Source organism: Gordonia sp. NPDC003504, assembly GCF_053587995.1.
Genome location: NZ_JBSFPC010000011.1, coordinates 57,672 through 172,549, shown reverse-complemented (window position 1 = coordinate 172,549; position 114,878 = coordinate 57,672). Strand labels below are relative to the sequence as shown.

Annotated in this window: 110 protein-coding genes and 2 pseudogenes (2 of these 112 cut by a window edge); 45 read left to right on the top strand and 67 right to left on the bottom strand. The window is 67.5% G+C overall.

Going from position 1 to position 114,878, the window contains the following annotated elements:
• Positions 1–244, bottom strand: partial view of a metal ABC transporter ATP-binding protein gene (locus ACWDPV_RS19130; RefSeq protein ID WP_449744214.1) — the 5' portion only. Its footprint begins 380 nt before the window's first position; only the first 244 of its 624 coding nucleotides appear in the window; it begins with the start codon at positions 242–244; its stop codon lies off the left edge, out of view.
• Between the two features lie 48 nt (positions 245–292).
• Between ACWDPV_RS19130 and aztB the strand changes: the two genes are divergently transcribed.
• From aztB to ACWDPV_RS19100, 6 genes and pseudogenes are all read left to right on the top strand, one after another.
• A complete protein-coding gene (aztB, locus tag ACWDPV_RS19125; protein WP_449744213.1) occupies positions 293–1,201 on the top strand; it encodes a zinc ABC transporter permease AztB in 909 nt (302 codons plus the stop codon).
• A complete protein-coding gene (locus ACWDPV_RS19120) occupies positions 1,165–2,364 on the top strand; it encodes a hypothetical protein (RefSeq protein WP_449744212.1) in 1,200 nt (399 codons plus the stop codon). The genes aztB and ACWDPV_RS19120 overlap by 37 nt, the downstream gene beginning before the upstream one ends.
• 50 nt (positions 2,365–2,414) lie before the next feature.
• Positions 2,415–2,549 (top strand): annotated as a pseudogene (locus tag ACWDPV_RS19115) (zinc ABC transporter substrate-binding protein); the annotation flags it as partial.
• 5 nt (positions 2,550–2,554) lie between these two features.
• Positions 2,555–3,172, top strand: coding sequence for a metal ABC transporter solute-binding protein, Zn/Mn family (locus ACWDPV_RS19110; protein WP_449744222.1), 618 nt, complete (start codon positions 2,555–2,557; stop codon positions 3,170–3,172).
• Positions 3,173–3,208: 36 nt separating this feature from the next.
• Positions 3,209–3,508 carry a hypothetical protein gene (locus ACWDPV_RS19105; RefSeq protein WP_449744211.1) on the top strand — a complete coding sequence of 100 codons (300 nt, stop codon included), beginning with the start codon at positions 3,209–3,211 and terminating at the stop codon, positions 3,506–3,508.
• On the top strand, positions 3,505–4,665 hold the full coding sequence (locus ACWDPV_RS19100; RefSeq protein WP_449744210.1) for a M20 metallopeptidase family protein: 1,161 nt from the start codon (positions 3,505–3,507) through the stop codon (positions 4,663–4,665). Before ACWDPV_RS19105 ends, ACWDPV_RS19100 begins: the two co-directional genes overlap by 4 nt.
• A gap of 90 nt (positions 4,666–4,755) precedes the next feature.
• Here ACWDPV_RS19100 and ACWDPV_RS19095 read toward each other — a convergent pair whose 3' ends face one another.
• Both ACWDPV_RS19095 and ACWDPV_RS19090 read right to left on the bottom strand, forming a co-directional pair.
• Entirely contained in the window at positions 4,756–5,532 is a 777-nt protein-coding gene (locus tag ACWDPV_RS19095; protein WP_449744209.1) for a class I SAM-dependent methyltransferase, read from the bottom strand.
• 11 nt (positions 5,533–5,543) lie between these two features.
• Positions 5,544–6,449: a LysR family transcriptional regulator gene (locus ACWDPV_RS19090; protein WP_449744208.1), complete on the bottom strand. Its 906-nt coding sequence runs from the start codon at positions 6,447–6,449 to the stop codon at positions 5,544–5,546.
• A gap of 99 nt (positions 6,450–6,548) precedes the next feature.
• Here ACWDPV_RS19090 and ACWDPV_RS19085 point away from each other — a divergent pair, with 99 nt between their 5' ends.
• The gene (locus ACWDPV_RS19085) at positions 6,549–7,817 is read left to right on the top strand and encodes an MFS transporter (protein WP_348804477.1); all 1,269 of its coding nucleotides are present in this window, start codon (positions 6,549–6,551) and stop codon (positions 7,815–7,817) included.
• Here the strand turns inward: ACWDPV_RS19085 and ACWDPV_RS19080 are convergent.
• The 6 genes from ACWDPV_RS19080 to ACWDPV_RS19055 form a co-directional block, all read right to left on the bottom strand.
• The gene (locus tag ACWDPV_RS19080; RefSeq protein ID WP_449744207.1) at positions 7,794–9,005 is read right to left on the bottom strand and encodes a fatty acid desaturase family protein; all 1,212 of its coding nucleotides are present in this window, start codon (positions 9,003–9,005) and stop codon (positions 7,794–7,796) included. The two genes, ACWDPV_RS19085 and ACWDPV_RS19080, sit on opposite strands and share 24 nt — an antisense overlap.
• Before the next feature lie 45 nt (positions 9,006–9,050).
• On the bottom strand, positions 9,051–10,385 hold the full coding sequence (locus ACWDPV_RS19075) for a fatty acid desaturase family protein (protein ID WP_449744206.1): 1,335 nt from the start codon (positions 10,383–10,385) through the stop codon (positions 9,051–9,053).
• Between the two features lie 164 nt (positions 10,386–10,549).
• Positions 10,550–11,650 (bottom strand): GNAT family N-acetyltransferase, encoded by a 1,101-nt coding sequence (locus ACWDPV_RS19070; protein WP_449744205.1) that lies wholly within the window; start codon positions 11,648–11,650, stop codon positions 10,550–10,552.
• Positions 11,651–11,750: 100 nt separating this feature from the next.
• Complete coding sequence (locus ACWDPV_RS19065) at positions 11,751–12,866, bottom strand: ferredoxin reductase (RefSeq protein ID WP_348809239.1); 1,116 nt, start codon at positions 12,864–12,866, stop codon at positions 11,751–11,753.
• A 119-nt stretch (positions 12,867–12,985) separates the two neighbouring features.
• Positions 12,986–13,480 (bottom strand): DUF6912 family protein, encoded by a 495-nt coding sequence (locus tag ACWDPV_RS19060; RefSeq protein WP_348809238.1) that lies wholly within the window; start codon positions 13,478–13,480, stop codon positions 12,986–12,988.
• Positions 13,481–13,561: 81 nt separating this feature from the next.
• Positions 13,562–14,989: a wax ester/triacylglycerol synthase domain-containing protein gene (locus tag ACWDPV_RS19055; protein WP_449744204.1), complete on the bottom strand. Its 1,428-nt coding sequence runs from the start codon at positions 14,987–14,989 to the stop codon at positions 13,562–13,564.
• A 164-nt stretch (positions 14,990–15,153) separates the two neighbouring features.
• Here ACWDPV_RS19055 and ACWDPV_RS19050 point away from each other — a divergent pair, with 164 nt between their 5' ends.
• Positions 15,154–16,230, top strand: coding sequence for a 2,3-butanediol dehydrogenase (locus ACWDPV_RS19050; RefSeq protein ID WP_348809236.1), 1,077 nt, complete (start codon positions 15,154–15,156; stop codon positions 16,228–16,230).
• A gap of 7 nt (positions 16,231–16,237) precedes the next feature.
• Here the strand turns inward: ACWDPV_RS19050 and ACWDPV_RS19045 are convergent, their stop codons facing one another.
• The 3 genes from ACWDPV_RS19045 to hpf form a co-directional block, all read right to left on the bottom strand.
• Positions 16,238–16,852: an Rv3235 family protein gene (locus ACWDPV_RS19045; protein ID WP_449744203.1), complete on the bottom strand. Its 615-nt coding sequence runs from the start codon at positions 16,850–16,852 to the stop codon at positions 16,238–16,240.
• Positions 16,853–16,918: 66 nt separating this feature from the next.
• The gene (secA, locus tag ACWDPV_RS19040; protein ID WP_449744202.1) at positions 16,919–19,759 is read right to left on the bottom strand and encodes a preprotein translocase subunit SecA; all 2,841 of its coding nucleotides are present in this window, start codon (positions 19,757–19,759) and stop codon (positions 16,919–16,921) included.
• Between the two features lie 143 nt (positions 19,760–19,902).
• A complete protein-coding gene (gene hpf, locus ACWDPV_RS19035) occupies positions 19,903–20,655 on the bottom strand; it encodes a ribosome hibernation-promoting factor, HPF/YfiA family (protein ID WP_449744201.1) in 753 nt (250 codons plus the stop codon).
• A gap of 467 nt (positions 20,656–21,122) precedes the next feature.
• Here hpf and ACWDPV_RS19030 point away from each other — a divergent pair, with 467 nt between their 5' ends.
• Positions 21,123–21,812 carry a ComF family protein gene (locus ACWDPV_RS19030; RefSeq protein WP_348804488.1) on the top strand — a complete coding sequence of 230 codons (690 nt, stop codon included), beginning with the start codon at positions 21,123–21,125 and terminating at the stop codon, positions 21,810–21,812.
• Positions 21,813–21,816: 4 nt separating this feature from the next.
• Here ACWDPV_RS19030 and lpqB read toward each other — a convergent pair whose 3' ends face one another.
• From lpqB to mtrA, 3 genes are read right to left on the bottom strand one after another with little or no spacing between them, the layout of a single operon-like run.
• A complete protein-coding gene (gene lpqB / locus ACWDPV_RS19025; RefSeq protein ID WP_449744200.1) occupies positions 21,817–23,604 on the bottom strand; it encodes an MtrAB system accessory lipoprotein LpqB in 1,788 nt (595 codons plus the stop codon).
• Complete coding sequence (mtrB, locus tag ACWDPV_RS19020) at positions 23,597–25,258, bottom strand: MtrAB system histidine kinase MtrB (protein WP_348804489.1); 1,662 nt, start codon at positions 25,256–25,258, stop codon at positions 23,597–23,599. Before mtrB ends, lpqB begins: the two co-directional genes overlap by 8 nt.
• On the bottom strand, positions 25,255–25,941 hold the full coding sequence (mtrA, locus tag ACWDPV_RS19015; protein WP_348804580.1) for an MtrAB system response regulator MtrA: 687 nt from the start codon (positions 25,939–25,941) through the stop codon (positions 25,255–25,257). The genes mtrB and mtrA overlap by 4 nt, the downstream gene beginning before the upstream one ends.
• Positions 25,942–26,021: 80 nt before the next feature.
• Between mtrA and ACWDPV_RS19010 the strand changes: the two genes are divergently transcribed.
• Complete coding sequence (locus ACWDPV_RS19010) at positions 26,022–26,654, top strand: dTMP kinase (RefSeq protein ID WP_348804490.1); 633 nt, start codon at positions 26,022–26,024, stop codon at positions 26,652–26,654.
• A 67-nt stretch (positions 26,655–26,721) separates the two neighbouring features.
• Positions 26,722–27,582 (top strand): hypothetical protein, encoded by an 861-nt coding sequence (locus ACWDPV_RS19005; protein ID WP_449744199.1) that lies wholly within the window; start codon positions 26,722–26,724, stop codon positions 27,580–27,582.
• Between the two features lie 74 nt (positions 27,583–27,656).
• Here the strand turns inward: ACWDPV_RS19005 and ahcY are convergent, their stop codons facing one another.
• The 12 genes from ahcY to ACWDPV_RS18945 form a co-directional block, all read right to left on the bottom strand.
• A complete protein-coding gene (ahcY, locus tag ACWDPV_RS19000; RefSeq protein WP_348804492.1) occupies positions 27,657–29,114 on the bottom strand; it encodes an adenosylhomocysteinase in 1,458 nt (485 codons plus the stop codon).
• Between the two features lie 143 nt (positions 29,115–29,257).
• Positions 29,258–30,769: an APC family permease gene (locus ACWDPV_RS18995; protein ID WP_348804493.1), complete on the bottom strand. Its 1,512-nt coding sequence runs from the start codon at positions 30,767–30,769 to the stop codon at positions 29,258–29,260.
• Between the two features lie 137 nt (positions 30,770–30,906).
• The gene (locus ACWDPV_RS18990) at positions 30,907–31,836 is read right to left on the bottom strand and encodes a cation diffusion facilitator family transporter (RefSeq protein ID WP_348804581.1); all 930 of its coding nucleotides are present in this window, start codon (positions 31,834–31,836) and stop codon (positions 30,907–30,909) included.
• Between the two features lie 181 nt (positions 31,837–32,017).
• Positions 32,018–32,320, bottom strand: coding sequence for a WXG100 family type VII secretion target (locus ACWDPV_RS18985; RefSeq protein WP_348804494.1), 303 nt, complete (start codon positions 32,318–32,320; stop codon positions 32,018–32,020).
• Positions 32,321–32,381: 61 nt separating this feature from the next.
• Positions 32,382–32,699 carry a WXG100 family type VII secretion target gene (locus ACWDPV_RS18980; protein WP_449744198.1) on the bottom strand — a complete coding sequence of 106 codons (318 nt, stop codon included), beginning with the start codon at positions 32,697–32,699 and terminating at the stop codon, positions 32,382–32,384.
• A 118-nt stretch (positions 32,700–32,817) separates the two neighbouring features.
• Complete coding sequence (locus ACWDPV_RS18975; protein ID WP_449744197.1) at positions 32,818–33,627, bottom strand: ESX secretion-associated protein EspG; 810 nt, start codon at positions 33,625–33,627, stop codon at positions 32,818–32,820.
• Positions 33,624–34,622 (bottom strand): PPE domain-containing protein, encoded by a 999-nt coding sequence (locus tag ACWDPV_RS18970; protein ID WP_449744196.1) that lies wholly within the window; start codon positions 34,620–34,622, stop codon positions 33,624–33,626. Before ACWDPV_RS18970 ends, ACWDPV_RS18975 begins: the two co-directional genes overlap by 4 nt.
• Positions 34,619–34,921 carry a PE family protein gene (locus tag ACWDPV_RS18965; RefSeq protein WP_449744195.1) on the bottom strand — a complete coding sequence of 101 codons (303 nt, stop codon included), beginning with the start codon at positions 34,919–34,921 and terminating at the stop codon, positions 34,619–34,621. The genes ACWDPV_RS18970 and ACWDPV_RS18965 overlap by 4 nt, the downstream gene beginning before the upstream one ends.
• A gap of 51 nt (positions 34,922–34,972) precedes the next feature.
• The gene (locus ACWDPV_RS18960) at positions 34,973–36,277 is read right to left on the bottom strand and encodes a hypothetical protein (RefSeq protein ID WP_449744221.1); all 1,305 of its coding nucleotides are present in this window, start codon (positions 36,275–36,277) and stop codon (positions 34,973–34,975) included.
• Between the two features lie 56 nt (positions 36,278–36,333).
• Entirely contained in the window at positions 36,334–36,642 is a 309-nt protein-coding gene (locus tag ACWDPV_RS18955; RefSeq protein WP_449744194.1) for a type VII secretion target, read from the bottom strand.
• Between the two features lie 119 nt (positions 36,643–36,761).
• Positions 36,762–37,061 carry a YbaB/EbfC family DNA-binding protein gene (locus ACWDPV_RS18950; protein ID WP_449744193.1) on the bottom strand — a complete coding sequence of 100 codons (300 nt, stop codon included), beginning with the start codon at positions 37,059–37,061 and terminating at the stop codon, positions 36,762–36,764.
• A gap of 5 nt (positions 37,062–37,066) precedes the next feature.
• Entirely contained in the window at positions 37,067–37,426 is a 360-nt protein-coding gene (locus ACWDPV_RS18945) for a hypothetical protein (RefSeq protein ID WP_449744192.1), read from the bottom strand.
• A gap of 304 nt (positions 37,427–37,730) precedes the next feature.
• On the opposite strand from ACWDPV_RS18945, the gene ACWDPV_RS18940 reads away from it, so the two are divergent.
• Positions 37,731–39,101 carry a MinD/ParA family ATP-binding protein gene (locus ACWDPV_RS18940; protein ID WP_449744191.1) on the top strand — a complete coding sequence of 457 codons (1,371 nt, stop codon included), beginning with the start codon at positions 37,731–37,733 and terminating at the stop codon, positions 39,099–39,101.
• On the opposite strand, the gene ACWDPV_RS18935 is transcribed toward ACWDPV_RS18940, so the two are convergent.
• Positions 39,092–39,745 (bottom strand): DedA family protein, encoded by a 654-nt coding sequence (locus ACWDPV_RS18935; protein ID WP_449744190.1) that lies wholly within the window; start codon positions 39,743–39,745, stop codon positions 39,092–39,094. The genes ACWDPV_RS18940 and ACWDPV_RS18935 overlap by 10 nt on opposite strands.
• A gap of 196 nt (positions 39,746–39,941) precedes the next feature.
• On the opposite strand from ACWDPV_RS18935, the gene ACWDPV_RS18930 reads away from it, so the two are divergent.
• Together ACWDPV_RS18930 and ACWDPV_RS18925 are read left to right on the top strand one after the other, a co-directional pair.
• Complete coding sequence (locus ACWDPV_RS18930; protein WP_449744189.1) at positions 39,942–41,033, top strand: alpha/beta fold hydrolase; 1,092 nt, start codon at positions 39,942–39,944, stop codon at positions 41,031–41,033.
• An 86-nt stretch (positions 41,034–41,119) separates the two neighbouring features.
• Entirely contained in the window at positions 41,120–41,695 is a 576-nt protein-coding gene (locus tag ACWDPV_RS18925) for an NINE protein (RefSeq protein ID WP_449744188.1), read from the top strand.
• A gap of 264 nt (positions 41,696–41,959) precedes the next feature.
• Here the strand turns inward: ACWDPV_RS18925 and ACWDPV_RS18920 are convergent, their stop codons facing one another.
• Positions 41,960–42,214, bottom strand: a complete 255-nt coding sequence (locus ACWDPV_RS18920) for a hypothetical protein (RefSeq protein ID WP_348804506.1) — start codon at positions 42,212–42,214, stop codon at positions 41,960–41,962.
• A gap of 393 nt (positions 42,215–42,607) precedes the next feature.
• Between ACWDPV_RS18920 and ACWDPV_RS18915 the strand changes: the two genes are divergently transcribed.
• On the top strand, positions 42,608–42,952 hold the full coding sequence (locus tag ACWDPV_RS18915) for a hypothetical protein (protein ID WP_449744187.1): 345 nt from the start codon (positions 42,608–42,610) through the stop codon (positions 42,950–42,952).
• Complete coding sequence (locus ACWDPV_RS18910; RefSeq protein ID WP_348804508.1) at positions 42,949–44,616, top strand: ABC-F family ATP-binding cassette domain-containing protein; 1,668 nt, start codon at positions 42,949–42,951, stop codon at positions 44,614–44,616. Before ACWDPV_RS18915 ends, ACWDPV_RS18910 begins: the two co-directional genes overlap by 4 nt.
• Before the next feature lie 3 nt (positions 44,617–44,619).
• Here the strand turns inward: ACWDPV_RS18910 and truA are convergent, their stop codons facing one another.
• The 8 genes from truA to infA form a co-directional block, all read right to left on the bottom strand.
• Positions 44,620–45,546 carry a tRNA pseudouridine(38-40) synthase TruA gene (gene truA / locus ACWDPV_RS18905; protein ID WP_348804583.1) on the bottom strand — a complete coding sequence of 309 codons (927 nt, stop codon included), beginning with the start codon at positions 45,544–45,546 and terminating at the stop codon, positions 44,620–44,622.
• A gap of 3 nt (positions 45,547–45,549) precedes the next feature.
• Positions 45,550–46,140, bottom strand: coding sequence for a 50S ribosomal protein L17 (rplQ, locus tag ACWDPV_RS18900; RefSeq protein WP_348804509.1), 591 nt, complete (start codon positions 46,138–46,140; stop codon positions 45,550–45,552).
• Positions 46,141–46,202: 62 nt separating this feature from the next.
• Entirely contained in the window at positions 46,203–47,255 is a 1,053-nt protein-coding gene (locus ACWDPV_RS18895) for a DNA-directed RNA polymerase subunit alpha (protein ID WP_348804510.1), read from the bottom strand.
• Positions 47,256–47,412: 157 nt separating this feature from the next.
• Positions 47,413–48,018: a 30S ribosomal protein S4 gene (gene rpsD / locus ACWDPV_RS18890; protein WP_348804511.1), complete on the bottom strand. Its 606-nt coding sequence runs from the start codon at positions 48,016–48,018 to the stop codon at positions 47,413–47,415.
• 24 nt (positions 48,019–48,042) lie between these two features.
• Complete coding sequence (gene rpsK / locus ACWDPV_RS18885; protein ID WP_006338095.1) at positions 48,043–48,450, bottom strand: 30S ribosomal protein S11; 408 nt, start codon at positions 48,448–48,450, stop codon at positions 48,043–48,045.
• Positions 48,450–48,818: a 30S ribosomal protein S13 gene (gene rpsM, locus ACWDPV_RS18880; protein ID WP_348804512.1), complete on the bottom strand. Its 369-nt coding sequence runs from the start codon at positions 48,816–48,818 to the stop codon at positions 48,450–48,452. Before rpsM ends, rpsK begins: the two co-directional genes overlap by 1 nt.
• Positions 48,819–49,034: 216 nt before the next feature.
• Entirely contained in the window at positions 49,035–49,148 is a 114-nt protein-coding gene (gene rpmJ, locus ACWDPV_RS18875; RefSeq protein ID WP_005207978.1) for a 50S ribosomal protein L36, read from the bottom strand.
• Between the two features lie 77 nt (positions 49,149–49,225).
• The gene (gene infA / locus ACWDPV_RS18870) at positions 49,226–49,447 is read right to left on the bottom strand and encodes a translation initiation factor IF-1 (protein ID WP_005170487.1); all 222 of its coding nucleotides are present in this window, start codon (positions 49,445–49,447) and stop codon (positions 49,226–49,228) included.
• An 85-nt stretch (positions 49,448–49,532) separates the two neighbouring features.
• Between infA and ACWDPV_RS18865 the strand changes: the two genes are divergently transcribed.
• Complete coding sequence (locus ACWDPV_RS18865) at positions 49,533–50,012, top strand: ABC transporter permease (protein WP_449744186.1); 480 nt, start codon at positions 49,533–49,535, stop codon at positions 50,010–50,012.
• Positions 50,013–50,048: 36 nt separating this feature from the next.
• Positions 50,049–50,444, top strand: a complete 396-nt coding sequence (locus tag ACWDPV_RS18860) for a phage holin family protein (protein ID WP_348804522.1) — start codon at positions 50,049–50,051, stop codon at positions 50,442–50,444.
• Here the strand turns inward: ACWDPV_RS18860 and ACWDPV_RS18855 are convergent.
• Positions 50,441–51,298, bottom strand: coding sequence for an LLM class F420-dependent oxidoreductase (locus tag ACWDPV_RS18855; RefSeq protein ID WP_449744185.1), 858 nt, complete (start codon positions 51,296–51,298; stop codon positions 50,441–50,443). The two genes, ACWDPV_RS18860 and ACWDPV_RS18855, sit on opposite strands and share 4 nt — an antisense overlap.
• A gap of 203 nt (positions 51,299–51,501) precedes the next feature.
• Here ACWDPV_RS18855 and ACWDPV_RS18850 point away from each other — a divergent pair, with 203 nt between their 5' ends.
• Together ACWDPV_RS18850 and ACWDPV_RS18845 are read left to right on the top strand one after the other, a co-directional pair.
• Positions 51,502–51,657: a DUF1059 domain-containing protein gene (locus ACWDPV_RS18850; RefSeq protein ID WP_348809203.1), complete on the top strand. Its 156-nt coding sequence runs from the start codon at positions 51,502–51,504 to the stop codon at positions 51,655–51,657.
• Complete coding sequence (locus ACWDPV_RS18845; RefSeq protein WP_449744184.1) at positions 51,654–52,799, top strand: EAL domain-containing protein; 1,146 nt, start codon at positions 51,654–51,656, stop codon at positions 52,797–52,799. Before ACWDPV_RS18850 ends, ACWDPV_RS18845 begins: the two co-directional genes overlap by 4 nt.
• A 27-nt stretch (positions 52,800–52,826) precedes the next feature.
• Here ACWDPV_RS18845 and ACWDPV_RS18840 read toward each other — a convergent pair whose 3' ends face one another.
• Positions 52,827–54,593: a hypothetical protein gene (locus ACWDPV_RS18840; RefSeq protein WP_348804526.1), complete on the bottom strand. Its 1,767-nt coding sequence runs from the start codon at positions 54,591–54,593 to the stop codon at positions 52,827–52,829.
• 45 nt (positions 54,594–54,638) lie between these two features.
• On the opposite strand from ACWDPV_RS18840, the gene dtd reads away from it, so the two are divergent.
• Positions 54,639–55,091, top strand: a complete 453-nt coding sequence (gene dtd / locus ACWDPV_RS18835) for a D-aminoacyl-tRNA deacylase (protein WP_348804527.1) — start codon at positions 54,639–54,641, stop codon at positions 55,089–55,091.
• A gap of 150 nt (positions 55,092–55,241) precedes the next feature.
• Here dtd and ACWDPV_RS18830 read toward each other — a convergent pair whose 3' ends face one another.
• Positions 55,242–55,946: a hypothetical protein gene (locus ACWDPV_RS18830; RefSeq protein ID WP_449744183.1), complete on the bottom strand. Its 705-nt coding sequence runs from the start codon at positions 55,944–55,946 to the stop codon at positions 55,242–55,244.
• A 120-nt stretch (positions 55,947–56,066) separates the two neighbouring features.
• On the opposite strand from ACWDPV_RS18830, the gene fdhD reads away from it, so the two are divergent.
• Positions 56,067–56,927, top strand: a complete 861-nt coding sequence (gene fdhD / locus ACWDPV_RS18825; RefSeq protein ID WP_348804529.1) for a formate dehydrogenase accessory sulfurtransferase FdhD — start codon at positions 56,067–56,069, stop codon at positions 56,925–56,927.
• A gap of 6 nt (positions 56,928–56,933) precedes the next feature.
• Here the strand turns inward: fdhD and ACWDPV_RS18820 are convergent.
• The 4 genes and pseudogenes from ACWDPV_RS18820 to ACWDPV_RS18805 all read right to left on the bottom strand — a co-directional run bounded on the left by ACWDPV_RS18820 (position 56,934) and on the right by ACWDPV_RS18805 (position 61,157).
• A pseudogene (locus ACWDPV_RS18820) lies at positions 56,934–58,000 on the bottom strand (ABC transporter ATP-binding protein).
• 46 nt (positions 58,001–58,046) lie between these two features.
• Positions 58,047–59,357, bottom strand: coding sequence for an ABC transporter substrate-binding protein (locus ACWDPV_RS18815; RefSeq protein ID WP_449744182.1), 1,311 nt, complete (start codon positions 59,355–59,357; stop codon positions 58,047–58,049).
• Between the two features lie 49 nt (positions 59,358–59,406).
• Positions 59,407–60,243 (bottom strand): carbohydrate ABC transporter permease, encoded by an 837-nt coding sequence (locus ACWDPV_RS18810; protein WP_348804532.1) that lies wholly within the window; start codon positions 60,241–60,243, stop codon positions 59,407–59,409.
• A complete protein-coding gene (locus ACWDPV_RS18805) occupies positions 60,240–61,157 on the bottom strand; it encodes a carbohydrate ABC transporter permease (protein ID WP_348804533.1) in 918 nt (305 codons plus the stop codon). The genes ACWDPV_RS18810 and ACWDPV_RS18805 overlap by 4 nt, the downstream gene beginning before the upstream one ends.
• Before the next feature lie 303 nt (positions 61,158–61,460).
• On the opposite strand from ACWDPV_RS18805, the gene ACWDPV_RS18800 reads away from it, so the two are divergent.
• From ACWDPV_RS18800 to ACWDPV_RS18770, 7 genes are all read left to right on the top strand, one after another.
• Complete coding sequence (locus ACWDPV_RS18800) at positions 61,461–62,684, top strand: oxygenase MpaB family protein (RefSeq protein WP_449744181.1); 1,224 nt, start codon at positions 61,461–61,463, stop codon at positions 62,682–62,684.
• Positions 62,685–62,703: 19 nt separating this feature from the next.
• Positions 62,704–63,234: a hypothetical protein gene (locus tag ACWDPV_RS18795; RefSeq protein WP_449744180.1), complete on the top strand. Its 531-nt coding sequence runs from the start codon at positions 62,704–62,706 to the stop codon at positions 63,232–63,234.
• Complete coding sequence (locus ACWDPV_RS18790) at positions 63,231–64,247, top strand: FAD:protein FMN transferase (RefSeq protein ID WP_348804536.1); 1,017 nt, start codon at positions 63,231–63,233, stop codon at positions 64,245–64,247. The genes ACWDPV_RS18795 and ACWDPV_RS18790 overlap by 4 nt, the downstream gene beginning before the upstream one ends.
• On the top strand, positions 64,244–64,810 hold the full coding sequence (locus tag ACWDPV_RS18785) for a ferric reductase-like transmembrane domain-containing protein (RefSeq protein WP_449744179.1): 567 nt from the start codon (positions 64,244–64,246) through the stop codon (positions 64,808–64,810). Before ACWDPV_RS18790 ends, ACWDPV_RS18785 begins: the two co-directional genes overlap by 4 nt.
• Complete coding sequence (locus ACWDPV_RS18780; protein WP_449744178.1) at positions 64,807–65,928, top strand: NADH-ubiquinone oxidoreductase-F iron-sulfur binding region domain-containing protein; 1,122 nt, start codon at positions 64,807–64,809, stop codon at positions 65,926–65,928. Before ACWDPV_RS18785 ends, ACWDPV_RS18780 begins: the two co-directional genes overlap by 4 nt.
• Positions 65,916–66,179, top strand: a complete 264-nt coding sequence (locus tag ACWDPV_RS18775) for a ferredoxin (RefSeq protein ID WP_449744177.1) — start codon at positions 65,916–65,918, stop codon at positions 66,177–66,179. The genes ACWDPV_RS18780 and ACWDPV_RS18775 overlap by 13 nt, the downstream gene beginning before the upstream one ends.
• 213 nt (positions 66,180–66,392) lie before the next feature.
• On the top strand, positions 66,393–66,566 hold the full coding sequence (locus ACWDPV_RS18770) for a hypothetical protein (RefSeq protein WP_449744176.1): 174 nt from the start codon (positions 66,393–66,395) through the stop codon (positions 66,564–66,566).
• A 5-nt stretch (positions 66,567–66,571) separates the two neighbouring features.
• On the opposite strand, the gene map is transcribed toward ACWDPV_RS18770, so the two are convergent.
• From map to ACWDPV_RS18720, 10 genes are all read right to left on the bottom strand, one after another.
• Positions 66,572–67,366: a type I methionyl aminopeptidase gene (gene map, locus ACWDPV_RS18765; RefSeq protein ID WP_449744175.1), complete on the bottom strand. Its 795-nt coding sequence runs from the start codon at positions 67,364–67,366 to the stop codon at positions 66,572–66,574.
• Positions 67,367–67,410: 44 nt separating this feature from the next.
• Positions 67,411–67,965 (bottom strand): adenylate kinase, encoded by a 555-nt coding sequence (locus ACWDPV_RS18760; protein WP_348809196.1) that lies wholly within the window; start codon positions 67,963–67,965, stop codon positions 67,411–67,413.
• Entirely contained in the window at positions 67,962–69,284 is a 1,323-nt protein-coding gene (gene secY / locus ACWDPV_RS18755; RefSeq protein ID WP_348804543.1) for a preprotein translocase subunit SecY, read from the bottom strand. The genes ACWDPV_RS18760 and secY overlap by 4 nt, the downstream gene beginning before the upstream one ends.
• A 289-nt stretch (positions 69,285–69,573) precedes the next feature.
• Positions 69,574–70,014, bottom strand: coding sequence for a 50S ribosomal protein L15 (rplO, locus tag ACWDPV_RS18750; RefSeq protein ID WP_348804544.1), 441 nt, complete (start codon positions 70,012–70,014; stop codon positions 69,574–69,576).
• 3 nt (positions 70,015–70,017) lie between these two features.
• Positions 70,018–70,197, bottom strand: a complete 180-nt coding sequence (gene rpmD, locus ACWDPV_RS18745) for a 50S ribosomal protein L30 (RefSeq protein WP_348804545.1) — start codon at positions 70,195–70,197, stop codon at positions 70,018–70,020.
• 3 nt (positions 70,198–70,200) lie between these two features.
• A complete protein-coding gene (rpsE, locus tag ACWDPV_RS18740) occupies positions 70,201–70,851 on the bottom strand; it encodes a 30S ribosomal protein S5 (RefSeq protein WP_348804546.1) in 651 nt (216 codons plus the stop codon).
• Between the two features lie 49 nt (positions 70,852–70,900).
• The gene (gene rplR, locus ACWDPV_RS18735) at positions 70,901–71,305 is read right to left on the bottom strand and encodes a 50S ribosomal protein L18 (protein WP_449744174.1); all 405 of its coding nucleotides are present in this window, start codon (positions 71,303–71,305) and stop codon (positions 70,901–70,903) included.
• Between the two features lie 3 nt (positions 71,306–71,308).
• A complete protein-coding gene (rplF, locus tag ACWDPV_RS18730) occupies positions 71,309–71,845 on the bottom strand; it encodes a 50S ribosomal protein L6 (protein ID WP_348809194.1) in 537 nt (178 codons plus the stop codon).
• 15 nt (positions 71,846–71,860) lie between these two features.
• On the bottom strand, positions 71,861–72,259 hold the full coding sequence (gene rpsH / locus ACWDPV_RS18725; protein WP_348804549.1) for a 30S ribosomal protein S8: 399 nt from the start codon (positions 72,257–72,259) through the stop codon (positions 71,861–71,863).
• Between the two features lie 790 nt (positions 72,260–73,049).
• A complete protein-coding gene (locus ACWDPV_RS18720; RefSeq protein WP_449744173.1) occupies positions 73,050–73,979 on the bottom strand; it encodes a hypothetical protein in 930 nt (309 codons plus the stop codon).
• A gap of 192 nt (positions 73,980–74,171) precedes the next feature.
• On the opposite strand from ACWDPV_RS18720, the gene ACWDPV_RS18715 reads away from it, so the two are divergent.
• From ACWDPV_RS18715 to ACWDPV_RS18690, 6 genes are all read left to right on the top strand, one after another.
• Positions 74,172–74,720 carry a hypothetical protein gene (locus ACWDPV_RS18715; RefSeq protein ID WP_449744172.1) on the top strand — a complete coding sequence of 183 codons (549 nt, stop codon included), beginning with the start codon at positions 74,172–74,174 and terminating at the stop codon, positions 74,718–74,720.
• A gap of 99 nt (positions 74,721–74,819) precedes the next feature.
• The gene (locus tag ACWDPV_RS18710; RefSeq protein WP_449744171.1) at positions 74,820–75,593 is read left to right on the top strand and encodes a DUF2127 domain-containing protein; all 774 of its coding nucleotides are present in this window, start codon (positions 74,820–74,822) and stop codon (positions 75,591–75,593) included.
• Between the two features lie 136 nt (positions 75,594–75,729).
• On the top strand, positions 75,730–76,899 hold the full coding sequence (locus ACWDPV_RS18705; RefSeq protein WP_449744170.1) for an SPFH domain-containing protein: 1,170 nt from the start codon (positions 75,730–75,732) through the stop codon (positions 76,897–76,899).
• Between the two features lie 28 nt (positions 76,900–76,927).
• Entirely contained in the window at positions 76,928–78,199 is a 1,272-nt protein-coding gene (locus tag ACWDPV_RS18700) for a hypothetical protein (protein WP_449744169.1), read from the top strand.
• Complete coding sequence (locus ACWDPV_RS18695) at positions 78,196–78,675, top strand: hypothetical protein (protein WP_449744168.1); 480 nt, start codon at positions 78,196–78,198, stop codon at positions 78,673–78,675. The genes ACWDPV_RS18700 and ACWDPV_RS18695 overlap by 4 nt, the downstream gene beginning before the upstream one ends.
• Before the next feature lie 182 nt (positions 78,676–78,857).
• Positions 78,858–79,103: a DUF234 domain-containing protein gene (locus ACWDPV_RS18690; RefSeq protein WP_425476214.1), complete on the top strand. Its 246-nt coding sequence runs from the start codon at positions 78,858–78,860 to the stop codon at positions 79,101–79,103.
• A gap of 149 nt (positions 79,104–79,252) precedes the next feature.
• Here the strand turns inward: ACWDPV_RS18690 and ACWDPV_RS18685 are convergent, their stop codons facing one another.
• Genes ACWDPV_RS18685 through ACWDPV_RS18665 form a run of 5 tightly spaced genes read right to left on the bottom strand, consistent with a single transcriptional unit; the run spans position 79,253 to position 87,045 of the window.
• Positions 79,253–79,738, bottom strand: a complete 486-nt coding sequence (locus ACWDPV_RS18685; RefSeq protein WP_449744167.1) for a hypothetical protein — start codon at positions 79,736–79,738, stop codon at positions 79,253–79,255.
• Entirely contained in the window at positions 79,735–80,589 is an 855-nt protein-coding gene (locus ACWDPV_RS18680) for a ParA family protein (protein ID WP_449744166.1), read from the bottom strand. The genes ACWDPV_RS18685 and ACWDPV_RS18680 overlap by 4 nt, the downstream gene beginning before the upstream one ends.
• A gap of 41 nt (positions 80,590–80,630) precedes the next feature.
• The gene (locus tag ACWDPV_RS18675) at positions 80,631–83,582 is read right to left on the bottom strand and encodes a Z1 domain-containing protein (RefSeq protein ID WP_449744165.1); all 2,952 of its coding nucleotides are present in this window, start codon (positions 83,580–83,582) and stop codon (positions 80,631–80,633) included.
• Positions 83,579–85,024, bottom strand: a complete 1,446-nt coding sequence (locus tag ACWDPV_RS18670; protein WP_449744164.1) for an ATP-binding protein — start codon at positions 85,022–85,024, stop codon at positions 83,579–83,581. The genes ACWDPV_RS18675 and ACWDPV_RS18670 overlap by 4 nt, the downstream gene beginning before the upstream one ends.
• Positions 85,021–87,045, bottom strand: coding sequence for a hypothetical protein (locus tag ACWDPV_RS18665; protein WP_449744163.1), 2,025 nt, complete (start codon positions 87,043–87,045; stop codon positions 85,021–85,023). The genes ACWDPV_RS18670 and ACWDPV_RS18665 overlap by 4 nt, the downstream gene beginning before the upstream one ends.
• Before the next feature lie 197 nt (positions 87,046–87,242).
• On the opposite strand from ACWDPV_RS18665, the gene ACWDPV_RS18660 reads away from it, so the two are divergent.
• From ACWDPV_RS18660 to ACWDPV_RS18645, 4 genes are all read left to right on the top strand, one after another.
• Entirely contained in the window at positions 87,243–87,854 is a 612-nt protein-coding gene (locus ACWDPV_RS18660; protein ID WP_449744162.1) for a DUF4262 domain-containing protein, read from the top strand.
• A 45-nt stretch (positions 87,855–87,899) separates the two neighbouring features.
• On the top strand, positions 87,900–89,273 hold the full coding sequence (locus ACWDPV_RS18655; protein ID WP_449744161.1) for an AIM24 family protein: 1,374 nt from the start codon (positions 87,900–87,902) through the stop codon (positions 89,271–89,273).
• Between the two features lie 114 nt (positions 89,274–89,387).
• Positions 89,388–91,064 carry a serine/threonine-protein kinase gene (locus ACWDPV_RS18650; RefSeq protein WP_449744160.1) on the top strand — a complete coding sequence of 559 codons (1,677 nt, stop codon included), beginning with the start codon at positions 89,388–89,390 and terminating at the stop codon, positions 91,062–91,064.
• Between the two features lie 11 nt (positions 91,065–91,075).
• The gene (locus ACWDPV_RS18645) at positions 91,076–91,990 is read left to right on the top strand and encodes a hypothetical protein (RefSeq protein ID WP_449744159.1); all 915 of its coding nucleotides are present in this window, start codon (positions 91,076–91,078) and stop codon (positions 91,988–91,990) included.
• Positions 91,991–92,203: 213 nt separating this feature from the next.
• Here the strand turns inward: ACWDPV_RS18645 and ACWDPV_RS18640 are convergent, their stop codons facing one another.
• From ACWDPV_RS18640 to rplN, 5 genes are all read right to left on the bottom strand, one after another.
• Positions 92,204–92,989, bottom strand: a complete 786-nt coding sequence (locus tag ACWDPV_RS18640) for a thioesterase family protein (RefSeq protein ID WP_449744158.1) — start codon at positions 92,987–92,989, stop codon at positions 92,204–92,206.
• Between the two features lie 524 nt (positions 92,990–93,513).
• Positions 93,514–93,699 (bottom strand): type Z 30S ribosomal protein S14, encoded by a 186-nt coding sequence (locus ACWDPV_RS18635; protein ID WP_006370432.1) that lies wholly within the window; start codon positions 93,697–93,699, stop codon positions 93,514–93,516.
• A 1-nt stretch (position 93,700) separates the two neighbouring features.
• On the bottom strand, positions 93,701–94,279 hold the full coding sequence (gene rplE, locus ACWDPV_RS18630) for a 50S ribosomal protein L5 (RefSeq protein WP_348805524.1): 579 nt from the start codon (positions 94,277–94,279) through the stop codon (positions 93,701–93,703).
• Positions 94,280–94,281: 2 nt separating this feature from the next.
• Positions 94,282–94,599 carry a 50S ribosomal protein L24 gene (gene rplX / locus ACWDPV_RS18625; protein ID WP_348805525.1) on the bottom strand — a complete coding sequence of 106 codons (318 nt, stop codon included), beginning with the start codon at positions 94,597–94,599 and terminating at the stop codon, positions 94,282–94,284.
• Position 94,600: 1 nt separating this feature from the next.
• Entirely contained in the window at positions 94,601–94,969 is a 369-nt protein-coding gene (gene rplN, locus ACWDPV_RS18620; protein ID WP_348809172.1) for a 50S ribosomal protein L14, read from the bottom strand.
• A 370-nt stretch (positions 94,970–95,339) separates the two neighbouring features.
• Here rplN and ACWDPV_RS18615 point away from each other — a divergent pair, with 370 nt between their 5' ends.
• The 6 genes from ACWDPV_RS18615 (at position 95,340) to ACWDPV_RS18590 (ending at position 112,684) form a co-directional block, all read left to right on the top strand.
• A complete protein-coding gene (locus ACWDPV_RS18615; protein ID WP_449744157.1) occupies positions 95,340–109,130 on the top strand; it encodes an amino acid adenylation domain-containing protein in 13,791 nt (4,596 codons plus the stop codon).
• Entirely contained in the window at positions 109,127–109,378 is a 252-nt protein-coding gene (locus ACWDPV_RS18610; RefSeq protein WP_449744156.1) for an MbtH family protein, read from the top strand. Before ACWDPV_RS18615 ends, ACWDPV_RS18610 begins: the two co-directional genes overlap by 4 nt.
• Complete coding sequence (locus ACWDPV_RS18605) at positions 109,375–110,439, top strand: ABC transporter ATP-binding protein (RefSeq protein WP_449744155.1); 1,065 nt, start codon at positions 109,375–109,377, stop codon at positions 110,437–110,439. Before ACWDPV_RS18610 ends, ACWDPV_RS18605 begins: the two co-directional genes overlap by 4 nt.
• On the top strand, positions 110,429–111,211 hold the full coding sequence (locus ACWDPV_RS18600; protein WP_449744154.1) for an ABC transporter permease: 783 nt from the start codon (positions 110,429–110,431) through the stop codon (positions 111,209–111,211). Before ACWDPV_RS18605 ends, ACWDPV_RS18600 begins: the two co-directional genes overlap by 11 nt.
• Positions 111,212–111,300: 89 nt before the next feature.
• Positions 111,301–111,843, top strand: coding sequence for an ECF RNA polymerase sigma factor SigK (gene sigK / locus ACWDPV_RS18595; protein WP_449744220.1), 543 nt, complete (start codon positions 111,301–111,303; stop codon positions 111,841–111,843).
• Positions 111,836–112,684 carry an anti-sigma factor gene (locus ACWDPV_RS18590; RefSeq protein ID WP_449744153.1) on the top strand — a complete coding sequence of 283 codons (849 nt, stop codon included), beginning with the start codon at positions 111,836–111,838 and terminating at the stop codon, positions 112,682–112,684. Before sigK ends, ACWDPV_RS18590 begins: the two co-directional genes overlap by 8 nt.
• Positions 112,685–112,720: 36 nt before the next feature.
• Here ACWDPV_RS18590 and ACWDPV_RS18585 read toward each other — a convergent pair whose 3' ends face one another.
• From ACWDPV_RS18585 to ACWDPV_RS18575, 3 genes are all read right to left on the bottom strand, one after another.
• A complete protein-coding gene (locus ACWDPV_RS18585) occupies positions 112,721–113,098 on the bottom strand; it encodes a response regulator transcription factor (RefSeq protein ID WP_348809188.1) in 378 nt (125 codons plus the stop codon).
• A 316-nt stretch (positions 113,099–113,414) separates the two neighbouring features.
• The gene (locus ACWDPV_RS18580) at positions 113,415–114,515 is read right to left on the bottom strand and encodes a hypothetical protein (protein ID WP_449744152.1); all 1,101 of its coding nucleotides are present in this window, start codon (positions 114,513–114,515) and stop codon (positions 113,415–113,417) included.
• A protein-coding gene (locus ACWDPV_RS18575; RefSeq protein WP_449744151.1) for a sensor histidine kinase crosses the window boundary here: on the bottom strand, positions 114,512–114,878 show its final stretch. It continues 779 nt past the right edge of the window; only the last 367 of its 1,146 coding nucleotides appear in the window; the start codon falls outside the window, past its right edge; the stop codon is at positions 114,512–114,514. The genes ACWDPV_RS18580 and ACWDPV_RS18575 overlap by 4 nt, the downstream gene beginning before the upstream one ends.

Sequence of the window (114,878 nt, the reverse complement as noted above, 5' to 3'; positions counted from 1 at the left end):
ACGGAAGCCCGTCGATATGCTCGGTGCGCTGGGCCAGTATGGCCGGACACTGCGGATGTGGCCGAATCCCCCCGGCGTCCGGCCGCAGAATACCGGCAAAGATGTTGAGCAGCGTGCTCTTTCCCGAGCCGTTCCCGCCCACGAGGGCGGTCACGCGGCCCGCGGGGAGGTCGGCATCGAACCCGTCGAAGATCGCCGTGGCGCCATAGCCGAAACCCAATCCACGAACGTCGAAGCCCGACACCGCACACCCCCATTTCTTACCGCAAATGACAACCGATAGCATTATGCCGTGCTTGTAGGACTTTTCGAACCACTGGGTGTCGCCTTCGTCCAACGAGCACTCTGGGGCGGCATCGCCCTGTCGGCACTGTGCGCACTGGTCGGTGTCTGGGTGATCGCCCGCGGGCTGACATTCCTGGGCGAGGCCATGGGACACGCCATGCTCCCCGGCGTCGCGATCGCCTCCCTGTTCGGCATCGACCTCGTCATCGGCGCCGCGGTGAGCGCGGTGGTCATGGTCCTCGGGGTCGAGGCCATGCGAACCCATCAGGATTTCGGCAGGGACACCTCGATCGGCCTTCTGTTCGTCGGACTGCTGGGGATCGGTGTCATCATCGTGTCCTATTCCTCGTCGTTCGCAACGGATCTCACCGCATTCCTGTTCGGCGACGTCCTCGCCATCACCACCGGCGACATCGGCCGGCTCCTGGCTCTTGTCGCCATCGTTGGACTCGTCACCACGGCGTTCTACCGGGCGTTTCTGGCGGTGACGTTCGACGAACGCAAGGCGCGCACCCTCGCACTGCGACCGGTCACGACCAATCTGATGATCGTGCTCACGCTCGCCGTTGCCATGGCCGGCGCCTTCAGCGTCGTCGGCACCCTGCTGGCCTTCGGGATGCTCGTCGCACCGTCGGCCAGTGCGCTGCTGATCGTGCGTCGGGTACCGGCCGCGATGGGGGTGGCGTTCGCATTCGGTTCGGCGTCGACGGTGATCGGCCTGCTGGTCTCGTGGCACGCCGCCACCGCGGCCGGCGCCACCATCGCGACCACCGCGGTGATCCTGTTCTTCCTCACCCTCGTCGCCCGGACCGCCGCCCGGGCGTTACGCCGCGTCACCAACGGGAACGTGGGCACTCACACACGAAAGGACCTGCGCAGGTGCGCAATCGAATCCGACCAGCCGCGATCGCGATGATCACCGGCGCCGCCGTCGCACTGTCGGCGTGCGGCGCGGATGATCAGACCCGTTCGGACGCTTCCGATGAGGCGACGCCGCACGGGTATGTCCAAGGCGCACAAGAGAAGCCCGAGCCCCAGATCTCGCTGGCCTATGCCGCCGCCGGCGACAGGCGGATTCGGCTGGTCGACGTGGCAACGGAAGCGACCTCGACGGTCGACCTGAGCATCCCCATCCGGCGCCTCGACGAGGACGGGCGGTTCGTCTACGCCACCGACGGCACCACGGTCGAGGTGGTCGACAGTGGCGGCTGGACGGTCGATCACAGCGACCACGTCCACTACTACCGGGCCCCCTCGGCCGCGCTGGGCACGGTGACGGCATCGGCGGCGGTCACCTCGATCGCCGGGGCGGGCCCGCTCACCGCACTCGGTTCCGAAGACGGCAGCGTCATGCTCCTCGACCGAAAAGCATTGGAGGACGGCGATGTCACAGAGCTACGCACCCTGTCCACCGGCAGCACGTCCGGGTTCGCGATCCCTTACCGCGACGGTCTGGTGATGGCTCGGGGAACCGATCCCGACAAGCCCGCGGACACCCTCGTCCACACCGACACGCAGGGCACATCACTCGGTACCGAGCAACAGTGCCTGGATCCCCGCGGAGCCGCGATGCTGCGCAACGTGGTGGCCGTCTCGTGTGAACAGGGCATCGCCCTGTTCACCACCACCGCCGGACGGGTCAGCAGTCAACTCCTCGAGTACGGATCCCGCGGACCACGGGCCACCGGCCTCACCTTCCGGCCCCGGAGCAACTACGCGGCGGCACCCACCCCGGCCGGGGTGTGGGCGATCAATTCCGCCACGCGAACCCTCGAGTGGACGGCGTCGGCAGACCCGATCGCGACCGCCGTGGCGCCGGGCCGGGACGCGAACGTCGTCGAACTCACCGAGGCCGCAACGTTACGCAGTGTGACCATCGGCGACGGACGGCGGATCGCGGCGGCCGAGATACCCGGCGCCAGAGTGGAATCCGCGCTGACCGTCGACTCCGATCGTGCCTACCTCTCGGCCCCGGCCACCCATCAGATCGTCGAGGTCGACCACGCCGACGCCTTGCGGATCGCCCGGACGTTTCCCACCGACGGCGCACCGGAGCTGATGGTGGAGGTCGGTCGGTGACAACCACCCCACGACACGCGATCACGCACCCGCCGGCTCGCCTTGTGGCCATGTTCGTGATTCTCGTCGCGGCCATCGCCGCGGTCGGGTGTGGCACCGGCGCCGACGACCGCCCGCAGGTGGTGGTCACCACCAACATCCTCGGCGACGTCGTCACCGAGCTCGTCGGCGACCAGGCCACCGTGACCACATTGATGAAACCCAATGCCGACCCCCATTCCTTCGGCATCTCCGCGCGCGAGGCGAACACACCACCGGGGACGCGGCCGGCACCCAGGATCCTCATTTCTGGACCGATCCCACCCGCATGAAGGATGCCGCACAAGCCATCTCGCGGGCGTTGGCCGAGGTGGACGGGATCGACACGGACCGGCTGCGGCAGGCCACCGACGACTACCTCGCCGAGCTCACCCGACTCGATCAGGAGATGACCGACCAATTCGCCACGGTTCCGGCCGACCGGCGCAAACTCGTGACCAATCACCACGTCTTCGGCTATCTCGCCGACCGATACGACTTCGAGGTCGTCGGCGCCATCATCCCGAGCGGAACCACGCTGGCCTCACCCGGTAGTTCCGATCTCGCCTCGCTGGTCGGCGCGATCAACGAATCATCGGTCCCCGCGATCTTCGTCGACACCTCACAGCCCGACCGCCTCGCACAGGCACTTGCCAAGGAGACCGGGTCCGACATCGAGATCGTCGCGCTGTACTCCGAATCCCTGGATCGTCCGGGAACCGAGGCCGATACCTATCTGAACATGTTGCGGTCGAACGCTTCTCGGATCACAGGTGCCTTGACTTCGTGACGTCACCACACCCGCGTATCCGACATTCCCGGCTCGGTGCAGTCGTACGCCCCGACTGGGCGCCGCCGCCACCGGCACCAGGCCGGAAGTGAGGCATCGCCGATCCTGCTGGGTGACCACTACGTCGACAAGGACGCCGAGTTCGAGGTGCCGACCCGGTTCGCGGTGGCGGAGAAGGTGAGCCAGAAGCAGACGGTGGTGCCGATGCCCGCCGGCGTCGGCTGCAGCTCCCGTTCGCCGGGTCGAGCCACGCATCCTCCGGTCGGCCCACAACCGGGCACCACTACGATGGGATCGGCATACGGCCCGTGCGAATCGACCGAGGAGGCGACGTGACGATCGACGCCGCAACCGATCTCGTCCGGTTACGTCGCGCACTGCACCGCATCCCCGAGATCGGCTTCTGCGAACACGAGACGCGCCGCACGGTGATGAGTTACGTGAGCACCTACGCGCAGTGCCGGCCGATTGCCACCACTGGCTTCATCGCCGACATCGGGCCCGCGACCGCGGCGCGGACGCTGCTACTGCGCGCCGATATGGACGGACTCCCCGTCACCGAGGAGACGGGGTTGACGTTCGCGTCGCAACACGACGGTCGCATGCACGCGTGCGGGCACGACGCGCACATGGCGGCCCTCGCGGTCGCGGGCGCACTGGTGGCCGCCGACCCTCCGGATGATCTCCGCGTACGCCTGCTGTTTCAGCCGGCGGAAGAAGGTCAGGGTGGTGCCCGAGCGTGCATCGACGAGGGTGCGCTCGACGGCGTCGACGTCGCATTCGGTATTCATGTCTGGAATGAACTGCCGGTGGGGACCGTGGCCGTGACCCGGGGCGCGGTCATGGCGGGCGTCGTCGACTTCGGCATCCGCGTCATCGGACAGGGCGGGCACGGAGCGATGCCGCACCGCGCACACGACCCCGTGGTCGCGGCCGCACAACTGATCACCGCGCTGCAGACGGTGGCCTCCCGCACCATCGCGCCGGTGGATCCCGTCGTGCTGACGGTGGGCAGCATTCACGGCGGCGATGCCTTCAACGTCATCCCGGACGAGGTGAACCTGAGAGGGACCTGTCGCGCATTCGCACCGCAGGTACTGGCCGACACCGAGGCCCGGGTGCGCGAGATCACCGCCGGCCTCGCCATGGCGACCGGCACGCGAATGGAGCTCACGTGGCACGTGGCGCCGCCGCCGACCGTCAACGATCGCCACGTCGCCGAGCTCACCGAGGCCGCAGCCACCCAACGCATGCAGGGCTTCGACACCGTTCTCACCGACTATCGCACCATGGCCGGAGAGGATTTCGGCGAGATACTCACCGAGGTTCCCGGATGCTTCGCCCTGGTGGGTAGCAGCAACGCCGACCGCGGTGTGACCGTCTCCCATCACTCGCCTCGATTCGACATCGACGAGGCAGCCCTGCAACTCGCCTGCGACCTGCACTGCGCGATGGTCGGCGAGATGGCCGACCACGGCGTGGTCGGCGCCTGAGGCCTGTCGGCCACTCCCCTTCCCGCTCAATCGCTCCCGGGGCGGGCAGCGGTCGCGATGATGGTGTCGCAGTTGACCTCGGACATGCCGTCATCGGCGAGACGCCGCAAAAAGCCCGTTCGGATGTCGGTCACCTGCTCGGCATCCAGATCGAGGAGCGCCCCTCGCATTCCGCTGCCGAGCACCATCGCCCACGAGAAGTTGTCGGTGCGGGGGTACCCGCAACGGCAACACCGTCGCCGATGCGTGAACTGTGCCGAGGGATTCGAGCCAGGCGGTGATCTTGTCCACCGTGTCGATGCGGGTGATCGGATGCCGCGGGCCGTCCGACGGTGCGCGCAACGACGGCGGTGGCGGTGCACCGGTCACCCGGGACACCTCGGCGAAGTATGCGGCGGTGAAATCGTGCAGTGCGTCCTCATGCCAGACGGCAAAGGCGACTCGACCACCTGCGCGCAGCAGCGTCAGGAGGCTGCGCACCGTATCGTCCATGTCGGGGAGGAAGAAGACGCCGAAGCCACAGGTCAGGGCGTCGAAGTCGGACCGGTATCGCTGCGGCAGGGCTGTGACGTCGCCCACCCGGAAGTCGATGGTTCGCAGTCCCGCCGCATCCGCGTTCGCCCGGGCCCGCTCGATCAGCTCGGCGGCGAAATCGACTGCAGTGACCGCACCCTCGGGGCCGACGAGGCGGGCGGCGGCCAGCGCACTGGCGCCGGTGCCGCAACAGATGTCGAGCACACGATCACCGGCGCGCAGGCCTGCGGCGGCGGCCAGCGCGGTCCCCGCGGGACCCCACACCTCGGGTGTCACGGCATCGAAATCCGCGCTCGTGGAATTGAAGACATCAGTGAGGCTCGGCCCGGTCATACCCACCGATCCTAGCCGTGGCGGGAACCGTTCTCGATAGCCCGTTCCGTCGTCACCTCGCGCACGATGTCGAGCACCGCCCGCGCCACCGTGGACGGCGTCCGGGTGGCCGAATGCGCGATGGAGATAACCCAGGTCAGATCCGCATCCCGGCAGTGCGCCGGACGCGCCCGTGGATGTCCGGCCACCACACTGGTGGGCACCAGACTCAGTCCGAAACCGTTGAGCGCCAACTGGATTCCAAAGTCCTGATCTGCCACCTCGATGACCGACCGCCGATTCGGCACATAACGATCCGTGATGGCCCGCGTCCCCCATCCCGGCGGGAAATCGATGGTGCGTTCGTCGGCGAGATCGGCCACCGAGAACGAACCCGCCTGCATCAGAGGATGATCCGGGGAGCCGACGAGCACCAGCGGTTCCGCGGCCAATCGGTGCGCGACCACGCCGGGGACCTGGTCCGGCAATCCACCGAGAAGAGCCAGATCGAGTGTCCCGTACCGGATTCCGCGCACGTTGCCGGCACTGCCCTGCTGATTCTGGCGCATCGCGATCGTGATCCCCGGATGCCGCCGGTGCACCTCGCCGAAGGCCTCGGCCAGATCGATGGTGGCGATGTTGATCAGGGCACCCACCGACACATGCCCGGAGATGTCACCCCGCAATGCCCCGATCGCCTCCACGATCTCCGACCGCGCGCGTAGCGCGGCCCGGGCGGGTTCGACGATCGCCTGTCCGGCCTCGGTCAGGACCAGCGCCGTGGTGGTGCGGTCGAACAGTCGCGCACCGACCTCCTTCTCCAGTTTGGCCACCGACGACGACACCGCCGACTGCACCACGTGCAGTGACTTCGCGGCCGCGGTGAACGTGCCGGTATCGCAGCACGCGAGAAAGTACTCGAGCTGTCGGAGTTCCATGGTCTTCCTCCCGCCGAACCTGCTACCCATCTCGAGAAGAGATGTCTATATCGAAATCTATCGCTTTTCATCATGGCCGATGTGCGTCACGATGGTGACATGCACACGTCCACCGATACGCCGGCCTCATCGGCGAGTACCCGACTGAGTCGCGTCGTCGTCCTGCTGTTCGCCCTGACCGCCGGATCGTCGGCCGGGTGCCTCTACTATCTGCAGCCACTGCTGCATGAGGTGGGTTCCGATTTCGGGGTGTCCACCACCGCCGCCGGGCTGATCATCTCCGTCACCCAGGCCGGCTATCTGATCGGCCTCGCGCTCGTCGTCCCGCTCGGCGACTTCGTCAATCGGCGTCGCCTGGTCAGCGGCCTGTTGATCGTCTCGTGTGTCGGCCTGGCCATCGCCGCCGCGGCCCCCGCCTACGCGGTCCTGATGGTGATGGTGTTCGCCGTCGGGATCTCCGCGTCGGCGGCGCAGGTGGTCGTCCCGTGGGCGGCCGCGATCGCCGGACCGGGCGAGCGTGGCGCGGTGGTCGGCACCGTGATGAGCGGTCTGCTCATCGGCATCCTGTTCTCCCGCGTCATCTCCGGGCTGATCGCCGAGGCCGGCGGCTGGCGCACCGTTCTCGTCGTGGCCGCCGTCGTCCAGGTCGTGATGGCCCTTGCTGTCTGGTTCCGGGCCCCGCAGACGGCCACGTCGACGGGCGGAAACAGCTATCTGCGGGTGCTGGGGTCCATCTTCACCCTGATCCGCACCGAGAACGTCCTCCGGCATCGCATGCTGCTGGGTGGACTCAACATGGCGACGTTCAGCGCCATGTGGACGGCGATCGCGTTCCTGCTCGCCGGAGCGCACGGCTCGTCGTATCACTTCTCCGACGCCGCGATCGGGCTGTTCGGTCTCGCCGGCGTGGCCGGCGCGATGGCCGCACCCCGGGTCGGCAGGCTCGCCGACCGCGGTTTCCTGCGGCACACGCAGTACGGCGTCTGGCTGGTTCAGCTGGTGAGCTGGGGCCTGCTGTGGGTGGGTGCGCATCAGGTGATCGTGCTGATCATCGCCCTGCTGGTCTTCGACTTCGGGGTGCAGGGTGTGCAGATCGCCAACCAGGCGGCGGTGTACTCACTCGACGGCGAGGCCCGCTCCCGCCTGACGACGGCGTACATGGTCGCCTACTTCACCGGGGGCGTCATCGGCTCCGCGTTCGGCGGCTGGGCCTATCAGACCGGCGGGTGGTCACTGGTCTGTGCCGCGGGGGCCGGCGCGGCAGCGGCCGGACTGGCGCTGTGGGGGTGGTTCGCGATCACCGAACGCGGGCACGAGGTCCAGGGTGTCGCGGCCCAGGGGCGCTTACGCGCTCGCGCGACGGCGTAAACGCCGACGCCGACGCACCTCGGCGATGGCCGTCTTGAGGCCGAGAGCCCGGTCGGTGCCGACGAAGCGGCGCTCGGAGGCGGTTTCCGGGGCGTCGTCGGCGGTGTCACGCAGGAACCGATCCGGCAGGGCCAGCTTGTTGATGGTCCGCAGTGTCTTGAGGTACTGGAACCACAGCGAGCCGGTGGTGTAGGGCAGGTCGTACTTGTCGCACAGCGCCCGCACCCGGACCGCGATCTCGGCGAGCCGGTTGCTCGGCAGATCCGGGTAGAGGTGGTGTTCGATCTGATAGCAGAGGTTCCCGGACATGAACGCCATCGCCGGTCCGGCCCGAAAGTTGGCGCTGCCCAACATCTGTCGGAGATACCACTGGCCCTGGGTCTCGTTGTCCAGGGTGTCGACGGTGAACTTCTCGGCCCCGTCGGGGAAGTGACCGCAGAAGATGACCACGTACGCCCACAGGTTGCGGATCAGGTTGGCCGTGAGGTTCGCGGTCAGCGTGTGCCGGAAGTTGGGGCCGGTCAGGGCCGGGAACAGCACGTAGTCCTTGGCGACCTGCTTGCCGATCTTGCGGCCGAACTCCTGGATCTGCGGCCGCGCCTCCGACATCGGCTTCTTGCCCTCGAGGACGTCCTTGAGCGCGAGATCGTGCAGGCCGATCCCCCATTCGAAGGTGGCCGCGAGCATCACGTTGAACAGCGGCTGGAAGAGCCGGCGCGGTTCCCACTCCTCGTCGCGGGTCACGCGCAGGATCTTGTAGCCCACGTCGTGATCCATGCCGACGACGTTGGTGTACTTGTGATGGATGTAGTTGTGGGAGTGCTTCCAGTGCGGCGACGCGCACACCATGTCCCATTCCCAGGTGGTCGAATGCACCTCGGGATCATTCATCCAGTCCCACTGCCCGTGCATCACGTTGTGCCCGAGCTCCATGTTCTCGATGATCTTGGCCAGCGCGAGGGAACCCGTCCCGAGCAGCCACAACGGACGCTTGTGACTGCCGAGCAGCAACGCCCGGCCGGTGACCTCGAGGGCCCGCTGGGCGAGGATCGTGCGGCGGAGGTACCGGACATCGCGGAGACAGCGGTCGGCCTCGACCTCCCGTCGAAGGGCGTCGAGTTCGGCGCCGAGCGCTTCCACGTCGGCGTCGGTCAGGTGCGCGTACTCATTGATGTCGGTGATTGCCATCGCCGTCGATTATGCCCTCACCACACCCACCGGGGCCACCTGCCCTCAGGCCGCCCGCGACCCGATGACCTGGGACGACCGTCCAAGTCGGTTGCGACGGCCCCCGTTTCGGCGGTCACGCAGCGCCCTGATGGCCGACCGCAGTCCCCGGCGACGCCCGGTCATCGGATCGGTGGTCGACGCCAACCGGGCCCCGGCCGGCAGGTCCTGCTTGAACCGGCGCTCGGATGCGGTCTCCGGCGCGTCGTCGGCGGTCGCCTTCAGGTACTTGTTCGGCAGCGACAGTTTGGCGATGGTGCGCCACGACTTCGCGTACTGCAGCGGGAACGAGCCGGTGGTGTAGGGCAGGTCGTACTTCTCACACAGCGCCTGCACCCGCACCGCGATCTCGGCGAGCCGGTTGCTCGGCAGATCCGGGAAGATGTGGTGCTCGATCTGATACGACAGGTTGCCGCTCATGAAGGCCAGGATCGGACCGCACCGGAAGTTGGCGCTGCCCAACATCTGTCGCAGATACCACTGCGCCTGCGTCTCGCTGTCGACATCCTGCTTGGTGAACTTCTCGGCACCGTCGGGGAAGTGACCGCAGAAGATGACCGCGTTGCTCCACACGTTGCGGATGGCGCTGGCCATCGCATCGGCGGTCACCGCCTTACGGAAAGCCGTTGCCGCCGAGCGCTTGTCGCCACCGACGGCCACCGCGGCCGCGGCCACGAGTGACGGGTGGATGAGGTAGTCCTTGGCGACCTGTTTGCCGACCTTGCGGCCGACATCATTCAGGTCACGGCGGAACTGCTCCTTGGCCTCGGGCGTCTTGCGCTTCTTGCCGAGCTCGAGATGCTGTGCGGCGACACCGTATTCGAACAGCAGGGCCAGCAGCGTGTTGTACACCAGGTTGCCGTAGTTGAACGGCCGCCAGCGCTGATCGCGGGTCACGCGCAGCAGACCGTAGCCCACGTCGTCGTCCATGCCCAGCACGTTGGTGTACTTGTGATGGATGTAGTTGTGGGTGTGCTTCCAGTGCGCCGACGGGTCGGTGTTGTCCCACTCCCAGGTGGTCGAATGCACCTCGGGATCGTTCATCCAGTCCCACTGCCCGTGCATCACGTTGTGGCCGAGTTCCATGTTCTCGACGATCTTCGCGACGCCGAGGGTGGCCGCGCCGGCCCACCACAGGGTCCGGTTGCGCGATCCGGCGATCATCGTCCGCCCGGCCAGTTCGAGGCCTCGCTGGAAGCGGATGGTGTTGCGGATGTAGCGGGCATCCCGCTCGCCGCGCGCCGCCTCGATGTCGGCGCGGATGGCGTCGAGCTCGGCCCCGAGGGCCTCGATGTCGGATTCGGACAGGTGGGCGTATTCGGGAATGTCGGTGATCGCCATGCGCTCCCTCTCGACTCACGCCGCGGGCAGAACCCCCTCATGCCTACGGCTACGTTTCCGTAACTTACGACAGCGTAGGTTGTCGTCGGGCGTGGTGTCCAGCGATGGCAATGAACGATGGTGAGGTGTGGCGCGGACCACCGGGCGGTCCGCGCCGGGGCGGATCAGTCCCGCAGCAGCTCGTATCCGACGAGGTCCTCGATGCGCCCGTCGGAGCTGGCCGCGAGGGGCTGGGTCCCGAACTCGTGGAATCCGGCGCGCAACGCGAGCTTCTTGCTGCCCTCGTTGGAGTCGGCGGCGAACATCGTCAGCCGGCGCAGCCCGAGCACATCGAAGCTGTGCCGGACCGCCGCCGGGAACGTCTCCCCCAGCACGCCGAGACCGCGGGATTCGGGATGGGTGTAGAAGCCGGCCTCGGCACCGACGACGGGATCGATCTTGAACAGCGAGATGTCGGCCATGTACTTGTCGGTCTCGCGGTCGGCGACCGCCCAGGTGCAGGTCTGCCCGCACGCGGCGGTCCACCACTTGCGGGTGCGTTCGGCGGCGGCATGCTCGACGGTCAGCGGATCGGGACGGCCGAACAGGTATTTGCGTGAGATCGGGTCGTCGAGGGTCTCCCGGATCCGCTCGTCGTCCTTGACCTCCAGGGGCCGCAACCGGAACCGTTCGGTCTCGAAAGTCGTTGCATGCCAGGTAGTTTTGGGGTCGAAGCTGTCGCCGGCATGCCACTTGCCGCACCACGCGTCGACGACGCCGCTGTTCATCTCCAGCCAGTCCGGCAGCCGCCCCACCAGGGTGAAGCCTGCGGCGTGGGCGGCCTTCAGGCTCGACAGGTTGCCCTCGGCCGCCTCCCAGCGCACCACCTCGACGTCACGCTCGGCGACCGCGTACTCCATGGCGAGCACCATCGCCCGACGGACCAGGCCGAGACCACGCGCATCGGGGTGCAGACCGAAACCCATGTCGACGATCCGGCCGGAACCCCGCAGATCCATGCTGCCGATGAATCGGCCCTCGTGTTCGATCGCCCAGATCATGGACTTGCCGTCCCGCCAGCCCTGCAGCGCACCGATGATGAAACGCTCGGCGTCGGATCGGCCATAGGGTGAGGGCATCTTCGCCCAGCGCATCGTCAGCGGGTCGGTGGCGTACCCGACCACTCTCTCGACGTCGTCGGTCTGATGTGCCCGCAGCGTGATGACGCCGTCGGACAGGACCGGCACATCGCTCGTCGTCGTCAGTTCGATCAGTTCGGCTCGCACGCGGATCTCCTCCGTGGTCGACAGCGTCGCCCATCGAGCCTAACCCGTCGGCGGGGACGGCGGCGCGAACACCGGTATCGACCCCCGGTCGCGATGCGTGTCAGACGTCGATCGTGCAGTCCCCGGCCGCGGCGCTCACGCAGGTCTGGATGCGTTCCCCCTCGACGTGTTCGGCGCCGGACCGCAGGTCACGCACGCAGCCCTTGTCGAGCATCACCACGCAACTCTGGCAGATCCCCATCCGGCAGCCGAACGGCATGATGACCCCGGCCGACTCGCCGGCCTCGAGCAGGGTCGTCGCCCCGTCGACCTCTACGCTGCGGCCGGCCCGTCCGAAGGTCACCGTGCCGCCCTGCGCCCCCACGGCCCCGCGTTCGAGGGCGAACCGCTCGATGTGCAGGTTCCCGGCGACCCCGGCGGAATCGAAGGCCCCGGTCAGCATCTCCAGGAAGCCCGACGGCCCGCACGCCCAGGTGGCCCGCCCGGTCCAGTCCGGACACAGGGTGGTCAGATCGGCGGGGGTGAGTTTCCCGTCGACCCGGGTGTGGCGGACGTGCAGGTCGATCATCCCGGACGCGGCGAGGTCGTCGAGTTCGGTGGCGAACAGCAGACTCTCCGGCGTCGGGGTGGAGTGGATCAGCGTGATGTCGGTGCGCTGATGACGATGGGTCATGGTCCGCAGCATCGAGATGATCGGCGTGAGGCCACTGCCCGCGGTGGCGAAGAGGATCTTCGGTGGCAGCGGATCCGGCAGGACGAACTCCCCCTGCGGGGCGGCCAGCCGGACGATCGTGCCCGGTGTCAGTCCGTTGACCAGATGCGAGGACAGGAATCCCTCGGGCATCGCCTTCACCGTGATGGCGACGAGGCCGTCGGTCCGGGTGGTGTCGGGCACCGAGGTGAGCGAGTACGACCGCCAGGTCCAGCGGCCGTCGACGAGGACGCCGATGCCGATGTACTGGCCCGGGGCGTAGTCGAAGGTGAATCCCCAGCCCGGCCGGATGCGGATGGTCGCCGTGTCATCGGTCTCCCGGGTGACCGACTCGATCCGGCCGCGCAGTTCACGCGCCGACCACAGCGGATTCGCCAGATGCAGATAGTCGTCGGGCAGCAGCGGAGTGGTCATCCGCGCCACGGCGGCGCGCACCCACTGGCCGGCCCGGCTGCGTGCCGCGATTCCCGATACCGGCGCCTCGAAGCGATCCCGGATGCCCATCGATCACCGTCCTCTAGTTCTCGATCCGTGCGCCCCGACCGACGATCGAGGCGTAACCTACGCACCCGTAGGTTACGCCACCGAAACCTGATCCGCGATGGCGGTCCGGGGAGCAGGACTCAGAGCAACTCGAGCAGGAACGGCAGCTCCTGCGTGGCATACCAGGCGAGATCGAAGTCCTCGACGTCGCCGACGGCGAGTTCGGCGTCCTCGTCACCGAGATCGGCGGCATCGATCACCTCGACGGCCGTCCGCACCGCCGGCTCGGCGTCGGTGCCGTCGACGTGCACCGAGGCGATCGAGGTCCGCGGGATCGGGCCCGCCACCCGCACCACCGCGACGTCGAGATCGGGCCGCAGCGTGGCATCGGAGACGTCGGCGGCCACCACCACCCGCCGGATCGGCAGCTCCGAGGAATCGTCGGCGAGCAACCGCAGCGACGCCCGCGCGGCCTCCCGCATGGCGACCTCGGCGAGTTCCTCGTCGTCGCCGGCGAGGAACGACTCCCGCAGCGCCGGGGTGAGTGCGAACCCGGTGCCACTGACCGGCGTGAACTCCCCCGTCGACTGCAGCGCCGTCAGCATCGTCAACGTCGCCGGAAAATAGACCCTCATCGCCACACCTCGTCACACTCGCCGCCGCTGCGCCACACGCCGATCAGCGTAGGAGACGCCCCGACCGGCCGCCGGTCCGGGTCAGTCGGCACCGACGAGTTCCTCGAACGACTCGGTGACGTAGTCGGCCAGCGCCGGCAGGTCGGCGATGACGCCCCGGTCGGCGGTGAAGGCGAACCGCAACGCTCCGGCATACTCCACGACGCCGATCGACAGCGAATGCCCGGCCACCAGCCCCGGAATCGAGTAGATGCCGGATACCTTGCGCCCCAACACATACCGATCGGCGACGGGTGCGGCCCCGATGGCGATCGGGACGTTGTAACCGCGCTTTCCCCACGACCGGAACGCCCACGAACCCAGCTCGGGGAAGGGCACCACGCCCAGCTCCGACAGGATCGGGCGAGGCCCCTGGGTGACCCGCCGCGACGACTGCGAGTACCGATCGGCCAGCCCGGCCACCTGCGCGAGTCGCACGGTCGGGTTGTCCTCCCCGATCGGCAGATCGGTGACGAAACCCGGCGCGCCGACGTCGACCCACCGATCACCGGCTTCGGCGGAGGTGATCACCCCGGGATCGCGGGTGGTCAACGGGATCTCCACCCGCACGGTGCCGGTGATGGGGGCGGCCACGTCGTAGGACAGCAGCCACCGCCGCAGGACGCCGCCGATGATCGCCAGCACCACGTCGTTGACCGTGCAGCCGTGCCGCTCGGCGATCTTCGCGCAGTCCCGCCGGGGCACCGAGGCCACCGCGAACATCTGCGACGAGGTTCCCGGTGCGTCCAGCGGGCTCGACGGCGTCGAGTCGGTCACCTGGGCCAGCAGGTCTCCCACCCGGTCGACGGTGAAACCGACCAGCGAGCGGACCCCGCCGATGACACCGTTGCCGGCGACGACCGACTCGAACAACTCACCGGGACGCGACACCGCCTCGGCGACCGCCCCGATCGCCAGCGCGGCGGCGCCCGGGGGATGGCCGGGCATCCACACGTCGGGATCGAGGTGGCGGACCTGCGCCGATTCGTCGGTGATCACCTCCGACATCTCCGGCCCGTACGTGTCGACGAGGCATCGATGGGTCTTGGTGAGGAGGGCATGGCCGCCGTCGCCGAGACCTTCGATCAGATACATCTCCCACAGTGGCCGCGAGCGGTCGAGCGGCCGCGACATCACCCGGGCGATCAGATCGGCGAGATCGCCCATCGAACCGGGACGCGGCAGACCGGATCGCCGGATGTGGAAGTTGATGTCGAAATCGGGGTCGTCGGCCCACACCGGCCGGGCCAGACCCAGCGTCACCGGGCACACGACCTGCCGGTAGCGCGGCGCGATCTGCAGTCGGTTCTCCACCAGCGACACCAGCGACGGGTAATCGACGGGGGGTGTCTGATCGGCCTGCTCCGACGACGCCTCGTCGACGACGAGCAGTGCGCCCAGATGACTCGTGGCCCCCGTCGGATCCATGAAGTAGTACATCGCCTCACGCGGGGACAGCCGATTGACCACGTCGCCGATCCTAGGACATGTCTCACACTTCCCTTCGCGAGCGGTTGCCGTCGCAGCCCCCGCTGCAACTCCCGGCAACGCTTGACTCTCCGCCGCGACGGCGGTTTGACTCCGGGGATGCGGTGGTCATCGCCGAGCGCCGCACCCGATCAAAGGAGATCTCCATGCGTGCAGCCCGCTACTACGATCGCGGCGACATCCGGATCGAGGACATCGACGAACCCGTGGTGACACCGGGCACCGTCGGCATCGACGTGGCCTGGTGCGGCATCTGCGGAACCGACCTGCACGAGTATGCCGACGGCCCGATCTTCATCCCACCGGCCGGGCATCCGCAGCCGATCAGTGGGGAAAGCGCGCCGGTGACGCTCGGCCACGAGATGTCGGGGGTGGTGTACGCCGTGGGCGACGGCGTCGACGACGTCGCGGTCGGCGATCACGTGGTGGTCGAGCCCTACATCATCGGCGAGGGAGTCGACACCGGACCCGACAGTCACGACTATCACCTGTCGGCGGACATGAACTTCATCGGCCTCGGCGGATGCGGCGGCGGGCTGGGCGAGAAGATCGTGGTGAAACGTCGCTGGGTACATCCGATCTCGCCGACGATCCCGCTCGATCAGGCGGCCCTGATCGAACCGCTCTCGGTGGGTTTCCACGCCGTGGAACGCAGCGGTGCGCGCAGCGGCGACACCGCGTTCATCACCGGGGCCGGACCGATCGGGTTGCTCACCGCGGCGGTGTGCAAGGCCGAAGGGGTGAGGACCATCATCAGCGAACCGAGTTCGCTGCGCCGTCAGAAGGCACTCGACGCCAAGGTCGCCGACCATGTGATCGACCCGTCCGCCGAGGACGTCGCCGCGCGCGTGCGTGCGATCACCGACGGTCGGGGCGCCGATGTCGGCTTCGAATGCACGTCGGTCCAGCCCGGTCTGGACGCCCTCGTCGATGCCCTGGCACCCCGGGGCGTGGCGGTGGTGGTGTCGATCTGGAGCCATCCCGGATCGATCGACATGCAGAGACTGGTGCTCAAGGAACTCGACGTGCGCGGCACCATCGCCTACGTCAATAGTCATCCGGCGACGATCCGACTGGTCGAGGAGGGCCGAATCGACCTGGCACCGTTCATCACCGGACGCATCGGCCTCGACAACCTCGTCGACGACGGATTCGACACGTTGCTCCATCACAACGAGACCGCCGTGAAGATCCTCGTCTCCCCGTCCGGGGCAGGTCTCTAGATCACGCTCAGGTGAGCGCGAATTCCACCAGCCGCCAACGGTATTCGACGCGCACCGGGATCGTGGGGCGATTGCGGGTGGGCGCCTGGCGAACCCGGCACGGCACCCGTTCGATCCGGCCGGCGAAGGCCCGCACCCGGCGTCCCCGCTCGTAGCTGCCGAAGATCTCCGCGGTGGTGGCATCGCGCATCTGGATGTGGACGCGCCGGACATGGGCCGCCTCACCGACGCCCGCCGGATCGGTATGCGCGAGATCGGCGCGCACCAACGTGTCGACGTGTTCGACGAGGTGCGCCGACACCACCGGTTCGAGGTGATGGGCGGGGCGTCGCCGGTCGATCACCTCGAACACGGCGGTGATGATCGCGATGGCGAAGCGACGCGCCTCGATCGTCGCCGCCGGTACACCGACGGGCGCCCGCCGCGCCGGCGCAACCGGAAGTGATGGCGCCGCCGCGAACACCGCGGTGGTGTCACCGGCACTGCTGGGCACGCCGACGGGTTCACACGCCGGCGCCGGGACGATCTCCAGTCGTACGGGCGGGCCGTCGGGGCCAGGCCTCGGGTCGGCGGCGGCGAGCAGTGCTGGAGGTTGCTGGGTCCGGATGAAAGTGCGCGTCATGGAAGATCGGACGCAGCACACGCCCTTTCGGTTCCATGAATCTCAAAGTTTTTTCGCCGACGGCACTCAGCGCCGCTTCTTCTTGGATTTCGGCGGCTTGCCACCCGCGGTCTTGCCCTGGGCGCGGGCCGCGGCGCGACGCTCACGACGCGTCGCCGACACCAGTGCCGGATCCTCGAGTTCGTCGGCCTCGCTGTGCACGACGGTCGATCCGTCCTCGTCGGGACCGGAGTAGCTGATTTCCGACTCATCCGGGGCCGAGTCGGACACCCCGACCGCCCGTAGTGCCGGTGGTGCCTGACGCGCGGCGGTATTCGCGGACCCGTTCCCGGCGGCGGCACCGGCCAGTGCCGGGGCCGGCTCGCGGCGGGTCGCGGCGGCCGGTGCGGGTACCGGCGGGGCCTCGGTCTGCACCTGCACGTTGAACAGGAACTGCAGCGTCTCCTCTTTCAGGCCCTCGAGCATGCCGCTGAACATGTCGTAGCCCTCGCGCTGATACTCCACGACGGGGTCACGCTGGGCCATCGACCGCAGGTGGATACCCTCGCGCAGGTAGTCCATTTCGTAGAGGTGATCACGCCACTTGCGGTCGAGGACGCTGAGCAGGATGGTGCGTTCGAGTTGACGCATCGCGCCCTCACCGGCGACCTCGGTGATCTGCTCTTCGCGGCCCTCGTAGGCGGCCTGCGCGTCGGCGATGAGGATGGTCTTGAGTTCCTCGGCGGAGATGTCGTCACGCTCGCCGTACTCGTTCTCGCCGACGACCTCCTTCGGATCGAGGTCGACCGGGTAGAGGGTCTTCAGTGCCGACCACAATTCGTCGAGATCCCAGTCCTCGGCGTACCCGACCTCGGTCGCGCCGTCGACGTACGCGCCGACGACCTCGGCGATCATCTCCAGGATCTGTTCCCGGTGATCGGTGCCCTCGAGGATGGTGCGGCGCTCGGCGTAGATCACCTTGCGCTGCTCGTTCATCACCTCGTCGTACTTGAGGACGTTCTTGCGGACCTCGAAGTTCTGCTGCTCGACCTGCGTCTGGGCACTGCGGATGGCCTTGGTGACCATCTTGGCCTCGATCGGCACGTCGTCGGGCAGATTGACCCGGTTCATGATGGATTCGAGGGCGGCACCGTTGAATCGGCGCATGAGTTCGTCGCCGAGGGACAGGTAGAACCGCGACTCGCCGGGGTCACCCTGACGGCCGGACCGGCCACGCAGCTGGTTGTCGATGCGGCGGGATTCGTGCCGTTCGGTGCCGAGCACGTAGAGACCACCGGCGTCGCGGACCTTCTCGGCCTCCTCGGCGGCGTCGGTACGCGCGGTCTCGATGGCCTCCTCCCACGCCTCCTCGTACTGATCCGGGGTGGAGACCGGGTCGAGTCCGGCCTTGCGCAGCCGGATGTCGGCGATGATGTCGGGGTTGCCACCGAGCACGACGTCGGTGCCGCGACCGGCCATGTTGGTGGCGACGGTGACCGCGCCGGTGCGTCCGGCCTCGGCGACGATCTGGGCTTCCTGCTCGTGGAACTTGGCGTTGAGCACGTTGTGCGGGATGTCGCGCTTCTTGAGTTGGCGTGACAGGTATTCCGACCGCTCGACGCTGGTGGTACCGATGAGCACCGGCTGACCCAGCTCGTGCCGCTCGGTGATGTCGTCGACGACCGCGGCGAACTTGGCCTCTTCGGTCTTGTAGATGAGGTCGCCCTGGTCCTTGCGGATCATCGGCTTGTTGGTCGGGATCGGCAGCACCCCGAGCTTGTAGATCTGGTCGAACTCGGCGGCCTCGGTCTCGGCGGTACCCGTCATGCCGGCGAGCTTGTCGTACATGCGGAAGTAGTTCTGCAGGGTGATCGTCGCCAGGGTCTGGTTCTCGGCCTTGATCTCGACGCGTTCCTTCGCCTCGATGGCCTGGTGCAGGCCCTCGTTGAAGCGCCGGCCGTCGAGCACACGACCGGTGAACTCGTCGACGATGAGGACCTCACCGTTGCGGACGATGTAGTCCTTGTCGCGGTGGAACAGTTCCTTGACCTTGATGGCGTTGTTCAGGTAGCTGACCAGCGTCGAGTTCGCGGTGTCGTAGAGATTGTCGATGCCGAGTTGATCCTCGACGAACTCCACGCCCGCCTCGTGGACACCGATGGTCTTCTTCTTGATGTCGACCTCGTAGTGCACGTCACGCTCGAGCAGCGGCGCGATGCGGGCGAACTCGACGTACCACTTGCTCGATCCCTCGGTCGGGCCGGAGATGATCAGCGGGGTGCGGGCCTCGTCGATGAGGATCGAGTCGACCTCGTCGACGATGGCGAAGGTGTGGCCGCGCTGGACGAGATCGTCGAGGGAATGCGCCATGTTGTCGCGCAGGTAGTCGAAGCCGAACTCGTTGTTGGTGCCGTAGGTGATGTCGGCGGCGTAGGCCTCGCGACGCTGGTCCGGGGTCATCCCGGTGAGGATCACCGCGGTGTCCAGGCCCAGGAAGCGGTGGACGCGGCCCATCCACTCCGAGTCGCGCTTGGCCAGGTAGTCGTTGACGGTGACGACGTGCACGCCGTCGCCGGAGATGGCGTTGAGGTAGGCGGGCAGCACACAGGTGAGGGTCTTGCCCTCACCGGTCTTCATCTCGGCGATGTTGCCGTAGTGCAGGGCCGCACCACCCATGATCTGCACGTGGAAGTGCTTCTGGTCGAGCACGCGCCAGGCCGCCTCCCGGGCGACCGCGAAGGCCTCCGGCAACAGTTCGTCGAGCGACTCGCCGTCGGCGTGGCGTTCCTTGAATTCGGCTGTCTTCGCCTGCAATTCGTCGTCGCTGAGCGCCTCGACCTCGTCGGAGAGTGATTCGACGTGCGATGCGATGGCATCGAGTCGCTTGACCATGCGGCCTTCACCGACGCGCAGCAGCTTGTTCAGCACCGTGGATCGAGTCCCTAACTCATGTCGACAAACGTGGAGAACCGGCCTGCGCAGCGCACAGGCCGGTTCTCATGGTACCGAGGTCGCCTGAGGACCAACTGATCGGCCGGTGTGCCGACCAGCGAGTCCTCGGCTCGATCGGGTCAGGCCAGACGGATCAGGCCGTAATCGAATGCATGCCGCCGGTACACCACCGAGGGCTTGTCGGTCTCCTTGTCATGGAACAGGAAGAAGTCGTGTCCGACGAGTTCCATCTCGTACAGCGCGTCGTCGACGGTCATCGGCACCGCTTGATGCTCCTTGACACGAACGATCTGCCCGGGCGTGCGCTCGGCGACCCCGTCATCCCACTGCGGTTCCGCGGAATCCGGGAGCGGCCCGGGCACCGACAGCTGATTGTCCTTCAGCGGTGGGGCGCCGACCTCGGTCGCCTCGGCGACCGAGATGGGACGCCGATTGCCGTAGTGCACCTTGCGGCGGTCCTTCACCCGACGCAACCGGGACTCGATCTTGTCGAGGGCCGACTCGAGAGCGGAGTAGAAGTTCTCGCCGTGCGCCTGGGCGCGGACCACCGGGCCCTTGCCTGCCGCGGTGATCTCCACCTGCTGACAGACCTTGGACTGCCGACGGTTGCGTTCGTGGTTCAGCTCGACGTCGAAGCGAATGATGCTGGGGTCATACCGTTCGAGTCGCGCGAGCTTGTCGCCGACGTAAATCCGGTAATGGTCAGGGATGTCGACGTTGCGACCACTGAACACCACTGTCGCGGTGGGCTCGGCGGGTTCTTCCGACTCGACGGTCCCGGGGGGAACGACAAATGCGGAATCGTTGTCGTAGTCGTCGACCGCGGCGACCTTGGATTCGCGCTGGCCCTTGCGGTGGATGACAGATGACATTCAACTACCTCCTGGAAAGTGCGCCCCCACGATGCCGCGAACCCGGCGGATCGAACCTCGGACGCCCAAGAGGATGTGAAAGTAGTTGGCGCCCTGCGTATTCGACGATTCTGGCGTTCGCCCGGCAGTGAAGGAGCAGGAACCGAGTCAGTACCGACCGACGGTCGGCACCCATGACGCAGATGGCCTCACCTCCCGCACGAACCACATCCCGCGGTCCGCGATGACCTGTCAACCTCTTGTACCTTCGACCGTAGTCGGATGTTCGCTCCGCGGCCATGTTTCCGATCAGTGCGTCACAATCTCCCTCTTGAAGAGGGGACGAAGGTCCTCGACGGGGTCGGTCGGGCCCGTCGAACCGTCGGGCCGACGCGCCGCGATCCCCAGATCACCCGCCGTCCCCACCCGCGCCGATGGGCCGGTGCGGACCGACGCGTCACCGCCGACCGACTGTCACACTGGCGCCCGTGTCGGCGACCTCGGACCTGTATGCGGCGCTGCGCCAGATCGTCGTCGACGGCGTCGATCTGGCATTGCCCCGACGCTGCGCCGGCTGCGGCGCGCAGGGCCACGACTGGTGTGAGCAATGCGCGAAAGCAACTTACGACGCCCCGGTGGAGCTGCGTCCCCGGGTACCGATCGACATCCCGGTGTGGGCGGCGGGCCGCTACCGGGGTCCGCTGCGACGGGGGATCCTCGACCTGAAGGAGCATCAACGTCGAGGTCTCGCCGAGCCTCTCGGAGCGCTGCTGGGCTCGGCGCTGATCACCCTGGCCCGCTGGGGTGAGCTCCCCGACGCCCCACGGCTGCATCTGATCCCGGCGCCCACCCGCACCCTGGCCGCCCGTCGACGCGGCGGCGACCCGGTCACCGCGATGACGCGGGTCGCGGCGCGGCGGATCGGCCCGCGCGCCGGGGTGATCAGCGCCCTGGTCACCGCGCCGACCACCCGCGACTCGGCCGGACTTGATGCGCGGGACCGCCGGGACAACCTGCGCGGCCGTATCCGGCTGCGTCGGATCGATCCACTGCCGGTGGGTACGACCGTCCTCGTCGACGACGTGCTCACCACCGGGGCGACCGCCGCGGAATCCGTCCGGGTCCTGCGTGCGCACGGCATCGACATCGCGGCGGTGCTGGTGCTCGCCGGCGCCTGAGTTGTCAGGGGATCACCGGGATCGTGCCCGGCGTCATCGCCGGCTCAACCTCGGTCCAGTACTCGTCGGCCTGGCCGTTGGTGCTGCCCAGGCGCAGCACGCCACGCTGATCGGCGAGGTAGACCGTCGACGAATTCGCCACCACCGCGGTGACCGGCGGTGACACGTTCCCGCTGAGCAATCCCACCGCCGGGGTGCCGTTGATGGACAGTTGCGCCACCGGCGAATCGGTCGCATCCCGCGCGATGACCAGAGTGGTCGGCGACGCCCAGTCGAGCGACACCGCGCGATTGCCGATGTTGTACGCGGCGATCCGCGGCTGCTCGAGGGACAGCTGGCCGTCGTCGTTGGTGGCGATCACCGCGAACAGAACCTGTCCGTCGACGATCATCGCCACGCGCACACCGTCGGGGGCGATCTGCAGTTCGGTGATCGGGCCACGGACCAGGCCGGTCACCTGATCGGCGTTGACATTGACGATGCGGGTGGCACCGCCGTCGTCGCGCATCCACTCGATCGGCCGACCGTCGACGACCGACCACACCGTGTTGTCCCCGGACCCGAACGACGGGCGGGTCATCGAGGTCCCGGAGGTGACGGTGACGACGTCGCCGCCGTAGTCGCCGATGGCGAGGTCCCGCCGGGCCGGATCCCCGGCGACCGCGAGGACCGCGGCCACCCGGGAGCCGTCGGGGGCGATCGCGGCCGCACGCACCAGACGGGAAGTCCCGAGTTCGCCGGTGACCGGGGTCGTTCCGTTGTCGATCACGTCGAGCAGCGCGCCGTCGCGGACGATGTTGAGTCCGACGTCGGTGGTCGGTATCGCGTTCGGATCGAACGACCGGACATCGGCGGTCTGCCATCCCCCGGAGCGGTCGGCGACCAGCGGCGCACCGTCGGCGTTGATCACATACGGTCCGCCGACCTCGGCACCGCTCAGCGTCCAGACCAGCTGGGCCGCCAGCACGGTCCGATCCCGGACGTCGGGGTTGCCGATGCCGGTGAGATCGATTCGTACGCCGCCACCGGGGATCGGGGTGACCGGACCGCGCAACGCCGCACCGGCGGGCAACGCCGAATCCACCGCGGGCGCGAGATCGGTGGCCGGACCGTTGATCAGTGTGGTGATCAACGTCGTCGGGTCGGAGTCCTGTCCGGAATACATCCAGCGCGGGTCGGTGACGAGATGGGTACGGGTGCGGTCGGTGAAGTACACCGACACCTGCCGATAGCTGACCTCGAACTGATCCCGGTCGATGAGTGTCTGGTCGGGCAGCGTGCCGTCGATGCGCCACTGATTGTTGACGCGGATCATGGTGATGGTGGCCTCCACCTGCCCGCTCGACGGCAGCAGCTGCCCGTCGGGACGCAGCACACCGACGGTGTCGCCGACGAGCCGCATCCGCACGGCGGTCTCGCTGCGCTGATCGACGTAGGTGTTGATCTTCTCGACGACGATCGAATCGCCGCGGTCGTCCCACTGCGACGCCGAGGCGCGGCTGAGGAATTTCCGCGCGGCCGCGTGCGCGTCGGTCGGCGACGCGGACGCCTTGAGGAAGGCCCGGACCAACGCCTCCGGGTCCATGTCCGACTCCGGTTCGGGCACCGAGTTGGTCGGGCCCTCACGCGCGAACGAACTGATCGGTTGGGGTGCGGAATCGTCGGGCACTCCCCCACATCCGGCGAGCGTCAGCGCGGCCACCACGCCACACACCACCACCATCAGCCGACGACGAACCCGACGGGACCGAGCCCGACGGGGAGTGGACGATGCGCGCATCGGCTCAGTCATCGGCATCCTCACGCCCGGCGGTCGTGGTGGCCGCGGTGCGGGGGGCCTTGCCCGACCCCACCGGCTTGAGTGGCAGCGGGCTGCCCAGCACCTTGTGCCCCCGGACCAGCGGCAGCGTGAGACGGAAGCAGGAGCCCTGCCCCGGTTCACCCCACGCCTCGAGTCGTCCCTGATGCAGTCGGGCGTCCTCGATGCTGATCGCCAATCCGAGACCGGTACCGCCGGATCGTCGGAACCGGGACGGATCCGACCGCCAGAACCTGTTGAAGACGAGCTTCTCCTCTCCCGGACGCAGGCCGATGCCCTGATCACGGACGGTGATCGCCACCGCGTCGCCGTCGGAGCGCATGGTCAGCGTCACCGGGCGGCGTTCGCCGTGGTCGATGGCGTTGGCCAGCAGATTGCGCAGGATCCGTTCGACGCGACGGGGATCGATCTCGGCGAGGACCGGTTCGGCCGGAAGATCGAGGACCAGCTCGGTGCCGGTCTCGTCGGCGAGGTGACCGACGGTCGCCAGCGCCGCATCGATGGGGATCGCCATGTCCATGCGTTCGGCGGCGAGTTCGGCCATGCCCGCGTCGTGACGCGAGATCTCGAGCAGTTCGTTCAGCAACGTCTCGAACCGGTCGAGTTCCTTGTCGAGCAGTTCCACCGACCGCCGGCGCACCGGGTCGAGTTCGTCGCGGCCCTCGTAGAGCACATCGCTGGCCATCCGCACCGTCGTCAGCGGCGTGCGCAGTTCGTGGCTGACGTCGGAGGTGAACTGGCGTTGCAGGCCGCCGAATTCCTCGAGGTGGGTGATCTGCTTGGACAGGCTCTCGGCCATGTCGTTGAACGACATGGCCAGTCGTGCCATGTCGTCCTCACCGCGGACCGGCATGCGTTCCTTGAGCCGGCCGTCGGCAAACCGCACCGCGATCCGTGACGCCGACCGCACCGGGATGACGACCTGCCGCGACACCAGCCACGCGATGGCGGCGAGCAGCCCCAACAACACCAGCCCGCCGGTGAGCAGGGTGCCGCGCACCAGGTCGACGGTGTTGCCCTCGGTGGTGAGGGGGAAGACCAGATACAACTCGAGTCCCGGCACCGACGCGTTGGTCGGCGTCCCGATGATCAGCGCGGGCTGTGTCCCGCCACCGGCGGCCGGCACCGACGAGTACTGATAGGCGATCTGCCCGCCGGCCACCATGTCACGCAGATTGCTCGGGATCTCGGTGATCGGACCGACTCCGGTGACCGCGCCGTCGGCCCCGGGCACGATCAGGACGGTGTCGAAGGTGCCGACATTCCCCATCGTCTGCGGGCTGTCGGTGTCTCGGTCGGTCAGCAGCGACCGCGTCTGCCGTAGCCGGTTCTGCACCGACATGTTGGCGTCGCCGCCGGCCAGGTCGCGTTCCACCGCGATGCGGGCACGCTCGACCTCCTCGGTCGCGGCACTGAGTTTCACGTCGAGGAGCCGGTCGGTGATCTGACTCATCAGGACGAACCCGAGGATCAGCAGCACCACCACGGACAGCACCAACGTCGACACCACGACCCGCAACTGCAGGGATCGACGCCAGATCCGGCCGAACACCGAGGCCAGCGAACTCGCCGAGCGGGTGAGTCGCCCGAAGGTGCTGTTGACGCGTCGTCTGTTGCGGCCGATCACGGCGGGCCGGCCTTGTAGCCGACCCCCCTCACCGTCAACACTACCTCCGGGTTCTCCGGATCGGTCTCGACCTTTGCCCGCAACCGCTGGACATGCACGTTGACGAGTCTGGTGTCGGCCGGATGCCGGTAACCCCACACCTGCTCGAGCAGGACATCGCGGGTGAACACCTGACGCGGCTTGCGGGCCAGCGCCACCAGCAGGTCGAACTCGAGCGGCGTCAACGAGATCGGCACGCCGTCGCGGGTGACCTTGTGGGCGGGGACGTCGATCTCGACGGGCCCGATGGACAGCAGTTCGGCCGGCTCCTCGTCGGTGCGGCGCAGCCGGGCGCGTACGCGCGCGACGAGTTCCTTCGGCTTGAACGGTTTGACCATGTAGTCGTCGGCGCCCGATTCGAGGCCGAGCACCACGTCGACGGTGTCGGATTTGGCGGTGAGCATCACGATCGGTACACCGGAGTCGGCGCGCAGGACGCGGCACACGTCAATACCGTTCATCCCCGGCAGCATGAGGTCGAGCAGCACCAGATCGGGCCGGATCTCGCGCACCGCGGTGAGCGCCTGCGTCCCGTCGCCGACGACGAACGGTTCGAAACCCTCACCCCGCAACACGATTGTGAGCATCTCCGCGAGCGCGGCATCATCATCGACGACGAGGATCCGTGGCTTCATGGTGACAATGGTGACACTGTTGTGACCGTCCGGCCATGATCGACGCGCCGGGCGTGCATCGTCGAGCGAGAATCGCGGAGGAGAACACGTTGGGTCGTCTGATCGCTGTGGAGGGCCTCGACGGCGCCGGCAAGAACACACTCGTGACCGGACTTCTCGACCATTGGAACGGCCTGGGTGCGCGGGTCGCCACGGTGACCTTTCCGCGCTATCACCGATCGGTGCATGCCGACATCGCCGCCGAGGCGCTGCACGGTGATCACGGAGACCTGCGGGACAGCGTGTATGCGATGGCGTTGCTGTTCGCCCTCGATCGCCGCGATGCCGCCGCCGATCTCCGTGAGGCGCTGGACACCCACGACGTCGTCGTCGCCGACCGGTATGTCGCGTCCAATGCCGCCTACAGCGCCGCGCGGCTGCGCGAACCCGCCGACGGCGCGGTCGTCGGCTGGGTGCACGACCTCGAGTTCGAACGGTTCGCGATCCCCCGGCCCGACCACACCCTGCTCCTCGGTGTCGCCGCCGAGGTGGCCATGGATCGCGCGGCCTCCCGTGCCGCCGCCGACCCCGGCCGGCCACGGGATCACTACGAGAAGGATGCCGATCTGCAGGTGCGGGTGGACGAGCTCTACCGTCGGCTGGCGGTCGAATCGTGGGTGTCGCCGTGGACGCTGGTGAGCGACAACGACCCGGCCGTGCTCGGTGATCTGCTCACCGAATGACGGGTCACGGCCGGTCGGCGGCGACGTCGGATAGCCTGGTGCCGACCCCACGTCGCGAGGATGATTCATGACCTATCCGCCATCTCAGGGTGGCACCCCCGGCCCCACCGGTCCGACGGGTGGTTACGGCCCGACCACGACACATCGGGTCCCGATGGCACCTCACCAAGGCGGTTCGGCGGCTCCGGTTCCTCCGCACGCGGCACCACCGGGCCCGGCGTTCGTCCCGCCGGGGCCACCCTCGCAGGGGTTTCCCGCACAACCCCATGGCGCTGCTCCGCAGGGCCCTCCACCCCAGCCCTTCGGCGCTCCGCCGCAGGGCCCGCCACCGCAGTATGGGCCGGGCCCGGGTCCCGGGATCACACCCGGCACCCCACCGCCGCCGCGCAACACCGGCGCACTCGTCGCGATCATCGGAGGTGCGCTCGCCGTGGTGGTGATCGTCGTGCTCGCGGTGACGCTGATCGTGGTGAACACCGGCGACTCCTCGACCACCGTCGCCGACGACCCGACCACCTCGACGACCACCCTGCCGCAGGGTGGTGGCGGGTCATATCCGACGGACGGGACCGAACCCCCGACGACGTCGGAGCAGTCGGGCAGTCCGGATCAGTCCACGCTGTACGCGATCGGCGACGCGATGCAACGTTACGTCGACGCCCTCAACACCCGGGACCGCAACCGGATCGCCGGCACCGTGTGCTCGGAGGCCCGCAGCGCGGTCGAGGTGCCCACCGAGCAGGGCACGCTGGTGCTGGAACGACTCGCCCTGCGCTCGGTCAACGGGGATATCGCCGAGTCGACGGTGACCACCCACCTGGAACTCGGTTCACAGCAGACGAGCCCGGAGCAGAACGCGGCGACGTTCCGTCGTGAGGACGCCACCTGGTACTACTGCCCGGGCGCCGAACCCGGCATCACCGCCTGAGACCTACCGACGACAACAGCCCGGCGGTCATCCGCCGGGCTGTTGTCATCTCGCTCGAAAGGTGAAGCCGCCGATCAGTAGCGGTAGTGCTCCGGCTTGTACGGGCCCTCGACGTCGACGTTGATGTATTCGGCCTGCTCCTTGGTGAGCTTGGTCAGCTCCCCGCCGAGTGCCTCGACGTGGATGCGCGCGACCTTCTCATCGAGGTGCTTGGGCAGCCGGTACACCTCGTTGTCGTACTCGTCGTTCTTGGTCCACAGTTCGATCTGCGCGATCACCTGGTTGGAGAAGCTGTTGCTCATCACGAACGACGGATGGCCGGTCGCATTGCCCAGGTTCAGCAGGCGTCCTTCGCTGAGCACGATGATCGAGTGACCGTCGTCGAAGATCCACTGGTCGACCTGCGGCTTGATGACGATCCGCTTGGCGCCGGACCGCTCGAGTCCGGCCATGTCGATCTCGTTGTCGAAGTGGCCGATGTTGCCCAGGATCGCCTGATGCTTCATCTGCTTCATGTGATCGAGCAGGATGATGTCCTTGTTGCCGGTGGAGGTGATGACGATGTCGGCGTCACCGATCGCACCCTCGACCGTCACGACGTCGAATCCGTCCATCAGCGCCTGCAGGGCGTTGATCGGGTCGATCTCGGTGACCTGCACGCGGGCGCCCTGGCCGGCGAGAGATTCCGCACAGCCCTTGCCGACGTCACCGTAACCGCAGATCAGCACCTTCTTGCCACCGATGAGGACGTCGGTGCCGCGGTTAATGCCGTCGATCAGCGAGTGGCGGGTGCCGTACTTGTTGTCGAACTTCGACTTGGTGACCGAGTCGTTGACGTTGATCGCCGGGAAGGCGAGGTCACCGGCCGCGGCGAACTGGTAGAGCCTCAGCACACCGGTGGTGGTCTCCTCGGTGACACCCTTGACCGATTCGGCGATGGTGCTCCACTTGGTGGCGTCCTTCTCGAAGCTCGCGCTCAGCAGGTCGAGGAACACCTTGTACTCGGCGGAATCGTTCTCGTCGGCGGACGGCACCACACCGGCCTTCTCGAACTCGGCGCCCCGCAGCACCAGCATGGTGGCGTCGCCACCGTCGTCGAGGATCATGTTGGCCGGCTCATCGGGCCAGGTGAGCATCTGCTCGGCGGCCCACCAGTACTCCTCGAGGGTCTCGCCCTTCCACGCGAAGACCGGAACGCCCGCGGGCGCATCCGGGGTGCCGTGCGGTCCGACCACGACGGCGGCGGCGGCGTGGTCCTGGGTGGAGAAGATGTTGCACGACGCCCATCGGACCTCGGCGCCCAGCGAGACCAGGGTTTCGATGAGGACCGCGGTCTGGATGGTCATGTGCAGCGACCCGGAGACCCGGGCTCCCTTGAGCGGTGCGACGTCGGCGTACTCCCGGCGCAGCGACATCAGTCCGGGCATCTCGTGCTCGGCGAGTTCGATCTCCTTGCGGCCGAAGTCGGCGAGCGCGAGGTCGGCGACCTTGAAGTCGATTCCGTTGCTGTGCTCTGCCTGGAGTGCGGTCATCTGGTCCCCTTGCGTATCGGCGTATCTGTCGGTGATGGTCAGATCTGTCGGTGCAGTGGTCCCCTCGCGCGCATCGGCGCACCACCGCGCTGTCCGAGCATCAGGCTATCGGACACAGACTGCACCGCCACCGGCGCCGTCGGTCAGGATTTGTCGAGGCTGACCTCGTCGTCGACCTCGCCGCGTTCCCGCTTGCCGACCATCGAGTGCCGCATGCCGTACAGGAAGTAGATCGCCACCCCGATCACCATCCAGACGACGAACCGGATCCAGGTCAGCGCAGTCAGGTTCAGCATCAGCCACACGCAGGAGATGATCGCGAGCACCGGGATGATCGGTCCGCCGGGGACGGTGAAACCGCGATCGAGATCGGGGCGCTTGGCGCGCAGGATCATCACCCCGGCCGCGACCACGATGAACGCGAAGAGCGTGCCGACGTTCACCATCTCCTCGAGCTTGTCGATCGGGAAGAAGCCGGCGACGACGGCCACGACGACACCGATCAGGATGGTCAGCCGGGCCGGGGTCCCGAATCGCGGGCTGGTCCGGGCCAGCCCACGCGGCAGCAGACCGTCGCGGCACATCGCGAACAACACCCGCGACTGCCCCAGCATCAGCACCATCACCACCGTGGTCAGACCGGCGAGGGCGCCGACGGCGATGGTCTTCTCCGCCCAGGTCACCCCGTTCAGTGCAAAGGCGGTGGCCAGATTCTTGGGTTCCCCGTCGCCGGCGGAGGTGGCCAGCTCCTTGTAACTGACCATGCCGGTCACCACGATCGTGACCAGCACGTAGAGGACGGTGACGATCGCCAGCGACCCGAGGATGCCGCGCGGCACGTCCTTGCGCGGGTTGCGCGTCTCCTCGGCGGTGGTGGCCACCACGTCGAATCCGATGAAGGCGAAGAAGACGATCGAGGCCGCCGCGAGGACGCCGTACCAGCCGTAGGAACTCTCACCGCCGCCGGTGATGAGGGAGAACAGCGAGGAGTCGACGGATTTGTGTGCGTCCCCGGCGGTTTCGGCCGGCGGCACGAAGGGACTGTAGTTCTCGGTCTTGACGTAGAAGAATCCGACCACGATCACCAGCAGGACGACGGCGACCTTGATGGCGGTGATGACCGCGCTGAACCGGGATGACAGTTTGGTGCCCAGGACCAGCAGCGTCGTCACCACCGCGACGATGATCACCGCTCCCCAGTCGATCGTCACCGATCCGACATCGACTGTGCCGCCGGAGAATCCGAAGACGCTACCCAGATACGACGACCAGCCCTTGGCCACCACGGATGCGCCGACCGCGAATTCGAGGATGAGATCCCATCCGAGGATCCAGGCGAGGAACTCCCCGAAGGTGGCGTAACCGAAGGTGTAGGCGGAGCCGGCCACCGGCACCGTCGAGGCGAACTCCGCGTAGCAGAGCGCGGCGAGCGCGCACGCGATGGCGGCCATGATGAACGACAACGAGATCGCGGGTCCGGCCTTGTTGCCCGCCGTCGTCGCGGTGATGGTGAAGATACCGGCACCGATCACCACCGAGACGCCGAAGACCATCAGGTCGAAGGCGGTGAGGTTCTTTCGGAGTTGGTGGCCGGGCTCGTCGGTGTCGGCCATCGACTGTTCCACCGATTTGATGCGTGTCAACGGGTTCGCCATGCGCTCGACCTCCTCATCTCCGCGGCGCGCGTGAGCGCCGGTGTGGACGTGATCTCCCCGACGCTATCGGACCGGCCGCTCACCCGCGCGCAAATCGCCTTCGGCCCAAGGACATGTCTTCGGGGCGCTCACCCGTCTCACCCCTGGCCGAGACCGCTGCGGTCGATGTCGGGTTCGAGGTAGATGATCCGCGCCTGCGGTACCGCCGCACGAATCCGCCCCTCGGCATCGTCGATCGCGGTGGCCACCGTAGCCAGGTCTGCCGACCGTGGCATGGCGATCTTGGCCGCCACGAGCAGTTCGTCGGGTCCGAGGTACTGGGTCTTCATGTGGATCACCCGGTCCACGCCGTCGGCGGCGAGGGCGTCGAGGATCTGGCGTTCCTCCTCGTCGGTGGCACCCTCACCGATCAGCAGGCTCTTCATCTCGACGATCAGCACGATCGCGATGACGCCGAGCAGCACACCGATGCAGACGGTGCCGATGCCGTCCCAGATCGCGTCGCCGGTGATCATGGTCAACCCGACGCCACCGAGGGCCAGGACCAGACCGATCAGTGCCCCGGTGTCCTCGAGCAGCACCACCGGCAGTTCGGGATTGCGGGAGTTGCGGATGAATCGCCACCAGCTCGACGATCCCTTCAGCGGACGGGATTCGCGCGCGGCGGTGGCGAAGCTGTAGGACTCCAGGCAGATCGCGACCAGCAGGATGATCACGGCGACCAGTGGCGATTCCAGGCCGTGATCGTGTGCGTGGGTGATCTTCTCGACACCCTCGTACAGCGCGAACAGGGATCCGAGGGCGAAGATCACCAGTGCGACGATGAAGGAGTAGAAGTAGCGGCTGCGGCCGTAGCCGAACGGGTGCAGTTTGTCGGCACGTTTGCCCGCCCGGTTCTGGCCGACGAGCAGCAATCCCTGGTTGGCGGTGTCGGCCACCGAGTGCACGCCCTCGGCGAGCATCGACGACGAACCGGTGATCGCGAATCCGGCGAACTTGGCAACGGCGATGCCGGCGTTGGCCGACAGCGCCGCGATGATGGCCTTCTTGGAACCCTCGGCGGACACGACTTCCTCCCAATTGCCGGACATGCCCAGATGGCGATGAACACACCGACTCTAGCCGGGATGAGCGCGACCGGGGTGGGCGCGCGGTCCTCCTCCGACCCGGCCGCCGTCGACCGCTCTCGATCCCGTCACCCGGCCGGGCGACGGGGGCGACGGGATCGAGAGACTTCTACCTCAGACCTCAGGCGAGTCCGCCGAAGCCCCGGGCGATGGTGCTGTCGGTGTCGGCCATGACGGTGCGGGCATTGGTGACGCCGCGCTGGATGCCCAGCAACTGCTCCCGGGACCCGCTGAAGACCCGGTCCCAGGTCTGTTGCGCCTGGTCGTAGGCCTGCTTCGCCGCCGGCGAATGCCAGTTGCCGTCGAGCGCGGCCACCTGGGTCTTGAGCTGCGATGCGAGGTCTTCGAGGCGGTTGAACTGGGCGCCGAGACCCCCTTCGAGGTCACCGAGGGCGCCGAAGTCGTATCGGATTCTTCCGGACATGTCGATCTCCTTCTGTCGTGATGCGATGTGGGTGAATGGGTGTGGCGGGGTCGGGGCTGGTCTACAGGTTGAGCGGACCCTGACCGCCGAACCCTGCCGCCGCGGCCCCGTCGTGGTCCTCGTAACCGGTGAAACCGGCGGTCAACTGCGTCCGGATGTCGTCGAGGGCCTGGTTCAGTGCCGTCGCCGACGAGTTCCAGTCCGAGTGGGTGGAGTCGAAGGCGGTGGACGCCCGGCCGTTCCAACTGGCCATGCCGGTCGACGCGGTGCCGGCGATCTGCCGGATGATGCCCTGCATCTCGTCGACGATCTGCGAAACCGATTGCGCGGTGGACATTCCCGACGCGACGTCGAGATCAACAGCTCCATTGAGATTCATCGGTGCTCCTCCTCATAGATGTCGGCACCGGCATTGCGATGCCCCCGAAGCGACAACCCGGGCGGGTGCCACTGAATGATTCCCTCACGGGCGATGACCCCGTCGGGACCTGACGAGGTCACGGAAACCACCCACCTCCCGGGATGGTCTCGAGCAGCCCGGCGATGGCCCGGCCGATGCGAGAATCGATCCCGGAGGTGAGGGTGGTCCACACGATCCCGTCAGGAGATTCGTTGGGACTGAACAGGATTCGTCCACATTCCGTGTCGGCGATGCCGACGGTCCCACGACACTGCACCGCGCGGCCCTCGACCCTGCCGACCGCCACGATCTCGGTTCTCCGCCGGCACGATACGAGGGCAGCACACAACTGGGCGGTGTCGGTCGAATCGGCACCGATACCGGCCAGTGCCGAACTCAGCGCCGCCCGGTCGCCGGCATGCCCCAGCACTTGCGCGAGTTCGTCTGCCGGAGCGCTGATATCGCCGATGCGCAGCGGTGGGCACACCCCGTGCAGTGCCGGTATCACCTCGCGGCTCACCAGTTCGCCGAGTCGCGCGGTGTCGGCGGCCTCGACGAGCCGCAGCACCATATGCGTACCATCGTCGATGACGAGCGTGTGCAGGGTGCCGCGCCGGACAAGGCAGGCGCGGTGTACCGTATCGGTTGCGACGGTGCGGATCTCGAGCTCACGCTCCGAGTCCGCGAGGACCTCCACAGCGTCGCTCACCCACGCGGCCGGCCGACCCGCGGCCAGCAGCCCGGAGGATTCGAGGATGCGATCGGCGTGAGCTCCGGCCGCCGCCGCCTCGTCGATCCGGTCCGCCCTCGGGTACACCGCCATCGCCACCGGCCAGTCGGTCATCCCACACCGCTGGGCGAGCCTGACCGCGGCACCGCTGTCGAGTCGGATCGAGGTGGCGATCATCGACCGCTCCCCTCGGCCAGCGTCACCGTCTGGGTCATGTGTCGGGAATCCGGCGCGCCGGACGCGGGCGCTGGCCCCGCCGCCACCGCCACCTCGGCCCACGTCTGCGGCACCTCCGCGGAGTCCCCGGCCACCGGCACGGTCTCGGCGTCGACAACCGTACGCACGGTGGCCCGCTCACCGAGGGTCGGCGCTGCCGGCGACACCGGTGGCGGCAGACCGGCGGAGGGGGCGAGCGCGTCGCCGGAGACCTTCGGCGCCGTCGTCACCGGTGCCACCGGTGACGATGTCGGCGACACCGGGTGGTAGTTGCCGCGTGGCACCGCGACGGCCGGAACCATGGCTGCGGCAAGCGCTCCGGCTCCGGAGGCGCTCGCGGTATTCGGGTGGTGATGCTCCTGAACCGGGGGCCGCGGCGCCGGGTGCCGCTCGGCGATGAGGGCGGTATCGGACACCACGATCGGCGCCGGTGCGGCCACCGGTGGTCGGGTGCACAGCGGCGTACCGGCCGCCTCATAAGCCTCCATCACCCGGGCGGCGCGCATCCGTTGGTCGTGGACCGCCCGCTCGGCATGAGCGGCGGCGCCGGTCGCCAGGGGCGTCAGTGCCGTCACCGACAGCGCGGCGTCGGCGATCGAGGCGAGGAGGTCGATCTCACCGAGGTCGGGCATCGCCAGGCGGGCGGCGTCCACCGCGGCGGCCTGGGCACCGAGCGTCACCGCAGTGGCCGTGGCACGTGCTGCGGCCACGACCAGCCACCCGGTGAATGTCGCGAGGTGATCCAGCGCAGGCTGCGCCACCCCCGACTCCCAGTGCTCACGCAGCCGGGAGACGATGGATGCGTATTCCGCTGCCGCCCCGGCGAATTCGTCGGCAAGCCGCAGCCAGGACGCGGCGGTCTCGTGGAGTGGCGCGGCGCCCGGTCCGGCACCGAGATCGTCGGCGAGTCGTCGAGGTGTCCGCGCATCCCAGATGACTCCGGTGAATCCGGTCATCGGAACCCGGCCGCACTCGCGTCGTCGGCGGCGTCCATGCCGGAGGCCGCAGCGCGCAGCACCGCGGCGATCTTGCGTAACTCGTGGATTCCCGAGGCGGCGTCGACGCCGAACCGCGTCCCGAGTTCCGAAGCCGCCTCAGCAGTGCCCACCGACACCTCGTCACGCGCCGGCGCGGTCACCGCGGTGACTTGTCGCGCCATCCCTAGCGCATCGGTCAGTCGCTGTGCGATCCGGTCGAGATCGGCTGCAGCGGAGGACACTTCGGAGGGATCGATGGCGAGGAACCGATGTGACATGAGGACTCCAGGGGATCGGGGCGGGTTCGAGGGAACGAGGGATGACGGCCATCACGACCGTGGGAGGTCCGGACCGAGTTGCAGACGGATGTCGGGGCCGGGTTCGGTCTCGGCCTCCGCGTCGGCGCCGAGCACCGGCGGTGCCACGTCGGGCACCATGCCGACCACCCGTACCCCGTTGTCCTCGGTGACCAGGTAGTCGGGGATGTCGTGCGGATCGCCGGACACGCCCGCTCCGCGGGCCGCGCCGGCCGCCGCCAGCGGCGCCATCGAGGCGGGCATCGGTGCACTCGCCACCGCCGCGGTTCGCACGCCCGATCCCGGGGAGAAGGCGGCCGGCTCGGTGGCGCCGACCATCGTCGGTACCGACGGCCGGGCCGCGCCCAACGGCACCGCCGGGACACCGACACCACCGCCGCCCGACCCACCGCCGGTCGGCGCGGTTCCGCCGCCCGCCGTCATCGTGCGGCCGGTCTCGGCGCCTCGTCCGCCGGCGGGGCCGCCGGCCGTCGTGGTCGTGGTCTCATACGCCGCGGGCCGCATCGCGGGACCGGCCGCGGTCATCGCCTGCCGAAGCGGTGCGGCCACCATGGACGGGACCTGCCCCGCGGTGGACACCAGCGGCGACAGGGCATCGAGAACCGTGCCCGCCATCGCGAACGGAGACGGCGATGATCCCGCGGTCACCGCGGGTGCCCCGGTCACCGGGACGGGTGCACCGTTGACCGTCATATGCGTTGTGGGTGCCAGCAATTGGGCGCGCGTGGCGGCCACCACCGCGGACGCCTCGGCGAGCCCGGCCCCGGCCAGCGACACCGCCACCGGCAGCGCGGCGGGACCCGATAACGCCACCGCGGCGGTGATCCGGCCGATGGTGGCGACCAGGATCGCCTGCAGCGCCGCGACACCGGCCGCAACGATGCCCGCGGCGGCCTGGATGTCGATCGACATCCCGGTGCCCTGGGTGGCCAGGCGCCCACCGTCGACTCCGGCCTCCCCCGTCTTCGCGATCGCCGACATCGACGCCTGACCGCTCCAGAGTTGGTCTCCGATCTTCATCGCCGCCTGGGCCATCGACATCGAGGTCTCGAGGACCGTCGACAATCCGTCGAAGATCGTGGTGGGGTCGAACTCGGCCGTCGACAGGTCGCCGGTACCGAAGCCCCCGAGCAGATCGACGATGGGTTTGACCAGCTGACCCACGTCGATGACGGGCAGTGGTGGTAGGCCGGGCATCGGCGGAAGCGACGGCAGCTGGGGCAGTGGCGGCAGTCCCAGGCCGGCGATCACCTCGCCGACCGGCCGGTCGAGGATGGGTCCCAGCGGTGTCGCGGCGATCATGTCGTTGATGGACATCTCCGATGCGGCGGGGATCTCCGGCGTCGGCCCCGTGGCGCCGGGGTGCCCGCCGGTCACCGCCCCGCCCGGAGCGTGGCGGCACTGGCGGCGTCGACGGCCTCGAACTCGGCGAGACCGGCCACGGCCCCGGCCGCCGTGGCGGCGTGAACCGCCGCCAGATTACCCACGGACAGAAGGTGATTGGCTTGTGCGCCGATGAAGGCGGCCAAGAACTCTTGCCCGATGACGCCGAAGACGCCGATCATGGCCGCTGTCGTGGCCGCAGCGTTCACCGACCCGGCGGTGGCCACCGCGGTCCCGATCGCGGCATGGGTGGCCGCAAAACCTTCGAGCGTTCCCGGAGTGACTGTGACGTCGTCCACGTTCTCCCCCTTGTTGATCGGCTGGTTGATCGACTTCGTTGATCCATCACACCGACGTCGCCGGCGTGGTTGATGTGAATGCGTGGTTGATGTGATTGCGTGCTGTTGTGGTTGTCGGTTCACCCGGTGAACGCGGCCGCGAAATCCTCGGTCAGTTCGGCCCGCCGAGCGAAGGCGCGGTGCGCCGCGCGCATCGCGGTCGCCGCGATCGATTCGCCGAGGCGCGTCCCACCGAATCCGGCGGGGATGTCGGCAAGCCACAGTCCGGTCAGTGCCCCTGACCCGTCCACCTCGACGGTCACCAGATCGTCGGCCGAGGTCTCCCGGACGCTAATCGCGGCCAGCGCCTCCGAGAAATCCTGCAGGCGTCCCAACTGCGACGCCGCTCGGGCCTCCAATTCGTCCATCGCCCAGGTCATCTCGCCTACACCGACCGCAGCCAGGACGCCGGGGCGTCGTGATCGTGATCATCGCGAAGTTCCTGCCCGGCCAGATCGTCCGGCGTGGGCAGGCCCAGCGAGTCCAGGACGTCGGCCGAGGTGCCCGACTGTGCCAACTGCAGGCGCAGCGCGATCCCGGCCGCCATCGACGATTGGCGGCACAGCCGGAGGATCTCGTCGGCCAGCGCCTGCGGCGGGGTCGACAGTCGCGCGTCGGCGATGCGCACCGTCAGTGGGAGTCCCTCGGCGGTGGTCACCACCGAGACACCGCCATCTCGGGATCGCGCACTCGACGTCGGACGGTCACCGCCGTGCAGCGGCGGGTCGGCGTGATCAATCATCATGTCCCCCTCTTGATTCCTCACGTTGGACGCGCGTGCCGCCTCATCGGTTCCATCTCGACCGAGATTTTCTCTTCACCGGCATCTCGGTCGACTGGGATGAATCGGGCGCCGATCACAGTGAGATGAGATGATGCCACAGATCACAGGCCGCGCAGCGCAACAATCCACAGGTCCCCGGATCGGCGAATCTCACCCGAGACCGTTCGTCGACGGCGGCGCCGTGTATAAACTCGCCAAACTGCGATCACCAGCAGCAATGGACCCAGGAGCAATGACCAAGGTCCCATCGAGGGCAGGGGGAACGATGACTCACGACCACACGGCGCAACAGGAACCGACCCAACCGGATCTCCCGGCACCGCTGCCGCCGCCCTGGTTGCAGTTCGCTCCGGTGCCGCCCGTCGACCCGACCCCACCCATGCACCCGACCCCGCCCGATGGCGCACGCCCCGATATCGCTCCGCCCGACGCCGCCCCGGGACCGGGCGCACCGGTCGCAGTGGCCCCCGGGTACCCGATGCCGCACCCGACCGTCGCACCGGAAACGGGAGCGTTCCCGCCGGCCACTCCTCCGTCGGCTCCCCCACCCGAGCCGATGCCCGCGACCTATCACCCGCAACCCGGGACCGGCTTCGGCCCGCCCCCACCGGCATTCGGCCCGTCGCAGAACCTCGCACCCGTACACCCATCCTCACCACCACCGACCCCTGCACCGGCGCCGAACGGATTCCATTCGCCCGGGCCCACCCTCGACGAGGTCGCGCTGCTGCGCAAGGCCCGGCGGGCGCCGAGCAGCGGCTGGCGACGTGCGGTCCACACCCTCTCTGCGGGGACCATCAACCCGGGCGACTCCGCGGAGGATCTGCGCCATCAGCAACTCCTCGAGCGCCTGCGCCGGCCGGTCCGCGGCGACTACCGCATCGCGGTGCTCTCCCTCAAGGGTGGCGTCGGAAAGACCACCACCACAGTCGGTTTGGGCTCGACGTTCGCGTCGCTACGTGGTGATCGGGTGATCGCCGTCGACGCCAACCCGGATCTCGGGACACTCGCCCAGCGCGTCCCGCAGCAGACCGCGTCGACGGTGCGCAACCTGCTCGCCGACGACAACGTCTACCGCTACAGCGACGTCCGGGCCCACACGTCGCAGGCACCCAGCCGACTGGAGGTTCTCGCCTCCGAGCGGGATCCGGCGATGGCCGAGGCGTTCAGCGAAGAGGAGTACCGCGGCGTCATCACCATCCTGCAGCGGTTCTACAACCTGATCATCACCGACTGCGGCACCGGACTGTCCCACTCGGCGATGCGTGGCGTGCTCGACCTCGCGAACACGATCATCCTGGTGTCCTCACCGGCACTCGACGGGGCCCGCAGCGCCGGCGCGACGCTGGACTGGTTGCAAGCCCACGGGCATGGGCATCTGGTGTCCCGAGCGATCGTCGTGCTCAGCGCGTCGCGTCCCGGGGCGTCGACGATCGACACCGATCAACTCGCGCAGCACTTCCTCACCCGCTGCCGCGCGGTGCACGTCATCCCGTTCGACGATCACCTCTCCGAGGGGGCCGATGTGGACCTCGAACTGGTCAGCAAGGCCACCCGCCACGCCTTCGTCGACCTCGCGGCGACCGTGGCCGACGACTTCGCCCCGATGCGGCACGAGGAGCCGTTCTACGGCTGACCGCCCACCTCGCGATCACCCACCTCGTTCCGGGCCGCTCCCCGTCGCCGCTGCAGATATCGGCGCGTCACCCCGACCGCCATCGGAACGGCCACCGTCAGGACCGACGCGATGATGAACACCTCGAGGTGATCGCGGATCAGCGGTACCTGGCCGAGGAAGTATCCGAGGAGGATGATCCCGGCGGCCCAGCAGACACTGCCGAGGATCGAGAACAGGGTGAACACCCGATGCGGCATGCCGCTGAACCCGGCGACCAGCGGGGTCAGCGTCCGCACGACACCGATGAAACGGCCGAAGAAGACGGTCAGCGGCCCATAGCGCTCGAAGTAGCGGTGCGTGCGGTCGATGTAGTCGGGTCCGACCGCCGCCAACATCCGTCCCTCGATCACCGACCGACCGACGCGCCGACCGATGAAGTAGCCACATTGATCGCCGAGCGCGGCCGAGATCGGCACCACGATGCACAGCCACCACACCGAGGCGAACGGATTCGGCTGGGCGGCAAGGACTCCGGCGGTGAAGAGCACCGAGTCACCGGGAAACAGGAACCCGATCAAGATGCCGGTCTCGACAAACATCAGCACGCACAGGCCGATCACGCCGCCGGTCGCGAGAAACGAGTCGATGTCGAAGGGATTCATCACCATCCACCCTAGGTCGTGCGGGGAGCGCGACGCCGCCACGGCCGGGGCCCGCCGAGGGTTTCGCCGGCACGTTAACTCGATGCAACACGGCGGGCGAGAAGTCCCAACCTGGTGTTAACTCGACAGTAAGAATCCGGCGGAACGAAACCGCCGACAAGCGTTTTCACAACGCCGTGAAGTCGAGGAGTTCACCGTGTCCGGACCACAGCCCCCGGGTCCCACAGTCACCCGCCCCAAGGCATCGGCCGCCCCCAACCTGCGGCCGGTCTCCGACACCGAGGTCCGCGTGGAGTACCACACGATCCACGGATATCGACGCGCCTACCGGATCGCCGGGAGCGGTCCGGCGTTGCTGCTCATCCACGGCATCGGCGACAACTCGTCGACCTGGAACGAGGTCATCCCGATGCTCGCCCAGCACTACACGGTGATCGCACCGGACCTCCTCGGGCACGGCCGCTCGGACAAACCGCGCGCCGACTACTCCGTGCCGGCCTTCGCCAACGGCATGCGCGATCTGCTCGTCGTCCTGGGCATCAGCAAGGTCACCGTCGTCGGACATTCGCTCGGCGGTGGTGTCGCCATGCAGTTCTGCTATCAGTTCCCGCGATTCGCCGAACGGCTCGTGCTCGTCGCGGCCGGCGGTGTCACCCGGGAGGTGAACCCGGCCCTGCGATTGGCGACGCTGCCGGTGGTCAACGAGATCCTCACCCTGCTGCGGATTCCCGGCGTGATGCCCGCCGTGCGTACCGCGACCTCGGCCCTGGTGTCGCTGCCGCACGTTCCCTTCGTCCCCCGGTCCATCTCTCCGAAGAACGCACTCAACGACCACGAGGACCTCGTCCGGGTTCTCGGCGATCTCGCCGATCCCCACGCCTCCGCGGCGTTCCTGCGGACCCTGCGGGCCGTCGTCGACTGGCGCGGGCAGGCCGTCACCATGCTCGACCGTTGTTACCTCACCGAACGACTGCCGGTGCTGTTCATCTGGGGCGAGAAGGACACCGTCATCCCCTACGAGCACGCACTGATCGGCCATGCCGCGATACCGCATTCCGAGCTCGTGCCATTCCCGAACGCGGGACATTTCCCCTTCCACGACGACCCCGAGCGGTTCGTGCAGGTGGTCACCGGGTTCCTGGAACGGACCGATCCGGTGGTTTTCGATCCGCAGAACTGGCGTGAACTGATGTCGACCGGCGGGGTCCGTCCCCAGGAGTTCGTCGGCGACGAAGAGACTGTCGAGGCGGTCCTCGACGCCATCGAGGACGAACGCAGCGCCACCTGAATCGGCGCCGGCGATACCCTCGCCGGGTCTGTCAGAAGGATGACGCCGCGACACCCGATCCCGGGAAGCCATGAGAGTATGGGCGCATGAGTTATCCGCAGTACCCCGGACAGCCGGGTGATCAGGGCCAGTCCCCGTACGGTTCCCAGCCCGGCTATGGTGCCCAGCCCGGTTACGGCTCCCAGCCCGGTTATGGTTCCCAGCCGGGATACGGTGCGCAACCCTATGGCGCCCAGCCCGCCTACGGGGCCCAGCCGGGTTACGGGGCCCAGCCGGGTTACGGCGCCTACGGCGCCCAACCGGGCTATGGCGCTTACAACGTCGACCCGCTGACCGGCGAGCCGCTGTCGGACAAGAGCAAGCTGACCGCCGGGCTCCTGCAGCTGTTCCTCGGCGGTTTCGCCGCCGGACGCTTCTACATCGGTGACATGAAGATCGCCTGCTTCCAGCTCGGCGGCAACGTCTTCGGCTGGTTCCTGATCATCGTCGGTGCGATCGCAGCAGCCGCGTCCACCGGTGGAGGAGGAGCGGCCTTCGGCGGCTTCTTGTTACTCATCGGCTGGCTCATCCTCGCCGGTATCGGCATCTGGGTCTTCGTCGACGCCATCATGATGTTCGTCGGCAGTGTGCGCGATCCGCAGGGTCGCAAGCTTCGTAGCTGAGCGACCTCAACCGCCGGCGGCCAGCCTCCGCTACCCGAACCGGGGAGTTGACCTCCCCGTATCTGCGGTAGCCACCGCGACGGCAGACGACCTCGAAGAACAATTCGTCGTCGATGGTCGGGGTGAAGAAGTGGAAGAACTCCCCACCGGTGTCGTCGGCGTCGTACAGGACGTGATGACGCCGGAGCTCGTCGACGACCTCCGGTGCCAGATCGCACCTCGCCTGCAGGTCGTCGTGGTGGTTCTCGGGGATCGGTGGTGCGCTCAATCCCCGCTCGCCGCACGCCCGGGCGGTCGCGAGGATGTCGTCGCAGGCGAAGGCCACATGCGTGAGCCCGCCACGCCGACGAGGCGGCCAGCTCCGTCGAGTCGTGACGGCACCATGGATGCGACGAATCGCACCGCTGCTGCCTCGCCGTCGCCGGAGGTCAGTGCCTGGCTGCGCGTGGTGCCGACGGCATCGGGACCGTCGAGCCCGTCCTCGATGGCCATCCCGAACACCGAGCGCAGCAACAGCATCGCGCCCTCCCAGTCGGCCGGCTCATGCCGATCCCCATGTGATCGACGCCGGCGTAGAGCGATGGCGGCTTGGTCGCGGCACGCGGAACGAGGTCGAAGTGGCGCTTGCCAGAGCGCCGCCGACGGTGCCGGACGCAGGTCGATCGACAAGGCGTCGGTCACGTGGGGGCGGACGAACTCGGCCGCGCGCGGCCCACGCCGCCGGATCGTCGGTCCGCAGACCGATCTGCGCGACGGTCGGGGTGGCGCCGACGGCTCGCCGACCGCCGCAGTGCCTGACCCGGGCACCGCTGACAGCGCTTTCGCGAGCGCTGTCAACGTCCTCGTGAGCGTGCCGGGACCGCGCATCCCCGTCGCTGCGGGACATTCGCGAGTGCACGAACGATAGAGTTCATGTGTGACCGCTCCCTCAGCCCGACGCCGCGACGCCGAACGCACCAGAGCCAACATCGTCAAGGTCGCCACCAAGGAGTTCGCCGATACTACGGCGACAAGGACGGGCTCTACCGCGCGGTCCTCGATATCTTCCGCACCGACGACGACGCCCTCGACGTCCACCTGGCCATCAACAGCTTCTGCTTCTTCCGGGTCGACGACCGCTACAGCTGGAAGACCCTGTTCGCCCGCGATCTCGCGGCCACCGATCAACGCGACCGTCAACGAAAGATGCTCGGGGACATGATAGTCGCCTACCTCACCGACACCCACACCGGCACCGGCACCGGCACCGACCGATGACGGCAACACTGGTCGCGACCGGGATCGCCGGCGGCCACGGGCACCGCACACTCTTCGATCACCTCGACCTCACCGTCGCACCGGGCGATGTCATCGGTGTGGTCGGGGCCAACGGCGCCGGCAAGACCACCCTGCTGCGCATTCTGGCCGGCGACCTCGCCCCGCTGGAGGGTTCGGTGTCGCTCGCGCCCGCCGACGCCTTCGTGGGCTGGCTTCCCCAGGAACATGAGCGAGTCGCCGGTGAGACCGTCGGCGAGTACGTCGCGCGCCGCACCGGATGCACTCGTGCCACCGTCGCGATGGATGCCGCGGCAGCCGCGCTCGCCGAGCCGTCACCGGCCGACGGCGTCACCGATCCGGCGGCGACCTACGCTGCCGCACTGGATCATTGGCTGGTCACCGGCGCCGCCGATCTCGACGAGCGCCTACCCGCGGTGCTCTCCGACCTCGGCCTCGGCGTCGACACGGTGAACCCGGAGGCGACGCCGATGACGGCGCTGTCCGGTGGGCAGGCGGCCCGGGTCGGGCTGGCCGCGCTGCTCTGCTCGCGATTCGACATCGCACTGCTCGACGAGCCGACCAACGATCTCGATCTCGACGGGCTGGCCCGATTGGAGTCCGTGATCACCTCCATGCGCGGCGGCGTCGTGCTCGTCAGTCACGATCGAGAGTTCCTGTCCCGCAGCGTCACCCGCGTCCTGGAACTCGATCTGGCACAACACACGACCGCCATCTACGGCGGTGGATACGAGAGTTACCTCGAAGAACGCGCAATCGCACGGGCACACGCGCGTGCGGAGTACGACGAATTCGCACGTAAGAAGGCCGATCTCGAGTCGCGGGCACGTACCCAGCGCGAGTGGTCCAGTCAGGGCGTGCGCAATGCGATCCGGAAGGCCCCCGACGACGACAAGATCCGCCGCAAGGCCGCCACCGAATCGAGCGAGAAGCAGGCCCAGAAGGTCCGGCAGATGGAGAGCCGTATCGCACGTCTCGACGAGGTCGCCGAGCCCCGCAAGGAATGGGTCCTCGAATTCACCATCGGCACCGCACCCCGGGCGAGTTCGGTCGTCGCCACTCTCAACAACGCCGTTGTGCGACAAGGGGATTTCACCCTCGGACCGGTGTCGCTGCAGGTCGATGCCGGCGACCGGATCGGGATCACCGGCCCGAATGGCGCAGGTAAGACAACGCTGCTGCGGCTGCTGCTCGGCCGGATCGAACCCGACGAGGGCAGCGCCGCGCTCGGAACCTCGATCGCGATCGGCGAGATCGATCAGGCGCGCGCCCTCGTCGCGGGCACACTGGCCGTGACCGATCGGTTCGAGGAGTTGCTACCGGACTGGACCACCGCCGACATCCGCACCCTCCTGGCCAAATTCGGGCTGCGCGCCGACCACGTCACGCGACCCGTCGACGACCTCTCCCCCGGCGAACGTACCCGTGCGGGACTGGCGCTGCTGCAGGCCCGGGGCACCAACGTGCTGGTCCTCGACGAACCGACCAATCACCTCGACCTGCCGGCCATCGAACAACTCGAGCAGGCGCTCGAATCCTATGACGGCGCACTGCTGTTGGTCACTCATGATCGGCGGATGCTCGAGCACGTGCGGCTCAACAGGAGCTGGGATGTCGACGCGGGACAGGTGACCGAAACCTGGTGAGACTCAGCCGCCGCAGCAGCCATCACCGGCCGCCACGTCGCCGGAGATCCCGCGAGACGACTCCGACCGCACATCCCGCGTAACCGCATTACGTTGCGCCAGTTCATCGTCGGCGGGATAGTCGACGCCGACCAGGCACAGCCCGCGGGCCTGCGCGACGGGTACCTTCGGGCTGCGTTCGCGCTCGGTCAAGAGTGCGCGGCACCAGTCGATGTCACGCCGACCATCACCGACCGAAGCGACGGCGCCCACCAGCGACCGCACCATCGACCAGCAGAACGCATCCGCGCTCACCTGACCGACGAGGACGCCGAGGTCGTCGCGCTCCCACGAAAAGCGTTGCAGGTCACGGATCGTCGTCGCACCCTCACGGCGCCGACAGAATGCGGCAAAGTCATTGAGCCCCACCAATGTCTGCGACGCCGCGTTCATCGCGTCGACGTCAAGGGGTTGTCGCCAGGTGGCGGTGGTCCGGGCGACGACGGGTTCGGCACCCCACCGCGTATCGGTGAGCCGGTACCGGTAATGCCGGCGTAGTGCCGAGAATCGGGCATCGAAATCCCCACTCACCTTCGAGACCGCCTTGATGCGTACATCATCGGGCAACATCTTCGCCAGACGCCCCACCAGGCTCGACGGATCACCGGCGATCGATCGCGTGTCCAACGCGGACTCGGGCACGTCGGCGTGGCAGACCTGCCCGGTGGCATGCACACCGGCGTCGGTGCGCCCGGCCACGGTCAGACGCACCGGTACCCGCAGCACCGTCGAGAGCCGGTCCTCGAGCACCTCGCATACAGTGCGTTGCCCGACCTGCCGGGCCCAGCCGGCGAAATCAGTTCCGTCATAACCGATGTCGAGTCGGAGACGACAGAACCCGCCGTCACCGGAATCGGTGACGGCGGGTCGTGTCGTTGCGTTGTCGCTCAGCGACTACTTCTTGTCTTCGGCGTCACCGTCGACATCGGCACCTTCGTCGGCGGCCTCGACTGCGGTCGCAGCGGTCGACTCGTCGTCGACGGCCTCGGCCACGGCCTCGGCGTTCTCGACAGCGGAGTCGGACGCGTCGGCCTCAACGGCCTCGACGACGTTCTCGGCCTCGGCAGCCGGAGCGGCCTTCTTCGAGGCGGCCACGCGGTTCGCGCGGTTGGCCTCGGTGGCCACGGTCTCACCGGTCACCAGCTCGATCACGGCCATCGGGGCATTGTCGCCCTTGCGCGGCAGCGTCTTGATGATGCGGGTGTAACCGCCGTTGCGATCGGCGAAGCTCGGGCCGATCTCGTCGAACAGGACATGCACGATGTCCTTGTCGCGGATGACCTTCAACACCTCACGACGGTTGGCCAGCTTGCCGGCCTTGGCGTGGGTGATGATCTTCTCCGCGTACGGGCGCAGGCGCTTGGCCTTGGCCTCAGTGGTGGTGATGCGGCCGTGCTCGAAGAGCGAGGTGGCGAGGTTCGCCAGGATCGCCTTCTGGTGGCTCGCCGACCCGCCGAGGCGGGCACCCTTGGTGGGCTTGGGCATTGTCTTCTCCTAGAAGGGACTTCCCCATCACGAGACGGAGAGGTCAGGGGTTGGCGACAGCCTTACAGCTGCTCGGTCTCTGCGAAATCCTCACCGGAGTCGCTGTCGAACGACACGTCGTCCGACCACGTTCCGGTCGCCGGGTCGTAACCGGCCACCTGCGACGGGTCAAAGCTCGCCGGGCTGTCCTTGAGGGCCAGTCCCAGTGCGTGCAGCTTGACCTTCACCTCGTCGATCGACTTCTGCCCGAAGTTGCGGATGTCGAGCAGATCCGACTCGGTCCGGGCCACCAGCTCGCCGACGGTGTGCACACCCTCGCGCTTGAGGCAGTTGTAGGACCGCACCGTGAGATCGAGATCCTCGATCGGCAGGCTGAACGACGCGATGTGATCGGCCTCGGCCGGGCTGGGCCCGATCTCGATGCCCTCGGCCTCGACGTTCAGTTCCCGGGCGAGCCCGAACAGCTCCACCAGGGTCTTGCCCGCCGACGCCAGCGCGTCACGCGCACTGATCGAATTCTTGGTCTCCACATCGAGCACGAGCCGATCGAAGTCGGTGCGCTGCTCGACACGGGTGGCCTCGACCTTGTAGGTGACCTTGAGCACCGGCGAGTAGATCGAGTCGACCGGAATCCGGCCGATCTCGGCACCCGACGCCTTGTTCTGCACGGCCGGGACGTAGCCGCGGCCCCGCTCGACGACGAGCTCGATCTCGAGCTTGCCCTTGTCGTTCAGGGTGGCGATGTGCAGATCGGGGTTGTGCACGGTGACACCGGCCGGCGGCACGATGTCGGCGCCGGTGACGGTACCCGGCCCCTGCTTACGCACGTACATGGTGACCGGCTCGTCCTCTTCGGAGCTGACCACGAGGCCCTTGAGGTTCAGGATGATGTCGGTGACGTCTTCCTTCACGCCGGGCACGGTGGTGAACTCGTGGAGCACACCGTCGATGCGGATGCTGGTGATGGCAGCACCCGGGATTGAGCTGAGCAGGGTACGACGCAGCGAGTTGCCCAAGGTGTAACCGAAGCCGGGTTCGAGCGGCTCGATGACGAACTTCGACCGATCCTCGGCGATGATCTCCTCGGTCAGAGTGGGTCGCTGTGAGATGAGCATTCTTGGATTTCTCCTTGTGAAGCCCGCTATATGACTTCGTAGAAGGTTGACCGAACAGCTTGTGCTGCTTGGATTCTTAAGTTCCCAAGTCCCCCGATCACCCAACGCAACCACGCGGGCTTTTCGGGGGTACACGGGGGCTTGGGCCCCCGTGCGTTTACTTGCTGTAGAACTCGACGATGAGCTGTTCCTGCAGCGGAACGTCGATCTGGGCGCGCTCGGGCACGTTGTGCACGAGGATGCGCAGCGTCGACGGAACCACCTGCAGCCAACCCGGGACCGGACGATCGCCGACGAGCTCCTTGGCGATCTGGAACGGAGTGGTGGCCAGCGACTTCGGGCGGACGTCGATGATGTCGTACTGGCTCACCCGGTAGCTGGGCACGTCCACCTTGACACCGTTGACGGTGAAGTGGCCGTGGCTGACCATCTGGCGGGCCTGACGACGGGTGCGGGCGATGCCGGCACGGTAGACGACGTTGTCCAGACGCGACTCGAGGAGCTTCAGCAGCTCGTCACCGGTCTTGCCGGTGCGGCGGTTGGCTTCCTCGTAGTAGCGACGGAACTGCTTCTCGAGCACGCCGTAGGTGAAGCGGGCCTTCTGCTTCTCCTGCAGCTGCAGCAGGTATTCGCTCTCCTTGATCCGCGCGCGACCGTGCTGGCCGGGCGGGTAGGGGCGACGCTCGAACGCCTGGTCGCCTCCGATGAGGTCGACGCGCAGACGACGGGACTTCTTTGTTGCGGGGCCGGTATAACGAGCCATTTTTCTTTACCTCTTCCTTTCCCGCTAGACCCGACGCCGCTTGGGCGGACGGCAACCGTTGTGCGGCTGCGGGGTGACATCGGAAATGGTGCCGACCTCGAGGCCGGCGGCCTGCAGGGAACGGATGGCGGTCTCACGACCCGAGCCCGGTCCCTTGACGAACACGTCGACCTTCTTCACGCCGTGCTCGGCGGCCTTGCGCGCAGCGTTCTCCGCCGCGAGCTGAGCCGCGAACGGGGTGCTCTTGCGCGAGCCCTTGAATCCGACGTGACCCGACGACGCCCAGCTGATGACGTTGCCGTTGGGGTCGGTGATCGAAACGATGGTGTTGTTGAACGTCGACTTGATGTGTGCGTTGCCGTGCGGGACGTTCTTCTTATCGCGACGGCGTGCGCCCTTCTTCGGGCCTGCGCTACGTGACTTCGGAGGCATTACTTCTTCTTCCCGGCGATGGTCTTCTTCGGGCCCTTACGAGTGCGGGCATTGGTCTTGGTGCGCTGTCCACGGACGGGCAGGCCACGACGGTGGCGCAGACCCTGGTAGCAGCCGATCTCGATCTTGCGACGGATATCGGCCTGCACCTCGCGGCGCAGGTCACCCTCGACCTTCACCGAGGCTTCGATGTACTCGCGCAGCTTTGCGACGTCTGCGTCGGTGAGGTCCTTGGCGCGCAGGTCGGCCGAGAGGCCGGTGGCGTCGAGGATCTCCTTGGAGGTGGTACGCCCAACTCCGTAGATGTAGGTCAGTGCGATCTCCAGCCGCTTCTCGCGGGGGAGATCCACACCAGCAACACGTGCCATGTGGCGTGATTTCCTTTACTTCTCAGAGGTCTGCTCCTGGTCCGTCCCCGTCTCTTCTACTGCGAAATGCCGCGGGGCTCCGGCCTCTGAACCGGAGGTGGGCGCCGACCCGTATGTCGGTGCTGGTGCCAGGAGGGCTTCACAAGTCTTTGTTCAGCTCTGGTCTTCGTATTCAGTTGTGGTGATTTCTCAAGCGACCCGGAGGGTTGCGAGTGATCAGCCCTGACGCTGCTTGTGACGCAGGTTCTCGCAGATCACCATGACCCGCCCGTTACGGCGGATCACCTTGCACTTCTCGCAGATCGGCTTGACGCTCGGCTGAACCTTCACGTCCGCTTCTCCTTGAATGTCCGGGCACGACGAAGCCGCACCCGTGCCGTCCTCACCCGTGTTCGGGGAAGGAAGTCCTACTTGTACCGATAAACGATGCGCCCACGACCGAGGTCATAGGGCGAGAGTTCCACGACGACCCGGTCCTCGGGCAGGATGCGGATGTAGTGCTGCCGCATCTTGCCGCTGATGTGGGCGAGAACCTTGTGACCGTTCTCCAGCTCAATACGAAACATCGCATTGGGCAGGGGTTCGATGACTCGTCCCTCGACCTCGATGGCCCCGTCTTTTTTCGCCATGTCCTCCGCGATCCTGGCTCCGGTCCCGCGATCTGCGTGACCGCGGGCGAGAAGCCCGGTTGAAACCGTGTTTATCCGTTAGGGTGTGGACAACATCTGCCGAGCCGCCGCGTCAGCCGACACGGCGAGGACGGCGTGCGGCGCACACCCGACGTTCTATGTTACGCGAACTGCGGGAACAGTCCAAACCGTCGCCATCGGCCGCCCTGCGATCGCCGCGGCGGTCGTCGCCCCGCTGCTCGCGTTGTTCATCATCCTGGTCGGCGTGATCGCCGCGTTCTACCTCGCGGTCATCATCCAGGGCGCCGGCCCCGGCAGCTACTGGCAGTCCTTCGGATCGTTCGCATCCCAACGAGATCTGCTGCTGGGCATGATCAAGGCCTCGATTTTCGGGGTGATCATCTCGGTGATCGGATGTCAGCGCGGACTGGAGGCCAAGGGCGGCCCCCGCGGTGTCGCCGACGGCGTGAACGCCACCGTGGTGGTCTCGACCGTCGGCATCATCGGCGTGAACTTCATCATCACGCTGATCTACACCGTGTTCTTCCCCCTGCAGATCGGCTGAGATGCACGACGACGAGCGTTTGGCACACTATTGACCATGCGTGCCTTTCTGATCCAGAGCGCCCTGTCCGGCCTCGCCCTGTGGATCGCCACCCTGATCGTGCCGGGACTGGACTTCGTCTACCCCGCCGACGCGGGCTTCGGCCTCAAACTCGGCATCGTCGTGCTGGTGGCACTGATCTTCGGTGTCATCAACGCGTTCGTGAAGCCCATCGTCCAGATCCTGGCGATCCCGCTCTACATCCTGACGTTGGGTCTGATCCACATCGCGATCAACGCGTTCATGCTGGAGATCACCTCGTGGATCACCCACAACACCACGCACTGGGGTCTGGAGGTCGACGGCTTCTTCTGGTCCGCGATCTTCGGTGCGCTGGTGATCTCGGTGGTGAGCTGGTTGATCTCGATGATCCTCAAGGAACCTGTCGACTAAGGAACCTGTCGACCCAGGATCGCGGCCAGCTGGGGTACCGGTGCGGCCGAACCGAGCACCTGGATGGCCACGTGATCGGCGCCCGCGGCGAGGTGCTCGTCGATCTGGCTGCGGACCGCCGCGGCGTCACCGTGGGCGACGAGCGCATCGATCAGGGCGTCGCTGCCGCCGCCCTCGATGTCGGCGTCGGTGTACCCGAGCCGCTTGAGGTTGGCGGTGTAGTTGCGCAGGTGCAGATACGGCTGGTCGACGGGCGGGCGGCCGATGGCACGCGCGGCCTCCGGATCGGTGTCGAGCACCACCTTGTGCTCGGGGGCGAGCAGCACCCCCTCCCCCAGGATCTCGCGGGCCCGGGCGGTGTGCGCGGGAGTGGTCAGGTACGGGTGCGCTCCCAACGCCCGTTCGGCCGACATCCGCAGCATTCGCGGACCGAGAGCGGCGAGAAGCCGACGCTCCGGTGGCACCTTCTTGCCGTCGAGGGCATCGAGATAGTGCCCGACCGCCCGGAACGGCGAGGTGTATTCGGCCGTGGCCTCCGGATGCCCGGCACCGATCCCGAGATAGAAACGTCCCGGGAAGTCCTGCTCGATTTGATGGAACTCACCGGCGATCGCATCCGGGTCGGTGTTCCAGATGTTGACGATGCCGGTGGCCACGGTGATGTTGTCGGTGGCCTCGAGGATCTTTCGGATCGGCTTCAGATGTTTCGGTGAACCCCCCAGCCAGATCGTGCCGACCCCGAGTTCTTCGATCTGGGCGGCCTCCTCGGGGGAGAACCGACCGAACCACCCCCAGATGCCGTATCGGCCGAAACGCTGGACGTGTTCTGACTTCGACGTCGATGAGGCGCTCATGTTGAGCGCCAACATCCTGGGTAGGTGCACTATTCCGGCTCGTCGCGATCGGCCCACCGGTCATTTGTGACCGGACCGGCGAAGCGCGGCACGCGCATAGCACCGGGGCAGCGGATGCCGGGGCGGGGCACGGCAGGAAAGCATGTGAATACCCGTCCGCGTATTCGAAAGAGGCATCTCATGAAGGTTTTTGGTGCTGATCCGTGGTCCCCGACTGCGACGCGCGTTTCGAGGACGGCAGCGAGGAACGGATCCTCGAGAAGGTCACCGAGCACGACGCCACCGATCACGGGATCACCGCACTGTCGGCGACGACGCGTGAGCAGATCAGGCACGCGATCACCGATCGGGGGACGTGACGACGAAACATCAACGGACACCGTCGAACTCCGACGCCGAACTCATCGTCGACGCCCTCGTCCGCACCGGCCGCCCACCGCGGCTGGTGTTCCAGCCGGTGGTCGACATCCGACGCATGGTGGTGGTCGGATACGAGGCGTTGAGCCGCTTCCCCGGCCCGGTCGACCTCGCTCCCGACGCGGCATTCGCCGCGGCCGACCGCATCGGTTGCGGTATCGAGCTGGAGTCGGCAGCGATCGCCGCGGCCCTGTCCGCCCGCACCCGGCTGCCGACGAATTGCTTTCTGTCGGTGAATGTCTCACCGGAGGCGCTGGTGTCCCCGCAGGTCGGGCGGCTGCTGCGGGACGCCCCGCTGTCGCGGGTGGTGTTCGAGCTGACCGAGCATTCCGAGGTCGAGGACTACCAGGGCGTCCTGCGGGTGATCGCCGACATTCGCGCCGCGGGTGGGTTCGTCGCGGTAGACGACGCCGGAGCCGGCTACGCGAGTCTGCACCACATCCTGGTCATTCGCCCGGACTTCGTGAAGCTCGACCGCACCCTCATCGTCGGCATTCACGCCGACGAGGCCAAGGGGGCGCTGGTGGAGATGTTCGGGCACTTCACCAGCCGCACCGACGCCTGGCTGGTCGCCGAGGGGATCGAGAACCTCGACGAACTGCGCCGGCTGATCCAGCTCGGGGTGCCTCTCGGGCAGGGAAACCTGTTGGGCCGCCCCGCCGCAGAGATGGGTCCGATGGCGCAGGTGTGCCCCGACTCGGGCCAATACCCACCACCGTCCGCGGACATGATCGGTCACTTCGTCGAGGCCGCCCTGACCGCGCCGGTGGCCAGCACCGACGCGGCGCTCGATACCCGGCTCGGCAACGATCCGGGCCATCACGGGGTGATCCTGCTCGACCCGACCGACCGGCCCGCCCTGTACGCGGTCCGGACCGGCTGCTCGGGCATCGATCGCCGCGACGTGCTGCGCATGCTGGAGACCACCGACCTGCGTCAGGCCGTGTCCCGGGCGATGACCCGACCTCACCTGTCCCGCTTCGACCCGCTGGCCTGCTGCGATCGATCCGGCCGGCTCCGCGGCATGGTTCTGATCGAGCGACTCGTCGAGGCGCTGGCGTGGCGCTACACCCCACCGCAATGACGTGGCGGGCGACACGGCGGCGTGCCGTCACACCTGCGACAACGCCCGATCGCGACGTTCGATGATGTCTCGGCGCATCTGCGAGGTCAGCAGGTCCGCGGTGCCGAGTTCGATCGCCGCGGAGCCGGCCGGATGGACACCGATCGCCGCCAGCAGGGCACCGGCCCGCTGCGACACGCTCCCCGAGACGCCGAACCACGAGACGAAGTCGCCCACGGTCATGGTGGCGAACTCGCCGTTCAACGTGTGATTGGCCCGGCCGATGATCCAGCCGGCCGAGGCCGCCGACCTCGCCACCGATGCCCGGCGTCGAAATACCGCCGGATCGTTTCGTGCGACACGGGACAGCAAGCGGCGCATGGCCGTTCGGTGCTCCACATCGAAGAACTCGTCGGCCGCGGCGTCGCAGAGCGCACCGATGTCCGCGACGGCGTCGACGATGTCGGGGGCGATACCGGCGGTCTCGAACTCCTCGTCGGGCAGCGGCCGATCGTCAAGTGCCAGCAACGCCGGCCGGCCGCCGACCATACGGTCGAGCCGCGAGAGGGCGATCTCGGCCGAACCGAGCGCCGACGGTTCGTCCGCGCCGGTCAGTGCCGACCCCAGGGCGTGTGCCAGCATGTCCGCACTCGACGGCCGATCGCTGCGGCGGATCTCGCGGAGGTAGTCCGGCTCGTATTCATCGATGGCACGCAGGGTTTCGGCGGTCGAGGCGGCGGTGACCTCCTGCTCGGCGTGGGCGAATCGCACGAAGGCGCGCATGACGTCGGGATAGCCCGCCATCTCCTGCGGATCGAAACGGACCTTGCGCGGGATGCGGTCGAGCAGGAGGATCTCCACGACCACCGGGCTCCACCGCAGCGGATCGGCCTCGACGAGCCACAGGAACGCCTCGACCGCGTCGCGCGCCTCGGGGGTGTCGATGTCCCGGCCGTACGGGGAGGCGAAGAAGACCTCGGTGAGTTCGTCGAGGTCCTCGGCCGACCACTCCCGCGCCTCGGGTACGACACCACCGGGCGGCAGCAGACGCACCAGCCATTCCACCAGCGGCCGGCACATCGGCCAGGAGTCACTTTCCGGCGGCGGGAACACCCTTCTGCCGTCCTCGCCGGCACGCTCGATGATCGCGCGAGCGGTGACCGGGTCAACCGCCTCGATGGTGGGCGCGGACTGCGTCCTCGGCGCACTGGAGCGGATGTGGTCGAGCAGTTCCTCGTGCCCGCTGGGCACCACGAAGCCGTCCTTGAGCGCCGAGCCCATGTTGTGGTCGAGGAATGCCACCACCGATATCTCGTGTCCCGACGACAAGGCGACGGTGAACATGTAGTCGTCGCCGTCGCCGAGTTCGTGGGTCACCAGTGACACCCCGGAGGTCACCCGGACGTCGCCGAGATGACGCAGCCAGTCCGGCATCGGTTGCCGGCGGGAGGCCAGTTCCCGGGTGATCCGGGCGCCGAGCACCTCGTCGGGCAGGAACTCGCGAATGACCATCAGCGCGGCCGTCGTCTCCGCGAAGGAGATCTCCAGGAACGACTCGATCAGGGTCTCACGCTGTTCGGCCACATCGCCGCGACCCAGCAGGTCCCTGCGCGCGTCGGTGACCTCGAGGAGGCCACTGACGGCGATGAGCAGGTCGAGCGGTTCCTCGGACCGCAACGCTCCTCGGATCGACGCGATCAGCGGCTGGTCCTCCGCCCGCGAGGACTCCCGCGGCGCGGACGGCACCGGACGCAGGTGCCGTGGGCGTTGCTTCTTGGTGCCGCCGCGTTTCCCCGGCCGTGTTTTCTTGCCCATGGCCACAGCAGCCTACCGACCGCGCCCGGATTACCCTGACTGCTCATGCGAGCAGTGATCCAGCGGGTGACCGCGGCCCGGGTGATCGTCGACGACACGACGGTCGGCGAGCTCGACCTCACCGACGGCCGGCAAGGCCTGGTGGTCCTCGTCGGGGTCACCCACGACGACGGCCCGCCGCAGGCGGCCGCACTCGCCGACAAGATCTGGCGGTTACGCATCCTCGACGGCGACGGCGAGGTCCGCGAGGTATCCGCGGCCGACGTCGACGCCCCGATCCTGGTGATCAGCCAGTTCACCCTGTACGCGAACACCGCCAAGGGCCGTCGGCCGTCGTGGAACGCCGCGGCCCCCGGACCGGTGGCCGAACCACTCGTCGACGCCGTCGTCGAGGCGCTGCGGTCGGCCGGCGCCACCGTGGCGACCGGCCGGTTCGGCGCGCACATGGCCGTCCACCTGGTCAACGACGGACCGGTGACGATCACCGTCGAGGTCTGACACGATCGACGTCCCGCCCCACTCGCGCGGGCGCTCCACGTCCGCGCGGTACCCCCGCCCCCACGCGGTCATTGCACGACGCGCGCGAGCGTGGAGCAGGCGCGCGGACGAGAACCACCCGCGCCAAGCGGGCCAGTCACGCAGGAACCATCAGTCCAGCAGGCACCACGAGCCGTCACCGATCCGGCGGGCGTGCCCGGGGACGTCGGACATGTTGAGTGTCGGTGCGTAGATCGAGGCCGTGACCGTCGCCCGATCACCGTCGATCTCCACTGATTGCACATCGAGGTCGACATCGGCGGTCTCACCCTCCGGCGCGAACGCGCCGAGGAGATCGAGAACTCCGAGAAGCTCGGTGGACTCCGGGCAGATGTATCCCTTGGCGCCCTCGATGTCGTAGGTGCTCAACGCCTGGGTGTATCCCTCGTAGGCCGCGCGCACCGCCTGCTCATCGGAGCTCGACGACGCGAGCACCCCACCCGAACCGGATTGGCTCAGGAGGACGACTCCGCCGATGACGGCACCGATCACCACGACGACGCAGAGGATCACGACGGCCCAGACGCCACCCGATCCACGCCGCGGTGGCGGCCCCGCCGGCGGAAGGCCGCCGGGATAGAACTGCGGCGCGGCGGCATTCGGTGGATACGGACCAGGAGCGTACGGATTCTGAGGGTACGGATTCTGGGGATACGGATTCTGTGCGTACGGATTCTGCGCGTACGGATTCTGTGCGTACGGATTCTGGGGATACGGCTGCGGGCTCGGGCCCGGCTGCGGATATGCCCCCGGCCCGTACGGCGACGCGGGCCGAGCCCATGGGTCCTGTTGCGGATCCGGTCCGGGCCAGGTCATCGCGACTCCATCCGATCGGGGTTGGCGTGAGCTCACTTTAGACCGGCGATGTGCAGGTCAGCGCCCCGGGAGGGGCACGTCGTCCGAACGGACCAACGGTTCGCGCGGTACCGTGAGGCCATGGGACGCATCACCGCTCGACGCCGCGTCGTCCGCGTCCGGCAGGGTGCCGAACCGACGTCGCGGGCCGACGTCCTCGCCGTCGAGGAACCGTTGGAGATCCGCGTCGACGGCCGCCCACTGGTCGTCACGATGCGCACGCCGGGTGACGACGTCGATCTCGCCACCGGCTTCCTCGTCGCCGAGGGCGTGATCGCGCGGGCCCACGACGTCTCGATGGCGCGCTACTGCGCCGGCGCCACCGCCGACGGGGTCAACACCTACAACGTTCTCGACGTCACGCTCGCGCCCGGCGTCCCACCGCCGGATCCGTCCCTGGCCCGTAGTTTCACCGTCACCAGCGCGTGCGGCGTGTGTGGCAAGGACAGCATCGACGCCGTCCGGACCCGGTCGCGGTTCACCGTCGCCGACGACCCGATGGTGATCGACGCCGATCAGGTTCTCGCCCTGCCTGATCGACTGCGCAAGAAGCAGAAGGTGTTCGACAAGACCGGCGGGTTGCATGCGGCCGGGCTCTTCGACGCCGTCACCGGTGAGCTGCTGACACTCCGCGAGGACGTGGGTCGCCACAACGCCGTCGACAAGGTGATCGGAGCGATGACGATCGCGGATCGACTTCCGTTGCGTGGCACCGTGTTACAGGTTTCCGGGCGGGCCAGTTTCGAGTTGGTGCAGAAGGCGGTCATGGCAGGCATCCCGATGCTGTCGGCGGTCTCGGCGCCGTCGTCGCTGGCCGCCGATCTCGCCGACGAGCACGGATTGACCCTCGCCGGTTTCGTGCGCGGCGGGTCGATGGTGATCTACAGCCGCGCCGACCGGATCAGAACCGTGGCCACGCAGGCCGGATCGCAGGTGGGCTGAGCCCCCTCAGATCCGGGTGCCGGTCGCGGTGTCGAACCAGTGCATCTCCTCCGGCAACGGGGTCAGCCCGAGTTCGTCCCCGACGGCGAACTCCCGGTGATGATCGGCGCGCACCACCACCCGCCCGGACCGTGGTGTCACCTCGGCGGAGCAGTAGATGTACTGTTCGGCGCCGAGTTCCTCCACCAATTCCACTCGGGCTCTGACCGTTTCGGGTTCGTGCACCGGCCCGACGCGCCACGCCTGCGCCCGCAGGCCGACGGTGACACGCGCCGGCGCGCCCGGTGGGGCCGCAATCGTGGCGTCGCCCAACGCCACCGCCGGACCGTCGCGTTCGACGTCGACCAGGCACATCTGCGGGCTGCCCATGAATCCGGCGACGAACATGTTGACCGGATCGCGGTAGATCTCCCTGGGGGTCCCGACCTGTGAAGCACACCATGATCGAGGACGGCCACGCGATGCCCCATCGTCATGGCCTCCACCTGATCATGGGTGACATACAGGGTGGTGGTACCCAGTTCGCGTTGCAGCGCCGCGATCTGCGCCCGCGTGCTCACCCGGAGTTTGGCGTCGAGGTTCGACAGCGGTTCGTCCATGCAGAACACCCGCGGCCGACGGACGATGGCCCGGCCCATCGCCACCCGCTGACGTTGACCGCCGGACAGTTTCGCCGGTTTGCGCCCGAGCAACGATTCGAGCTCGAGCATCCGGGCGACGTCGAGGACACGGGCCTGCGTGTCCGCCTTGGACATTCCCGCGTTGCGGAGTGCGAACCCCATGTTCTGCGCGACCGACATGTTGGGGTAGAGCGCGTAGTTCTGGAAGACCATCGCCACGTCGCGCTCCCTGGGCGCCTTTCCGGACACGTCCGCACCATCGATGAGGATTCGGCCCGATTCGATCGACTCCAGGCCGGCCAGCATCCGCAGGGTGGTCGACTTGCCACATCCGGAAGGGCCGACGAGCACCATGAACTCGCCGTCGCCGATGTCGAGGTCGAGTGCGTCGACGGCCGGCGGCGCGTCGGGTGAGAACTGCCGGGTGACCGCGTCAAAGGTGATGGATGCCATGAATGAGGTGTTCCGCCTATGCTTTCCGTCTACTCTGCGCGCAAGGTCAGTTGGGCAGCTTGGACTTGATCTGGGTGTCGTAGATCTGCTGCAACTGGCTCTGCACGTCGGCGAGTGTGTCGGTCACGTTCGCGTTCTGCAGTCCGATCCGCTCGTATCCGGTGCCGATGATCTTGTCGGCACCGGGCAGGAACACGCGCGCATAGTCCTGCGATCGGGTCTGCGGGAGTTGTTGGATCGCGGTGGCGAAGTTCGGGTTCTGGGCGAGAAAGGACGTCATCGCCGGATTGGACGCGGCCGCGCTGCGCACCGGCATGTAGCCGACGTTCTGGGAGAAGTAGACCGTGTTGGCGGTGTTGGTGATGAAGTCGATGAACTTGAGCGCATTGATCTTTCGTTCCCGGGAGATGTTCGCGGGAATCGCCAGTCCGGCACCGCCGGTCGGGCATCCCTTGATCCCGTCGGGCGCGGGCAGGAAGGCGGTACCGACACCGAAGCGGGCGTTGTCGGTGATTCCGGACAGGTCGCCGGTCGAGGCGACGGTGGATGCGATGATCCCGGCACTGAAGTCGCCCGCGATGTCATTGGAGATCTTGGCGTAGCGGCCGGTGTTGATGGAATCGGAGAACCAGGTGGCCGCGGCGATGGTCTTCGGATTGGTGAACTGCAGGTCCCATTCGTCGGAGTAGGCGCCACCGAACGTCCACGTGGGCCCCTCGAAGGTCCAGCCCAGATAGTCGGTGGCGTTGCCCCAGCCGTGGGCCTGCTTGCCGTCGCCGACCGCCTGCTGAATGCGCGGTCCCCACTCCCCGAATTCCTGCCAGGTGTTGGGTCCCCGATTCGGCAGTCCCGCACGGGTCCAGACGTCCTGGTTGTAGTAGAACAACGGCGTCGAGCGCGAGTACGGCAGCGCCCAGTGCTTGTCGTTCCAGTGGTAGTCGTCGTAGAGCGAGGTGACGTAGGTCGACGGGTCGACGCCCGCGTCGCCGTAGAGATCGTCGAGCGGCGTGATCGCTTTCAGCAGTGCGAAATTGAACCACCAGACGTCCGAGAGCACCACGATGTCGGGCAGGTCCCCGCCGGAGAGGGCGGCATTGAATTTCTGGGCCAGCTCTTCGTAGTTCTTGCCACCGTCGACGAGGGATACCTTGATGGTGGGATTGGCCGCCTCGAATCGCGAGATCAGTTCCTTCTCGACGTCGGTCGACTTGCCCGGGTGATTGGACCAGAACGTGAGATTGTTGGCGTCCCCGCCCGAGCCGCCGCTGCCGCCGGAACCGGCGCAGGCCGCGAGCGTGGCGGCTCCGGCCGCGGCAAGAGCGCCGGTGAGTACCGCGCGGCGTGAGATGTCGGTCATCGTGAGTCCCCTCCTGGAGTGTGCATGTCGTTTCCTGCGCGCATGACTGTCATCCCTTGACCGCCCCCGATGTGAGCCCCTTGATCATCTGGCGTTGCAGGACAAGGAAGATCAGCAGGATCGGCAGCATCGCGAGGACGGTCGCGGCCATCACCGGCCCCCAGTTGGTGAGGCCGTCGTTGTTCTGCAGTTGGGTGAGCCCCACCGGGAGGGTCGCGACGCGGTAATCGTCGGCCATGAGGAAGGGCCACAGGTATTCGTTCCACTCGTTGACCAACGTGATCAGGGCGAACGCCACCATCGTGGGGATCGAGATCGGCAGCACCACGCGCAGCAACAGCCGGACGTGCCCGGCGCCGTCCATCCTCGCGGCCTCGATGATCTCGGCCGGAATCGACAGAAAGTGGTTGCGCATCAGGAACGTTCCGAACGCCACCCCGGCCAGCGGCACGATGATCCCGACGAAGGTGTTGCGCAATCCCAGCTGCGCCACCAGCGAATAGTTGGTGATCACCGTGATCTGGTTGGGCACCATGAGTGCCGCGATGATCGTCAGGAACACCAGGTTCTTGAACGGGAATCGCAGGAACACCAGTCCGTACGCACTGAGCACACCGAGGACGAACTTGATGATCGTCAACGCGCCCGCGGTGATCAGGGAATTGCCCAGGAACCGCCAGAACGGCACCGATGTCGTCGCCTCGCGATAGTTCTCCGGGTGCCAGGTCGACGGCCACCACACGGCGGGCTGCACATAGATCTCGGAACGATCCTTGAAGGAGGCCAACAGGATCCAGATCAGCGGCAGGGCGACCACCACGACGACCACCGCCATCGCGAGGTAGCCGGATGCGGTGGCGATCCGGGCGCGGGTCGATGCGTTCATCGCTCGCCCCGATCCATCACCCGCACCTGCAGGACCGTGATGATCAGCAGGACGACGAACATGACGGTCGCCACCGTGGCGCCGTAGCCGGCCCGGAAGTTGCGGAAGGTCTCCTCATAGACCTGGTACACCATCGTCGTGGTGCCGTTGCCGAGCGGCCCGCCGCGGGTCATCACGTTGATGATGTCGAAGACCTGCAGCGAGTTCAGCATCACCGTGATCGACAGGAAGTAGGTGGTGGGCCGCAGTTGCGGCAGCAGGACGCGCCGGAAATGCGTCACCGGTCCCGCCCCGTCGATCAGGGCCGCCTCATCCAGATCGGCGCGTCGTCCCTGGAGCGCGGCGAGGTAGATCACGAAGGTGTACCCGACGTTCTTCCAGAGGTAGGTCACCGTGATCATCACCATCGCCCACCCGGGTTGCTGATAGAAGTCGGGCGCCGGACCGAGACCGGTGCGCACCATCAGGTCGTTGATGAGTCCGAAATTCGGGTCGAAGACGAACTGGAAGGCGATGCCGATGGCCGCGCCGGAGATCACGAACGGCGCGAACACCGTCGAGCGCACCAGGTTTCGTCCGGCCAGTTTGCGATCCAGCAGGACCGCGAGCGCCAGTCCGATGACCATGCTGCCGATCACCGCGGCGAGGGTGAAGACCACCGTGTTCGTGACGATGATCGCCGTGTCGGATCGGGTGGCCCACTCGCGGTAGTTGTCCGTACCGATGAAGGTGGCGCCGGGCGAGGAGATGTTCCAGTCGTAGAACGACATCCGGATGTTCTCGATCAGTGGCCGGTAGGTGAACACCACCAGCAGAACGAGATTGGGGCCGACGATGGCCAGGAACAACAGGTAGGTGCGCCACGGACGACGATGACCCGCTTGTGGCAGGACATGCTCGGTCACCGGTGGCACGCGAGTGAGTGTGCGTGCCTCAGCCGTCGTACGGCACAACACTCATCGACACATCGGTGAACGGTTCACCAACCGATAGTTAGCAAGGGTTCACATTCGCGCGGGGTACCGCGTCAACAGGCACAACCCGCGTGGGCGGGCGGGAGAATGCCATCTCCGACGGTGACCGATGTGGTCATCCTCGGAGATTTTTCGTTGTCCATACCACTTCGCTACTAATATGTGATTTCATACATGAGTTACAGAGTTACACGATCTGTAACTCTATGCCGAATCGAGATCGGGGGACCAGTGAGCGTCGACATGAACAGAAGGAATGCACTACGGGCCGGTGGCGCGGGAGCACTCGCCGTCGCGGGATCGATGGCGTTCGGCGCCAAACCCGCACGCGCACAACCGTGGTCATGGTCGCCCGCCGGTTCGGTGCCCGGTACCGGAGCCGGCGCCGATCCCCGCCACCTGTGGGACCCCGAGGCCGACGCGGTGATCGCCGACGTGATCGAACACCACGACGTCACCGCCATCAACCGCGCCCTCCGCGGATGGGTCCGCAACGATCAGCCCATCCCCGCGTCGCTGCCGAGCAACCTCAAGGACTTCATCCACGAGGCCCGCAAACTGCCGTCATGGACCGACAAGGGCAAACTGGCGGATTCGTTCACCTTCGTCAAGAAGCAGGACACCATCATCTCCGTGTTGTACGCCTTCGCCGCGGGCATGATGGCCACCGTCATCCCCAACGAGGCGCGCTCGGTGTACTACTCCAAGGGCGGGCACCCGGTGTACTTCAAGGACCGGATCGCCAAGACCGCCAAACTGGGCTACGACATCGGCACCATCAACGCCTACGATCCCGACGGCCAGATGATCGTGACCTGCATCAAGACCCGGATGATCCACGCCGGCGTCCGCCACCTGCTGCCCCAGTCGCCGCACTGGCCCGACAACGTCGTGCCGATAAGCCAGGAGGACCTGCTGGTCACCTGGCACAGTCTGCCGACGACGATCATGCAGAACCTCGTCAAGTGGGGAATCCCCATCCCGCGCAACGAATCCCAGGGCTACCTGCACAGTTGGCAGCTCGGCGGCCACTTCCTCGGCATCCGCGACGAATACCTGCCGCAGTCCTGGGCGGAGGCCAATTCGCAGGCCAAGCAGGTCCTCGACCCGGTGCTGGCACCCACGCCGGAGGGCACGGTGCTCGCCGAACAGCTCCTCGAACTCGGACACGACCTCGACCTGAGCCTGCTGTCGAAGCCGATCCTGGGCGCCTTCACCCGCTACATCCTCGGCCCCAAGCTCGCCGATTGGATTCAGGTGCCCCGCGAGCCGGTGTGGAGCCCACTGCTCGAGACGGCCTGGCCGCCGTTCCTCCAGATCCGTTCGGGAATCCTGGGTGTCGCGCCGATCACCGAGAACGCCTACTGGCTGTTCGACGAATTCCTCCGCCAGTTCGTCCTCTGGTACGCCGCCGAACTGCGCATGCCCATCAGCATCGAGATCCCGACCGCGAACCGGCGATTCTGACGTTCCTCTCGGCAACGCCATGAAGCAGGCCAACGCGATCATCACCTCCCGGCGCCTGGCCGCCGGAGTGTTCGCCGCCGCAACACTCACCGCCGCCGGGCTCACCGGCCAGCTGGCGGTGAGCCACGCCGACGCCGGCCAGTCCGCCGGCGAGAATGAGTCCACGACGTCGGCCGCCTCCACGACGGTGGCGACCGCGTCCGGCCCGTCGTCGACGACGCCACCCCGACGACCCGCCGCACGCACGTCGGGTGCTCCCGTGCCACCGCGTTCGGCGACGCCCAGAACCGCCGCGACCCCGACCGCCGTGACACCCACCGCCGTGACCCCGACCGGGACCTACCAACCCCCCGTCGAACAGGCGCCGGCGCAGACCGGGTACACCGCCCCGGAAGTGGTTGTCCCCGAGCCCACTGCGGTGCAACCGGAGAGCCCTGGCGGCGGCTCAGGTGCGGCCTCCGGCGGTGGCGCTGGCGGTGGCGGCTGGGAGGCGCCGCCGCCGGTCGCCGAGACGGCCGCACCACCTCAGACCCAGACGGCCGGATCATGATCGACACCCACCACGACTCCCCCGCCGTGCCCACAGCCGGCCCCGAAACCGTCGCCTCGGCCGGGTTCTCGGCCATCGGCACCACCGTCACGGTGCTCTGCACCGTCGCCGACGAGCTCGACGAGGCCGCCGCCCTGATGCGTCGGCGACTCGCCGAACTCGATCGGGCGGCGTCCCGCTTCCGCACCGATTCCGAACTGGCACAGATCAATACCGCGAGCGCCGAGCGCGCCCGCACCGATCCCGACGGTTCGGTGTGCCTTCCCGTCGGCGAGGTTCTCGCCCGATGCCTGGGCGCGGCGGTGCACGCCGAGCGACTGACCGACGGACTGGTCTGCGCATCGTTGGGTGCCGAGCTGGCCGCCTGCGGATACGACGACGACATCGACATCGTGCGCGCACGCACCGACACCGGTTCCCGACCGACACCCGAACACACTGCACGGCAGGCGGTCTCGCGGCGCACCGACTTCGACGAACAGCGCGCCCGGGTGACACTCCCGGCTGGGACCGCACTCGATCTCGGTGCCGTCGCCAAGGCATGGGCCGCCGACGCCATCGCCGAGGAACTCGCGCGGTCGGGCTCCGGTGGGTATCTGGTGAACCTCGGCGGCGACACCGCGGTCTCGGGAGTCGTGCCCGACGACGGGTGGGCGATCGGCGTCCTCGGACCCGATGGCGCACAGGTTCAGGTCGTTCGCTCCGACGGCCAGGCATTCGCCACCTCGTCTACGAGGCTGCGGACGTGGCGACAGCACGGGCGCCACCGGCATCACATCATCGACCCGCGAACCGGGATGCCCGCCCACACGCGGTGGGCCCAGGCGACCTGTGCGGCACCGACGGCGGTCCAGGCCAACGCCGCGTCGACCGCCGCGGTCATCCTCGATGACCGCGCCCCGGACTGGCTGACCGCCCGCCGGGTTCCGGCGTGCCTCATCGCCGCCGATCACCAGATCACCACCGCCCCCGGATGGCCCGGCATCACAACCCCTGCGGTGGGTGTGTCATGACCAGTCCGTGGCTGTGGTTCGCCTCCCGCGCCTGCGGCATCGTCAGTCTGATGTTGCTCACCGCGGTCGTCGTGCTCGGTGCCGCCACCGCCGTCGGCCTCCGACCCGAGAGCTCCCTCACCGCGGTCGCGGTGAGCCTGCATCGCACCCTCGCCCTGGGCACCACCGTGTTCGTCGCCATCCACATCTCGACCGCCGTCCTCGACGCCTACGTCGACCTGGGATGGATCGCGGTGGTCGTGCCGTTCACCTCCGATTACCACCGCATGTGGGTGGGTGTGGGTGCCATCGCCGTCGACATCTTCATCCTCGTGCTCGCCACGTCGATTCTGCGGCTGCGCCTGTCCCATCGGGTCTGGCGGGCCGTGCACTGGCTGTCGTATCTGCTCGCGGCGAGCGCGGTCCTGCACGGACTGATGATGTCCGCCGACGATCAGCAGGCGTTGCGGATCGTCACCGTGGCCTGCGGTCTCGTCATGGCGGCGGCCACCGCGTGGCGCCTGCTCAGTCGCACCGCCGATCGCCGCCGGCGCGCCGAGATCGCGATCGGAGGTTGGACATGAACGCCATCGCCGACCTGCTGACCGACGCAGGCCTCACCGGGCGGGGCGGCGCCGGGTTCCCCACCGGCGTCAAAGTGGATCTGGCACACCGCCACGGCGCCGATCTCATCATCAACGCCTGCGACGGCGAGATCGACGCGACCAAGGACGGATGGGTCATCGCTCACCGCCTCGACGCGGTTCTCACCGGCGCCCGGCTGCTGACCGCCGGCCGGATTCGGGTTGCGGCACATCGCGGTTCGGCTGCCCTCGCCATCCTCGACGAGCACGGGTGTGACACCGTCGCGGTACCGCACCGCTACGTCGCCTCCGAGGAGTCCTCGCTGGTGAGTCTGGCCCATGGCGGGCAGGCCCGTCCGCTGATGCGGTGGTCGCCGGTGACCGCCGGCGCCCGCGGTCACGACGGTCGCCGACTCCGGCCGACGCTCGTCCTCAATGCCGAAACCGTGTGGCGTGCAGCCCAGATCGCCGATCGTGGAGTGCGCTGGTTCCGCTCCTTCGGTACGCGGGCCGAGCCCGGACCCCGACTGGTGACAGTGGCCAACGGTGTCGGCAGACCCGGAGTCGTCGAGGCGGAGGCCGGCCCGCGGGTCGGTGATCTCCTCGGGCTCGCCGGCGGTCAGACCGTTGCGGCACAGGCGTTCTGGCTCGGCGGACTCGGCGGCGGATTCCTGCCGGCCGCCGACGCGTCACGAACCGCGTGGTCTCGGGCCGGGTTGGCGCCGCATCACGTTCGCATGGGAGCTGCGACCGTCCGTCTGATCGAGGCCGATGCCGATCCGTGGGCGCAGGTGGCGGCCGCACTCGACTACGCCGCGGCCGAAACCGCCGGGCAGTGCGGGCCATGCATGTTCGGTCTGCCCGCGATCGCCTCCACCGTCGCCGACCTCCGCAACGCCGACGATCCCGGCGCGGCATCACACCTGACCCGTCGAGTCGCGATGGTGCGCGGCCGCGGTGCATGCCGATTCCCCGACGGCGTCGCGGATTTCGTCGCGTCGGCGCTCGAGGTGTTCGGAGCGCCTCGCCGACCCGAGTCTGCGCCGAGCGAGTTGACGCAGAGTGAGTTGACGCAGAGGGAGTTGACACTGACAGGAGCACACCCATGTCCTGGTTGACCTCGCTCACCGGCCGGGCCGGCACCGACGAATCCGGACCGGCACCGACCCTCGTCGTCGATCGAATTGCCTGCACCGGCAAGGGAATCTGCGCGCACCTGCTGCCCGAGTCCATCCACCTCGACGAGTGGGTATACCCCAACATCGTCGACGAGCACCCCGAACCCGGCGCCGCTCAGACCGCCACGTCCCTGTGTCCCACCGGCGCACTGCGTCAGATCAGACTGCGTCAGATCAGCAAGAAGGAGTAGTCACCGAGACACCGTCACCGCACAACGTTATCGCAGACCGTTATCGCAGACCGCCAACGATCAACATCCGAAACCGCACAACCCGAAGGACTTTCACCCCATGAATCATTGGAACGACATCTTCTACGTCATCCAGAACCTGCTCAACCAGTTCGACATGATCTCACTGTTCCCCCACTACTGATCGTCGGCAGTTCACGGAATCGAGATCTCGTGTCGGTGATCGACGACTCCCATCCCGGTGCGGCCGTTCTACTCCAGCGCGTCCTCACCGATCAGGCGACATCCGGTGACGGCGTCGACGATGTGCGCACGCGCATCGTCGACGCTGCGCGGGACCAGTTCCTGATCAACATCCGGGATGCGCCGACCGCCGCCGAGGGCTGATCACCTCATTCGGGGCGCTGCGTCAGAATGCGCGGGCCGTCGGCGGTCACCGCGACGGTGTGTTCCCAGTGCGCCGAACGTGAACCGTCGTCGGTGACGACGGTCCAGTCGTCGTCGAGTACCGATGTCTCGGTGGTACCCAACGTCAGCATGGGTTCGATCGCGAGGGTCGAACCGATCACCAGCAGTGGGCCTTTGCCGGGTTCCCCTTCGTTGGCGAGGAAGGGCTCGAGATGCATCTCGCGGCCGATGCCGTGCCCGCCGTAGCCGTCGACGATGCCGAAGGACCGACTGAACTTTCGTTCCGCGTCGTGGGTTCCGGTCTCGATGGCGTGGGAGATGTCGGTCAATCGCGCACCGTCGATCATGGCGGCGATCCCCGCCTCCATCGACAACCGCGTGGCCTCGGACAGTTCCGAATCCGCCTGCGACAGTTCACCGACGCCGAAGGTCCACGCCGAATCCCCGTGCCAGCCCTCGAGAACGGCCCCGCAGTCGATGGACACGAGATCGCCCTCGGCGAGGATCACATCCGCCGAGGGGATCCCGTGCACCACAACATCGTTGACCGAGGAACAGATGGTGCCGGGAAACCCGTGGTAACCCTTGAAGGACGGGACCGCGCCGGCCTGCCGGATGACGGTCTCGGCGATCTCGTCGAGATCCAGGGTGCTCACACCCGGCTTCGAGGCGTGGCGAACGGCGACGAGCGCCGCACCCACCACCGCACCGGCCGCGGCCATCGCGTCGAGTTCTCCTGCACTGCGGAAGGGCACTCGTTTACGCTTGCGAAATCCCATGACCGGCCCCGGTTCGGTTCCTTCGATTCGTTTGGAGGATGACGTCAGGACACGCCCGCGCCAAGCGCGCTCAGCACCCGCTGATGCACGTCCTGCACGTCGCCGACCGCGTCGATCGTCTTGACCTGATCACCGTAGTAGTCGAGCAACGGTGCGGTTTCCTTCTGATACACCGCCATCCGGTTACGGATGACCTCTTCGGTGTCGTCGGCACGACCACGCGCCAGCATCCGCTCAACCACCACGTCGGCGTCGACGACGAAGGACAGCACCGCGTCCAGCGAGGTCTCCAGTGCGGACAGGATGTCCTTGAGTGCATCGGCCTGCTCGGTCGACCGCGGGAAGCCGTCCAGGATGAATCCCTTGGACGCATCGGGTTCCCCGACGCGGGCGCGCACCATGTCGACGGTGATCTCGGACGGGACCAGGTCACCGGCGTCGAGGTAGCGCTTGGCCTCGATACCGACCGCGGTTCCCTGTGAGATGTTGGCGCGGAACAGGTCTCCGGTGGAGATGTGCGGGATGCCGAGCGCTTCGCTCAACAGTTCCGCCTGGGTACCTTTACCTGCTCCGGGGGGGCCGAGAATGACAAGTCTCACTTCAGGAATCCTTCGTACTTGCGTTGCATCAATTGACTGTTGATCTGCTTCATCGTGTCCAGTCCCACACCGACCATGATCAGGACGGCCGTGCCCCCAAATGGCAGGTTCTGAACACCACCGCTGTTACCGATCTCGAGGAACAGGTTTGGCAGTACCGCGATGATACCCAGGTAGATCGAACCCGGCAGCGTGATGCGACTGAGGACATAGCCGAGATAGTCGGCCGTCGGCTGTCCCGGACGAATACCCGGAATGAAGCCGCCGTACTTCTTCATGTCATCGGCACGCTCTTCCGGATTGAATGTCACCGCCACATAGAAATATGTGAAGAAGATGATCATCAGGAAGTAGACGATGATGTAGACGTAATTGCTCGGGTCGGCCAGATACGTCGCCACCCACCGCTGCCAGCTCGACTGCGTGCCGTCGGAGGACTGGGTGAGCTGGACGATCAGCTGCGGCAGATACAGCAGTGAGGACGCGAAGATCACCGGGATGACGCCGGCCTGGTTGACCTTCAACGGCAGATAGGTCGACGAACCGCCGTACATCTTGCGGCCCACCATGCGCTTGGCGTACTGCACCGGGATACGGCGCTGTCCCTGCTCGATGAACACCACGCCGGCCACGATGATCAACACCGCGACGACGACGAGACCGAAGACCAGGCCGCCGCGGCTGGTGAGGATGGCACGTCCCTCGGCGGGGATGCGGGCGGCGATACCGGCGAAGATCAGCAGCGACATGCCGTTGCCGATGCCGCGCTCGGTGATCAGCTCACCGAACCACATCACCAGGCAGGCACCCGCGGTCATCACCAGCACGATGATGGTCAGGCCGAAGATGCTCTTGTCGTTGAGGATGTTGTCGCCACAGCTGGCCGGCAGCAGATTGCCACGATCGGCCAGCGCCACGATGCCGGTGGACTGCAGCAACGCCAACGCCACCGTGAGGTAGCGGGTGTACTGCGTCATCTTGGCCTGGCCGGACTGGCCTTCCTTGCGCAGTTGCTCGAACCGCGGGATGACCACGGTGAGCAGCTGGACGATGATGCTCGCCGTGATGTACGGCATGATGCCGATCGCGAACACCGACAGCTGCAGCAGCGCACCACCGGAGAACAGGTTGATCAGCGAGTAGACCTGATTGCCGCCGCCACTGTTGATGGTGTCGATGCACTTGTGCACCTCGACGTAGTTGACACCCGGCGACGGAACCGTGGCCCCGAGGCGATACAGGACGATGATGCCGATGACGAAGAGGATCTTCTTCCTCAGATCGGGCGTCCGTAAGGCCGCGATGAGGGGGGAGAGCACTAATTCCTCCTAGAGCACACGTGCTCACCGCCCGGACCCTTCAGGCGCGCATGCTCGACAATCGACGATGATCTTGCGGGATGTGTGCAAGCAACGGTCACGGCATCGGTCACGAGGCCCGGTCACGAGGTGTGCACACACACAACGATGCAAACTCTAACAGCCGCGGAAAACCACCTGCGCAACGCCGGTCGTCGGCGTTGAGATGGCCTTTCTGCCGCGGCGACGCCAAGGTCCGCGGGTGTGGCGAGGCAATCTGCACACACTCCGCGGACCCGGCGAATCCGACTCAGAGTTCGGTGACGCTGCCACCGGCAGCGGCGATCTTCTCCTTGGCGGATGCAGTGAACTTGTCGGCGGTCACGTCGACCTTGACGCCCAGTTCCCCGTCGCCGAGGACCTTGACGAGCCGGTTCTTGCGCACGGCGCCGGCGGCGACGAGTTCGTCGACGCCGATGGTGCCACCCTGCGGGAACAGACGGGCGATGTCGCCCACGTTGACGACCTGGTACTCGACCCGGTTGCGATTGGTGAAGCCCTTGAGCTTCGGCAGTCGCATGTGGATCGGCATCTGGCCGCCCTCGAATGCGGCGGGCACGTTCTTGCGTGCCTTGGTGCCCTTGGTGCCGCGACCGGCGGTCTTACCCTTGGAGCCCTCACCGCGACCCACGCGGGTCTTGTCGGTCTTCGCGCCCGGAGCGGGGCGAAGGTGATGGAGCTTGATGGTCATTGCTTAAACCTCTTCGACTGTCACGAGGTGCCGGACCACGTTGATGAGGCCGCGGTTGACGGCGGTGTCCTCACGGGTGACCGACTTGCGGATGCCGCGCAGACCGAGGGTCCGCAGGCTGTCACGCTGGTTCTGCTTGGTACCGATGGTGCCCTTGACCTGGGTGATCTTCAGCTGTGCCATCTCTTACACTCCTTGGCCGGCACGGGCGCGGAGCATACCGGCCGGTGCCACGTCTTCGATCGGGAGTCCGCGGCGGGCCGCGACCTCTTCCGGACGCTGCAGCATCTTCAGGGCCGCGACGGTCGCGTGGACCACGTTGATCGCGTTGTCCGAGCCGAGGCTCTTGGCGAGGACGTCGTGGACGCCCGCGCATTCGAGCACGGCACGCACCGCGCCACCGGCGATCACACCGGTACCGGGGCTGGCCGGGCGGAGCATCACGACACCGGCGGCGGCCTCACCCTGAACCGGGTGGGTCACGGTGCCACCGATCAGCGGGACGCGGAAGAAGTTCTTGCGAGCCTCTTCGACACCCTTCTGGATCGCGGCCGGAACTTCCTTGGCCTTGCCGTAGCCGACGCCGACCATGCCCTGTCCGTCTCCGACCACCACGAGAGCGGTGAAGGAGAAGCGGCGGCCACCCTTGACCACCTTGGACACACGGTTGATGGCGACGACCCGCTCGAGCTGGTTGCGGTCCTGGTCGCGGCCACCGCGGTCGTTGCCGCCGCGACGGTCGCGGCCGCCCCGGCGATCGTTGCGGTCGCCACCTTGGTTGTTGTTGTTGTCGTTTCCGGCGGGTCCGTTTCCGCCGTCACGCTGACGTCCGGGCATCAGAGGTTCCCTCCGGTCATATTGGTCTTGCTGGTGTAGATGGTCATCATCAGAACTGCAGGCCTCCCTCACGGGCGGCGTCGGCGAGCGCGGCGATCCGGCCGTGGTATTCCTTGCCACCACGGTCGAACACGACGGTCTCGACACCGGCTGCCTTGGCGCGGGCGGCGATCAGTTCGCCGACCTTGCGGGCCTGCGCGGACTTGTCGCCACCGGCGGCGCGGACGTCGGCCTCGATGGTCGACGCGGCGGCCAGGGTCTTGCCGACCTGGTCGTCGATCAGCTGTACGTGGATGTGACGGCTGCTGCGCTTGACGGCCAGACGCGGACGCTCGGCGGTGCCGGCGACCTTCTTGCGCAGGCGGAAGTGACGACGGTTGGTCGCGGTGCGACGACGCGTCGAGACGTCCTTGCCGAGCGGCTTGCGAACATTCTTGGTTGCTGTATCACTCATGGCTTACTTACCCGTCTTTCCGACCTTGCGACGGATCTGCTCACCCTCGTAGCGAATGCCCTTGCCCTTGTAGGGGTCCGGACGACGCAGGCGGCGGATGTTCGCCGAGATCTGGCCGACTTGCTGCTTGTCGATACCCGACACCGAGAACTTGGTGGGCGACTCGACGGCAAAGGTGATGCCCTCGGGAGCCTCGATCGGCACGGGATGGCTGTAACCGAGCGCGAATTCCAGGTCCCGGCCCTTGGCCTGGACGCGGTAACCGACACCGAAGATCTCCATCTTGGTGGTGTAGCCCTTGGTGACACCCTCGACGAGGTTGTTCACCAGCGAACGGTTCAGGCCGTGCAGGGCGCGATTACGACGCTCGTCGTTGGGGCGGGTCACCACGATGGCGCCGTCTTCCTGAGCGACGACGATCGGCGCGGTGACGTTGTGGGAGAGTTCGCCCTTGGGTCCCTTGACGGTGATGGTCTGTCCGTCGATGGCGACGGTGACGCCCGCGGGGATCTGGATCGGGTTCTTACCGATACGCGACATTGTTGCTACCTCCCCTTACCAGACGTAGGCGAGGACTTCGCCGCCCACGCCCTGGTTGGCTGCCTGGCGGTCGGTGAGCAGGCCCGACGACGTGGAGATGATGGCCACGCCGAGGCCGCCCAGAACCTTGGGCAGGTTGTTGGACTTGGCGTACACCCGCAGACCCGGCTTGGACACGCGGCGAAGGCCGGCGATGCTGCGCTCCCGGGAGGGGCCGTACTTGAGGGAGACGACGAGGTTCTTGCCGACCTCGGCGTCTTCGGTGCGGTAGTCGGTGATGTAACCCTCGCGCTTGAGGATCTCAGCGATGTTCACCTTCAGTTTCGACGAGGGCAGGGTCACCTCGTCGTGGAACGCCGAGTTGGCGTTACGCAGACGCGTCAAGAAGTCTGCGATCGGGTCAGTCATGGTCATGGTTGACCGTCAACCTTTCTCGTAGCGGTTCCCATACAGCGCCGATCCGTGAGGATTACTCCCCTGACCTGCGGTGGGCCTTCCACGAAGTGGATAGTTGTGTGATGTCTCGTCGCCGATGCCCTTGGCTTTTCGCCGGCATCGGAGACTATTCAGTTGTGTTCTGCACCGGGGTGCAGACGAACGTCCCGGACACCTGAGGTGCACAGGCAACCGGTCTAGTGTAGAGAATTCCCTGGCCAGACCCAAATCGTCGGTCGCGGGGTGCTTGGTGGGGCGTTCGCGCGGGTGTTGTTTGCCCACGCGGCACCCCCACGTACGCGCGGTCATTGCACCAAGCAGCGCGAGCACGAGGGCACCGCGCCAACCAGCACCACCCGCGCCAACCGCCGACGACCCGAGCCCCGGGGCACGTTCCCGCGGGCCCTCCACGCCCACGCGGCACCCCCACACTCACGCGGTCAGTGCAACAAACAGCGCGAGCACAGAGGCACCGCGCCAACCAGCACCACCCGCGCCAACCGTCGACGACCCCGAAACCCCGCCCCGTTCCCGCGGGCCCAACTCGCCCACGCGGCACCCCCACACCCACGCGGTCATTGCAACAAACAGCGCGAGCACGAGGGCACCGCGCCAACCAGCACCACCCGCGCCAACCGCCGACGACCCAGGTCCCGGCCCCGTTCCCGCGGGCCCAACTCGCCCACGCGGCACCCCCACGTACGCGCGGTCATTGCAACAAACAGCGCAAGCACGAGGGCACCGCGCCAACCAGCACCACCCGCGCCAGTCACGCCGCCATCAGCGAGAAGTGCACCAGCCACCGGCGGACGAGGCCGACGACGGTGCCGTTCTCGAGGTCGGTCCACAGCCAGCGGACGACCATGATCCCCATCGCCCGCAGCCGATCCTCGCGTTGCTTCTCCCGGATCACGGCGTCGGAAGGCTTCTCCCCCGGCCGTAAGTGCTTCTGGTACTTGACCTTTCCGTCGAACTCACCGACGAGCAGCCCATCCCAGTCGAAGTCGGTGCGCGCCACCTCTTTCCCCTCGTCGTTGACGAAGGTGTGCTGCAGGCGCGGCAGGAGCAGGCCCGCCTCGATCATCTGTGCCCGACTCCACGATTCGCCAGGACTTTCGGCAGTGCCGTCCGCCCACCGCAGCGCACGTCGGGCGGTGTTCACGCCGAGTCGGCGGCCGCGCAGCATCTTCTCCATCTTCTGCCGGTCGGCACCCGCACGGAGGGCCGCGTCGAAGACCGCGAGTGCTCCCGCGAATCCCATCGTCGTGGTGCAGGCGACGTCCACGGCGACCCGTTCGATGATCGGGACGACGATGCCGTCGACCTCGGTCCGCTCCTCGGGTGCGACGACGCCGACGTGGTCATGACGCGTCGACGTGCGCCCGCCGCCGGCCGTGTGTCCGGTGATCGTGTGCAGTCGCCGGAAGTTGGGTTTGAGCATCGGCAGGCGATGAAGGGTGGCCGCGGACTGATGGCTGGGGATCGACTTGCCGAACCGCCCGAGCCGATGCGACGCGATCACCTCCAGGCGATGATGCTCGTCGGGCTCCCGCTCGGCGGCGTGCACGTACGCACCGCGTACCAGCGACACGATGTCGCCGCGTCGGCAAGCTCTGCCGAGGTCGGCGTCGGTAAAGCCCGCGGCGATGGCCACGTGCCGGTAGATGATCTGGTGTTCGTCAGTCGGAAAAGGTGTCATGCGAGATTGGACGCACGCCGAGGCGATTTGGCTCCATCGAATGTCGGAAATTTTTCGGCTCCGACTGGTGACGGCTGTTCTTCGCGCGGTTCCAGCTTGCCGCCGCGGCACCCCCGCGTTCACGCGGTCTGTGCCCACGGCGCGCGTGCACGGAAGCATCGCGCGAGGCGGGAACCGTTACCCTGGCAGCCCATGGGGGTCGTCACCGAATCACCGCCGCGCTGGTGGCGGGTGTCGGCGTGGTCCATCGTCGTCTCGACCGCCGTGTGCTGCGCACTTCTGATGCTCGGCGACCTCGAGTGGATCGGCTTCTTCTGGCCACTGATCGCGCTGGTCGCGCTGGTGTGCATCGGCGGCGCCTGGCTCATCACGACGGCGATCGGCGCTTTCTTCTATCGCGAATGGCGACTGCCGGCGATCGCTGCTGCCCTTGTGGCCGTCACGGTCGTCGTCGGATGGTTCGGGCTGACCAATCGGGCATCGTTGTGGGCCTCATCGGCGGCGCTCGCCGATGTCGCCGACACCTGCACGTCGACGGATGCCGGATGGGTCGGGACCGTTCGGCTCGAGTCGGTCGAGAAGGTCGACGAGGTGTGTCTGCTCTATACGAAGGGCGGCTTCATCGACCGGACGGGGTACGCACTCCTGCCCGACGGTCCGCCGCCCGACGCGCGGACGCGCCTCAACGTCACCTTCACGCGCTTCAGCGGTGACTGGTACCGCTTCATCTGGCACTTCTGAGAACCGAGATTCGGGCGTTCGCGACGTATCCGGCGACGAGGTGTGCCCACCGGATGACAGTCATGCTCGCCCACCGGAACCCGGCGGTAACCTGCCCGAATGGACTGGGAAGTACTGTCATGCGGGCTGCGTGGACACGAGACGTACCGGCCCGACGAAGCCGAGCTCGCCGACCGTCTCCAGGTGACCACCGTCGCCGGCGAAGCGTGGCGATGCCTGCGCTGCGGCGACTTCGTCGTCGGCGAGCCACGACGGCACGGTCCGGCCGACCATGCACCGGAAGTCCCACGAGGCGCATTGTTGCGCGACCTGATCATCATGCGGCTGCTCGCCGCCGAACGACTGATCCGCGGCCTGTTTCTGCTGGTGGCCGGAATCTTCGTCATCGAGCTGCGTCACAGCCAACAGTCATTGCAGGACAAGTTCAATCAGGAACTGCCCCTGCTCCGCCCGCTGGCCGACCAGATCGGCTGGAACATCGACGATTCCAAGGTCGTGCAGTGGGTAGAGAAGGCCACCAGCCTGTCGGCCACCGCCATCGTCCTCATCGGATGTGCGGTATTACTCTATGCCGCAAGCCAATTCGTCGAGGCTTACGGACTCTGGTTCGCCAAGCGATGGGGTGAGTACTTCGCGGTCATCGTCACCGGCGCGTTCATCCCACTCGAGGTCTACGAACTCCTCGAACGGACCACCGTGCTCCGCGTCGGACTGCTGACGATCAACATCGCCGCCGTGGTGTGGCTGATCTGGAGCAAACGCTTGTTCGGACTCCGCGGCGGTGGCGCGGCGTATCACGCCGAGCACAGTGCCGAGAGTCTGCTGACGGTGGAGCGCGCGGCGGTGGAATCACACGCCCAGGCCAGTCGCTGATCGTCCACGCGGTCACATCTCCCGGCCGCTTTGCCATTCGTCCGAACGTCCGACACGTCATACTGCAGATCACGCATATCGCCCTACAGTTGGGGGCTGCACGCGGACCGTTGCACACACGACATCGGAGGCCCCAGTGGGAGTCATCGCCAAACTCAAGGGTGAGCTCGTTGACATCATCGAGTGGCTCGATGATTCACGGACGACGCTGGCCTGGCGGTTCCCTCGCTATCAGAACGAGATCAAGAACGGCGCACAGCTGATCGTTCGCGAGGGCCAGCGGGCAGTGTTCGTCTACCGCGGCCAGCTCGCCGACGAATTCGGGCCCGGCCACTACGAACTCACCACCGAGAACCTGCCGATCCTGTCGACGCTGCAGGGCTGGAAGCACGGCTTCGACAGCCCTTTCCGCAGCGAGGTCTACTTCATCAACACCCGCCCGGTCACCGAGATGCGTTGGGGCACACCAAATCCCATCACCATCCGAGACCCCGAGTTCAAGTTGGTGCCGGTCCGCGCCAACGGCCTGTGCGTCGTGCGGGTCGCCGACCCGGCGATCTTCCTGCGTCAGGTGATCGGCACCGACAGCAACGTCGACGTCGACGAGGTCGGCGAGTTGTTGCGACGAGTGATCGCCCAGGCCTTCGCCGACCTCATCATCAAGTCCGGTGTCGGCGTCCTCGACCTGCAGGGTCGCGTCGGGGAGATCGCCGCCCAGTTGCGTCAACTGGTGGCCGAACGTGTCGACGACGAGTACGGCCTCGCCATCGACGACGTCATCCTCAACGTCTCCCTGCCCGAGGAGATCACCGCGGCGATCACGCGTGGCGTCGCCCGTGGCCTCGAGGAGCAGGGTTTCCTGGATCAGGTCGACGACATGCAGAAGTTCCAGCAGGGACGCCTCGGCGACGCCCTGGTGACCGGCGCACAGAACGGCGGCGGCGTCAGCGACTTCCTGGGCGCCGGAATGGGTTTGGCACTCGGACAGCAGGTCGGTGACGCGATCGCGGGCGCCCCGGCGGCGCAGCCGGGCGTGGCGCCGAGTGCACCACCGCCGCTGCCGACGGCGAGTTTCCATGTCGAGCAGAATGGCCAGGCCGTCGGACCGTACACCGTCGCGCAGATCCAGGCGTCGGTGGCGGCCGGCGCGGTCACCGCAGCGACACTGGTGTGGTCGCCGGAGTTGACCCAGTGGACCGCGGCCGGCCGGGTCCCGGCGCTCGCTCCCCTGTTTGCAGCGCCACCCCCGCTGCCGCCGCGACCGGCCACCCCACCGCCGCCGCCCACCGCCGGACCGAACGGCTGATCACCGCGCCGACCCTCGAGGACCGCAGATGAACGCACCCCAGCCACCCGGACCCGGGCAGTACCGGCCGCCGACACCACCGCCATTGCTGCCCCATGCGTCCGCGCCGCCACCAACCGTGCCGCACCCGGCCCCGCCACCACCGCCCCCGGTTCCGCAGCCACCGGTTGCTCAGCCCTCGCCGCCCGGGACGTTGCACGTCACGGAGAACACCCGCACCTTCCCCTGCGTCAACTGTGGTGATGACCTGGAATTCGACCCCGCGTCGGGCTTGTTGTCCTGTCCGAGTTGCGGATCCACCCGCGCGATTCAACTCGATCCCACCCAACACGTCGGGCAGCACGACCTGCGCGATCAGCGCGTCGGCCAACTCAGCACACCCGGACTGCTGTCGCCAAGTGACCCGGCGGCCGCCATCGAGCATCAGGTCACCTGCCAGAACTGCGGCGGCGCAGTCATTTTCACCGGAACGCTGACCGCCACCCGCTGCCCGTACTGCGCCTCGCCGATCCAGCGCGGCGACGTGCACGCCGCGCCCGAGGTCCTGCCGGTCGACGGGGTGATCCCGTTCCGGGTCGACGACGATGCCGCAACGAAATCCATTGAACAGTGGATACATTCACGATGGTTCGCTCCGTCGGAGTTCAAGAAGTACCGACAGCTGGGATCACTGCAGAGCGTGTACTTCTCGTATTTCAGTTACACCACCACGGCACACACGTCGTATCAGGGTGAACGCGGCGACGACTACACGGTGACCGTGGGTTCCGGCAAGGACCGGCGCACCGAGACCCGCACCCGCTGGCGTTCGGTGAGCGGACTCGTCACCGACCAGTTCACCGAGGTGCCGGCCCTGGCCAACGACGGCATCGATCCGCATCGGGTCGAGGCGCTCAAACCGTGGCCGGTCGAGCAGGCCCAGCCGTTCACCGGGCAGTTCCTCGCCGGGCATCTCGCGCGCAGCTATGACCACGGGCCCGACGAGACCTTCGGCCGTGCCCGCGCCGAGGAGATCGACCCGGCGATCGAGTCGTCGGTGCGCAGCGACATCGGTGGCGACAAACAGCGAATTCACTCCTCGCACACCGACTTCAATCCCCTGCGTTTCCGCTACCTGCTGGTGCCGATCTGGCTGCTCACCGTGATCTACGGCGGCAAGCCCTTCCAGGTCTACATCAACGGTGTGACCGGTGAGGTCCAAGGCGACCGGCCCTACAGCGTGGTCAAGATCGTCTCCGCGATCACCGCTGCGATCATCGTCATCGTCGGAATCTTTGTGCTGTACCGGTATCTGTCATGATGATCCTCGTTCTCGGCGCCGCCGTGGTGGTCGGCATCGCGCTCGTTGTGGCACTGGTGATTGTCGTCGTCGTGCTCATCAGATCCGGGCGGCAGCAATCGGAGAGTTCGGCGGTCCTCTATCCCGGACATCAGCCGAGTGCACCACCTGGTTGGGCGCTCGGCCATGATCCGGAGGTACGCCTCTACCGGCGCATGCAGCACGCGATGGGCCCGCTGTATGCGGTCTCCACGGGGGACGCCGGTTTCATCGACAGCCGCGTCCGACTCGAACTCTCGGTGGCGCAGATGGGTGCGCAGTTGGTGGCGCTGTCCGGCGCGGATCGCAGGTTCACCGGGCCGGTGCTCGACGGCGCCAACGTCTGGGTCTCCCACCTGGAGGCACTGATACCCGGCCTGCTGGCCGGCTCACCGGTGTCCTATGCCGAGGTCGACAGACTCGTCGGCGAACTGCCGAAGGCGTTGGGGCGCGGGTAGTCGACGTCGTGGTCGGCCACATCATCTTGAGCCAACTCACCCGCGGCGCGTGGGCACGACCCTGTTGATCAGCGAGTTCGGTCAAGACCTGCCGATGGTGATGTACACGGCGACCGGTCAGGCCGAGCGCGGCGAACTCCGGGTGGTCGCGCACTACCGAACCGAGATCGAACGAGGGCTCGGTGACTCGATTCTGCCGGTTCTCGTCGAGTCCCTCAACGATTTCATGGGGGGCTCGTTGGGAGGATATGGTGACCCGCCACGTGCGGCGACTTGCCGCCGACGGCGTCATCGGTCCGGACATCATCGCCGTCGGACGTTGGTGGAACAAGACCTCCTCCGTCGAAATCGACATCGCCGCGCTGTCACGCCGCGGTCGCAGAGTGTCCGGTGTGCGGAGAGGTCAAGTGGCGCAGTGTCATCGATGATCCGCGTATCTTGCGTGGGCTTCAGCGCAAGGCGGCCGAGCTCGCCGGCGACGGTCCCGTCAGCTATCTACTGGCCGCGCGTGACAGGGTCGAGACAGACGAATCCGTCCTCACCGTTACGGCTACGGACGTATTCGCTTTGCAACGTCCTACCGAAACACGCTCCCCTTGTTCTCCGACGCCTCAACCCGTTCGACAATCCACGCACTGATGACGGCCGTGCTGCGTTTACGGCTCATCTCTTTACGAGTGTCGAGCTCCTCCTCGGCGATGATGTCGCGGAGTTGTTCGAGATCGAGTGCACCGAGCTTCTCGGCCAGCCCAGCCGCACCCGACTCACGGTAGACGACAAAAGGATCGAGGACCGCTGGCCGACGAACCTGCTTCTTCGCGGGCGCGCGCTTGCGCGGCGCGGGTGCCGCAACGGGAGTGGGCGCAGCTCCGTCAGAACGCAGCGAGTCGATGACCCCGACGAGCGCCGCGGCAAAACGACTCGACTTGTCGGCCTCGTCGATGATGACCCGGGTGAGACCGGCGATCAGTTGCGCCGCTTGCGGATTCTTGGTGTCGAGCTGTGCGAGCGCACCACCGACGGCCTGATACTCGATCCGACGTCGGGCGTCGTCGTTACTCATAGTTTCTCCTGCGCCTCGGTCATGACGTCGGTCGTCAGACTGCGGAATTGGTCGAACTGGCCCTGGTTTCCGTACTTGACCTTGAGAGTCCCGTACGAGGTGAACTCCGCGGCTGCGGCAATGGAATTCGACTCGTTGATGTAGCTCGGCAACACGTTCTGGATGGACGGATCACGGCGGAGACGTTTGGTTGTCGAACGGTGCACGGCGGAGTTGGCCTTGTACTTGGTGATCACCACACCCAATTCGAAGATCTCCCTGCCGATCTCGTCACCGAACCTGCGGACACGGTTCTGAATCTGCGGAATACCGTAGGTGGACAGATGATCCGGGATCGTCGGGATGATGTAGGCGTCCGCCGCGGCCAGCCCGTTGAGGGTTACCGGACCGATGTTCGGTGGGCAGTCGATCAGGACGTAGTCATAGAAGTCGATCACCGGGGCAATCGCCTTCCGCAGAAAGCCGGTGCCGTCACCCGAGGCGTCACCCCGTACCCGCAGCGCGCTCAACTCCTCCTGCATCTCGATGAGATCGAGCGAGGAGGCGAGCAGATCCACCGTCGTCACCTTCTTCACCGGTGACACACCGCGTTCGATCGCCTCGTCGAGCCGGAAGTACTGGGTGCCGTGGACGGCGTCGGAGAACAGCGAGGCGAGGGTCCGTCCGTTGGTGTTGAGTTCGAACCAGCGTTCCTCGCTGATCATCACGGTGGTGAGGTTGATCTGCGAGTCGAGGTCGATGAGCAGCACCCGCTGCCCGAACTCCGCCGACATGAACTCCGCCAACCCGCCGGTGACGGTGGTCTTGCCGACCCCGCCCTTCAAGCTGATCGTCGCGATCACCTTAGCCATGGAAAACTCTCACCTTTCTTACGATCACGCACTTCTTACGCTCACGCATCGACTATCGCTCCGGCCCCGACCTTGCGGACCGTGAACCCGACCTTGGGAGCCGGATCGGCCAGATACGGGAGTGCATAGGAAAACAGGGTCGCCACATCCCGCGGATCGGCCCGACCTCGCTTGTGCGCCCTGAAATGTCGACTCCCCTTCGGCGGATCGCTGGCGAACAGCAGGATCATTGCTCCGCGGGTCGGTTTCCGGAGCTGCGCGGCGAGCGGTCCGCCGACGTCCTTGTTGGGATTGCCGGCGATGTGCTCGATGGCATCCCGCTCACGCACCGCAGTGCCGGTGAATCCGGTGCGATATTCGGCCTCTTCACGTTTGCGGTTCACCAGGGGTAGTTCGGTCGGATAGTCACCGATCAGCACCGGCTTCTTGGTTTTCGGTATCGGCAACAGGATCGCGAGATCCTCGAACGCCCCGCGCTCGATCGCCGACTCGAAGGCCCTGCGGTGGGGTTCGAAGTCCCAGTTGACATCCCACACGAACCGACTGATGACGTCGAGAACATTCTCGGCCTCGACGATTCCGTACCGCGCATCGAAGACTCGCGGCGTCTGGTCCTTGTCGATGAACGAGAACGAACCGGTCTGGTCGAGCGCGTCGAGCAGCGGACGGACCGCGCGAAAATGGTTGGCATTGTTCGCTCCGTCACCGCGCGGGGCCTGCATCGTGAAACTGAAACTCTGGCCACCGACGCTGCGATAGCTCAACTCCGCGTTGTACATCTTGTTGGTGGCAGTCGGTTTGAGCCACGGGAGACGCTGGAACACCATCGGCGGCACGTCGCGGGGGGTGACCATCGGCTCGCCGGCCTCGTTGAGTCCCTTGAATCGCCGCAGTTCATCGCGGAACTCCTCCTCGTCGCCGACGATGGCCTCGAACGCCGCATACATGTCGACGACCGTCCCACCGGGACCGGGCACCTCCCGACCGATGAACAGCCGCACCAGATCTCGATACCCGGGCCGGAAACCGAACCACCGTCCCATCTGCATCAGCGTGTCCGCCTGCGCGGTTCGGCGGGTGTAGTACGTGGTGGTCAGCCCTTCGACGGTGAAACCACGACTCAGCTTGGTACCGCCGACGAGGATCTTCCAGACGGCCCGCTCCTGGAAGTCCAGCGGTTCCTGCATGTAATCCTTGTCCGCCGCCCCGTTGACGATGATCACCGGACTGACACCGGCCCCGATCCGGTCGCACGCCTCCCCGATGAACGCCTCGAGCTCCTCGAAGGTCGCCGGGGCCGGTGTCTGCGGCTCGGCCCGATCGGCCGAGACGACCCGGAAGTCGCTCTCCCACAATTTCTCCAGGCGCGCCAATCCGTGCGGTTGGCTGTATCCGGCGTTCTTCCAGAGGCTTTCGAAGTCTGCGGCCAGCGACTCGTGTTCTTGCTGCTTGACCGATTCATGCACGAGCATCGTGTGATGCCGGAAGTTCCCGGCGACGCCGCGATCCCGGCGGAACAGTTTGATGGCACCGGACAAGACGTAGGAGTCCAGTGCCCACAGCCGTTCGGCGTCACGGTCCTCGTCGCACTGGGCGCGCAGATCCCGGACAAACGCCTTCTCATTGGACGTGGCCGGGGTCTTCTCGACCGTCTCACTCAGATCGTCGTCGAGATCAACAGCGCCGTCGTGGAAGTCGGCACCTCCCATGTACTGATTGGGACGGTCGAGGCTGACGATGAAGTCGTTCGGAAAGATGTTCACCGAATCATCCGGATCGACAAAGACATTCGCGAACGGCGTTGCGGTGTAGCCGACATACTGACTGCGTCCGAGCCGCCCCAGGAGCAACGAAATCTGTTCGTTGATCGCGGTCCGCTCAATCCGTCCGGCGGCGAAGGTCTTGGGGTTCTGGGTGTTCACCGACGCCTGATCGGCCTCGTCGTCGATGATCAGGGTCGGGATCTGATCGAGCGGCGTGGGGATCCGTCCGACATCGGCCACGAGTTTCTTCAACACGGCCGAATTCTTCTTGACCACGGCAACCCGAACGTTGCTCTGGTAGAGGTTGATCGGGTCGTACAGCGGCTTCGCATGGTCGACGAACTCGTAGTGCAGGGTGCCGATCCCCTTCGCAAGAGCCTTGTAGTCATCGACACGACCGGTCAGTCGTCGAACCGCCGGTGCCGCGTTGGAGTGATTCGGGTCCAGTACATGATTGAGGAACTTGCCTGCATGCCAGTCCTCATCGTTGGCGTACTCCACCTCGTCGATGTTCTGCATACCGATGAGTTCCATGTCCAGCCGACGCTGAGTCTGGCTGCGCAGCAATTCGATCGTGCCGGTCAACACGATGATCAGCCGATAGCCGGCGTCGATCGCCTTCGCGATCACACCGGTGAAGTTGGCGGTCTTGCCGCTCTGCACGTACCCCACGACCAGTCCCTTGGACTGATACGGCTCGTCGCGGGTCGGGTCGGCCAGGCGCTGCACGACGGCATTGGTCGCCACACCCAAGCCCTCGACGGTATCCGACTCCCATCCCTTCTCGACGAGGAGCCGACGATAGGCCGACCAGTAGAAGTCTTGTGCCGCACGACGTTCCGGAACGTACCAGGGTTCCCAGGGTTGCGGAGCAACGATCACCGTTGGCCCGCCCGCAATCGGGAAGATCTCGGTCAAGGGATCGAAGGCCTCGGCGGGAATTCCGAGGAGCGTGAAGATCAGGGTCCGCCGTTCCGGGGTGTGGGCTGCGGTGCCGTCGATCCACGCCGCGGCCTCCTCCGCATCCCAGCGGGTCAGCGCCAATCGCACCGCCGACTGCACCGCGGTGGCTTCGTCGGAGACGATGACGTTGATTGCCTGATCCATGGTGACGGCGGCCGGGTCGTGGCCGGCATCCATCACACGGCCGGCCACCGCACCGAGGAATCGGGTGGGTGCGAGGTCGATCGTGAACTCGCGGACCAGCGCGTCGATCACCACGTCGATCACTGCTGACTCCCTTCGTCGGCGGCGAGTGCCGCGATCAGGACATGCTGCCAGGCGTCCATCTGTTCCACCTGCCGGGCACTGTGCCGAACGGCGTCGAACATGTCCTGCGCAAGGAGATACACCAGGGTCCGCAGAACAGGGACGTCGTCGGCGGAGCGCCGCCGCCCACCGAGTTGCCTGCGGAATCGAGCGTTCAGCCACAACGTGCGTGAATCCAGGTCGACCTCGAAGAACCGATCGGCGCCCAGCACACGCCACCCGATCCCGACCGGGTCCGCGGTCTCCACGAACGAGAAGCTGTCGGCGAACTCGTCGGCCACCTCGTCCGGCAGACCGATCCCGGGTTCTACGACGCTGATCGGACGACGTTGCACCCGGCGTGCCGCGACAGCCGTCGTGGCTGCATCGTCGAGGTAGCCGTCGCTCAGCGCGTCGCGGAGCGCCGATGACAGTGTCGCATCGAGAGTCACGCCGGATTTCTCCGGATTGACGGTGATGTGCTGGGCCACAACCTCATCGAGGTCGATCACCACCCGCGCCAGAGCCCAGTCCGGACGAGGTCGGAGCACCCCCAGCCAGCCGCCGGCCTGGAGCAGTCGGTCGTGGCGATAGACGAACAGTCCCTGCGAGTCACGACCGGGGAGACCGCCGAGTCGGTACTCGGGTGCCGAGCTGCGTGCGGGCCAGATATGCGCTGTCACGGTGTCGTCGAGGACCGCCAGCGGCCGCGGGTAGCCGGGTCGTCCGCTCACCCGGTAGCCCAACGGGTCGATCGCTCGCACGGAGCGGGGCGCGCCGGCCCGGCCGACACCCTCGTCGAGAACGTCGATCGTGACGGTGAGGCCCCTCCCGATCAGTCGGTGGAACACCAGTCCCAGCCGGTCCTGCAGGTCACCGATCGTGGTCTCGAGCCAGGCTCCCTGCTCATCCGCGGTCGCAGTGTTGGGGAAGGTGCGGATACCACGCCATTCGACGACGGTGCCCGTCTCGAGCGGGAATCGAGGCCGTGTCGTGGCAAGAACCGTCGCAGCATCCGCATCGGGTAGCACCGTGAGTCGCGGTGCATCATGACGATCGTCGACGGACAGCCTGCGCGCGACCGGATCGGATTCGGCTGCAACCGAATACACCGTCATGGTATCGGCCTGACTGAGCGACGCGGCCTTGAGTCCGACACCGAAGTGCCCCTGCTCGCCGTCACCGTAGGTACGGCTCACCCCGTAACGCATCGCCGCGTCAATGGTGTGGCCATCCATTCCCCGGCCGTCGTCGACGATCCGCAGACCCATGATCCGTTGGCCGGACTGCAAGAACCGGACCAACACATATCGGGCCCCGGCGTCGACGCTGTTATCGATCAGATCGGCAACAGCGGTCGCGACGGTGTGATGCAGGCCCAATGCTCGTTCTGTGGCGGTGAACTCGACGGGTTCGGTCGTCATCGTGCGGCCACCGTCCACGCCTGCTCCAGCAGCGTGGCGACCGTATCGTCGCGAGACTGGTAGCGACTGAGGATGCGGCGTGGTTTGGTGTCGGGATCGAGTCCGATCGCCGCCGCGAGCAGTGGCGCGGCGTCGGCGTCGGAGATGCTCTGCGGATCGGCCACGCCGATCAGTGCGAGCGCCCCGCGAATCGGGTCTGAGGGGTCGGTCTCGGCACCGGGCACGACGTCGAATCCCCCGTCTTCCGAGGAGACGAGGAATACCAGATCCCCAGACTGCGAAGACAGTTCATTCAGGAACCGGCGGATGGTCCCGCATGTCGGATTGGTTCCGGTCCAGCGCACCGTCTGCGTGCCGAGCCGACTGGTCAGCTCACGCACCGCGCCCCGCGCGCACCCGACCGACTGCGCCACACCGACCGGTACCGTGAATCCGGAACCACGGAGATGCTCAGCGGTTACGCGCAGACGGAAGCACCAGGTATCACCGATCCGATACAGCCGCCGCGTGGGCCGGACAACAACGGCAGGCGCGTCCGAATCCCCCTCTGTGGACCGATGTTCGGCACCGGCGGAATGTTCGGCCGGTTGTTCCGATCTCGACTCCACCCCGAGAGAAGTTGCCAGACACCACTTTCCGCCTACGTAAGTGAATCGCTCGTCGTCGCCGAGGTGCCGCTCGACGTACTGATCGGAGCGATCGGTGTTCAGCACATCGATCAGGTGGCCGATGTCGGTGGGCCCGAGTACCTCCAGTATCCCGGCAGCATGGTCGACAAGCCGGCGGGTGGACAACAGCACACTGTCGCCGATAACCGGAATCTCACAGTACTGCAACCACTCTCGGACTTCATCCGTCGACAGTCGAAGCGTCGTGGCCGCTACCTCGATGGGCGCGACGGCGTTATCGGATTCAAACTGCTCGAGCATGACGATCGTGCGACCCTTGGCCGAGCGCAGGTCCGGAGCCACCGCCCAGGTTCCGATGACCTCGAATCCGTCGTCGAGACGATCGAGGGCCAACCACAACGGCACACCCAGCGACGGCACCTCGGTCCGCAGCACCGGCGCCATGTCGAGTAGTCGGTCCAGCGAGGTCACCGGCCGGATCTCGGCGCGGATACTCGCGAGCAATCCGCCCGCGGTGGTCTCGAACTCACACGCGGCAGCGAGATCCTGCTTGAGTTTGGCGACGATCCCACCGGCGCGTGGCTTGCTCACGTGCAACCGCACGCTGAGCTGCCCCATGCTGATCGGTTCGGCAGCCATCACGAACTCGGTGAGTGCCAGCGTCTCCCGTTCATCGAGCTGTTCGATCAGATTCTCGAGTTCGTCGACCGGATTCGACTCCACCGTCCCGACGAAGTCTTTGCCCGTGATCGCCGCGATCCGGGTCGCGACCTCCTGCACCTGCTCGGGTGCGTCGTCCTCGATGTCGACGGCGATGAGAGGTAAACCAAGGCCGCCCCGTAAACCACGCCACCGCGCCAGCACACGGAGGTCCTCGACGAGTTGCACGGCCACCGGGCTGTCGGCATCTTCGTCGGGCGGTACCCCGGCCTCGGGTAACAGCAGGATGGACGCGCCGAGAACGCCTGCGGCGACCTCCTGCACGGTGTCGGGGCTCGTCCCCTTCAACGTGAACAAGGACTCCACACTCACCGACATCAGTGTCGGGACCAACGCACGGTCCGCCAGGCGTCGCACGACGGTCTCGGCCCGCGGATCCAGGCGCAAACCGGCGACGGGGATGGTCGGATCGAGGCGCGGTGCGAGCTCACCGAAGGTGGTGTTTCGATGTCGGCGGACGGCCAGACGGGCCAGGCCGGCGACGAGCTCCTCGAGCGATACGTCAGTGGCGGTGTCGCGTGGCGAGTCGGCGATCCACCAGTCCGAAACGTCGGGGACGAGTTCCTCCAGGCACACCGCATCCGCGGATTCGTAGCCGTCCAGCCACGGGAACAGGTCCACCCAGGTGTCATCACGCAGGTCGGCGGCGTCATATTCCGAAAACGCGAACATCACCCTCGAGTTCCAACATATCGCCACCACGCACGAGGTGATGATCTCCTCTGGCGAGCTTAGCCAAACCCGATCACCGCGCATCCCGAGCGGCGCGCGTATCCGAGGGTTCACTCACCCGATGGACATCGACTCCGAGGATAATGTCAGACCCTCCTGCTCTACTGACCTCACCCGTCGAACATCAGGAGTGTGACATGGCCGATCGTATCCAAGCCGTTCCCGGACTTCCCCGCTGGCATCCGAACCCGATCGTGCGGTCGGTCATCGAACGGATTCGCATCCACGGCTGGGCGGTGACCGCCGTCGGCGAGCACTGCACGGTCGAGGGATGCGACGGCTCCGACCAGCCGGACTGCCCGTTCGCGTACACGTCCGGGCTCGTCATGCACGACATCCCGGAACTGGCCGTCTATGGACTCGACATGGGCACCGCCGGTCGCGTCCTCAACGAACTCGGCAACCTTCTGCACACCTATGACTGGGCGAAGATCGTGGCCGCGAGGGCACCGATCCCACTCAAGTCTCTCGACGTACCGGTGATGCTCATCGAGATCATCGACAAGTCCGATCTGTGCATGAGCAACGAGATCTTCCCCGATACTCCTGCCCTGCAGGTGGTCTGGCCTGATGATCTCGGAACCTACCCCTGGGAGGCCGGGTACTCGCTCGCGGAGCGTTGCCAGACGATCATCGGGATCCCGCCGAGCACCACCGGTCGCGTCGTCGGCCCGCGCACCGTCTCCACCCACGATGGCCGCCACCGGATGGAACGACGCGCGGCTCAACGTCGCCGACCTCGGACGTGACGGACACGTCCGTCCGCCGGGCACAATGGACGGCGTGATGTCGATATGAGACAACTCTCCCCCGGCGAGAACACCGTCCTGCCCACGCCGTCGGTGACGGTGTCGGTGCGGTCTGCGTCGCCGGTGAACACCTCCGCGGTGCTGCTGACCTCCGCCGGGCGTGTGCGTACCGACGCCGACCTCATCTTCTACAACCAGCCGTCCGGTGCCGGCGTCACCTACCGGTCCGAGCGTGGCGTGGACGTCATCACCGTCGACACCGCGCGCATCCCTTCCGACATCGAGACCGTCGCGATCGCCGCCAGCCTCGACGGCACCGGTCCGACGAGCTTCGCGACGGCTGGACGCCTCGACGCCACCGTCACCCCGATGGGCGGCGGTGAGGAACTGACCTTTCGACCCGACGGCCTGACGAGTGAGGCCGCGGTGGTCTGCCTGGAGATCTACCGCCGCGGCGAACGGTGGAAGGTTCGCGCCGTCGGGCAGGGATACGACGCCGGATTGGCCGGATTGGCAACAGCTTTCGGGATCTCCGTCGACGACGACCCGACTCCTCCGGCACAGCCACCACGCGTCAGCGACCCGCAACCGTGGCCGCCGACGCAGCCGAACCCGCCATCCGCGACGGCGGCCGCCCCACCTCCGCCATCACCCCGACCCCAGCCGCAACCGCAGGGAGCCGCCATGCACAGCGATCTGTTCAACCCCAATCACGCCGAGGTCTCCGGTCAGGGCATCCAGAAGCAGGGCAGCAAGATGTGCCGCATCGGCCTGTCCGGTGAGGTTATGGCACGGGCCGGGTCGATGGTCGCCTATCAGGGTGACCTGAAGTTCGAGGCCCTCGGCTCCGGCGGCTTCGGACGCATGATGCGCCAAGCCCTCTCCGGTGAGGGCGTGGCTCTGATGAAGGTCAGCGGCCGCGGTGATCTGTTCCTCGCCAATGCCGCCTCCGACATCCATCTCATCGATCTCGACGGCACCGACGGCCTCACCATCAATGGTGCGAACGTCCTCGCCTTCGACTCGACCCTGACCTACGACATCGCCCGGGTGCAGGGCGCGGGCGCGTTGGGCAACGCCGGCATGTTCAACTGTGTCTTCACCGGCCGCGGCCGGATCGCCATCACCACCGACGGCACGCCGGTCGTACTCAACGTCGACGCCGCCACCTACGCCGACCCGAATGCGGCGGTCGCCTGGTCGTCGAGTCTGCGGACGTCGATCAAGACCAACGACTCCTTCAACCTCGGCACCCTGATGGGCCGCAGCACCGGCGAACGACTCACCCTTGCGTTCAGCGGCCAGGGCTTCGTGGTGGTGCAACCGTCGGAATTGCCACCGGGCGGCATGATCGGCGGCACCGGCGAGGGCGGTCAGGCCGGCGTCGGCGGCATGCTCGGCGGTTTCCTGGGCCGCTGAACCGTTCTCGACCCGAGAGTCCGGTCAACCGATCCGATGAATCTCGCGGGTTCGAGTGAACCCGCGACCATTCTTCGACCTAGGATGTCATGTGCCGCACAGGAGGGGTGAGTGATGTCCGAGAGCACGAACGATCGAGTGGGTGAGACCTTTGGTCCCTACCGGCTCGATTCCCTGCTGGGCCGGGGTGGGATGGGTGAGGTCTACCGCGCCTACGACACCACCAGGCAACGCGACGTCGCCTTGAAACTGCTGACGATGCAGTACGCGCAGGATCCGTCGTTCCAGGAACGATTCCGGCGTGAATGCCAGACCCTGGCGCGCCTCGACGAACCGCACGTCATCCCCATTCACGACTTCGGCGAGATCGATTCGACCCTGTTTCTCGACATGCGGCTGGTGAACGGTCGCGACCTGCGGGCGATCCTGCGTGAGCGGGGAACACTGTCGCCGGCCGACGCGGTCGGCCTCATCGAACAGGTCGCCGCGGCTCTCGACGCCGCGCATGCCGCGGGCCTGGTGCACCGCGACGTCAAACCCGAGAACATCCTCGTCACCGGCGCCAACTTCGCGTATCTCGTCGACTTCGGAGTCGCCCACGCCGACAACGACACTCATCTCACCAAGACCGGCACCGCGGTCGGTTCGGTCGCCTATATGTCGCCCGAGCAGTTCGAGGCCACTCCGGTGACGGCCGCCTCGGACGTGTACTCGCTGACCGTGGTGCTCTTCGAGATGCTCACCGGCCGTCAGCCGTACCCCGGCGAGTCGATCTCGACGGTGATGCGCGGCATCCTGTTCGACGAGACGCCCTCGCCCAGCGCGGCGAATCCGAATGTGACACCCGAGATGGACGCCGTGGTGGCGTGGGGTCTGCATCGCGATCCTGCCGGCCGATGCCCATCGGCCCTGGAATTGGCCGCCGCAGCGCGCAAGGCGCTGGCCGGTGAGGCGCCACCGGTAGCGGCGGCCGCGCAGACGTCGCTCACGAAGTCGCCGGGCGGTGCCCCGGCGACGCTTGCCGCGCCGTCCCCGATCGCCCCGCCACCACCGCCACCGCCCCCGGACTCCCCGACCGTCATCTCGAATCCGCAGACGCCCACCGCGGACCGGACGATGGTCGCCGGCGCGGGATACATGCAACAGCATCCCGGCCCGCAGGGAACCGCAAATGTTTCCGGCCCCCAGGTCGGAGGTCCGTATCCGTCCGGGCCACACCCGTCGGGACCACACCCGTCGGGACCACAACCGGTCGGGCCCAACGTGTCCGGCCCGGTTCCCTACGGATATCCCGGTTACCCGCCGGCCCCCGCGCCGAGTTCGGGCGGACCGCGGCGGACCAACATGATCTTGGCGGCAGTGGTCGTCCTGCTGGTCGGCGCACTCGCCGGTGTCGGTGGCTGGCTGGTCGTCGATCAACTCGGCGGCAACGACGACGACGTGTCCTCGGCGGCCGTCACCACCGACACCACCGCGGCGACCCAGCCGACGGCGGCCGCTCCGACGACCGTGGCTCCCACCACCCCAAGCTACGTTCCGGCCGCGCCACCCCCGGACAATCAGCCGTGTCCGGGCGCCACCGGCGTCGGCACCGGCTATCCCCAGTGGACCGGATGTGAGTTCGCGATCAACGTGCGTGACGCCTATGTCGCCGGCGGTCCCCTGGGAGAGTCTCGGGTGGTCAACGGATGGGCACCGCAACAACGCAAGTACTACGTGATGTCGTGTGATCCCTACGCCGGAATCATCGCGTGCCGCGGCGGCAATCAGGCCGTTGTCTACGTCTACTGACGGGAACCCGAGTGCCCTTTTCCGCGCGACCACTGGTCTTCCGCCGCGCCGTCATCGCCTCGCTCGTCACGTCCATCGCCCTTGCGACGCTGACGGGGTGTTCGGACGACGCCGAGGATCCGACCCCACCGACGGCGGTCGCGGAATCCTCGGCCCTGTCGCCGGCATCCTCGGCAACCACGGCCCAACAATCGATTTCGGCATCGGCTCCCGCAAACCTACGGGCGAGTTTCGATCGCCTCGACATCCCGTCGAATGTCGGTGTGGCACTTGCCCCGGTCGGCGGTGGACCGGTCATCTCCTTCGGTGACCAGACCCCGCGCGTCGCGTGGTCGACGATCAAGGTGCCGCTGTCGATCGCCGCACTGCGCAAGTCGAACAGCGCGAGCACTCGCGCCACCGTGCGGACGACGATCATCAACTCCGACAACGAGGGAGCCCTGACGCTGCGCCGGTCGCTCGGAACCCCCGATCAGGCGCGCGTGGCACTGACCAAGGTCTTCCGCGATCTCGGTGACGAGACAACACAACTCGTGCGTATCACCGAACCCGACGAAACCTTCGGCCTCACCGTATGGCCGCTGGCGTCTGCGGCCACCTTCGCCTCGCACCTGCCCTGTGAGTCCGGCGACGATTTCGTGGTGTCGCTGATGGGTCAGGTCGCCGGCAACCAACAGTGGGGGGTCGAGGTGATGCCGGCACCCAAAGCCACTGCGGTGAAAGGTGGTTGGGGCCCAGGCGACGAGGGCGGGTACGAGGTTCGCCAACTCGGGCTGATCACCCACGCGGATGGCCGGCAGACCGCCGTCACCATGGGCACCTACACGCCCGGGGAAACCTTCGAGGCGGGCACCGCCGTCCTCGACAAGGTCGCCGCATGGTTGAACAAGAACCTGACGAAGCTGCCCAGCGGGACGTGCGCCTGACCGGCCTCGCTGCGTAGGCGACCTGATCTCTCAGAGACCGCCGAGGGCACTCATTACACTTACCGAATCGAGAGCGGAAGCGGGCTCGGCGGACTCTTCGGCAAGATGGGCCGACCCCGTGGTCCCCCGAGCCTTCCAGACGGCACTGACCGCAGGCATCGACACGCTGCCCGACCTCATCGACGATTGGGTGTCACTCGCTGAACCGGCAGTTCAGGTGAATATCGCGACGGTCTGGGTACCGGTCATGACCAACCGGCCGCCGGCGTCCCACATCTCCATCGTCTGATACGAATATCCGGCCTCGGCGACGACACTCGACGATCGCAACAGGAACCATCCGGTGGCGTCGTCAATGGTGTTGGCGCACACGTCGACCGACCACATCACCGTGCTGACCGGCGCCCAGTCCGAGAAGGCGGTCATCGCCGCGGGCGGGAGACTGTCGCCGAGGGCGATCAACGCCACCGACGGGTCCACGCCGCGGGCGTCACGGTGACGTACCCACCAGATCAGCTCGGGGACTTCGGCATTGGTGACCGGGATGGCACCGGCGGCCATCCGGCGTTCGAAGTTGGCAGCGAAGGACGGCTGCAGCGTTGACGGAGCATCCAGACTCAGACAATCCTCCGGCGCCGGAACATCAGGCCGCGTGATCATGCTGTGCCGCACCGAACTCTCCCGTCCGGCAGAGAAGATCAGGGTCGATTGCGCCGCAACCGTATTCCCGCTGAGCGATTCCACCGCGACACTGGTCACCGACCGGCCCTCCCGCAGCCGCTGGGCCTGAACGGACAGCTTCTCGGTCGCCGGGGCGGTGAACGCGAACTGCGCCGCACGCAGCGGAGGAAGGGCATCCCCGTCGGTCTGCTGGGCCGCCGCAACGGCCAGCGCCGCGGTCAGGCCTCCATAGGCCGTGCGCCCCTGGGTCCATCCCTCGGGGATGGCGAACTGCGCGTTCGGATCGAACGAGGCGAGAACCTCGGCCAGCGTCGTCATCGGCACTTCCCCCTCTGTGGCGGTTACCCGAAATCCTATGACGGTCATCATAGTGACGCAAGAGCGGACGGCCACCCGACTTCCATGCGGGAATGCCCGCGTGAGGCAGGCATGAGTGCCACCCAACTCCACCGACACGGCGCGGCAGTGAACGTCGACGACGGCGGAACCGGTTGGCACGCTGCCCAACGCAGTGGCGTCTCGAGGCGCTGAGCAGACCCGCCCAGCGTTCCGCGCAACGCCGAACGTGGACGTGTGAGCGCCGGTCGGATGCCGTTGACCCGAACCGGAGTCGTGCGGATGTCGAGGCGAACTTCCTCCCCCACTCTCCGCTCCTCCCCCAGATATTTCCCGAGAACGAAATGACAAGTGGGGGAAGAACATTCCTCCCCCACTTTCAGCAGCTCGGTGAAAGCCCACAAGACCCCGCCTCCACGTGGGAGACGGGGTCTTGTGTTCAGTTGTGAATGTGGTCTCGATACGCCGCTTTTTCGTCGCGGCTACTCGACCAGCGGGGGCTTAAGTCACCAGCTCGACTTCTGCACGCCCGGCAGCTCGCCGGCGTGTGCCATTTCGCGCAGGCATACGCGGCACAGGCCGAACTTGCGGTACACCGAGTGCGGGCGACCGCACTTGTTGCAGCGGGTGTAGGCGCGCACGGCGAACTTCGGCTTCTTGTTGGCCTTGTTGATCAGAGCCTTCTTGGCCATCTCAGTTGTCCTTCGCGTTGTTGTCCTTGAACGGGAAGCCCAGGTGGCGCAGCAGCGCGCGGCCTTCCTCGTCGTTGGTGGCCGAGGTGACGACGGTGATGTCCATGCCGCGCGGCCGGTCGATGTTGTCGATGTTGATCTCGTGGAACATCGACTGCTCGTTGAGACCGAAGGTGTAGTTGCCGTTGCCGTCGAACTGGCGGTCGCTCAGACCACGGAAGTCGCGGATACGGGGAAGTGCGATCGACACGAGACGGTCGAGGAACTCCCACATGCGGTCGCCGCGCAGCGTGACGCGCGCGCCGATCGGCATGCCCTCACGCAGCTTGAACTGCGCGATGGACTTACGAGCACGACGGATCTCCGGCTTCTGGCCGGTGATCAGGGCGAGGTCGGCGACCGCGCCGTTGATCAGCTTGGCGTCGCGGGCGGCGTCACCGACACCCATGTTGACGACGACCTTGACCACGCCCGGGATCTGCATCACGTTGGCGTAGTCGAACTCGCTGTTCAGTGCGTCCTTGATCTCGGCGCGGTAGCGCTGCTTGAGCCGAGGCTGGACCTTCTCAGTTGTGGTCATGATCAGATGTCCTTCCCGGTCTTGCGCGAGATCCGGACCTTCTTGCCGGTTTCCTCGTCGACGCGGTATCCGACGCGGGTCGGGTTGCCGTCGGAGTCCACGACCATCACGTTGGACACGTGGATGGGGGCCTCTTGGGTCACGATGCCGCCGGACGATGCGCCACGCTCGCCGGCCGAGGCGGCGGTGTGCTTCTTGATGCGATTGACGCCCTCGACCAGAACACGCTCGTCCTTCGGGAAGGCCTGGATGACCTTGCCCTTGGCGCCCTTGTCCTTACCCGAGATGACGATCACGGTGTCACCCTTGTGCACCTTCATGTCAGATCACCTCCGGTGCCAGCGACACGATTTTCATGAACTTCTTCTCACGCAGCTCGCGGCCGACCGGGCCGAAGATGCGGGTTCCGCGGGGATCGCTCTCACCCTTGAGGATGACGGCGGCGTTCTCGTCGAAACGGATGTAGCTTCCGTCCTGGCGACGGCGCTCCTTGGTGGTGCGCACGATGACGGCCTTGACGACCTCACCCTTTTTGACGTTGCCGCCGGGGATGGCGTCCTTGACAGTGGCGACGATGACGTCACCGATGCCGGCGTAGCGCCGCGACGAACCGCCGAGCACACGGATGCACAAGATCTCCTTGGCACCGGTGTTGTCGGCGACCCGCAGGCGAGACTCCTGCTGAATCACTCGATTCTCTCCTTGACCTGGATGGTTATGTCCGCCGGATTTCCGACCCGACGCACACGGTCTGTCACCACCGGACACACGCCTGCCTGGGCTTTTCCGCTTTCGCGGGACCTCCCAGTGGGTTCGTGAGCCGATTCGCGGCACATGCGTGCTGCGGGCAACCCGTCAAGTGTAGGTGAAACCGCAGGTGGGAACCAAATCCGTGGCCGAGACGAAACTTTTTCGCCGTCTCACCCATCTGCGCCCATCCCCCGGACGAAGCACCGCGCGAGTCACCACCGGGCACGGCTGCAGCACGTCGGCCGATCCCGGGCCCGTCCACCAGAGACTCGGCGTCCACAGACTCCCGTCCATGTCAGGAGGCTCCCCTGTGAGTATCGACGACTTGATCACCGACACGATCGAGACTGCCGAGACCATCCCGATGACCGCGGCGCAGCGCGGCATCTACTACGCACAGCAGCTCGATCCCGACGTCCCCATGTCGGTGGCCGCATACGCCGAGTTCCACGACGCGATCGACGGCGAGGTGATGCGCCGCGCGGTCGCCGCGACGGCCGCCGAGACCGAGTCGGGTCTGCTGACCCTCGTCGACACCGAGGACGGCGAGCCGTTGGTGCGCGTCGATCGTGATCGCGTGATCCCGCTCGGGCGGCGTGACTTCTCGTCCGAACCCGATCCGCGGGCGGCGGCCCTGGCCTGGATCGACGACCATCGCTCCCGGTCGACCGATCTCATGACCGACTCGCTACTGGAGACCTATCTGCTGACGCTCGGGCCGCAGCATCACATCTGGTACTGCTGGGGCCACCACCTGGCGTTCGACGGCTACGCCGCGATGTACATGATGCTGCGCGTCGCCGCGCACTACACCGCACTGTCCGACGATGTTACGGTCGCCCCGGCGACCACCGCCTCGATGTCGCAGGTCGCCGAGATCGATCGCACCTGGCGCGAATCCGACCGATACGCTGCGGCCCGCGAGCACTGGGCCGCCGTCCTGCACGACCCGTCCGGCGAGCCGGCCGAGATCACCTCCCTGACCTCCCATACCGCGGCCGCGGCGCGAGTGGCCACCGTCCATCCGGCAGAGCTGACCGAGCCCCTCGTTGCTGCGATCAGGTCTGCCGGCACGGCCCACGGAGTGCGTCCCGCCTCCGTCATCAGCGCCGCGGCCGCTCTCTACCTCGCTCTGCTCAACAACCGCGACGAGGCGATGTTCTCGCTGCCGGTCGCCTGCCGTGACGCCGACATCCTGCGCACCTCGGCGGGACTGACCTCCAATGTGGTGCCGATCCGGGTATCGCTGCACGGCAACGGCGGACCCCGTTCGGTGGCGGAGTTGATGGGCGCCACCAACACCGAGATCAAGCACGCCCTGCGGCATCAGCGGTTCCGCCACGAGGAGATCACCGGCGATGTCCTGGGCAACACCGGCGGCCGACGCGGTTTCTTCGGCCCGATGGTCAACGTGATGCTGTTCTTCGAGCACATCGACTTCGGTTCCCTGCGTGGCGAATTGAACGTCCTGTCGACCGGACCGGTCGAGGACGCCTCGATCAACGTTTACGACGGATTCACCGGCGGCATGCGTCTGGATCTCGAGGCCAACCCGAACCTGTACTCCGAGGCCGAGATCGCCACGCATCATCGGCGCTTCATCGACTTCCTCGATCGTTTCGTGCACGCCGATCCGCAATGCCCGGTCACCGCCATCACGCTGCCGGGTGCCGACGAACGCTCCGCGATCACCGCGGCGTCCACCGGTGAATCCGTCGAACTCGGCGATCAGACCGTCGTCGACCTCGTCGACGACGCCGCCGCGCGGTTCCCCGATCGGCCGGCGCTCGTCGATGCGACGACCGGCACCACCCTGACGTACGCACAGTTCACCGAGCGTGCCGACGCCGCGGCCGCCGGCCTCGCCGCCCGCGGAATCGGACCGGAATCGGTTGTCGCGGTAGCACTTGTGCGTGGCATCGACCAACTCGTCGCGCTGCACGCCGCCATCCGGGCCGGTGCGGCCTTCCTGCCGGTCAATCCCGACGAACCCGCCGAGCGACTCGCCCACATCCTCGACACCGCGCGTCCGACCACGGTCGTCGTCGGGAACGCGGCACCACTTCCGGCCGTCGGCGATCTGTCCACCACAACCCTCGACGACCTCACCTCGACCGCACCCGCGGCGGTGACCCGTCCCCGCCCCGATCAGCCGGCCTATGTCCTGTTCACCTCCGGTTCCACCGGAAAGCCCAAGGGTGTCATCGTCTCTCACCGCGCACTGGTCAACCGCCTGCGCTGGACGCAACACGCCTACCCGCTGGGCACCGACGACCGGGTGCTGCAGAAAACACCGGCCACCTTCGACGTGTCGGTCTGGGAGTTCTTCTGGCCGTTGATCACCGGCGCAACCCTGGTGCTGCCGACTCCCGACGGCCATCGCGATCCGTGGTATCTGCAGCAGGTCATCGACGATGTACAGATCACCACGACGCACTTCGTTCCGTCGATGCTCGCGGCATTCGCCGAGGCCCTCGGTTCGGCCGGCAACGCGGGGACCGGCAACGCGAGCCTGTCGAGCCTGCGCCGCATCATCACCAGCGGCGAAGCCCTCACCCCCGCCACCGTCGCGGCCACCGCCCGCCTCACCGGCGCGCCGATCCACAACCTCTACGGCCCCACCGAGGCCGCCATCGACGTCACCCACCACGACTTCTGTTCACCCGACGCCGATGTCATCCCCATCGGCACGCCGGTGTGGAACACCACCGCCGCCGTCCTCGATCAGCGCCTGAACCCGCAACCGGCGGGGGCGATCGGCGAGTTGTACCTCGGTGGTGTGCAACTCGCCCGCGGCTACGCGGCCCGCCCGGATCTGACCGCATCACGGTTTGTCGCCGGCCCGGACGGCGCACGCCTCTACCGCACCGGTGATCTGGTGCGGCGCCGCGCCGACGGCGCGCTGGAGTACCTGGGACGCAGCGACTCCCAGATCAAGGTCCGCGGCCAACGCGTCGAACTCGGCGAGATCGAGGCCGCCCTCGCCCGGATCGACGGGGTCACCTCGTCCGGCGCCGTCCTCCGCGACGGCATCGTCGACGGTGAATCGGCGATCGTCGGATATGTCAGTGGCAGTACGCAATTGCATGATCAGGACCTCCGATCGATGCTGCGCGACCGGCTGCCCGACCACATGATCCCGACGGCGATCGTCGTGCTCGACACGTTGCCGGTGAGCGCCAACGGCAAACTCGATCGTCGCGCACTCCCCGCACCGGAGATCACCACCGACGCACTCACCGCACGGTTTGTCGCCCCCACCGGGCCGGCCGAGCAACTGGTCGCCGACACCGTCGCCGCCGTACTCGGCCGCGACTCGGTGTCCATGGCGCACAACTTCTTCGACCTGGGCGGTAACTCGCTGTCGGCGACCCGCGTATCCGCACGGCTGTCCCGTACCACCGGTCACCGCATCGGCATTCGTGACATCTTCGACGCCGACGACCTCGCAGCGATCGCCGCACACGTCACCGAACCCGGAGGCGCTCGCCGCGACGGGGAAACGCAGGACGACGAAACACAGAACCAGGGCCCGGTGCCGCTGTCCCCCGCCCAGCATCGCCTGTGGTTGGCGAGCAAGCTGGCCTCCGGTGCCACCTCGAGCTACCACATCCCGTTCACCGTCCGCCTCGTCGGCGATCTCGACGTGCCCGCCCTGCACGCCGCGCTGGGCGACGTGATCGCCCGGCATGAACCGTTGCACAGCACAGTCCGCGAGGAGGCCGGTACGGCCTACATCGAGGTGCGCGATCCGGCCGAGGTCGCCACACCCCTGTCGGTCGCCGACGCCGCCAAGGAGACTTCCGACATCGAGTTCGCCGGTCTGCCTTTCGATCTGGAGAACGAGATCCCGATCCGGGCGCGACTGCTGCGCATCGCCGACGGCGATCACCGGCTCACCGTGGTGGTCCACCACATCGCCGCCGACGGATGGTCGCTCGGCCCACTCGCCGACGACCTGGCCACCGCCTACCGCAGCCGCTGTGGCGGGCAGGCGCCGCACTGGACACCCCTGCCGGTGACCTACTCCCAGATCAGTGCCGACCGGCACGCCGCCCTGGACTCCGCGGACGGTGCCGCCGATCTGCGCTTCTGGACCGATGCCCTCGACGGCGCGCCGGCCGAGACCGAACTCCCCATCGATCGATCCCGCCCCCGGTCGGCCACCCTGCGTGGCACGACGACGACTGCCACCCTTCCGGCAGCCACCCATGCGGCCCTGTGCCGTGTGGCCGATGAGCGCGGCGCGAGCGTGTTCATGACGATCCACGCGATCGTCGCGACCCTGCTGCGCACCGTGTCCACCCAGTCCGATCTGATCGTCGGCACTCCCGTATCGGGTCGTGGCGACGCCGACCTGGACGGTCTGGTCGGTATGTTCGTCAACACCCTCCCGTTGCGCACCACCGTCGACAAGCACATGACCTTCGACGCGCTGCTCGCCGCGGTTCGCGAGGTGGACATCGACGCCTTCGACCACGCCGCACTGCCGTTCGACCGGATGGTCTCGGAACTGAACCCGGCCCGCGTGACCGGAGTCCATCCGTACTTCGCGGTGTCGATCGCGCTCGAGGACCCGATGGTCGGTGCCCGCGACAGCGGCGGCGCGGTCGATCTGGACTTCGCCGGCCTGTCGGCGACCGCGTCGCGCGTCGACACCGGACTGGCCAAGTTCGATCTCTCGTTCACCTTCACCGAACATCGTGACGCCACCGGCGCACCGGCCGGCATCTCGGCCGAACTCGGTTACGCCACCGATCTTTTCGACGAGTCGACCGCACAGGCGATGCTCGCGCGGTTGCGCCGCATCACCGACGCCGTGATCGACGCGCCGGCCACCCCGATCGGCGACATCATGGTGCTCGATCCCACCGAACGCCTGGGACTGGTCCCGGCGGTCGGCGACGCCGCCCGCCCGGTCGAACACCTCACCACCCTGCTGGCCGACGCGGTGCGCGCCGAACCCGATCGCGTCGCGGTCAGCGACTCCGACACCGCGCTGACCTATCGCGAGCTCGATCAGCGCGCCAATGCGCTGGCCCGGGAACTACTGCGGCGCGGTGCCGGACCGGAACGCTTTGTGGCGGTAGCGCTGTCGCGCGGCGTCAATTGGATCACCACGGTGTGGGCGGTCGCCCGAACCGGTGCTGCGTGGGTGCCCGTCGACCCGTCGTATCCCGCGGCGCGGATCTCCTTCATGCTCGCCGACTCCGATGCGATCCTGCTGGTCACCGATGCGGCCGCGCGGTCGGCCGTCGCGGATGCGGCCGGGACCCGGCCGATCCTCACCGTCGACGACACGCGCGAGACCGCGGCATCAGCCACCGGTCCGGTGGGCGATCACGAACTCATCACGCCATTGTCGGTGGATCAGCCCGCCTACCTGATCTACACCTCCGGAACCACCGGCAGACCCAAGGGTGTCGTGGTCAACCACCGTGGGCTCGCCGACTTTGCCGCACACCAGGTGTCCCACTTCGGTCTCAGTCCGCAGGCGCGGACCCTGCACCTGGCCTCCCCGAGCTTCGACGCGTCGGTGCTCGAGATGGTGATGGCCATCTCGGCGGCCGCCACCATGCACATCGCACCTCCCGGCACCGTCGGTGGGCGTGAGCTGGCCGACCTGATGAACGAGCGCGGTATCACCCACGCCTTCCTCACCCCCTCACTGCTCACCACGATGTCCCCCGACGACGTCCCCGGGCTGCGTGCCCTGGTGATCGGCGGCGAACACCCCAATCCCGAAGCGGTGCAGGACTGGTCGCGCGGGCCGGCACTGTTCAACGCCTACGGCCCCACCGAGACCACGGTGGTCGCCACCGTCTCGGCGGAGATCCTGCCCAACAGTCCGCTCACCATCGGACGGCCGATCCGCGGCATCGAGGCGATGGTCCTCGACGAACGGCTGTGTCCCGTCGCGCCGGGAACCGTCGGCGAGCTCTACATCGCCGGCGATCACCTCGCGCGCGGCTATCACGGCATCCTGCCCCTCACCTCGAAGCGGTTCATCGCCAACCCGTACGGGTCGCCCGGTGACCGGATGTATCGCACCGGAGACCTCGTGCGCTGGACCGGTGACCACGAACTCGAATTCCGGGGTCGCGCCGACTCGCAGGCCAAGGTCCGCGGACATCGCATCGAACTCGGCGAGATCGACGCCGCGCTGAGCGCCGATCCCGCGGTCACCGCGGCCGTCACCGTGGTCGACGGGGAGAACGAACACGCCCGTCTCACCTCCCACGTGACCCTCGCCGACGATGTCACCGAAGCCTCGGCAACCCTGCGGACGTTGCGGACGCAACTGTCCGACCGGCTGCCGTCGCATATGGTTCCCGCGAACATCGTTGCGGTGAGCCGAATCCCGACGACACCGATGGGTAAGATCGATCGCCGCGCGCTCTCCGATCCGGCGGTCATCGGCGAACTGACGCTGGGCACCGCCGGTGCCGAGGCCACCGACGAGCCACCGGCCACCGACACCGAACGTGCCGTCGCCGGCCTCATCGCCGATCGACTGGGTCTCGACCCGGCCACCGTCGGCCGGGACGCCGACTTCTTCGCACTCGGCGGCAACTCGTTGCTGGCCACCCAGATCGTCGGCACCCTCGAGCACCTCGGGGGTCGGCGTATCGACGTCCGCGACGTCTTCGACCATCCCACCGTCACCGGCCTGGCACGCCTGGCCGGTGATGATGGCAGCGACACCGGTGGCGCAACCCCCGGCACCATGGCCGCCATGGACACCGTCGACACCGACGACGTTCCGTTGACCATCCCCGTCGGGCTCGACACCCCGGTGGTTCCCGGTCCCGCACAGCAGCAACTGTGGTTCCTCAACCGGTTGGCCGCCGACGCTCCCGACTCCTCGGACGATGCGGCGTCGTATTCGATCGCGTTCGCACTCGACCTCGTCGGTCCGCTCGATGTGGCGTCGCTGGAGGGGGCGTTGCGCTGGGCGGTGGATCGCCACGAGCCATTGCGCACCATCTATCCCGAGAACGATGGACGACCCGAGATGGTCGTGGTGTCGGTGGACGACGCGGCACCTGCGCTGACGCCGGAACCGGTGGAGGCGCCCCGCTGGCACGACGAGGCCACCGAGTTGGCGCGCCGGCCGTTCGATCTGACCCGACAGATACCCTTCCGCGCTGCGCTGCACCGGATCTCGGAAGATCTCGACCATCACAAGCTCACCGTCGTGGTGCATCACATCGCCGCCGACGGTTGGTCCATGGCGCCCCTCGCGAAGGACATCGCGAGCGCCTACGGGCGGCTGCGCGACGGTCGATCACCGTCGCCCGCGCCCCTGCCGGTCAGCTACCGCGACCATCTGCGGTGGCAGGCCGAGCGTCTCGGCGTCGATGCGGGCGTGGCACTCTCCGCGCACCGCATCGACGACCGGGACACCCGACTGGCCCAACTCACCGACTGGTGGCGCGACACCCTTGCCGACCTCGACCACACCCCGACTCTCCGTCCCGACGTGACCCGGTCCGATGCCGCCGAGGCGAACGGCACCGACTTCGCCGGTGCCGTGGTCCGCGTGCCGTTCGACCGCACCCTGCGAAGCCGCCTGCAGCGACTGGGCGACGGTCACATCACGGAATTCACGGTGCTGCACGCACTTCTGGCCGCCACCCTGCACCGGCACGACTCCCACGCCGCCGTCCACCTCGACGGTGCGACCTCCGACATCGTCATCGGTACCCCGGTCTCCGGACGCAATGATCCGCGGCTGGCCGCGACGGTCGGTATGTTCGTCAACTCCGTGGTGCTGCGCACCCCGGTGGACGGCCGGTCCGGATTCCGGGAACTGCTCAACGACGTCCGCACACGCGACCTCGCGGCACTCGCCCACTCCGACATGCCCTTCGAACACCTGGTGGGGTTGCTCAATCCGCCCCGCACCGCACGTCACCCACTGTTCTCCATCGCGTTGGCCGCCGACGCCACCGCGGCCGACGGTGCCGCCGCACTGCCGGTGCCCACCCTCGATGGCATCACGGTGACCCCGGAGGCACTCGACACCGGTGCGGCGCGGTTTGACCTGGAGATCCGGGCCCGCGGCGACGAACTCGAGATCACTTACGCGACCGCCGTCTTCGGCGCCGCCCGGGTACGGGCGTTCGCCGACGACCTGGTGACGATGGCACGGGCGAGCGTCGAGAACGCCGATCGGGCCATCGACGAAGTCGATCTCGTCACCACAGACGAAGTCGATCTCGTCACCACAGACGAAGTCGCCGCACTCGCCCCCGCCCCCCGCCACCTCGCCGACCTGCTCGACGAGACCGCCGCCGCCCACCCCGATGAGGTCGCGGTGATCGACGGGGAACGCGCACTCAACTACCGCGAGTTGGCCTCTCGTGCCCAGGTCTGGGCGGGTCACCTATCCGACCTCGGTATCGGCGAGGAGGATGTGGTCGCGGTGGCCCTGCCGCGTTCCCTCGAATCGGTACTGGCCACCTGGGCCATCACCCTCGCCGGTGCCGTCGTCCTGCCCATCGACGTCCGCCATCCGGCGGACCGGATCGCGCACATGCTCGCCGACTCCGGCGCACTGGCCGGCATCACCGCCGGTGATCGCATCCCGGCCCTCCCACACCTCGTGTGGTGGGTCGACACCGACGCACTGAACTCGTGGCCGGTCGACTCCATCACCGTGCCACCTCGCGACCGACGCCACCCGGACTCGCTGGCCTATGTCATCTACACCTCCGGGTCCACCGGAGAACCCAAGGGCGTCAGTGTGTCCCACGCCGGTATCGCCGCCTTCGCCGATGCGCAGCGCCGGCGTCACGGCGTGCGCCCGGGGCATCGCACCCTGCACTTCGCCTCCCCGGCCTTCGACGCCTCGATGCTGGAGTTCCTGCTCGCATTCACCACCGGCGCGACGATGGTGATCACCCCCACCGACATCGTGGGTGGGGACGAACTCGTCGAGTTCATCGCGGCCACCGAGGTCACCCACGCCTTCGTCACGCCCGCCGCCCTGGCCACCGCCGAGTACCGGGAGTTGCCGGCGCTGGACACGCTCGCGGTCGGCGGCGAAACCGTTCCGGCCGAACTGGTGTCGCGGTGGTCGGCCGATCTCCGGTTGCTCAACTGCTACGGCCCGACGGAGACCACCATCGTCGCCACCATGTCGCAGCCGCTGTTGGTCGACGACGAGATCACCATCGGCGCACCGATTCCCGGATGTCGTGCGCTCGTGCTCGACCACCGTCTGCGCCCGGTACCCGATCACGTGCCCGGCGAGTTGTATCTCGCCTCGCCCGGCGTCGCCCGCGGCTATCTGTCTCGGCCCGCTCTGACCGCTTCTCGTTTCGTCGCGGCCCCCGGTGCGGTCGGTGGCGTCATGTACCGGACCGGTGACGTGGTACACCGCCGAGCGGACGGCGCGCTGATCTTCCACGGGCGCGGCGACAATCAGGTCAAGGTGCGGGGTTTCCGCATCGAACTCGACGAGGTGTCCGCCGCGCTCGGCGCCCACCCGGAGGTCGACTTCGCCGCCGCCGCCGTCTCCGGCACCGGAGCGCAGGCCACCGTCGTCGGCTACGTCCGGCTACGCGGCGAGAATGCGCCCACCGCCGAACAACTCCGCGGATTCGTGAGTCGTCGGCTGCCCACGCCGATGGTGCCGTCGGCGGTCGTCATGCTCGACGACGTCCCGCTGACACCGAACGGAAAACTCGACCGCACCGCGCTTCCCACCGCGGCGCAGGCCGTGATCGAAGAGGCCCCGCAACCGCCGCGGGCCCGAACGGCCACCGAACTGGTGGCCACCACTCTGGCCGGGGTTCTCGACCTCACAGCGTCGAGCGTCACCGACGACGCCGACTTCTTCGACCTCGGTGGTACCTCGCTGCAGGCGACCACCGTGATCAGCCGACTCAACCGGGCACACAGCGGTACCCCGCTGCGCGTGCGTGACCTCTTCGACCATCCGACGGTGAGCGGATTGGCCGCACTCGTCGGTCCGGTGGCGGGTACCACCGACGCCCTCGCATCCGACGCCCCGGTGCCGGCGACCGCACCACGGCCGCAACAGGTTCCGGCGGCACCGGTGCAACGAGGACTGTGGACACTGGCCCGCTCCCAGCCCGGGTCGGCGGAGTATCTGATCCCGCTGGCCATCCGCCTCGACGGCGATCTCGACGTGGCGATTCTGCGCGGCTGCCTCGTCGACCTCGTCACCCGGCATGTCACCCTGCGGACCGTGTTTCCCGCGGTCGCCGGACGGCCGATCGGCGTGGTCCTCGACGACGCCGAACAGGTGATCGGCGAACTGCAACCCGAGTGGGTCGACGACCTGGCGGCCGCAGCGCTCGAACGGGCCACCACGCCACTGGATCCGACCGCGACCGCACCGATCCGGGCACACCTGCTCACCACCGCCGGCACCGACACCGACGACCCCGCCGAACAGGTGCTGCTGCTGGTGATGCATCACATCGCCGTCGACGGTGCGTCACTGCCGATCATCGCCGCCGACCTGGCGCAGGCCTACACCGAACGTCAGACCGGACGCACCGAGCCGTGGCCGCAGGCCACGTCGGACTACCGTGACTACGCCCTGCGCGCGGTCACCGTCGCCGACACCGAGGTGTCGTATTGGACTGCGCGACTGACCGATTCGCCGCCCGAAACCACAGTGACCCCGACGGTCGCCCCAGGCTCCGACCACACCACCGGCGATGCGACCGGCACTTCCGGTGACGTCCGGATCGCGATCGACGACGCGCTGCGCGGCGACATCCTCGACTGGGCACGGCTTCACGACACGACACCGTTCACCGTGCTGCACACGGCACTGGCGATCCTGTTGCATCGGCTCGGCGCCGGTGACGACCTCGTGATCGGCACGCCGGTCGCCAACCGCGCCGGACCGGCCGACGGTGGAACACCCCTCGACTGCGAACCGATGGTCGGCATGTTCGTCAACACCCTCGCGCTGCGAACCGAACTCGGCGCGGCCGAGACCGTCACCGACGTCCTCGCACGGACCCGCGACGACGACCTCGACGCGCTCGATCACAGCGGCGCACCGTTCGGCGATGTGGTCGACGCGCTCAACCCGCAGCGCACCCCCGGCCGTCATCCCCTGTTCCAGGTGGCACTGTCGGTCCACGACTTCGGCGAGGGACTCGCCGGGGCACGGATTCCCTTGTCGGAGAACCTGACCGCGTCGGTGATGGATGTCGGGGTGGCGGCCGCGAAGTTCGATCTGCAGTTCACCGCAACCGGGCTGCGGCGTGCCCGCACCGAGGATGCGGCGCGCGCGCCGGCCACACTCGGGGTCACCTATGATCCGAGCCGACATCGCGCCGCCGACGCCGAGACCCTGGCGATCCGCCTGCTGCGGGTCGTCCGGGCGATGATCACCGACCCCAATCGCGCGATCGGCGACATCCGGATCACCGATCCGCTCGAGGTCGCCGAGGTGAGCCCGCAACGCGGACCGGACCCGCAGTCCCCGTTGACCCTCGGGGAGTTGTTCGACGACGCCGTGCGCCGCAATCCCGAGGGCATCGCGGCGTTCGCCGAAACCCCGGATGGACACACCGATTCCATCACCTACGCCACCCTCGACGCCCGGGCCAACCGGCTCGCGCGGGTGCTGCTCGGCCGGGGCATCGGGGATCGGGACACCGGTCACGAGGACACCGGTGATCGGTACACCGAACCGGTGGTCGCGATGGCGATCCCCCGCTCCATCGATGCGGTGGTGGCGATCTGGGCGATCGTGCGGTCCGGGGCGGCCTATGTGCCGATCGACCCCACCTATCCGGCCGATCGGATCGCGCACATGCTCGCCGATTCCGGCGCGCAACTGGTTGTGACGAGTACCGCGGTCGCCGAGCAACTCAGCACCGACGTCCCCACGGTGATCCTCGACGCACCGTCGACGCTCTCACGGCTCGGCCACTCCTCACCGCGTGCGATCAGCGACACCGAACGAATCCCGGTGCGCCGCAGCGACGCCCTCGCCTACGTCATCTACACCTCCGGCTCCACCGGACGCCCCAAGGGAGTTCTGGTACCGCACTCGGGCCTACGTGCCGTGCACGACGAGCTGCGCACACGGATGAGTCCCGACGGCAGTTCCCGCGTCCTGCATTTCGCCTCGCCGAGCTTCGATGCGTCGGTGCTGGAGTTCCTGCTGGCCGCCGCCGGCGCCGCGGCGCTGGCGATCGTGCCGCCCGATGTCTTCGGCGGAACGGCACTGTCCGGCTTCATCTCCCGCCATCGGGTCACCCACGCGTTCATCACCCCCGCGGCGGTCGCGAGCATGGACCCCGCCGAGGTCCCGAGGCTGACGCAGTTGGCGATCGGCGGCGAGGCCTACGGCACGGAACTTGTCCGGCAGTGGGCGCCGGGGCGCACGCTGCGTAACGTCTACGGCCCCACCGAGACCACGATCATCACCACCGGCAGCGAACCCCTGGACGCCGCAACCGATCTGACCATCGGCACACCCAACAACGGTGTGGGGGCGTTGGTGCTGGACGCGCGACTGCATCCGGTTCCGGCAGGCGTCACCGGTGAGCTCTACCTCCTCGGCGATCAGGTGACGCGCGGATATCACCGCCGACCCGGCCTGACATCCGGCCGATTCGTCGCCGCACCGATGGTCACCGGCCCGGACGGCGCGGGCGCCCGCATGTATCGCACCGGCGACCTGGTGCGACGGGACGACACCGGCCGGTTGCGGTACGTTGCGCGTGCCGACAACCAGGTGCAGGTGCGCGGTTTCCGTATCGAGCTCGGCGAGATCGACGACGCCCTCAGCGAGTGCGCCGCAGTCGATTTCGCGGTGACGACGGTGCGCGACGACGGCCATGGCGCCACGCTCGCGGCGTATGTGAAGGCGGCCCCGAACGCGGTGATCGACACCGATCGCCTCGCCCGGCACGTCGCCCGGCGCCTGCCCCGGCACATGATCCCGGCCGGCATCACCGTCCTCGACGAGATCCCGCTGACCCCGGTGGGCAAACTCGATCGGTCCGCGCTGCCCGACCCCGGTCGTGGCGCGCGCTCCGGCCGGGCCCCGCGGGCGGGCACCGAGGCCCTGATCGCCGCGGTCTTCGCCGACGTCCTGGGCCTGAGCTCCGAGGAGGTGCACGCCGACGACGGCTTCTTCGATCTCGGCGGAAACTCGTTGTCGGCCACCGAGGTCGCCGCGACGCTGTCCACCCGGACCGGCTCGGACCTACGCGTCAACGACCTGTTCGCCAATCCGACCCCGGCCGCGCTCGCCGACGTGATCGACGACGTCGCCGGCCCGGCGGCCCACAAGGCCGGCGCGCTGGCCACCGTGCTCCCACTGCGGCGCACACCGCACCCCACCGGTGCGGCCCCCCTGTTCGTCGTGCACCCGGCGATCGGGCTGTCCTGGAGCTTCGGTTCGCTGCTCCCCCACGTGCCCACCGACCGCGAGGTCTACGGTCTGCAGCATCCCGGACTGTCGGGCGCAGGGGCACCACGGGCACTGGACGATCCGGGGAGTCTGGACGAGCTGGCCGCCCACTACGTCGAGCAGATCCGACGCATCCAGCCCCACGGCCCCTATCACCTGCTCGGCTGGTCGCTCGGCGGCCTGATCGCGCAGGAGATGGCGGTGGCACTGACCGACGCCGGAGAATCGGTGGGCCAGTTGATGATCCTCGACTCGTTCGTCGTCGCCGAGCGCCCCGACCTGGACACCACCCCCGACACCGGTGCGCTGATGGCCGAGTTCGGGATCACCGTTCCCGGCGACCACACCGACCCGACGCCGCGGCAGGCGTGGGAAACCCTGAGGGCAACGGGCGGCCCGTTGGCCTCGCTGGACTTCGACGAGTTCAGCCGGGTGCACGAGACATTCGTGTCGGCTTCCCGGCTCGCCGAGGACTGGCATCCCCGTCCGTATGACGGCGACGCGGTCTTCGTGACCGCGACACGCGACGCACCACCCGGACCGTCGGCGCTGCACGGCTGGCGCGACACCCTGCGGGGGCCGGTCACCGAGATTTCTCTGGACTGCACCCACGCACGAATGTTGCTCGGCGAGAACGTCACCGGGTTCACCCCCGCGATCCGCGAGAAAGGACGACCATGACCAATCCCTTCGATGACACCAGCGGCACCTTCGCGGTGCTGGTCAATCACGAGAACCAGCATTCGCTCTGGCCCGACTTCGCGCCCGTACCCCGCGGCTGGCGGCAGGTGTTCGGGCCCGCAGGCCACGACGAATGCCTGGACTATGTCGAACACAACTGGCGCGACATACGCCCGGCAAGCCTGATCGCCGCCATGGAGGCGGCCGAGACCCAGCGAAAGGACCCCACGTGGGACGCCACCGAATGACCGCATCCGAGATCGCGGCCACCGCCGCAGCTGCGGCCGCCGATTCGACTACCAATGCCCTCGAACTGCGGGGCGTGACAAAGACATTCGGCTCCGGATCGTTCGGTTCCCGGCAGTCGGTGCGCGCACTGGACGGTCTCGACCTGCAGGTCGGGTCCGGGACCGTGCACGCCCTGCTCGGACCCAACGGGGCGGGCAAGACCACGACGGTGCGCGCCGTGGCGACGTTGATGCGTCCCGACGAGGGCAGCGTCACGGTGTGCGGGATCGACGCGCTCGCCGACCCCGACGCCGTGCGTGCCGTGATCGGGGTGTCCGGCCAGTACGCCGCCGTCGATCCCACCCTGACCGGCTTCGAGAATCTCCGGCTCGTGGCGCAACTCTATGGTCATCCGCGCCGGGAGGCGCGTGACCGCGCCCGGGCCATGATCGAGCAACTGGACCTGTCGGCCGCCGCCGACCGCCCGATGCGCACCTACTCCGGCGGCATGCGCCGGCGCCTCGATCTGGCCGGCGCACTGATCAACGACCCGCAACTGATCATCCTCGACGAACCGACCACCGGCCTCGATCCTCGTGGCCGGCGCCAGATCTGGGAGGTGATCGCCGAGCAGGTGGCCACCGGCACCACGGTGCTGCTGACCACGCAGTACCTCGAGGAGGCCGACGAACTCGCCGACGAGATCACCGTGATCGACCACGGCCGGATCTGCGCGCAGGGTTCGGCGTCCGAACTCAAGGAGACCGCGGCGAGTGCGATCCTCACCGTCGAGGTGGCGCCGCGACACGTGCGCGGCGCGGCCGGCGCCACCGAGATCGACGGCACCACCGAGGTCATCGCGACCACCCTGGCCGAGATCGGTTTGGGTATGCCCGAACGCGTCGACGAGACACACTGGTCGGTTCCGGTGGCCGACGGTACGCGCAGCGCCGTGTCCGCGGTCCAGGTGTGCAACGAGGTCGGAGTCGAGATCGTCGACGCCGTCGTGGCCACCCCCACCCTCGACGACGTGTTCCTCCGCCTCACCGCCGATCGAAAGGAGCTCAGCAATGTTCGCTGACACCGCCGTCCTGGTCGAGCGAAACCTGCTCACCGTCAAGCGAATCCCCACTCTGCTGCTCAGCGCCACCGTGCAGCCGCTGATGTTCGTGGTGCTGTTCGCCTACGTCTTCGGCGCCACCCTCGGCGGTGCGCCCTACCGCGAGTTCCTGATGGCCGGAATCTTCGCCCAGACCGTGGTGTTCAACGCCGCGTTCACCACCGTCGGCCTCGCCGGTGACATGTCCGGCGGCATCGTCGACCGGCTGCGCTCGCTGCCGATGTCGCGGATCGGCGTCATCGCCGCGCGGGTGGGCTCGGACATGCTGTTGGGAACGCTCGGTGTCGCCGTGATGGTCGCGAGTGGGCTGGCCATCGGCTGGCGGATCCGCGGCAGCGTCGGCGACGCGGTGATCGCGTTCGCGGTGATCGCACTGTTTGCCTTGGCGATGGCCTGGGTGGGCGCGGTCAGCGGCCTGGCTGCCCCCAATGTGGAAGTGGCACAGAGCATCGGATTCCTGTGGATGTTCCCGGTGACCTTCCTCTCCAGCGCCTTCATCTCCGCGCAGAGCCTGCCGGGCCCACTGCGGACGATAGCCGAGTGGAATCCGGTGACCGCGGTGGCCACCATGGCCCGCGACAAGTTCGGCAACACCGCACCGCCGGACTTCCCGCCGCCCACCGGCTGGGTCGCCGATCACGCGATGGCGTATTCGATCGGTGCGAGCGCGGTGATCCTCGCTATCTGCGTACCGGTGTCGCTGCTGCTGTATCGACGGTCGACGAGTCGATGACGCCCGCCCGAACGGTTTCGGGAGCGCCGCCGCCTCGACGTGGTTACGGTGGTGCGGTGACCCCGAATGCCGAGGACGCCGAATTGTCGATGCGAGATCTGCTCGCCGCGACGGCCTCCGGTGATCGGGATGCCTTCACCCGCCTCTACGACCTCACCAATCCGCGGATCTACGGGCTGGTGTTACGGGTCATCCGCGACGCCAACTACGCCGAGGAGGTGGTGCAGGAGGCGTATCTGCAGTACTGGCAGCAGGCCCCCACCTACCGGCCCGACCGCGGCTCGGTGATCACCTGGATGATGACGATCGCGCACCGCCGGGCCATCGACCGGGTCCGCTCCGAGGAACTGCAACGCCGGCGCAGCACCGAGGCCGGGGTCGCGCAGGCGACGGTGTCCGCCCCACTGCCACTCGAGGTCGTCGTCGACCGCGAGGAAACCCGCACGCTGCGCACCTGCCTCGACGACCTCACCGCCCTGCAGCGCTCCAGCATCGAGATGTCGTATTTCAACGGGATGACCTATCCCGAGGTGGCGCAAGAGACCGACACCCCGTTGCCCACCATCAAATCGCGGATCCGTGACGGACTGCGACGACTGCGCGATTGCGTACGAGGACATGGCCATGGCTGACACCGACTGGCTCGACGACCACGTCGAACTCTTCGCCATCTCGGCGTTGCGTCCCGACGAGAACGCGCGGTTCGACACCGAGTACGCCGGCCTGACACCGCTCGAGCGCACCATCTACGACGGCCGGATCACCGAAATCCACACCACCATGGCCGATTTCGCGAGCAGCTACGCCCTGGCCGCACCACCGGAGCTGCGTGCGGCGGTGCTGGCCCACGTCTTCGACGACGATAGCGGCTCCGCTACCGACGCAGATACCGAATCCGATGCCGATGCCGGCTCCGCGTCCGCACCCCAACGCCCGGATACGGCCGAGACGACCGGGATGAGGGAGCCGACCGTGGTGACCGACCTCGACGCGCGTCGCGCCCGGCGGCGCCGGATCGCGATGACCCTGTCCGCGGCGGCCGTCGCCGTCGTCGTCGCCCTGGGCGCGGGGGTGCTGATCGGGCGGCAACTCGCGCCGTCACCGGCTCCCGAGGTGAGCGCCGATCAGGATGTCCTGGACGTGCTGCAGGCACCCGACGCGACGCTGACCGTCACCCGGCTCTCCGGTGACAACGGATCGATGTCGGTGGTGGCCTCGCGTAGCCGTAACCAGGCGGTGGCCGTCCTGCGGGACCGGAGCACGCCGCTGCCCGACGACCGGACCTATCAGCTGTGGCTGGTCGGCGGGCAGAACGCGGCGCCGGTGTCGGCCGGGCTGGTGCCGGGTACGGGTTCGGCGGCTCCCGCGCTCATCGACCGGATCGACACCGCCGACGTGGTGGCGGTGACGATCGAACCCCGCGGCGGGTCCGCGGCGCCGAGCCCACCGATCCTGGCTCAGGTGCAGCTCTGAGGTCGGCGGTCGCGACCGGTCGCGACCGCCTCGCACTCACCAGTCCTCGAGCCGGGTGATCCCGTCCTGAAGTGCGCGGGCCAGCAGATGCGTCTTGGTCGGCGCGGGGCGTCCCACGCCGGAGTACTTCGCGCGGATGCGGGCCAGGTGCGTGCTGACCGTCGAGGCGGCGATGAACAGATGTTCGGCCGCTTCCTCTTTGGACTCGGCCCGCAGCCAGGCCAGCAGCACCTCGACCTCGCGGGGCGACAGGGACGGCCGACGCACCGACGGGGTCTCGACGACCGGGGTGGCGGGCGCCGGACGCATCGGAGCGCCCGGACCGACCGGCCGGGGATGCGTGGGCCGGTAGTCGGCGATGCGCGTCACCGGTGCGGGCGGGCGGTGTCCGGGTCGGACCTGTCCCGGCGTCATCCGTCCTGTCGGAACCGGTGCGGGCTGACCCGCTGCGGGGTGGCTCGGCCCAAATCGGCCGGGGACCTGCCGCGCCGGTGCGGGCTGCGCGCTCGCGGTCGCGGTTCGGGTCGTCGGGGCGGGGAAATCAGAATGCGCGGTCGTCACCGTGGTTCCTCACTTGTCGTGTGGCCGCGGCGGTCACGAGGCGTGGTGCCGAGCGCACATCATTCAGGTCGTCACAGCAGATCTTAAGGCTCCGCTCAGATACCGAATAGTCCCAACTCGGGGGACGATCCTTCCGTCTGCAAGCACTTTCCCCTTTTTTGAGGACGTCTCACGCCCGCGAATCTCGTTGACCAGGCGTTGTTTCGATGCCGCCATCGTCACCCGCCCCACTGAAGTCGACGCGATGCTGTCCGTCCGCCGTCCGGACGACGATCGTGCCCACCGGAACGCGGCCGATCGGGTGAACCCGCGCGGTGATCGAACTCCCGGCCGCGACGTCGGCCAGCAGGCCGATCAATCGGGCGCGCATCTCCGCGAGCACCGGGTCACGTGACGATTCGGCCGGGGCACCCGGCTGGGCGGATGCTGCGCCGGCATCGTCGAGCAGGGTCACCGTGGCGCCACGTTCCCGCGCCGCCCACACCGCGTCGACCACCTCGGGTGTATCGAGGGCGCGGGCGCGGATTCCGTCGCGCAACCGGGCCTCGACGAGGCGGCACCGGAATCGTTGCGCAGGCGTCAGCGTCGCCCCGGCGGCGATCGTCTCGAGCAACTGCCTGGCCTGTTCGTCGAGCCGCGCGAATTGACCGTCACGCTCGGCCGTCGCCGCCGCCACCGACGCCGCCGCACTCGCCTCGCGCACGGTCTGCGCCCGCAACGCATAGATCTCGCGTGCCGCCGGACGAATGATCGCGGCGAACAGTGTGGCCATCAACAGCACGGCGACACTGCCGATCTGGGCACCCAACCACGGTGTCGCCTCGGGCCACGCCGCTCCCACCGAACCGAGCATCGATGCACCGAACGCGCACCAGGCGGCCAGGACGCGCCCCCGCACACACATGAAGGCGCAGGTCGCCGAGACACAGCCGCCGACGGTCCCGAACGCGACGGCCGGCGGCGAGTCGCACGCCGCCGTGGCGAGCGCGGGGGCCACCGCCACCATCGTCGCGGTGATGGCCGTCGCGGTGGCGCCCATCGGATCACCGGGCGCGAGGATCAGCGCCCCGACCCCGGTGAACACGAGCAACAGGACCACGAGAAACAGCGGCCAGGACCGCACCCCGCCGGCGCCGAATCCGGCGGTGATCAGGCAGGCGCCGACGAACCAGGCGATCACCGCGTACACCCAGCGCGACTGCAATCCGATGATCGTCGACGCGTCGTTGCGTGGGTGTTGCCGGAGCAGAACGCGCACTGCGGCTTTCATGACTGCCGCCACCACAGCTGGACCGTGGTGCCCGCGCCCGCCGCGCTGCGGATACGGGACCCACCGCCGGGAATCGAATCCATCCGCAGCCGGATGCTCACCTCGATCCCGAGCCGTTCCGGGGGCACCGCGCCGGTGTCGAATCCCCGTCCGTCGTCGATGACGGCCGCCTGCAGCGAGTCCGGGCCGAGTTCGATGACGACCACACATTCGGCGTCCGGGCCGGCGTGGCGGGATGCGTTGCGCACGGCCTCGGCGATCGCCTCCCCGACCGCCGCGATCACCTCGGCCGGATAGTCGGACGGTCCCCGGTCGGTGTCGGCACCCCCGATCCTGGTGAGGTGCACACCGACGTCCTCGGAC

Coding starts and splice junctions, on each gene's coding strand:
- infA (WP_005170487.1), bottom strand. CDS start 49,447: ATGGCGAAAAAAGACGGGGCCATCGAGGTCGAGGGACGAGTCATCGAA.
- ACWDPV_RS18635 (WP_006370432.1), bottom strand. CDS start 93,699: ATGGCCAAGAAGGCTCTGATCAACAAGGCCAACAAGAAGCCGAAGTTC.
- fdhD (WP_348804529.1), top strand. CDS start 56,067: ATGGGACGCATCACCGCTCGACGCCGCGTCGTCCGCGTCCGGCAGGGT.
- ACWDPV_RS18855 (WP_449744185.1), bottom strand. CDS start 51,298: ATGAGCGCCTCATCGACGTCGAAGTCAGAACACGTCCAGCGTTTCGGC.
- ACWDPV_RS18975 (WP_449744197.1), bottom strand. CDS start 33,627: ATGATCGCCACCTCGATCCGACTCGACAGCGGTGCCGCGGTCAGGCTC.
- ACWDPV_RS18995 (WP_348804493.1), bottom strand. CDS start 30,769: ATGGCGAACCCGTTGACACGCATCAAATCGGTGGAACAGTCGATGGCC.
- rpmD (WP_348804545.1), bottom strand. CDS start 70,197: ATGGCACAGCTGAAGATCACCCAGGTCAAGGGCACCATCGGTACCAAG.
- ACWDPV_RS18640 (WP_449744158.1), bottom strand. CDS start 92,989: ATGACGACGCTGGCCGAGGTTCTCGCCTCGTTCGATCCGAACGCGCAG.
- rpsM (WP_348804512.1), bottom strand. CDS start 48,818: ATGGCACGTGTTGCTGGTGTGGATCTCCCCCGCGAGAAGCGGCTGGAG.
- rpsD (WP_348804511.1), bottom strand. CDS start 48,018: ATGGCTCGTTATACCGGCCCCGCAACAAAGAAGTCCCGTCGTCTGCGC.
- rpsH (WP_348804549.1), bottom strand. CDS start 72,259: ATGACCATGACTGACCCGATCGCAGACTTCTTGACGCGTCTGCGTAAC.
- rplX (WP_348805525.1), bottom strand. CDS start 94,599: ATGAAGGTGCACAAGGGTGACACCGTGATCGTCATCTCGGGTAAGGAC.
- ACWDPV_RS18800 (WP_449744181.1), top strand. CDS start 61,461: ATGAACAGAAGGAATGCACTACGGGCCGGTGGCGCGGGAGCACTCGCC.
- ACWDPV_RS18920 (WP_348804506.1), bottom strand. CDS start 42,214: ATGCTGTTGCTGCGCTCGGTGTTCGGGATGGCCATCGAGGACGGGCTC.
- ACWDPV_RS18695 (WP_449744168.1), top strand. CDS start 78,196: ATGATGATCCTCGTTCTCGGCGCCGCCGTGGTGGTCGGCATCGCGCTC.
- ahcY (WP_348804492.1), bottom strand. CDS start 29,114: ATGACCGCACTCCAGGCAGAGCACAGCAACGGAATCGACTTCAAGGTC.
- ACWDPV_RS18670 (WP_449744164.1), bottom strand. CDS start 85,024: ATGACGACCGAACCCGTCGAGTTCACCGCCACAGAACGAGCATTGGGC.
- ACWDPV_RS18790 (WP_348804536.1), top strand. CDS start 63,231: ATGATCGACACCCACCACGACTCCCCCGCCGTGCCCACAGCCGGCCCC.
- ACWDPV_RS18980 (WP_449744198.1), bottom strand. CDS start 32,699: ATGAATCTCAATGGAGCTGTTGATCTCGACGTCGCGTCGGGAATGTCC.
- hpf (WP_449744201.1), bottom strand. CDS start 20,655: ATGTCATCTGTCATCCACCGCAAGGGCCAGCGCGAATCCAAGGTCGCC.
- ACWDPV_RS18925 (WP_449744188.1), top strand. CDS start 41,120: ATGAGTTATCCGCAGTACCCCGGACAGCCGGGTGATCAGGGCCAGTCC.
- ACWDPV_RS18795 (WP_449744180.1), top strand. CDS start 62,704: ATGAAGCAGGCCAACGCGATCATCACCTCCCGGCGCCTGGCCGCCGGA.
- ACWDPV_RS19075 (WP_449744206.1), bottom strand. CDS start 10,385: ATGGCGATCACCGACATTCCCGAATACGCCCACCTGTCCGAATCCGAC.
- ACWDPV_RS18715 (WP_449744172.1), top strand. CDS start 74,172: ATGGGGGTCGTCACCGAATCACCGCCGCGCTGGTGGCGGGTGTCGGCG.
- ACWDPV_RS18945 (WP_449744192.1), bottom strand. CDS start 37,426: ATGATGATTGATCACGCCGACCCGCCGCTGCACGGCGGTGACCGTCCG.
- ACWDPV_RS19045 (WP_449744203.1), bottom strand. CDS start 16,852: ATGACGCGCACTTTCATCCGGACCCAGCAACCTCCAGCACTGCTCGCC.
- ACWDPV_RS18985 (WP_348804494.1), bottom strand. CDS start 32,320: ATGTCCGGAAGAATCCGATACGACTTCGGCGCCCTCGGTGACCTCGAA.
- lpqB (WP_449744200.1), bottom strand. CDS start 23,604: ATGACTGAGCCGATGCGCGCATCGTCCACTCCCCGTCGGGCTCGGTCC.
- ACWDPV_RS18605 (WP_449744155.1), top strand. CDS start 109,375: ATGACCGCATCCGAGATCGCGGCCACCGCCGCAGCTGCGGCCGCCGAT.
- ACWDPV_RS18840 (WP_348804526.1), bottom strand. CDS start 54,593: ATGGGCAAGAAAACACGGCCGGGGAAACGCGGCGGCACCAAGAAGCAA.
- ACWDPV_RS18590 (WP_449744153.1), top strand. CDS start 111,836: ATGGCTGACACCGACTGGCTCGACGACCACGTCGAACTCTTCGCCATC.
- ACWDPV_RS18650 (WP_449744160.1), top strand. CDS start 89,388: ATGTCCGAGAGCACGAACGATCGAGTGGGTGAGACCTTTGGTCCCTAC.
- ACWDPV_RS18660 (WP_449744162.1), top strand. CDS start 87,243: ATGGCCGATCGTATCCAAGCCGTTCCCGGACTTCCCCGCTGGCATCCG.
- ACWDPV_RS18665 (WP_449744163.1), bottom strand. CDS start 87,045: ATGTTCGCGTTTTCGGAATATGACGCCGCCGACCTGCGTGATGACACC.
- sigK (WP_449744220.1), top strand. CDS start 111,301: ATGCGAGATCTGCTCGCCGCGACGGCCTCCGGTGATCGGGATGCCTTC.
- ACWDPV_RS18580 (WP_449744152.1), bottom strand. CDS start 114,515: ATGAAAGCCGCAGTGCGCGTTCTGCTCCGGCAACACCCACGCAACGAC.
- ACWDPV_RS19060 (WP_348809238.1), bottom strand. CDS start 13,480: ATGAGGGTCTATTTTCCGGCGACGTTGACGATGCTGACGGCGCTGCAG.
- ACWDPV_RS19050 (WP_348809236.1), top strand. CDS start 15,154: ATGCGTGCAGCCCGCTACTACGATCGCGGCGACATCCGGATCGAGGAC.
- ACWDPV_RS18970 (WP_449744196.1), bottom strand. CDS start 34,622: ATGACCGGATTCACCGGAGTCATCTGGGATGCGCGGACACCTCGACGA.
- ACWDPV_RS18895 (WP_348804510.1), bottom strand. CDS start 47,255: ATGCTCATCTCACAGCGACCCACTCTGACCGAGGAGATCATCGCCGAG.
- ACWDPV_RS19005 (WP_449744199.1), top strand. CDS start 26,722: ATGACCTATCCGCCATCTCAGGGTGGCACCCCCGGCCCCACCGGTCCG.
- ACWDPV_RS18685 (WP_449744167.1), bottom strand. CDS start 79,738: ATGAGTAACGACGACGCCCGACGTCGGATCGAGTATCAGGCCGTCGGT.
- ACWDPV_RS19085 (WP_348804477.1), top strand. CDS start 6,549: ATGCACACGTCCACCGATACGCCGGCCTCATCGGCGAGTACCCGACTG.
- rpsK (WP_006338095.1), bottom strand. CDS start 48,450: ATGCCTCCGAAGTCACGTAGCGCAGGCCCGAAGAAGGGCGCACGCCGT.
- rpsE (WP_348804546.1), bottom strand. CDS start 70,851: ATGCCCGGACGTCAGCGTGACGGCGGAAACGGACCCGCCGGAAACGAC.
- ACWDPV_RS18830 (WP_449744183.1), bottom strand. CDS start 55,946: ATGACCTGGCCCGGACCGGATCCGCAACAGGACCCATGGGCTCGGCCC.
- ACWDPV_RS18910 (WP_348804508.1), top strand. CDS start 42,949: ATGACGGCAACACTGGTCGCGACCGGGATCGCCGGCGGCCACGGGCAC.
- ACWDPV_RS18915 (WP_449744187.1), top strand. CDS start 42,608: ATGTGTGACCGCTCCCTCAGCCCGACGCCGCGACGCCGAACGCACCAG.
- ACWDPV_RS18860 (WP_348804522.1), top strand. CDS start 50,049: ATGCGTGCCTTTCTGATCCAGAGCGCCCTGTCCGGCCTCGCCCTGTGG.
- ACWDPV_RS18710 (WP_449744171.1), top strand. CDS start 74,820: ATGGACTGGGAAGTACTGTCATGCGGGCTGCGTGGACACGAGACGTAC.
- ACWDPV_RS18585 (WP_348809188.1), bottom strand. CDS start 113,098: ATGACGCCGGGACAGGTCCGACCCGGACACCGCCCGCCCGCACCGGTG.
- ACWDPV_RS18720 (WP_449744173.1), bottom strand. CDS start 73,979: ATGACACCTTTTCCGACTGACGAACACCAGATCATCTACCGGCACGTG.
- rplR (WP_449744174.1), bottom strand. CDS start 71,305: ATGAGTGATACAGCAACCAAGAATGTTCGCAAGCCGCTCGGCAAGGAC.
- ACWDPV_RS18935 (WP_449744190.1), bottom strand. CDS start 39,745: ATGAATCCCTTCGACATCGACTCGTTTCTCGCGACCGGCGGCGTGATC.
- ACWDPV_RS19065 (WP_348809239.1), bottom strand. CDS start 12,866: ATGGGCATCCGGGATCGCTTCGAGGCGCCGGTATCGGGAATCGCGGCA.
- ACWDPV_RS18680 (WP_449744166.1), bottom strand. CDS start 80,589: ATGGCTAAGGTGATCGCGACGATCAGCTTGAAGGGCGGGGTCGGCAAG.
- ACWDPV_RS18965 (WP_449744195.1), bottom strand. CDS start 34,921: ATGTCACATCGGTTCCTCGCCATCGATCCCTCCGAAGTGTCCTCCGCT.
- ACWDPV_RS18600 (WP_449744154.1), top strand. CDS start 110,429: ATGTTCGCTGACACCGCCGTCCTGGTCGAGCGAAACCTGCTCACCGTC.
- rplO (WP_348804544.1), bottom strand. CDS start 70,014: ATGACCATCAAGCTCCATCACCTTCGCCCCGCTCCGGGCGCGAAGACC.
- ACWDPV_RS18780 (WP_449744178.1), top strand. CDS start 64,807: ATGAACGCCATCGCCGACCTGCTGACCGACGCAGGCCTCACCGGGCGG.
- map (WP_449744175.1), bottom strand. CDS start 67,366: ATGGGATTTCGCAAGCGTAAACGAGTGCCCTTCCGCAGTGCAGGAGAA.
- dtd (WP_348804527.1), top strand. CDS start 54,639: ATGCGAGCAGTGATCCAGCGGGTGACCGCGGCCCGGGTGATCGTCGAC.
- ACWDPV_RS18775 (WP_449744177.1), top strand. CDS start 65,916: ATGTCCTGGTTGACCTCGCTCACCGGCCGGGCCGGCACCGACGAATCC.
- ACWDPV_RS18655 (WP_449744161.1), top strand. CDS start 87,900: ATGAGACAACTCTCCCCCGGCGAGAACACCGTCCTGCCCACGCCGTCG.
- ACWDPV_RS18785 (WP_449744179.1), top strand. CDS start 64,244: ATGACCAGTCCGTGGCTGTGGTTCGCCTCCCGCGCCTGCGGCATCGTC.
- ACWDPV_RS18815 (WP_449744182.1), bottom strand. CDS start 59,357: ATGACCGACATCTCACGCCGCGCGGTACTCACCGGCGCTCTTGCCGCG.
- rplQ (WP_348804509.1), bottom strand. CDS start 46,140: ATGCCCAAGCCCACCAAGGGTGCCCGCCTCGGCGGGTCGGCGAGCCAC.
- rplF (WP_348809194.1), bottom strand. CDS start 71,845: ATGTCGCGTATCGGTAAGAACCCGATCCAGATCCCCGCGGGCGTCACC.
- ACWDPV_RS19095 (WP_449744209.1), bottom strand. CDS start 5,532: ATGACCGGGCCGAGCCTCACTGATGTCTTCAATTCCACGAGCGCGGAT.
- ACWDPV_RS18960 (WP_449744221.1), bottom strand. CDS start 36,277: ATGTCCATCAACGACATGATCGCCGCGACACCGCTGGGACCCATCCTC.
- ACWDPV_RS18610 (WP_449744156.1), top strand. CDS start 109,127: ATGACCAATCCCTTCGATGACACCAGCGGCACCTTCGCGGTGCTGGTC.
- ACWDPV_RS18940 (WP_449744191.1), top strand. CDS start 37,731: ATGACTCACGACCACACGGCGCAACAGGAACCGACCCAACCGGATCTC.
- ACWDPV_RS18950 (WP_449744193.1), bottom strand. CDS start 37,061: ATGACCTGGGCGATGGACGAATTGGAGGCCCGAGCGGCGTCGCAGTTG.
- ACWDPV_RS18810 (WP_348804532.1), bottom strand. CDS start 60,243: ATGAACGCATCGACCCGCGCCCGGATCGCCACCGCATCCGGCTACCTC.
- ACWDPV_RS19090 (WP_449744208.1), bottom strand. CDS start 6,449: ATGGAACTCCGACAGCTCGAGTACTTTCTCGCGTGCTGCGATACCGGC.
- rplE (WP_348805524.1), bottom strand. CDS start 94,279: ATGACCACAACTGAGAAGGTCCAGCCTCGGCTCAAGCAGCGCTACCGC.
- ACWDPV_RS18700 (WP_449744169.1), top strand. CDS start 76,928: ATGAACGCACCCCAGCCACCCGGACCCGGGCAGTACCGGCCGCCGACA.
- ACWDPV_RS19080 (WP_449744207.1), bottom strand. CDS start 9,005: ATGGCAATCACCGACATCAATGAGTACGCGCACCTGACCGACGCCGAC.